At 67.7% G+C, this 111198-nt stretch carries 112 protein-coding genes, 3 tRNA genes and 3 pseudogenes (2 of these 118 only partly in view); 41 read left to right on the forward strand and 77 right to left on the reverse strand.

Going from position 1 to position 111198, the window contains the following annotated elements; translation table 11 throughout:
• The 4 genes from J2S75_RS00625 to J2S75_RS00640 form a co-directional block, all read right to left on the reverse strand.
• Positions 1 to 693 carry the 5' portion of a sulfotransferase domain-containing protein gene (locus J2S75_RS00625; RefSeq protein ID WP_307017218.1) on the reverse strand. 144 nt of this gene lie to the left of the window's left edge, so 693 of the gene's 837 nt are visible here — the first part of the coding sequence; it begins with the start codon at positions 691 to 693; its stop codon lies beyond the left edge, outside the window.
• Positions 690 to 1592 carry a hypothetical protein gene (locus J2S75_RS00630; protein WP_307017220.1) on the reverse strand — a complete coding sequence of 301 codons (903 nt, stop codon included), beginning with the start codon at positions 1590 to 1592 and terminating at the stop codon, positions 690 to 692. The genes J2S75_RS00625 and J2S75_RS00630 overlap by 4 nt, the downstream gene beginning before the upstream one ends.
• Positions 1593 to 1603: 11 nt before the next feature.
• A complete protein-coding gene (locus J2S75_RS00635) occupies positions 1604 to 1885 on the reverse strand; it encodes a PqqD family protein (RefSeq protein ID WP_307017221.1) in 282 nt (93 codons plus the stop codon).
• Positions 1886 to 2197: 312 nt separating this feature from the next.
• Positions 2198 to 2602: a RidA family protein gene (locus tag J2S75_RS00640; protein ID WP_307017223.1), complete on the reverse strand. Its 405-nt coding sequence runs from the start codon at positions 2600 to 2602 to the stop codon at positions 2198 to 2200.
• A gap of 134 nt (positions 2603 to 2736) precedes the next feature.
• Between J2S75_RS00640 and J2S75_RS00645 the strand changes: the two genes are divergently transcribed.
• Complete coding sequence (locus J2S75_RS00645) at positions 2737 to 3330, forward strand: TetR/AcrR family transcriptional regulator (RefSeq protein WP_307017225.1); 594 nt, start codon at positions 2737 to 2739, stop codon at positions 3328 to 3330.
• 14 nt (positions 3331 to 3344) lie between these two features.
• Here the strand turns inward: J2S75_RS00645 and J2S75_RS00650 are convergent, their stop codons facing one another.
• From J2S75_RS00650 to rpsU (J2S75_RS00665), 4 genes are all read right to left on the reverse strand, one after another.
• Positions 3345 to 3545 (reverse strand): hypothetical protein, encoded by a 201-nt coding sequence (locus tag J2S75_RS00650; RefSeq protein ID WP_307017227.1) that lies wholly within the window; start codon positions 3543 to 3545, stop codon positions 3345 to 3347.
• A 17-nt stretch (positions 3546 to 3562) separates the two neighbouring features.
• Positions 3563 to 3787 (reverse strand): hypothetical protein, encoded by a 225-nt coding sequence (locus tag J2S75_RS00655; protein WP_307017229.1) that lies wholly within the window; start codon positions 3785 to 3787, stop codon positions 3563 to 3565.
• 111 nt (positions 3788 to 3898) lie between these two features.
• Positions 3899 to 4108 carry a cold-shock protein gene (locus J2S75_RS00660; RefSeq protein ID WP_244376800.1) on the reverse strand — a complete coding sequence of 70 codons (210 nt, stop codon included), beginning with the start codon at positions 4106 to 4108 and terminating at the stop codon, positions 3899 to 3901.
• A gap of 184 nt (positions 4109 to 4292) precedes the next feature.
• Positions 4293 to 4565, reverse strand: a complete 273-nt coding sequence (gene rpsU / locus J2S75_RS00665) for a 30S ribosomal protein S21 (protein ID WP_307018461.1) — start codon at positions 4563 to 4565, stop codon at positions 4293 to 4295.
• A gap of 310 nt (positions 4566 to 4875) precedes the next feature.
• Here rpsU (J2S75_RS00665) and J2S75_RS00670 point away from each other — a divergent pair, with 310 nt between their 5' ends.
• Complete coding sequence (locus J2S75_RS00670) at positions 4876 to 5241, forward strand: response regulator (RefSeq protein WP_307017231.1); 366 nt, start codon at positions 4876 to 4878, stop codon at positions 5239 to 5241.
• Between the two features lie 24 nt (positions 5242 to 5265).
• Here the strand turns inward: J2S75_RS00670 and zigA are convergent, their stop codons facing one another.
• The 3 genes from zigA to J2S75_RS00685 all read right to left on the reverse strand — a co-directional run bounded on the left by zigA (position 5266) and on the right by J2S75_RS00685 (position 8210).
• Positions 5266 to 6480, reverse strand: coding sequence for a zinc metallochaperone GTPase ZigA (gene zigA, locus J2S75_RS00675; protein ID WP_307017233.1), 1215 nt, complete (start codon positions 6478 to 6480; stop codon positions 5266 to 5268).
• Between the two features lie 95 nt (positions 6481 to 6575).
• Entirely contained in the window at positions 6576 to 7925 is a 1350-nt protein-coding gene (locus J2S75_RS00680; protein ID WP_307017235.1) for an MFS transporter, read from the reverse strand.
• 141 nt (positions 7926 to 8066) lie between these two features.
• Positions 8067 to 8210, reverse strand: a complete 144-nt coding sequence (locus tag J2S75_RS00685; protein ID WP_307017237.1) for a hypothetical protein — start codon at positions 8208 to 8210, stop codon at positions 8067 to 8069.
• A 644-nt stretch (positions 8211 to 8854) separates the two neighbouring features.
• Here J2S75_RS00685 and oxlT point away from each other — a divergent pair.
• Complete coding sequence (oxlT, locus tag J2S75_RS00690; protein ID WP_307017238.1) at positions 8855 to 10162, forward strand: oxalate/formate MFS antiporter; 1308 nt, start codon at positions 8855 to 8857, stop codon at positions 10160 to 10162.
• Between the two features lie 112 nt (positions 10163 to 10274).
• Here the strand turns inward: oxlT and J2S75_RS00695 are convergent, their stop codons facing one another.
• The 3 genes from J2S75_RS00695 to J2S75_RS00705 all read right to left on the reverse strand — a co-directional run bounded on the left by J2S75_RS00695 (position 10275) and on the right by J2S75_RS00705 (position 12998).
• Positions 10275 to 11075 carry a carbon-nitrogen hydrolase family protein gene (locus J2S75_RS00695; RefSeq protein ID WP_307017240.1) on the reverse strand — a complete coding sequence of 267 codons (801 nt, stop codon included), beginning with the start codon at positions 11073 to 11075 and terminating at the stop codon, positions 10275 to 10277.
• Positions 11075 to 12130 (reverse strand): agmatinase, encoded by a 1056-nt coding sequence (gene speB, locus J2S75_RS00700; protein WP_307017242.1) that lies wholly within the window; start codon positions 12128 to 12130, stop codon positions 11075 to 11077. The genes J2S75_RS00695 and speB overlap by 1 nt, the downstream gene beginning before the upstream one ends.
• Positions 12131 to 12254: 124 nt before the next feature.
• Positions 12255 to 12998, reverse strand: a complete 744-nt coding sequence (locus J2S75_RS00705; protein ID WP_307017244.1) for an alpha/beta fold hydrolase — start codon at positions 12996 to 12998, stop codon at positions 12255 to 12257.
• Between the two features lie 181 nt (positions 12999 to 13179).
• Between J2S75_RS00705 and J2S75_RS00710 the strand changes: the two genes are divergently transcribed.
• Positions 13180 to 14568, forward strand: coding sequence for an ethanolamine ammonia-lyase subunit EutB (locus tag J2S75_RS00710; RefSeq protein ID WP_307017246.1), 1389 nt, complete (start codon positions 13180 to 13182; stop codon positions 14566 to 14568).
• Positions 14565 to 15398 (forward strand): ethanolamine ammonia-lyase subunit EutC, encoded by an 834-nt coding sequence (gene eutC / locus J2S75_RS00715; RefSeq protein WP_307017247.1) that lies wholly within the window; start codon positions 14565 to 14567, stop codon positions 15396 to 15398. The genes J2S75_RS00710 and eutC overlap by 4 nt, the downstream gene beginning before the upstream one ends.
• A 5-nt stretch (positions 15399 to 15403) precedes the next feature.
• Here eutC and J2S75_RS00720 read toward each other — a convergent pair whose 3' ends face one another.
• The 20 genes from J2S75_RS00720 to gvpA form a co-directional block, all read right to left on the reverse strand.
• Positions 15404 to 15787 carry a hypothetical protein gene (locus tag J2S75_RS00720; RefSeq protein ID WP_307017249.1) on the reverse strand — a complete coding sequence of 128 codons (384 nt, stop codon included), beginning with the start codon at positions 15785 to 15787 and terminating at the stop codon, positions 15404 to 15406.
• A gap of 135 nt (positions 15788 to 15922) precedes the next feature.
• Positions 15923 to 16951: a L,D-transpeptidase family protein gene (locus tag J2S75_RS00725; protein WP_307017251.1), complete on the reverse strand. Its 1029-nt coding sequence runs from the start codon at positions 16949 to 16951 to the stop codon at positions 15923 to 15925.
• Positions 16952 to 17097: 146 nt separating this feature from the next.
• Positions 17098 to 18063 carry a CDF family Co(II)/Ni(II) efflux transporter DmeF gene (gene dmeF, locus J2S75_RS00730; RefSeq protein WP_307017253.1) on the reverse strand — a complete coding sequence of 322 codons (966 nt, stop codon included), beginning with the start codon at positions 18061 to 18063 and terminating at the stop codon, positions 17098 to 17100.
• Positions 18064 to 18071: 8 nt separating this feature from the next.
• Positions 18072 to 18335, reverse strand: a complete 264-nt coding sequence (locus J2S75_RS00735) for a metal/formaldehyde-sensitive transcriptional repressor (protein ID WP_307017255.1) — start codon at positions 18333 to 18335, stop codon at positions 18072 to 18074.
• Between the two features lie 197 nt (positions 18336 to 18532).
• Positions 18533 to 18838 (reverse strand): gas vesicle protein K, encoded by a 306-nt coding sequence (locus J2S75_RS00740; RefSeq protein ID WP_307017257.1) that lies wholly within the window; start codon positions 18836 to 18838, stop codon positions 18533 to 18535.
• Positions 18835 to 19527 carry a GvpL/GvpF family gas vesicle protein gene (locus J2S75_RS00745; RefSeq protein ID WP_307017259.1) on the reverse strand — a complete coding sequence of 231 codons (693 nt, stop codon included), beginning with the start codon at positions 19525 to 19527 and terminating at the stop codon, positions 18835 to 18837. The genes J2S75_RS00740 and J2S75_RS00745 overlap by 4 nt, the downstream gene beginning before the upstream one ends.
• A gap of 10 nt (positions 19528 to 19537) precedes the next feature.
• A complete protein-coding gene (locus tag J2S75_RS00750; protein ID WP_307017261.1) occupies positions 19538 to 19774 on the reverse strand; it encodes a gas vesicle protein in 237 nt (78 codons plus the stop codon).
• Positions 19767 to 20564: a GvpL/GvpF family gas vesicle protein gene (locus tag J2S75_RS00755; RefSeq protein ID WP_307017263.1), complete on the reverse strand. Its 798-nt coding sequence runs from the start codon at positions 20562 to 20564 to the stop codon at positions 19767 to 19769. The genes J2S75_RS00750 and J2S75_RS00755 overlap by 8 nt, the downstream gene beginning before the upstream one ends.
• A 68-nt stretch (positions 20565 to 20632) precedes the next feature.
• A complete protein-coding gene (locus J2S75_RS00760) occupies positions 20633 to 21646 on the reverse strand; it encodes a GvpL/GvpF family gas vesicle protein (RefSeq protein ID WP_307017265.1) in 1014 nt (337 codons plus the stop codon).
• Positions 21643 to 23763: a CDC48 family AAA ATPase gene (locus J2S75_RS00765; protein WP_307017267.1), complete on the reverse strand. Its 2121-nt coding sequence runs from the start codon at positions 23761 to 23763 to the stop codon at positions 21643 to 21645. Before J2S75_RS00765 ends, J2S75_RS00760 begins: the two co-directional genes overlap by 4 nt.
• Positions 23753 to 24094, reverse strand: a complete 342-nt coding sequence (locus J2S75_RS00770; RefSeq protein ID WP_307017269.1) for a gas vesicle protein — start codon at positions 24092 to 24094, stop codon at positions 23753 to 23755. Before J2S75_RS00770 ends, J2S75_RS00765 begins: the two co-directional genes overlap by 11 nt.
• 90 nt (positions 24095 to 24184) lie before the next feature.
• Complete coding sequence (locus tag J2S75_RS00775) at positions 24185 to 24475, reverse strand: gas vesicle protein GvpO (RefSeq protein ID WP_307017271.1); 291 nt, start codon at positions 24473 to 24475, stop codon at positions 24185 to 24187.
• Positions 24476 to 24546: 71 nt separating this feature from the next.
• Entirely contained in the window at positions 24547 to 24798 is a 252-nt protein-coding gene (locus tag J2S75_RS00780) for a gas vesicle protein GvpG (RefSeq protein ID WP_307017273.1), read from the reverse strand.
• Positions 24799 to 24808: 10 nt separating this feature from the next.
• Positions 24809 to 25603: a GvpL/GvpF family gas vesicle protein gene (locus tag J2S75_RS00785; protein ID WP_307017275.1), complete on the reverse strand. Its 795-nt coding sequence runs from the start codon at positions 25601 to 25603 to the stop codon at positions 24809 to 24811.
• Complete coding sequence (locus tag J2S75_RS00790) at positions 25600 to 26613, reverse strand: hypothetical protein (RefSeq protein ID WP_307017277.1); 1014 nt, start codon at positions 26611 to 26613, stop codon at positions 25600 to 25602. Before J2S75_RS00790 ends, J2S75_RS00785 begins: the two co-directional genes overlap by 4 nt.
• Positions 26614 to 26617: 4 nt before the next feature.
• Entirely contained in the window at positions 26618 to 27181 is a 564-nt protein-coding gene (locus J2S75_RS00795) for an Hsp20/alpha crystallin family protein (RefSeq protein WP_307017279.1), read from the reverse strand.
• A gap of 30 nt (positions 27182 to 27211) precedes the next feature.
• Entirely contained in the window at positions 27212 to 27562 is a 351-nt protein-coding gene (locus J2S75_RS00800; protein ID WP_307017281.1) for a hypothetical protein, read from the reverse strand.
• Complete coding sequence (gvpN, locus tag J2S75_RS00805) at positions 27559 to 28617, reverse strand: gas vesicle protein GvpN (RefSeq protein WP_307017282.1); 1059 nt, start codon at positions 28615 to 28617, stop codon at positions 27559 to 27561. Before gvpN ends, J2S75_RS00800 begins: the two co-directional genes overlap by 4 nt.
• 104 nt (positions 28618 to 28721) lie before the next feature.
• Positions 28722 to 29603, reverse strand: a complete 882-nt coding sequence (locus J2S75_RS00810; RefSeq protein WP_307017284.1) for a hypothetical protein — start codon at positions 29601 to 29603, stop codon at positions 28722 to 28724.
• Positions 29604 to 29769: 166 nt separating this feature from the next.
• Positions 29770 to 29982, reverse strand: a complete 213-nt coding sequence (gvpA, locus tag J2S75_RS00815; RefSeq protein WP_018390783.1) for a gas vesicle structural protein GvpA — start codon at positions 29980 to 29982, stop codon at positions 29770 to 29772.
• A 641-nt stretch (positions 29983 to 30623) separates the two neighbouring features.
• Between gvpA and J2S75_RS00820 the strand changes: the two genes are divergently transcribed.
• The 3 genes from J2S75_RS00820 (at position 30624) to phnX (ending at position 33353) form a co-directional block, all read left to right on the forward strand.
• Positions 30624 to 31715: a sensor histidine kinase gene (locus J2S75_RS00820; RefSeq protein ID WP_307017288.1), complete on the forward strand. Its 1092-nt coding sequence runs from the start codon at positions 30624 to 30626 to the stop codon at positions 31713 to 31715.
• Positions 31708 to 32400 carry a response regulator transcription factor gene (locus J2S75_RS00825; protein ID WP_307017291.1) on the forward strand — a complete coding sequence of 231 codons (693 nt, stop codon included), beginning with the start codon at positions 31708 to 31710 and terminating at the stop codon, positions 32398 to 32400. The genes J2S75_RS00820 and J2S75_RS00825 overlap by 8 nt, the downstream gene beginning before the upstream one ends.
• Before the next feature lie 134 nt (positions 32401 to 32534).
• Positions 32535 to 33353 carry a phosphonoacetaldehyde hydrolase gene (gene phnX, locus J2S75_RS00830; RefSeq protein WP_307017293.1) on the forward strand — a complete coding sequence of 273 codons (819 nt, stop codon included), beginning with the start codon at positions 32535 to 32537 and terminating at the stop codon, positions 33351 to 33353.
• Positions 33354 to 33377: 24 nt separating this feature from the next.
• Here phnX and J2S75_RS00835 read toward each other — a convergent pair whose 3' ends face one another.
• Entirely contained in the window at positions 33378 to 34289 is a 912-nt protein-coding gene (locus J2S75_RS00835; RefSeq protein WP_307017295.1) for a proline iminopeptidase-family hydrolase, read from the reverse strand.
• Positions 34290 to 34391: 102 nt separating this feature from the next.
• On the reverse strand, positions 34392 to 35153 hold the full coding sequence (locus tag J2S75_RS00840) for a helix-turn-helix transcriptional regulator (protein WP_307017297.1): 762 nt from the start codon (positions 35151 to 35153) through the stop codon (positions 34392 to 34394).
• A gap of 116 nt (positions 35154 to 35269) precedes the next feature.
• On the opposite strand from J2S75_RS00840, the gene J2S75_RS00845 reads away from it, so the two are divergent.
• From J2S75_RS00845 to J2S75_RS00865, 5 genes are read left to right on the forward strand one after another with little or no spacing between them, the layout of a single operon-like run.
• Positions 35270 to 36157, forward strand: a complete 888-nt coding sequence (locus J2S75_RS00845) for a proline iminopeptidase-family hydrolase (protein WP_307018463.1) — start codon at positions 35270 to 35272, stop codon at positions 36155 to 36157.
• Between the two features lie 2 nt (positions 36158 to 36159).
• Complete coding sequence (locus J2S75_RS00850; protein ID WP_307017299.1) at positions 36160 to 37098, forward strand: ABC transporter permease; 939 nt, start codon at positions 36160 to 36162, stop codon at positions 37096 to 37098.
• 23 nt (positions 37099 to 37121) lie between these two features.
• On the forward strand, positions 37122 to 37919 hold the full coding sequence (locus J2S75_RS00855; protein ID WP_307018465.1) for an ABC transporter permease: 798 nt from the start codon (positions 37122 to 37124) through the stop codon (positions 37917 to 37919).
• A complete protein-coding gene (locus tag J2S75_RS00860; RefSeq protein ID WP_307017301.1) occupies positions 37916 to 39616 on the forward strand; it encodes a dipeptide ABC transporter ATP-binding protein in 1701 nt (566 codons plus the stop codon). The genes J2S75_RS00855 and J2S75_RS00860 overlap by 4 nt, the downstream gene beginning before the upstream one ends.
• 18 nt (positions 39617 to 39634) lie before the next feature.
• On the forward strand, positions 39635 to 41149 hold the full coding sequence (locus J2S75_RS00865) for an ABC transporter substrate-binding protein (RefSeq protein WP_307017303.1): 1515 nt from the start codon (positions 39635 to 39637) through the stop codon (positions 41147 to 41149).
• Between the two features lie 373 nt (positions 41150 to 41522).
• On the opposite strand, the gene J2S75_RS00870 is transcribed toward J2S75_RS00865, so the two are convergent.
• From J2S75_RS00870 to J2S75_RS00895, 6 genes are all read right to left on the reverse strand, one after another.
• Entirely contained in the window at positions 41523 to 42554 is a 1032-nt protein-coding gene (locus tag J2S75_RS00870; RefSeq protein WP_307017306.1) for an ABC transporter substrate-binding protein, read from the reverse strand.
• Between the two features lie 53 nt (positions 42555 to 42607).
• Positions 42608 to 43411: an ABC transporter permease gene (locus J2S75_RS00875; protein WP_307017309.1), complete on the reverse strand. Its 804-nt coding sequence runs from the start codon at positions 43409 to 43411 to the stop codon at positions 42608 to 42610.
• On the reverse strand, positions 43404 to 44327 hold the full coding sequence (locus J2S75_RS00880) for an ABC transporter permease (RefSeq protein WP_307017311.1): 924 nt from the start codon (positions 44325 to 44327) through the stop codon (positions 43404 to 43406). The genes J2S75_RS00875 and J2S75_RS00880 overlap by 8 nt, the downstream gene beginning before the upstream one ends.
• 3 nt (positions 44328 to 44330) lie before the next feature.
• The gene (locus tag J2S75_RS00885; RefSeq protein WP_307017313.1) at positions 44331 to 45437 is read right to left on the reverse strand and encodes an ABC transporter ATP-binding protein; all 1107 of its coding nucleotides are present in this window, start codon (positions 45435 to 45437) and stop codon (positions 44331 to 44333) included.
• Positions 45438 to 45558: 121 nt separating this feature from the next.
• The gene (locus tag J2S75_RS00890; protein WP_307017315.1) at positions 45559 to 47025 is read right to left on the reverse strand and encodes an amidase; all 1467 of its coding nucleotides are present in this window, start codon (positions 47023 to 47025) and stop codon (positions 45559 to 45561) included.
• 137 nt (positions 47026 to 47162) lie between these two features.
• Positions 47163 to 47465, reverse strand: a complete 303-nt coding sequence (locus J2S75_RS00895) for a hypothetical protein (protein WP_307017317.1) — start codon at positions 47463 to 47465, stop codon at positions 47163 to 47165.
• A 420-nt stretch (positions 47466 to 47885) separates the two neighbouring features.
• On the opposite strand from J2S75_RS00895, the gene J2S75_RS00900 reads away from it, so the two are divergent.
• Genes J2S75_RS00900 through J2S75_RS00910 form a run of 3 tightly spaced genes read left to right on the forward strand, consistent with a single transcriptional unit; the run spans position 47886 to position 50181 of the window.
• Positions 47886 to 48389, forward strand: a complete 504-nt coding sequence (locus J2S75_RS00900) for a DUF3833 family protein (protein WP_307017320.1) — start codon at positions 47886 to 47888, stop codon at positions 48387 to 48389.
• Positions 48390 to 48431: 42 nt separating this feature from the next.
• Positions 48432 to 48821 carry a hypothetical protein gene (locus J2S75_RS00905; RefSeq protein WP_307017322.1) on the forward strand — a complete coding sequence of 130 codons (390 nt, stop codon included), beginning with the start codon at positions 48432 to 48434 and terminating at the stop codon, positions 48819 to 48821.
• 1 nt (position 48822) lies between these two features.
• The gene (locus tag J2S75_RS00910; RefSeq protein WP_307017324.1) at positions 48823 to 50181 is read left to right on the forward strand and encodes an MFS transporter; all 1359 of its coding nucleotides are present in this window, start codon (positions 48823 to 48825) and stop codon (positions 50179 to 50181) included.
• 21 nt (positions 50182 to 50202) lie between these two features.
• Here the strand turns inward: J2S75_RS00910 and J2S75_RS00915 are convergent, their stop codons facing one another.
• Entirely contained in the window at positions 50203 to 50328 is a 126-nt protein-coding gene (locus J2S75_RS00915) for a hypothetical protein (RefSeq protein WP_307017326.1), read from the reverse strand.
• A gap of 513 nt (positions 50329 to 50841) precedes the next feature.
• Positions 50842 to 52221, reverse strand: coding sequence for a dicarboxylate/amino acid:cation symporter (locus tag J2S75_RS00920; protein ID WP_307017328.1), 1380 nt, complete (start codon positions 52219 to 52221; stop codon positions 50842 to 50844).
• A 260-nt stretch (positions 52222 to 52481) separates the two neighbouring features.
• Here J2S75_RS00920 and J2S75_RS00925 point away from each other — a divergent pair, with 260 nt between their 5' ends.
• From J2S75_RS00925 to J2S75_RS00935, 3 genes and pseudogenes are all read left to right on the forward strand, one after another.
• Complete coding sequence (locus J2S75_RS00925) at positions 52482 to 54320, forward strand: sensor histidine kinase (protein WP_307017330.1); 1839 nt, start codon at positions 52482 to 52484, stop codon at positions 54318 to 54320.
• On the forward strand, positions 54320 to 55678 hold the full coding sequence (locus J2S75_RS00930) for a sigma-54-dependent transcriptional regulator (protein ID WP_307017332.1): 1359 nt from the start codon (positions 54320 to 54322) through the stop codon (positions 55676 to 55678). The genes J2S75_RS00925 and J2S75_RS00930 overlap by 1 nt, the downstream gene beginning before the upstream one ends.
• A gap of 375 nt (positions 55679 to 56053) precedes the next feature.
• Positions 56054 to 56221 (forward strand): annotated as a pseudogene (locus J2S75_RS00935) (transposase); the annotation flags it as partial.
• On the opposite strand, the pseudogene J2S75_RS00940 reads toward J2S75_RS00935, so the two are convergent.
• Positions 56217 to 56539: pseudogene (locus tag J2S75_RS00940) on the reverse strand (transposase); the annotation flags it as partial. The pseudogenes J2S75_RS00935 and J2S75_RS00940 overlap by 5 nt on opposite strands.
• 320 nt (positions 56540 to 56859) lie before the next feature.
• On the opposite strand from J2S75_RS00940, the gene J2S75_RS00945 reads away from it, so the two are divergent.
• The 3 genes and pseudogenes from J2S75_RS00945 (at position 56860) to J2S75_RS00950 (ending at position 60651) form a co-directional block, all read left to right on the forward strand.
• On the forward strand, positions 56860 to 58263 hold the full coding sequence (locus J2S75_RS00945; RefSeq protein ID WP_307017334.1) for a hypothetical protein: 1404 nt from the start codon (positions 56860 to 56862) through the stop codon (positions 58261 to 58263).
• Positions 58264 to 58266: 3 nt separating this feature from the next.
• A pseudogene (locus J2S75_RS22445) lies at positions 58267 to 58335 on the forward strand (hypothetical protein); the annotation flags it as partial.
• A gap of 27 nt (positions 58336 to 58362) precedes the next feature.
• Positions 58363 to 60651, forward strand: a complete 2289-nt coding sequence (locus J2S75_RS00950) for an autotransporter outer membrane beta-barrel domain-containing protein (protein ID WP_307017335.1) — start codon at positions 58363 to 58365, stop codon at positions 60649 to 60651.
• A 498-nt stretch (positions 60652 to 61149) separates the two neighbouring features.
• On the opposite strand, the gene hisD is transcribed toward J2S75_RS00950, so the two are convergent.
• The 7 genes from hisD to cuyA all read right to left on the reverse strand — a co-directional run bounded on the left by hisD (position 61150) and on the right by cuyA (position 68188).
• Complete coding sequence (gene hisD, locus J2S75_RS00955; protein ID WP_307017337.1) at positions 61150 to 62460, reverse strand: histidinol dehydrogenase; 1311 nt, start codon at positions 62458 to 62460, stop codon at positions 61150 to 61152.
• Positions 62461 to 62468: 8 nt separating this feature from the next.
• Positions 62469 to 63356 carry an ABC transporter permease subunit gene (locus tag J2S75_RS00960; protein WP_307017340.1) on the reverse strand — a complete coding sequence of 296 codons (888 nt, stop codon included), beginning with the start codon at positions 63354 to 63356 and terminating at the stop codon, positions 62469 to 62471.
• Positions 63353 to 64141, reverse strand: a complete 789-nt coding sequence (locus J2S75_RS00965; RefSeq protein WP_307017342.1) for a taurine ABC transporter ATP-binding protein — start codon at positions 64139 to 64141, stop codon at positions 63353 to 63355. Before J2S75_RS00965 ends, J2S75_RS00960 begins: the two co-directional genes overlap by 4 nt.
• Before the next feature lie 61 nt (positions 64142 to 64202).
• Positions 64203 to 65195 (reverse strand): taurine ABC transporter substrate-binding protein, encoded by a 993-nt coding sequence (tauA, locus tag J2S75_RS00970; RefSeq protein WP_307017344.1) that lies wholly within the window; start codon positions 65193 to 65195, stop codon positions 64203 to 64205.
• Positions 65196 to 65255: 60 nt separating this feature from the next.
• Positions 65256 to 65954 (reverse strand): cysteate racemase, encoded by a 699-nt coding sequence (cuyB, locus tag J2S75_RS00975; RefSeq protein WP_307017346.1) that lies wholly within the window; start codon positions 65952 to 65954, stop codon positions 65256 to 65258.
• The gene (locus tag J2S75_RS00980; RefSeq protein WP_307017348.1) at positions 65954 to 67162 is read right to left on the reverse strand and encodes a DegT/DnrJ/EryC1/StrS family aminotransferase; all 1209 of its coding nucleotides are present in this window, start codon (positions 67160 to 67162) and stop codon (positions 65954 to 65956) included. The genes cuyB and J2S75_RS00980 overlap by 1 nt, the downstream gene beginning before the upstream one ends.
• A gap of 3 nt (positions 67163 to 67165) precedes the next feature.
• Positions 67166 to 68188, reverse strand: a complete 1023-nt coding sequence (gene cuyA / locus J2S75_RS00985; RefSeq protein ID WP_307017350.1) for a D-cysteate sulfo-lyase — start codon at positions 68186 to 68188, stop codon at positions 67166 to 67168.
• 94 nt (positions 68189 to 68282) lie between these two features.
• Between cuyA and J2S75_RS00990 the strand changes: the two genes are divergently transcribed.
• Complete coding sequence (locus J2S75_RS00990; RefSeq protein ID WP_307017352.1) at positions 68283 to 69236, forward strand: LysR family transcriptional regulator; 954 nt, start codon at positions 68283 to 68285, stop codon at positions 69234 to 69236.
• Between the two features lie 84 nt (positions 69237 to 69320).
• On the opposite strand, the gene J2S75_RS00995 is transcribed toward J2S75_RS00990, so the two are convergent.
• From J2S75_RS00995 to J2S75_RS01065, 15 genes are all read right to left on the reverse strand, one after another.
• Positions 69321 to 70103: an ATP-binding cassette domain-containing protein gene (locus J2S75_RS00995; protein WP_307017354.1), complete on the reverse strand. Its 783-nt coding sequence runs from the start codon at positions 70101 to 70103 to the stop codon at positions 69321 to 69323.
• Positions 70093 to 70992, reverse strand: coding sequence for an alpha/beta hydrolase (locus J2S75_RS01000; RefSeq protein WP_307017356.1), 900 nt, complete (start codon positions 70990 to 70992; stop codon positions 70093 to 70095). The genes J2S75_RS00995 and J2S75_RS01000 overlap by 11 nt, the downstream gene beginning before the upstream one ends.
• Positions 70989 to 72962, reverse strand: a complete 1974-nt coding sequence (gene fhuB / locus J2S75_RS01005) for a Fe(3+)-hydroxamate ABC transporter permease FhuB (RefSeq protein ID WP_307017357.1) — start codon at positions 72960 to 72962, stop codon at positions 70989 to 70991. Before fhuB ends, J2S75_RS01000 begins: the two co-directional genes overlap by 4 nt.
• The gene (locus tag J2S75_RS01010; protein ID WP_307017359.1) at positions 72955 to 73857 is read right to left on the reverse strand and encodes an ABC transporter substrate-binding protein; all 903 of its coding nucleotides are present in this window, start codon (positions 73855 to 73857) and stop codon (positions 72955 to 72957) included. Before J2S75_RS01010 ends, fhuB begins: the two co-directional genes overlap by 8 nt.
• Before the next feature lie 10 nt (positions 73858 to 73867).
• Positions 73868 to 76240, reverse strand: coding sequence for a TonB-dependent siderophore receptor (locus J2S75_RS01015; RefSeq protein ID WP_307017361.1), 2373 nt, complete (start codon positions 76238 to 76240; stop codon positions 73868 to 73870).
• A 132-nt stretch (positions 76241 to 76372) separates the two neighbouring features.
• Complete coding sequence (locus J2S75_RS01020; RefSeq protein WP_307017363.1) at positions 76373 to 77359, reverse strand: FecR family protein; 987 nt, start codon at positions 77357 to 77359, stop codon at positions 76373 to 76375.
• Between the two features lie 71 nt (positions 77360 to 77430).
• Positions 77431 to 77925 carry an RNA polymerase sigma factor gene (locus J2S75_RS01025; protein ID WP_307017365.1) on the reverse strand — a complete coding sequence of 165 codons (495 nt, stop codon included), beginning with the start codon at positions 77923 to 77925 and terminating at the stop codon, positions 77431 to 77433.
• Positions 77926 to 78108: 183 nt separating this feature from the next.
• Positions 78109 to 79236 carry an acetylornithine deacetylase gene (argE, locus tag J2S75_RS01030; RefSeq protein WP_307017367.1) on the reverse strand — a complete coding sequence of 376 codons (1128 nt, stop codon included), beginning with the start codon at positions 79234 to 79236 and terminating at the stop codon, positions 78109 to 78111.
• Positions 79237 to 79349: 113 nt separating this feature from the next.
• Positions 79350 to 80303, reverse strand: coding sequence for an agmatinase (locus J2S75_RS01035; RefSeq protein ID WP_307017369.1), 954 nt, complete (start codon positions 80301 to 80303; stop codon positions 79350 to 79352).
• 73 nt (positions 80304 to 80376) lie between these two features.
• Complete coding sequence (locus J2S75_RS01040; RefSeq protein ID WP_307017371.1) at positions 80377 to 81171, reverse strand: amino acid ABC transporter ATP-binding protein; 795 nt, start codon at positions 81169 to 81171, stop codon at positions 80377 to 80379.
• Positions 81172 to 81239: 68 nt separating this feature from the next.
• Positions 81240 to 81884, reverse strand: coding sequence for an amino acid ABC transporter permease (locus J2S75_RS01045; protein ID WP_244376747.1), 645 nt, complete (start codon positions 81882 to 81884; stop codon positions 81240 to 81242).
• The gene (locus tag J2S75_RS01050; protein ID WP_307017374.1) at positions 81881 to 82561 is read right to left on the reverse strand and encodes an amino acid ABC transporter permease; all 681 of its coding nucleotides are present in this window, start codon (positions 82559 to 82561) and stop codon (positions 81881 to 81883) included. Before J2S75_RS01050 ends, J2S75_RS01045 begins: the two co-directional genes overlap by 4 nt.
• Positions 82558 to 83961 (reverse strand): MmgE/PrpD family protein, encoded by a 1404-nt coding sequence (locus J2S75_RS01055; protein WP_307017376.1) that lies wholly within the window; start codon positions 83959 to 83961, stop codon positions 82558 to 82560. Before J2S75_RS01055 ends, J2S75_RS01050 begins: the two co-directional genes overlap by 4 nt.
• Positions 83962 to 83999: 38 nt before the next feature.
• On the reverse strand, positions 84000 to 84782 hold the full coding sequence (locus tag J2S75_RS01060) for a transporter substrate-binding domain-containing protein (protein WP_307017378.1): 783 nt from the start codon (positions 84780 to 84782) through the stop codon (positions 84000 to 84002).
• Positions 84783 to 84881: 99 nt separating this feature from the next.
• Positions 84882 to 85295 carry a RidA family protein gene (locus tag J2S75_RS01065; RefSeq protein WP_213369847.1) on the reverse strand — a complete coding sequence of 138 codons (414 nt, stop codon included), beginning with the start codon at positions 85293 to 85295 and terminating at the stop codon, positions 84882 to 84884.
• 173 nt (positions 85296 to 85468) lie between these two features.
• Between J2S75_RS01065 and J2S75_RS01070 the strand changes: the two genes are divergently transcribed.
• Entirely contained in the window at positions 85469 to 86362 is an 894-nt protein-coding gene (locus J2S75_RS01070) for a LysR family transcriptional regulator (protein ID WP_307017381.1), read from the forward strand.
• A gap of 14 nt (positions 86363 to 86376) precedes the next feature.
• On the opposite strand, the gene J2S75_RS01075 is transcribed toward J2S75_RS01070, so the two are convergent.
• Positions 86377 to 86610 (reverse strand): PqqD family protein, encoded by a 234-nt coding sequence (locus tag J2S75_RS01075; protein ID WP_307017383.1) that lies wholly within the window; start codon positions 86608 to 86610, stop codon positions 86377 to 86379.
• Positions 86611 to 86937: 327 nt separating this feature from the next.
• Here J2S75_RS01075 and J2S75_RS01080 point away from each other — a divergent pair, with 327 nt between their 5' ends.
• From J2S75_RS01080 to J2S75_RS01090, 3 genes are all read left to right on the forward strand, one after another.
• Positions 86938 to 88479 carry an MFS transporter gene (locus J2S75_RS01080; RefSeq protein WP_307017385.1) on the forward strand — a complete coding sequence of 514 codons (1542 nt, stop codon included), beginning with the start codon at positions 86938 to 86940 and terminating at the stop codon, positions 88477 to 88479.
• Between the two features lie 123 nt (positions 88480 to 88602).
• Positions 88603 to 89760 carry a glycosyltransferase gene (locus J2S75_RS01085; protein WP_307017387.1) on the forward strand — a complete coding sequence of 386 codons (1158 nt, stop codon included), beginning with the start codon at positions 88603 to 88605 and terminating at the stop codon, positions 89758 to 89760.
• Positions 89761 to 89785: 25 nt separating this feature from the next.
• Positions 89786 to 93256, forward strand: a complete 3471-nt coding sequence (locus tag J2S75_RS01090; protein ID WP_307017389.1) for a bifunctional cytochrome P450/NADPH--P450 reductase — start codon at positions 89786 to 89788, stop codon at positions 93254 to 93256.
• Positions 93257 to 93617: 361 nt separating this feature from the next.
• On the opposite strand, the gene J2S75_RS01095 is transcribed toward J2S75_RS01090, so the two are convergent.
• Together J2S75_RS01095 and J2S75_RS01100 are read right to left on the reverse strand one after the other, a co-directional pair.
• Positions 93618 to 93692, reverse strand: a tRNA-Glu gene (locus tag J2S75_RS01095).
• 200 nt (positions 93693 to 93892) lie between these two features.
• Positions 93893 to 94315: a VOC family protein gene (locus J2S75_RS01100; protein ID WP_307017391.1), complete on the reverse strand. Its 423-nt coding sequence runs from the start codon at positions 94313 to 94315 to the stop codon at positions 93893 to 93895.
• Positions 94316 to 94370: 55 nt separating this feature from the next.
• On the opposite strand from J2S75_RS01100, the gene J2S75_RS01105 reads away from it, so the two are divergent.
• The 4 genes from J2S75_RS01105 to J2S75_RS01120 all read left to right on the forward strand — a co-directional run bounded on the left by J2S75_RS01105 (position 94371) and on the right by J2S75_RS01120 (position 98074).
• On the forward strand, positions 94371 to 95138 hold the full coding sequence (locus J2S75_RS01105) for an SIR2 family NAD-dependent protein deacylase (protein WP_307017393.1): 768 nt from the start codon (positions 94371 to 94373) through the stop codon (positions 95136 to 95138).
• A gap of 123 nt (positions 95139 to 95261) precedes the next feature.
• Positions 95262 to 95864: a cold-shock protein gene (locus tag J2S75_RS01110; RefSeq protein ID WP_307017395.1), complete on the forward strand. Its 603-nt coding sequence runs from the start codon at positions 95262 to 95264 to the stop codon at positions 95862 to 95864.
• A 43-nt stretch (positions 95865 to 95907) separates the two neighbouring features.
• The gene (locus tag J2S75_RS01115; RefSeq protein ID WP_307017397.1) at positions 95908 to 96390 is read left to right on the forward strand and encodes a DUF192 domain-containing protein; all 483 of its coding nucleotides are present in this window, start codon (positions 95908 to 95910) and stop codon (positions 96388 to 96390) included.
• A 232-nt stretch (positions 96391 to 96622) separates the two neighbouring features.
• Positions 96623 to 98074 carry a hypothetical protein gene (locus tag J2S75_RS01120; RefSeq protein ID WP_307017399.1) on the forward strand — a complete coding sequence of 484 codons (1452 nt, stop codon included), beginning with the start codon at positions 96623 to 96625 and terminating at the stop codon, positions 98072 to 98074.
• A 7-nt stretch (positions 98075 to 98081) separates the two neighbouring features.
• Here J2S75_RS01120 and J2S75_RS01125 read toward each other — a convergent pair.
• The 3 genes from J2S75_RS01125 to rpsU (J2S75_RS01135) all read right to left on the reverse strand — a co-directional run bounded on the left by J2S75_RS01125 (position 98082) and on the right by rpsU (J2S75_RS01135) (position 98863).
• Positions 98082 to 98158 (reverse strand) — tRNA-Pro (locus J2S75_RS01125).
• Between the two features lie 123 nt (positions 98159 to 98281).
• Complete coding sequence (locus tag J2S75_RS01130; RefSeq protein WP_307017401.1) at positions 98282 to 98536, reverse strand: hypothetical protein; 255 nt, start codon at positions 98534 to 98536, stop codon at positions 98282 to 98284.
• Positions 98537 to 98581: 45 nt separating this feature from the next.
• Entirely contained in the window at positions 98582 to 98863 is a 282-nt protein-coding gene (gene rpsU, locus J2S75_RS01135; RefSeq protein WP_307017403.1) for a 30S ribosomal protein S21, read from the reverse strand.
• 410 nt (positions 98864 to 99273) lie between these two features.
• Here rpsU (J2S75_RS01135) and J2S75_RS01140 point away from each other — a divergent pair, with 410 nt between their 5' ends.
• The 7 genes from J2S75_RS01140 to J2S75_RS01170 all read left to right on the forward strand — a co-directional run bounded on the left by J2S75_RS01140 (position 99274) and on the right by J2S75_RS01170 (position 104511).
• The gene (locus J2S75_RS01140) at positions 99274 to 99579 is read left to right on the forward strand and encodes an ETC complex I subunit (RefSeq protein ID WP_307017404.1); all 306 of its coding nucleotides are present in this window, start codon (positions 99274 to 99276) and stop codon (positions 99577 to 99579) included.
• Positions 99580 to 99603: 24 nt separating this feature from the next.
• Positions 99604 to 99680, forward strand: a tRNA-Arg gene (locus tag J2S75_RS01145).
• Positions 99681 to 99728: 48 nt separating this feature from the next.
• Complete coding sequence (locus tag J2S75_RS01150) at positions 99729 to 100313, forward strand: nucleoside 2-deoxyribosyltransferase (protein ID WP_307017407.1); 585 nt, start codon at positions 99729 to 99731, stop codon at positions 100311 to 100313.
• A 166-nt stretch (positions 100314 to 100479) separates the two neighbouring features.
• Positions 100480 to 100758 carry a hypothetical protein gene (locus tag J2S75_RS01155; RefSeq protein ID WP_244376731.1) on the forward strand — a complete coding sequence of 93 codons (279 nt, stop codon included), beginning with the start codon at positions 100480 to 100482 and terminating at the stop codon, positions 100756 to 100758.
• A 135-nt stretch (positions 100759 to 100893) separates the two neighbouring features.
• Positions 100894 to 102153 carry an aminopeptidase gene (locus J2S75_RS01160; protein WP_307017410.1) on the forward strand — a complete coding sequence of 420 codons (1260 nt, stop codon included), beginning with the start codon at positions 100894 to 100896 and terminating at the stop codon, positions 102151 to 102153.
• 102 nt (positions 102154 to 102255) lie between these two features.
• Entirely contained in the window at positions 102256 to 104370 is a 2115-nt protein-coding gene (locus J2S75_RS01165; RefSeq protein WP_307017411.1) for a flagellar motor protein MotB, read from the forward strand.
• A 3-nt stretch (positions 104371 to 104373) separates the two neighbouring features.
• Complete coding sequence (locus tag J2S75_RS01170) at positions 104374 to 104511, forward strand: hypothetical protein (RefSeq protein WP_307017414.1); 138 nt, start codon at positions 104374 to 104376, stop codon at positions 104509 to 104511.
• A gap of 126 nt (positions 104512 to 104637) precedes the next feature.
• Here the strand turns inward: J2S75_RS01170 and J2S75_RS01175 are convergent, their stop codons facing one another.
• Positions 104638 to 106851, reverse strand: a complete 2214-nt coding sequence (locus tag J2S75_RS01175) for a transglycosylase SLT domain-containing protein (protein WP_307017416.1) — start codon at positions 106849 to 106851, stop codon at positions 104638 to 104640.
• A gap of 334 nt (positions 106852 to 107185) precedes the next feature.
• On the opposite strand from J2S75_RS01175, the gene dapA reads away from it, so the two are divergent.
• Positions 107186 to 108076, forward strand: coding sequence for a 4-hydroxy-tetrahydrodipicolinate synthase (gene dapA / locus J2S75_RS01180; RefSeq protein ID WP_307017418.1), 891 nt, complete (start codon positions 107186 to 107188; stop codon positions 108074 to 108076).
• 39 nt (positions 108077 to 108115) lie between these two features.
• Positions 108116 to 108589, forward strand: coding sequence for an SsrA-binding protein SmpB (gene smpB / locus J2S75_RS01185; RefSeq protein WP_244376725.1), 474 nt, complete (start codon positions 108116 to 108118; stop codon positions 108587 to 108589).
• A 73-nt stretch (positions 108590 to 108662) separates the two neighbouring features.
• Here smpB and efp read toward each other — a convergent pair whose 3' ends face one another.
• Positions 108663 to 109232: an elongation factor P gene (efp, locus tag J2S75_RS01190; protein WP_244376724.1), complete on the reverse strand. Its 570-nt coding sequence runs from the start codon at positions 109230 to 109232 to the stop codon at positions 108663 to 108665.
• Between the two features lie 131 nt (positions 109233 to 109363).
• On the opposite strand from efp, the gene epmA reads away from it, so the two are divergent.
• A complete protein-coding gene (epmA, locus tag J2S75_RS01195) occupies positions 109364 to 110407 on the forward strand; it encodes an EF-P lysine aminoacylase EpmA (protein ID WP_307017422.1) in 1044 nt (347 codons plus the stop codon).
• 4 nt (positions 110408 to 110411) lie between these two features.
• Here epmA and J2S75_RS01200 read toward each other — a convergent pair whose 3' ends face one another.
• Both J2S75_RS01200 and J2S75_RS01205 read right to left on the reverse strand, forming a co-directional pair.
• A complete protein-coding gene (locus J2S75_RS01200; RefSeq protein ID WP_307017424.1) occupies positions 110412 to 111083 on the reverse strand; it encodes a uracil-DNA glycosylase in 672 nt (223 codons plus the stop codon).
• A gap of 5 nt (positions 111084 to 111088) precedes the next feature.
• On the reverse strand, positions 111089 to 111198 hold the 3' portion of the coding sequence (locus J2S75_RS01205; protein ID WP_370874065.1) for a LabA-like NYN domain-containing protein. 508 nt of this gene lie beyond the right edge of the window; only the last 110 of its 618 coding nucleotides appear in the window; its start codon lies off the right edge, out of view; it ends in the stop codon at positions 111089 to 111091.

Genomic DNA, 111198 nt, shown 5'->3' on the forward strand with positions numbered 1-111198 from the left:
TCCCGTCCGGGCTTCCTGGCTGGCGAGCACGCTGAAGCTGCTGGCCTCCAGGCTCCGGCTAACCGCCTGGCGCGTATCGTCGAGATCGAGGAAGCGGCAGAGCTCGGTGAAGCGCTGCAGCGGGTCGGCCAGCAGGTCCTCGTAGCGCAGCGGCAGCAGGCGCAGACCGGCTGCGTCGAGCCAGCTCTCCACATGGGCGCTCCAGGACGACACCCACTGCTCGACATTCATGTTGAGGCAGGGCGACGAACGTCCCATGCGGAAGGCCGAATCCGCCATACGTTCGACACTGGCCGCGACCGACCAGCCAAAATGATGCGCCAGCGAGATCGCCACGTCGCGCGGGTCCCGGACGATGTAGACGACACGGTTTATCGCATCGGCCGGTATCGCCGGCTCGCGCGCACCGGGCGGGACGAAATTGCAGTCATGGGTTTTGTAGAAGTCCGGCTGGTCGTGCGCGACGCGACGGCTGGTGAGGGGGCGAAGCAGGGCGACCTCCTGCGGCGTCAGGTCGGCATGCTCCAGCCCCGCATGACGATCCTGCAGAATCCGCGCGCTCAGATTCGCTATCCGTGCCAGATCGACATTGAGATCGATCGGCTGACCGCCGCGCAGGTGGCTGGCCAGGAAAGCCCGCAACCAGGTGTTGCCGGACTTCGGATAAGAGGCGATGAGGGTGAGGCCGCTCATCCGCGCACGGTGGCGGCGATGGCGTCGAGCCAGCGCCCGGGCGGTGCATCCGGCAGGCGCCGGAGCGTGTAGACGGGCACCGTGCCGGCAATCAGGGCATGCGCCTGAAACAACGCCTTCTCGGCCCCCAGCGCCCGGCCGATCTGCATCCGAAATGTCCCGGTTTCCAGAGCCGCGAGGATGTCGAGCGGCGCGGAAAGGCGCTCGATGCCCTCCTGCTCGCCATGTTTGGCCCGGCGCAGCATGAAGAGGGCGCGCAGGGGGATGGGGCCCCGCACCCCCGCCTGCGGCTCGATGAAGTGGAACTTGTCCTGCCCGCGCCGGTTGCGCTCCAGGCCTTCCGTGGGCAGCGCCGCATCTTCAAGCGCATCGCGCCAGAGTTTCAGACGCGGAAAGGAGGGCCGCACCGGGGCGGGGCTACCGGTGTCGAGAACGCAAACATCGTCAGATACGACCGCGTGGCCGCGCTGTGCGAAGCGCAGCGCGAGTGTGGACTTGCCCATGCCGGAATGACCGCAGAAGGCGACAGCTCCATCCTCGATCACCACACTGGACGCGTGCAGCGGCAGCAGGCCACGTTGATGGCAGACCAGGCCGAGCACCGAGCCGAGCAGGAACAGCCGGATTTCGGCTTCGCGCGCCTCCGGCTGCGGCGCGATGGTGATGTCACCCGACCGCTGCACGAGAAACCGCCCCACCATCGGCACCTCCAGCAGGCCGGTGCCGGTGCCGTCGATCTGCAGCCAGGGGCTGATCGTCCGCCCGCCGGGCAGGCTGTCGTCAACCGCACCAAGGCGGACGGTGAGGTCTGGCGGCCGGTCGTCGCCCTGCCACTCCAGAAGCTCGGGCAAGGCGACGGCGGAACGAACGCGCCAACCGCAGAGCAGGCGATCGGTCATGAGGGACGCCGTTACCCGCTGACATCAATGAGGTTCTGGGCTTCGAGCTGCGCCAGAAAGGCGAACACCTCGGCGTCGATGCGTGCTTCCTCGCCGTCGTATTCGGCCTTGAGCAACAGGCAGAGGTCCCTGACCCGCACGGGGTGTTCGAGCCTCTGCCAGATGCGCGAGGCAACCGCGTTGAGCCCGAAGTAAAAGCCCTGCTCGACATCCAGCAGAACCTGCGTATCGCCGATGGCGGCCTCGAACGGATGAGATCGTCGAACGATCTCCGAGTTGGGCGACAGCGGCATGGATCGCGCTCAGGTTGCCTCGGCTGCCCCATACATCTATCGCTACGGAATGCAACCGTCCAGTGCATGCCGCTACGCCAACGCACCTTGCAGGGCCGGCGACAGGGAAGGCGGGGCACGCCGATCCGCAACGGGTCGCACCTTTCGGCTGATATGGGAAGGCGACGGGCTTCATCGTCTGGTCCAGATCACCCATCACCTGAATCATGCGGCAATGGGAGAGACGGAGACAGGGCTCGTGCCTATCGCTGGCGACAGGAAAGCCTCGCCTTTCCGGCGAGTCTCGCCTGAAGCCGCTCGTTGCTGCGCCGGTCAGCGCGGCGCGGCGCTCGTCTGGGGCAGACGCGCGATGACCTTGATCTCGAAATCGAAACCGGCGAGCCAGTTCACCCCGACGGCCGTCCATGCGGGATAAGGCGCTGCGGGAAAGGCCTTCGCCTTGGCCGCGAGGATGGTTTCGAACTGGCGCTCGGGGTCGGTGTGAAAAGTGGTCACGTCGATGACATCGTCAAAGCTCGCCCCGGCGGCGGCGAGGACCGCCTGCAGATTGGCGAAGGCCTGGTCGACCTGCCGGGCGAAATCCGTTTCGACGCTGCCATCCGCCCGACTGCCGACCTGGCCGGAGACGAACAGCAGATCGCCGGAACGGATGGCGGCGGAATAGCCGTGCTTTTCATAGAGAGCGTGCCGGCCGGCGGGGAAAAAGGCGTCGCGCATGGGGCTGTCCTGTCGTTCCGCCCGCGCGGGGACTTCCCGGCGCCGGACGAAGTGATATACGGTTCGTATGTGAAATTATCGCATACGCAACGTATGTCAAATGCGGGGCTATGGATAAGGGGGAGGGCGCCGGCATGGCTGTGGGACGGCGGGCGGAGAAGATGGAAGCGACGCGCGCCAAGCTGATCGCCGCCGCGCGCAAGGCCTTCGCCGAACAGGGCTATGCCGAAGCCTCGATGGATGAGCTCACCGCCGCCGCCGGGCTGACGCGCGGCGCGCTCTATCACAATTTCGGCGACAAGCGCGGCCTGCTGGCGGCCGTGGTGCAGCAGATCGACAGCGAGATGGCCGCGCGGGCCCAGGCATTCGCCGCCCGCCAGCCCTCGCCCTGGGAAGGCCTGCTGGCCGAGGGCGCGGCCTATATCGAAATGGCGCTTGAGCCGGAGGTGCAGCGTATCGTGCTGCTCGACGGGCCCGCCGTGCTCGGCGATCCCTCGCAATGGCCCAGCCAGAACGCCTGCCTCGCCACGACGCGGCGGACGGTGGAGATGCTGGTGGCCGAAGGTGTGCTGAAGCCGGTGGACCCGGAGGCGGCGGCGTGCCTGCTCAACGGGGCGGCGCTGAACGCCGCGCTATGGACGGCGGCGAGCCCCGCGCCGGCGCAGGCTCTGCCGAAGGCGATCGCGGCGTTTCGCTGCCTTGCCGAGGGGCTGCGGGCGGCGGGCTGAGCCGTGCGCGCGGCCTATAGCGCGGGGTGGGCTCCGGTCTGCTCGTCCAGCAGCGATTCGACGGCGCCGATGGCGACCTCAAGGGTGGCGATCTTCTGCAGCGTCTTGTCGGAGGGCAGGGTGTCGATCTCGGCGGCGCGGGTGATGAGGTCGCGCTGCTCAGTCAGCAGACGGTTGCGCAGGGTCTTGAGCTTCGCAGCAAGAGAATCGGGCATGGCGGCTTTCGGGCAGGCTAGCGCTTGACGGTGCGGCGGGCGGGCTTGGTGGGGGCGGGCGCGGCGGCGCTTTCCGCGGCTTCGCGGGCGAGGCGCGCCTGGCGCAGCCGCGCGATCTTGGCGTCCCGGCTCACCGTGTCGCTTTCGATCATCGACATGGCGATGCGCGACACCGTTTCGGCCTTGCTCTCGGATTGCGAGAGCTTGGGCACGAAGGGTGATTCCGGTGCTTTTCTCGCCATGCGCGACATTCCTCTGTAAACGCGAAAAAGGCCGGGTCTCCCCGGCCTTCCCACTTCCGCCTCAACGGTCCGCGCCAGTACATCCGTGGTCACTGACCGGAAGCAGTCTCGTCACGCAGCCTTGAGGCTGCCGGCCGAGCTCTTGCCGCTGCGGCGGTCGGTCTCGAGCTCGTAGGAGATCTTCTGGCCCTCATTGAGGCCCATCATGCCCGCGCGCTCAACCGCCGAGATGTGAACGAACACGTCCGGGCCGCCGTTGTCCGGCTGAATGAAACCAAAGCCCTTCTGGCCGTTGAACCACTTCACAGTACCTGTCGCCATGACTAAATCCTTTCAGTCGACATAGAGATTTGATGGCGCGTCGGAACGCGCGCATCAGGTTGACATCGATTTGAGAGGAAGTTCGCTACGGCGCAAAGCTGCGCAAAACAAAGTTCAACGTCCAAGATCGATATCTGATCGTACCGGGATTGCGGAAATCTCACAACCCCTGACAAATTTATTTTTATTCGGCCACCGGAGCGGCAGGGCGGGGGGCGCCACGGCCGACCATCGGCTTCTTCTTCGGGGCGGCGATGAGCCCTTCGCGGATGGCCTGCTTGCGCGCGGCCTTCTTGCTGCGGCGAACCGCTTCTGCGTCTTCGCGCACGCGGCGCTCGGAGGGCTTCTCATAGGCGCGGCGCGCCTTCATCTCGCGGAAGATGCCTTCGCGCTGCATCTTCTTCTTGAGAACGCGCATAGCTTGTTCGACATTGTTGTCGCGAACGAGGACCTGCAATTCGTGTCCGATCACATGCAGCGAGGCTGCTGGTTGGGCGGTTCGTGAGAACCGGCGCGGTCGCCTGTCGTGGGATGACGGGGGCGAGGGGAGACGCGACCCCACGGGGCGCGGCATTGAAGGCGACTTCATAAACCCTTCCCGCCCCGCGCGACAAGCGGCAAGAACGCGACGTGATCTTGAGGTCTCGGCCGATCCGCCGTCCTGCGTCACGAAAATGTGGCACGGCAAGAACGGGATCATTCTTCGACATGCCGCGTTGCCGCTCGCCATGGCATTGTGCCTTGTGCAATGCCGGGGGTTATCGACGATGCCAATTGCAGTGCTGGTGGTGGAAGACGAGCCGCTGGTGCGCTTCGACATTGCGGACTATCTCGCGGAAAACGGGTTCGAAGTGCATGAGGCCGCCAGTGCCGATCAGGCCCTGGCGATTCTGGAAGCCATCCCCGCCATCCGGCTGGTGTTCACCGATATCGACATGCCCGGCAGCATGGACGGGCTGAAGCTCTCCGCCGCCGTGCGCAAGCGCTGGCCGCCGGTGCAGATCATCGTCACCTCCGGCAACCGGATCGCCGGTACGGCCGAGATACCGGAGGGAAGCCTGTTCGTCGCCAAGCCCTATCGCCCCGCCGACATTGCCCGCTCGATGCAGGGCCTGCTGGCGGGGCGCGCCTGAGCTGCAGCGGGCGCTGCGGGCGACTCAGGCCGGCACGCGCTCCCAGGCGGGGAACGGGTCGGGCAGATGCTTCAGCGGCTCGGGATCGAACAGCGTCGGCCGCAGCGGGCCGACAAGGCAGTCGTCCAGCGCCGCGCGGATGGCTGGCTCGTCGAGATTGACGCCGATGAACACCAGTTCCTGCCGGCGATCGCCATAGCCCGGCGTCCAATGCTGGCGCAGCCAGGAGCGCCAATCGGCCTGAGTCGGCCAGTGCTCGGTCGGAATCGCCGCCCACCACTGACCGATCGAGCCGGTGCGGCAGATGGCGCCGGCGAGCGACATCTCGCCGACCCGGCGCGGGCGTGTCGCCAGCCAGAACAGCCCCTTGGCGCGCACGAGCCCCGGCCAGGTGCGGGCGAGGAAGGCGTTGAATTTCTCCGGGTGGAACGGCCGGCGCGCGCGGTAGACGAAGCTGGAAATGCCGTATTCCTCGGTTTCCGGCACATGGTCGCGAAAGCCGTTCAGCTCCTTGAACCAGGTCGGGTGCTCATGGGCGCGCTCGAAATCGAAGCGGCCGGTGCCGAGAATATCCTTGAGCGGCACATGCGCCTGATCGGTCTCGATGATCAATGCGTCCGGGTTCAGCGCCTTGACCACGGCGCGAACCTCCTTGCGGCGCGCGGCCGCGACATCGGAGACCTTATTGAGCACGATCACGTCGGCAAATTCGATCTGGTCGGTGAGCAGGTCGACCAGCGTGCGGCTGTCCTCCTCCCCGGCGACCTCGCCGCGGTCGCGCAGGAAGTCGCGCGAGCCGAAATCCCGCAAGAGATTGGCCGCGTCCACCACCGTCACCATAGTGTCGAGCCGGGCGACATCGGAGAGCGAGAAGCCGTCCTCGTCGCGGAACTCGAAGGTGGCGGCGACCGGGAGGGGCTCGGCGATCCCCGTGGATTCGATGAGGAGATAGTCGAAGCGCCCCTCATCGGCGAGGCGCTTCACCTCGGCGAGGAGATCGTCGCGAAGGGTGCAGCAGATGCAGCCATTGGTCATTTCGACCAGCTTTTCCTGCGTGTGCGAGAGATTGGCGTCGCCCGCCCGCACCAGCTCGGCGTCGATGTTCACCTCCGACATGTCGTTGACGATCACCGCGACGCGCAGGCCTTCGCGGTTCGCCAGCACATGGTTGAGCAGGGTGGTTTTGCCGGCGCCGAGAAAGCCGGAAAGGACCGTGACCGGAAGACGTGTGTCGGGCATGGCGACGCTCCACATGCGAAGTGATACAATGTATCATTTACATGTGGGGCGCGCCGATGCAAGCCTCCCGGTCAGGCGGTCAGGCGGTCAGGCGGTCAGGCCTCGATATCCACGTCGCGGGTTTCCTTGCCGAGCAGCAGCGCCAGCAAAGTGAGGCTGGCCATGGCGGTGAGATAGACCCCGACCCAGAACGGGCTGCCACCGCCCCAGGCCCATAGCGCGACGGCGATGAAGGGCGCGACCGCCGCGCCGAGGATGGAGGAGACGTTGTAGGCGATGCCCGAGCCGGTGTAGCGCACATTGGCCGGGAACAGTTCCGGCAGCAGCGCGCCCATCGGGCCGAAGGTCATGCCCATCAGGCTGAAGCCGAGGATGAGCCAGGCCATGACGCCGAAGGTGCCGCCGGCGAGCATCGGCACCCAGAGAAGACCGAACGCCATGATGGCCAGCGTCACCCCGATCAGCGTGCGGCGCCGGCCCCAACGGTCGGCCCAGGGGCCGGAGACCATGGTGAACACGCCGAAGAACACGACGCCGATGATCATCATCAGCACGAAGGTGGTGTAGTCATAGCCAAGGCCGGGCAGGGCGGCGCTGGTGCCGGCGCGGCCATAGCTCAGCGAGAAGGTGGTCATCAGGTAGAACAGCACATAGGTCGCCAGCATGTAGAATGTGCCGAGCACCAGCTGGCGGAAATGCGTGCGGAACACCGAGGCGAGCGGCAGCTTGTGCACCTTGCCGTCCGACACCGTCTTCTTGAAGGCCGTGCTTTCCACGAGGTGCAGGCGCACCCACAGGCCGACCGCCACCATGACGATGGAGAACAGGAAGGGGATGCGCCAGCCCCATTCGAGGAACGCATCGGAGGGGCGCGTCGGGTCTTCCGAAGGCAGCAGCGCGGCGATGATGAGGAACAGGCCGTTGGCCAGGATGAACCCCAGCGGCGCGCCAAGCTGCGGGAAGGTGCCATAGACCGCGCGCTTGCCGGGCGGGGCGTTCTCCGTCGCCACCAGCGCCGCGCCGCTCCATTCGCCGCCAATGGCGAAGCCCTGGGCGAGGCGCATCACCACCAGCAGCGCCGGGGCGAACCAGCCGGCCTGGTGGAAGGTGGGGAGCAGGCCGATGAGAAAGGTGGCGATGCCCATGGTGAGCAGGGCGCCGACCAGCGTCACCTTGCGCCCGCGCTTGTCGCCGAGATGGCCGAAGAAGATCGCCCCCAGCGGCCGCGCCACCATGGCCGCGCCGAAAATGGCGAAGGAGGCGAGCAGCGCCGTGGTCTCATTGCCGGGCGGAAAGAACAGGTGCGGAAACACCAGCACTGCCGCTGTGGCGTAGACGTAGAAATCATAGAATTCGATGGTGGTGCCGATCAGGCTCGCGAGAATGACGCGCGAGCGGGGATTGGCGACGGCGCCGGCGGACCCGGCGGCAAGGGTGGACGACATGACGGCACTCCGAACGGCAGCGTGAAGCGCGAGAGGTGGCGCGGCTGGGGGGATGTCGGAGGCGCTTGTAGAGCATCGGGCCGGGAAAAACAGCCGGGGCGCCGGCAGACCGCCAGGCGCCCCGCAGGCGGAGGAGCGCGTTCAGCCCGGCGGGTCGACCTTCACGCCCTGCGGACCGACTTCGATCTGCAGCGAGTTCTGGTCGCGCTCATAGGCGCGGTAGGCGAAGAAGCCGGCCACGCAGGCAAGCACGACGACGGCGACGATCAGGACAGTTCGGTTCATGGTTTTCCCCGTGGGCCTGCGCCAGCCGACGATGAGCCGGCAGACGAGCGGTAGCGGAACGCGGCGACCCGCATCCCGGTTCCGTGAGCTGAAGGCGCCGGTTGCCCGACGGCGGCGCGCCCGGCCCGCTTCCTCTGCGGCGTCCGTAGCGGATCGGCGGCGTGCGGGGTGCCTGGCGCCCGCCGGTCGAAGAGCTTTCACCGAAGAGAGGGCCGCGCGAGCGCCGCGACGCTAGGGCAGAGCGCTCGTCACGTCCTTGCCGCGATCCGCCTCAACATCTGGCGTCGTGACAAGAAGAGGCAACATCTTGGCTCGTCGTTTTCGATGAAGATTATATTCGGCGGCGCCGGCAAGGCTACGGCAATTGGCGTTACGTCACTATACGTTGGTATATTTCATGTTGAATCCGTAAATATTGATGATATCTATCGTATCAATCTTGTGACAACGTGCGGCGGGGGGCATTGGTTGCTTACGCTGGGTCACAGGGCGGCGCTCGATAGTCTCGTTCCGATCGTTTTTCTTGGAGCGGCGCGTCGACACTTTCCCGTCGGGGCGTGGCGATTGCCGCGTTCGACGGAATCGGCGGGGCATGAAGCAGCCACGAAGAGCTGTGCGGCATTCATCAGGTTGAGGAGACCTCAATGGACACCAAGACGACGGCGGTCCGCCCCTGGGAACCCTGGTTCCAGCTCGGCTGCGGCATTCTCTGCATGGCGATGATCGCCAATCTTCAATATGGCTGGACGCTGTTCGTCGATCCAATCGACCAGGCGCATGGCTGGGGTCGCGCGGCGATCCAGACCGCGTTCACGCTGTTCGTGCTCACCGAGACCTGGCTAGTGCCGGTCGAGGCGTGGTTCGTCGACCGCTACGGCCCGCGCGTGGTGCTGAGCTTCGGCGCGGTCATGATCGCGCTGGCCTGGGTCGTCAATTCCTATGCCGGCTCGCTGACCATGCTCTATGTCGGCGCGGTGTGCGGCGGCATCGGTGCCGGTTCGGTCTATGGCACCTGCGTCGGCAATGCGCTGAAGTGGTTCCCCTATCGGCGCGGTCTTGCCGCCGGTGCCACCGCTGCCGGCTTCGGCGCCGGCGCGGCGCTCACCGTGGTGCCGATCGCCAACACCATCGCCGCGCATGGCTACCAGACCGCGTTCTTCTGGTTCGGCCTCGGCCAGGGGCTGATCGTGCTGATCGCGGCGCAGTTCCTCTACCCGCCCTCGTTCAAGATCGCCGCGCCGAAGAAGGCGCTGCGCATCCCGCAGAGCAAGGTCGACTATCCCCCGTCGCAGACGCTCGGCAAGCCGGTGTTCTGGCTGCTCTATCTCATGTTCGTCATGGTCGCGTCCGGTGGCCTGATGGCGGCCGCACAGATCGGTCCGATCGCGCATGATCTCGGCGTCGCCGACACGCCGGTCAGCATCTTCGGTATCTCGGCCGCGGCGCTGACGCTCGCCATCTCGCTCGACCGCATCTTCGACGGCTTCGGCCGCCCGGTCTTCGGCTATGTCTCCGACCGCATCGGCCGCGAGAACACGATGTTCATCGCCTTCGGCACGGCGGCGGCGATGCTGCTGGTGATGGTGTTCCACGGCTCGAACCCGCTGGTGTTCGTGCTGGCCACCGCCTGCTTCTTCGGCGTGTTCGGCGAGATCTACTCGCTGTTCCCGGCGACCTGCGGCGACACCTTCGGTTCGAAGTTCGCCGCCACCAATGCCGGCATGCTCTACACCGCCAAGGGCACAGCGGCGCTGCTTGTGCCGCTCGCCAGCGTCGTCGCCTCGGTCTATGGCTGGTACGCGGTGTTCGCCATCGCGGTCGGGCTCAACGCCGTCGCCGCTCTGCTCGCCCTGTTCGTGCTGAAGCCGCTGCGCGCGCGGCTGATCGCCCGCAGCGCGGTGGAGGCGGAAGCGGCGCCCATCACCGTCGGCCGCGAGTCACCCGCGCACTGACGCGGCGTTTCGAAATGGCTTGATCCCGGACGGCCACAGGGCCGATCCGGGGTCGTTTCGTGAAGGGAGAGCGATCCCGGCGCGACCGCTTCGCTGTCGGCCGGGATGACGCCTAACGGCTCGACCGCCCGTAGACTTCCGGCCGCCGGTCGCCGAGATGGGTGCTGAGCCGGCGGGCCTCGCGCAGCCGGGCCGGATCGAGATCGGCGACGATGAGTTCCTCGCCATCGCCCGCCAGCACCAGATTGCCGCCCATGGGATCGCCGACGCAGCTCAGGCCCATATAGTCGAGTTCGCCCTCGACGCCGCAGCGATTGGCATAGGCGACGTAGAACTCGTTCTCGAAGGCGCGGGCCGGCACGACATAGAGCGAGACCGCGTCATAGGGCTTCATATTGGCGGTCGGCACCAGAACGAGGTCGGCGCCGGCGAGCGCGAGCGCCCGCACCGCCTCGGGGAACTCCACATCGTAGCAGATGAGCATGCCGACGCCGTAACCCTCGAAGCGGGCCAGTTCCGCCGTGCCCTCGCCGGGCGCGAACATCGCCCGGTCGAGATCGCCGAACAGATGCGTCTTGCGGAAATTGAGCAGGCGGGTGCCGTCCTTGTCGAGCAGCAGGCAGGAATTATAGATCGCCCCGCCATCGCCCCGCTCGGGATAGCCGTAGCAAAGCCCGATGCCATGGGCGCGGGCGATGTCGGCGGCGTGGCGGGCGCTCGGGCCGTCCGCCGGCTCCGCCTTGGCCAAAGCCGCCTCGCGGCCGATATTGTAGCCGGTGAGGAACATCTCCGGCGCCAGCAGCAGATCGGCACCGCCTTCCGCCGCCTTTGCTGCCGCCGCGTCCAGCCGGTCGAGATTGGCGGCGGGGTCGTTGCCGGGATCGCCCGCCGTCTGCCACAGAGCGAGGCGCATCAGGAGCCCTTCCGTGCCTTGTGCGCCGTCACGGCCAGGCAGAAGATCTCGAACAGCACCTGTGCCGCGGCATGGGCGGTGTTGGAGGTGGCGTCATATTGCGGGGCCACTTCCACCACATCGCCGCCGATCACGTCGAGCCCGTTCAGCCCGCGCAGCAGTTCCAGCACTTCGCGCGAGGTGAGGCCGCCGATTTCCGGCGTGCCGGTGCCGGGGGCAAAAGCGGGGTCGAGGCTGTCGACATCGAAGGAGACATAGACCGGCCCGTCGCCCAGCACCTGTTTCGCCTTGGCGATGATAGCGGGCACGCCCATGCCGGTGACCTCCTCGGCATGAATGACCGTCATGCCGCTCTCATAGGAGAACTCCCACAGGAACTCCGCGCCGCCGCGAATGCCGATCTGGATCGTGCGCTCGGGGTCGAGCACGCCGTCGAGCACCGCGTTGCGGAAGGGGCCGCCATGGTGGAACTTCGCGCCCTCATAGGTGCCGGACGTGTCGCAATGGGCGTCGATGTGCAGCATGCCCACCGGGCGCTTCTCGCCCACCGCCTTGAGGATGGAGCCGGTGATGGAATGATCGCCGCCGCAGGAGAGCGGGATCACCCCGGCCGCCACGATCTTCTTGTAGAAGGCTTCGATGTCCTCATGGCAGGAATCGAGGCTGAAGCGCGAGCGGAACGGCACGTCGCCAATGTCCGCCACCTTGGCTTCGGCAGCGGGGACCATGCCGAGCACATGCTCATAGGGCCCGACGCGCTCGATGGCGCGCACCGCGCGCGGGCCGAGGCGGGCGCCGGCGCGGTTGGTGACGCCGAGATCCATCGGCACGCCGATGAGCGCCATGTCGAGCCCGCCGAAATCGGCCAGCTCCTGCACATCGGGGCGATAGGGTGCGTCGAGCAAAGTGGCGGCGCCGGCCCACGGCCAGACGCGCTTTTCGCCGTCTTTGAACTGCATTTCGGCGACGCGCTTGAAGGTTTCGTCATAGACGACGCCCCCGCCAATGCCGGCGTATTTGGCGCGCAGCGCGGCGAGCTTTTCCTGATCGGACATTCGAGCCTCTTGGTGAGCCTTCGGGCTTCTGGAAGTCCGCTCAGGCTAGCGGGTGCCGGGGCCGGCGGGGAAGGGGGCGCGGACGTTTCCCCGCCGGATGAGGGCCGGGTGTGGCCCGGCGGGCTCAGCGGATGTTCAATAACAGCTCCGCCACGGCCTCCGGCGCGCTGAAGAACGGCGAATGGCCGGTGTCGAGCGCGTGGACATGCGCGCCCGGCACCGCCGCCTGCATCTCCCGCTGCACGGCCAGCGGCAGGCCGCGATCCCTCAGGCACTCGATATAGTGCCGGCGCAAGCGGCCGAAGCGGTGCGGGGTGATGGCCGAGATAGTGGCGAAGGGCGCGTGCGGGGTGAGGCGCACGAGATTGGGCAGCGCGCGGTCGATGTCATGCGCGCTGCAGTCCGAATAGAGCGAATGGGCGATGAGGTCGCGGCGGGAGAGATCGAGGCCGAGCCCCTCCTTGCCGAGCCGCAGCATGCCCTGCGTCTCCACGATGGCCGGGTCCTTGAGATAGGCCGGCGTCATGACGAAGTCGCGCGCGCTCTTGCCGTTGGGCGCCATGAAGCCGGTGAGGTAGACCAGCGCCTCGATGCGCTCCGGCATTTCCTCGCCCAGCCAGGTGCAGGTGGCGCCGCCAACGGAATGGCCGACGAGGATCGCCTTGCCCTCGATCGATTCCAGCGCCGCGCGCACCGGCGCGGCATAGATGGAAATGTCGGTAACGGCGGCGGTGGGCGTGGGGTCGAAACCGTGGCTGGCGAGGTCCGGCGCGATCACCGCATGGCCGGCGGCGCCGAGCAGGTTCGCCACTTTCTGGAAGCAGCCGCCCCAGTGCCAGGAGCCGTGAATGAGAATGAAGGTGGCCATGGCGTTTCCTCCGAGGATTTCCGGCGCGTGGTAACGGCCGGCGGCGCCTGCGTCCAGCGTGGCATGCCAGCAGCGCTGCGCCGAGAGGGGACGACCGAAGTTGCGCTTTGCCGGCACGCGGCGGCAGGGTACATTTTGCCCATGGCGCCCTGTTGAGCACGGGCGCCGAGGGAACCTGCCCATGGCCTACCGCACCGTCGCCGGATCGCATGTTTACGCCTTCGCCGATCTGAAGGACCTGATGGCGAAAGCGACGCCGCTACGCTCGGGCGACATGCTGGCCGGCATCGCCGCCGCGACGGCGGAAGAGAATGTCGCCGCCCGCATGTGCCTCGCCGACGTGCCGCTCACCACCTTCCTCAACGAGGCGCTGGTGCCCTATGAGGAAGACGAGGTCACCCGGCTGATCATCGACACGCATGACGCCGCCGCCTTCCGCCCGATCTCGCATATGACGGTGGGCGCTTTCCGCGACTTCCTGCTCTCGAACGGCGCCACCAGCGAGGCGCTCGCTGCTCTCGCTCCGGCGATCACGCCGGAAATGGCGGCCGCCGTCTCCAAGCTGATGCGCAACCAGGACCTGATCGCGGTCGCCAAGAAGTGCCGGGTGGTGACGCGCTTCCGCAACACGATCGGCCTGCCCGGCACCATGGCGGTGCGGCTCCAGCCCAACCATCCCACCGACGATCCCGCCGGCGTCACCGCCTCTATCCTCGACGGGCTGCTCTATGGCTGCGGCGATGCCGTGATCGGCATCAACCCGGCTTCCGACAGTGTTCCGGTGCTGAGCGAATTGCTGAAGCTGATCGACGGCATCATCCAGCGCTTCGACATCCCGACCCAGGCCTGCGTGCTGACCCATGTCACCACCTCCACCGAGGTGATCAATCGCGGCGTGCCGGTCGATCTCGTCTTCCAGTCGGTGGCGGGTACGCAGAAGGCGAATGCCTCTTTCGGCATCGACCTCGCCACGCTGAAGGAGGGCCGGGAGGCGGCGCTCTCGCTCAAGCGCGGCACGCTCGGCGACAATGTGATGTATTTCGAGACCGGCCAGGGCTCGGCGCTCTCCGCCAATGCCCATTACGGTGTCGACCAGCAGACGCTGGAAGCGCGCGCCTATGCGGTCTGCCGTCCCTATAAGCCGCTGCTGGTGAACACCGTGGTCGGCTTTATCGGGCCGGAATATCTCTATGACGGCAAGCAGATCATCCGCGCCGGGCTGGAGGACCATTTCTGCGGCAAGCTGATGGGCGTGCCGCTCGGCTGCGACGTCTGCTACACCAACCATGCCGAGGCCGACCAGGACGACATGGACACGCTGATGACGCTGCTCGGCGCGGCGGGCGTGACCTATATCATGGGCATTCCCGGCTCGGACGACGTGATGCTGAACTACCAGTCCACCTCGTTCCACGATCAGCTCTATCTGCGCGAGGTGCTGGGGCTGAAGCGGGCGCCGGAATTCGAGGCGTGGCTGCAGCGCATGGGCATCACCGATCCCGGCGGGCGGTTGAAGACGCAGCGCGGCAGCCATCCGCTGCTCGCCGCCGCGCCGGAACTGGCGGCATGAGCCCGGCGCGGGAAGACGCGGTCGAGCCGGCGGGCGAGGAGCCTGTCATTGACGCGGCGGTGATCGAGGACAGCTGGCGCCGGCTCGCCGGGATCACGCCGGCCCGCATCGCGCTGGGGCGCGCCGGCACCGGCCTGCCGACGCGCGAGGTGCTGCGCTTCGCGCTCGCCCATGCGCAGGCGCGCGACGCGGTGCACCTGCCCTTCGATTCCGCCCGCATGGCGGCGGAAATCGCCGCGCTCGGCTTCGAGACGCTGGAAGTGACATCCGCCGCCCCGGCGCGCGACGCCTATCTGCGCCGGCCCGATCTCGGACGCCGGCTGTCCGAGGACAGCCGGGCGCTGCTGGCGGCGCGGGCGGGGGCGGCGGTCGATCTTGCGCTCGTGGTAGCGGATGGGCTCTCCTCCACGGCGATTCACGCGCAGGCGGTGCCGTTCCTCACCGCCTTCAAGGCGCGGATCGCCGAGGCCGGATGGAGCGTCGGGCCCATCTGCATCGCGTCGCAGGCGCGTGTGGCTCTCGGCGATGAGGTGGGGGAACGGCTGAAGGCGAGTGCCTGCGTGGTGATGATCGGCGAGCGGCCGGGGCTCTCCTCGCCGGACAGTCTCGGCCTCTACCTCACCTTCGCCCCGCGCGCCGGCCGCTCCGATGCCGAGCGCAACTGCATTTCCAATGTGCGCGGCGAGGGGCTCTCGCACGAGCACGCCGCCTTCAAGCTCGCCTGGCTGCTGAAGGAGGCGCTGGCGCGGCAGATCACCGGGGTAACGCTGAAGGACGAGAGCGACCTGCTGCTGGTCGGCGGTCGCCCGCCGCCGGTGCGGATCGGCTGAAGGCGCTATTTCTTGCGGCCATATTCGCTGTCGAGCCAGCTATCGGCCGCCGCCATGCGCTGGAAGATGTAAGGCACGGCGCGCAAACGCTTGACCGTCGGCCCGATTTCCCATGTCTCGCCATGCTCGAACCCCATGAGGATCACGTAGCGCGGCAGGGTGAGGAAGGGCAGGCGCAGCCGCACCTCCTTCACCACGACGAACTCCATATGGAGCGAGGGCGCGGCGAGGTAATAGAACCCGTCGGAGGGCTCGTATTTCGCCGACAGCTTCGGCGCCACCGCCGGTGTGCCGGAGCGGATAAGGGCGAGGTCGCCTTCCGTGAAGGGCAGGCGCTTGAGATGGCGGGCCGTGGCCAGCATCTCGCTCGGGGTCATTCGGGTGGCCATCTCGCCTCTTGCCTCAGCGTGAGGGGCCTATCTGCCGCAAAGCGCAGGCCGTGGGAAGACGGCAGGGCGCCGGTAGTTAGTTGTTTTGTCGCGTTTGCTTCACGCGAACCGGTATCCACTTCGCTCGAAAACGCTCTAATTAGCGCTGTCGCCTTCCTCATAGCCCGGCTCGGCGCCCTTATAGGGATCGGCGAGGGCGGCGGTCGGCTCGCTCACCGGGACCTTGCCGCCCGAGGTCATCGCCGCGAGCTTTTGCGGGCCGGAGCGGCGCAGAATGTCGCGGAAGCTCGGGTGCATGCCGCCATCGACATAGGAGGCATTGGCCGGCGGGCGGCTGGCGGCGAGGGCGGCGATGGTCTGCTCGTCCTGCGCCTGCTTGCTCGCCGCCGCCACAAGGGCGGCGTCGGGGGCGACGGCCGGGCAGGGCGCGAGCGGGTCGGTCGGTGCCGGCGCGGGCTGGGTGCCTGATGTGAAGCGGTAGCGTCCGCCGCAGGCCGAGACATTGGGCGGCACGCGGGTGACGGCGAACAGGTCGGTGCCTTCCTTCAGATTGCGCCAATAGGGCATGTTCGGGTTGGCGCGGTGTTCGGCCAGATTGGCGGGCGTCATACGGAAGGGCAGGGACTGCACCTGGAACCCGGGCTGACCGGCGGCGAGCGCGTCGCGCGCCAGCGCATAGACCTCGCCGACGCCGTCATTGGTCATGGCGTAGCAGCCGGCCGAGGTGCAGGCACCATGCACCATCAGCGCGCTGCCGCTATAGCCGAGCGCCTGTTCCAGCGCGTTGGGATAGCCGAGATTGAAGGAGAGGTAATATTGCGAGCGCGGATTCAGCTGGCCGCGCGTGACGGTGTAGAATCCTTCCGGCGCCTGCCGGTCGCCCTCGCGGGTCTTGGGGCCGAGCTTGCCCGACCAGCGGCAGAGCGGATAGGTCTTGAGCAGGGCATAGCGGCCGGAACGGGTGCGCTTCCACACCTCCAGTTCGCTCTCCTGCTTGTAGATGCGCACCATGATCGGGTCGTCGGGCGTCATGCCCTTGGCGGCCATCTCCTGCATCAGCTTCTGCGGAATGGGGATCGAGCCGCGATCGTCGCCGTCCATGCTCGCGCAACCGGCGAGGAGCAAGGCGAAGCCGAGCAGGAAGAAGGTGCGCAACAGGTTCATGGCAGCTCGGCTAGCGTCGCATCAAGGCGGATCGACGGCAGGGGGCGGAGAGAGTGCTCCAGCGTGCCGATCGTTTCCGATTAATGCCCGCATGGTTTCCAGAAGGTTAGCCCGGCCAGCCTTCGCGAAGCTGTGACCGCCCCTTTTCAGGCGGCGTGGCGACACTCGACGGTGATGTGCTTGAGCTCATGCACCGGCGCCAGCCGGGCGCGGATGGCGTCGCAGGTGACGCCCAGGGGCGCGACGACGCTGATGATGGCGGCATGCGCCTCCGGCCCGATGCGCCAGACATGCAGATCGGCGATGCGGACATCGCCGGGGCCCTCGACGGCCAGTGTCACCTCGGCCGCCACTTCCGCATCGGTGGTGTCGAGCAGCACGGCGGCGGTGTCGCGCATCAGGCTCCATGCCCAACGGGCGATGACGAGGCCGCCGACCACGCCCATGGCCGGGTCGAGCCACACCCAGCCGAGGCTGCCACCGGCGATGAGCGCGATGATGGCGAGCACCGAGGTCAGCGCGTCGGCCAGCACATGCAGATAGGCGCCGCGCAGATTATTGTCGCCGCCGCCGACGGCGGGGTGATGCGGGTGATCGTGGCCGTGATCGTGATCGTGGGCATGGCCATGAGAATGATCGTGCGTATGGGCGTGGCCGCCGCCGAGCAGGAAGGCGCTGACCAGATTGACGATCAGCCCCAGCACCGCCACCGGCGCGGCCTCGCCGAACGCCACCTCCACCGGCTGGTAAAGCCGCAGCAGAGATTCGAACGCCATGGCGGCGGCGACAATGGCGAGGATCGCCGCCGAGGCGAAGCCGGCGAGATCGCCCACCTTGCCGGTGCCGAAACTGTAGCGGGCATCCGCCGCATGCCGGCGGGCATAACCATAGGCGAGGGCGGCGATGCCGAGCGCGCCGGCATGGGTCGCCATGTGGAACCCGTCGGCCAGCAGGGCCATGGAGCCGGTATAGAAGCCGGCGGCGATCTCCCCGACCATCATCGCCGCCGTCAGCAGCACGACGAGCCGCGTGCGCCGCGAACTCTCGTCATGGCGGGCGCTGAGAAACTGGTGCGGGTGGGCGAAGGCCTGCGGATCCGGCAGCGGGATCATGACGGAACCTATTTGCTGTAGCGGCGGATGGCGTCCATCAGCTCGCGCGCGCCCTCGGCCCGGGCGGCGGGGGTGAGGTCGGGGTCGGCGACATGGGCGTGGAGATGCTCTTCGACGATCTTCTCCATCAGGCCGCCGATGGCGCCACGCGTGGCAGCGACGAGGTGCAGGAGATCGGCGCAATCGGCGCCCCCGGCCAGGCTCCGCTCGATCGCCGCCACCTGCCCGGCAATGCGCTGGACACGGGCGAGAAGAGCCGGATTGGGGGTCATGAGATGCGACATAGGATAGGGGGGTACCCTATCTGTGCCGGGCGGGCAAGTCTCCGTTCGCGCCGCATGCTGGGACGGGGCTCCCGGCGAGCGGCGCGGATGGCAAATCGGGCGGCACTGCGGGGTGCGGGCCGCGGCTGGATCAATGTCCGCACAAGGGGGCAGCTTGGCGACCGAAGGTGCGTGCGGTCAGAGAGTTAGAGTTCGCTCAAGGGCAGGTGCAGCTTGAGATCGAGATCGGCGTCGTCCAGCCCGAAATGCCGCCGCAGTTCGGCCATCTTCTCTTCCAGCCGCAGCAGGGCGAGCCCGAGCCGCTCGGTTTCCTCCTCGGAGAGCGTGCCGCCCTCCACCCGGCGGATCGCCTGCCGCTCGACCACCTGGCGCACCGTTTCCACCAGCATCAGCACCAGCTTGACCAGGCCCTGCTCCACCTTTTCCGGGTCGATGTCGATGCGCCCACGCAGAGCGTTCTCCAGGGTTTCGGCCGTGCAGGGCGCGGTCATTCGGGGCCTCCGGAAAGGTCGGGATCAGAGAAGGAATAGGGCGGCCATGGCCCGGTGACGGTGATGCCGAGGTCCGGCCGCAGGCGTTGCAGCGCGGCGACATCGTCGAGAAAGGCGGCGGCGCTGCGCCGCTGGACGAGGAAGGAGGCGCGCAGGTCCGGCTGCGAGGGCGAGCGGGCCCAGAGCAGCCGCGACTGTGCGTGGGCGTTGAGCGTGCCGTGCGGGAAACCGTCGCTGGAGGCGGGCCAGCCGCGCTCCCGCCGGACCAGCGTGCGCAGGTGCGACGCGCCGGGTCCCGTCCCGGACAGTGGCCCGGCATCAAGGCTTGGATCGGCGTGTTCGGCGAAACCGGCGACGCGCAGCGCGAATTCGACGCAATGCCTTACCCGGTCGAGCTGGGCGCTCAGTTCGGCATGATGGCGTGCCAGCAGGCGCAGCCCGGCGGCGGCGTCGGCCACCACGGTTCCGAAGCGCAGCGGAAGCACCGGCCGCCCTTCCATCAGCGCTGCCACGACCTCCTGATGGCGCCAGATTTGCGAAGGTTCCGGCGCGATGGTCGCATCCGCCGCCGCGCTGACGGCGCAGGCAAGGCCGTGCGTTTCGACAAAGACCGGCACCGCCCCGCCAATGCCGGCGGGAAGCGTTTTCTGCGGCGGCGGCGATTCCAGTATGGCGTAGAGATACAGCATGGGCGTCGCCCTAATCGGCCTGGAGATGCGACTCGTCCGGCGGGGCGTTGGCCGTCGCGCGCATCCGGTTCATGGTGTCGGTCGAGGTCAGAAGAAGCTTGAGGCCGAGATAGACGAGATCGATCCCGGCCACCGAGATCGTGGCCTCGCCCCAGATCACGAGACCCTTATGCAGGGCGCGGTCGAGCAGATCGGCGACCGCAATCTCGCCGGAATGGCGCGACGGCATGGGGGGAAGCTCAGACAAGCCCGTCTCCTGTGAAATGATACGGGGCCCAGGGGCCGGTGAGCACATAGCGGGCGCCACTGGCGGCATGGGCCTGTTCCAGCTCCGCGAGCGCTTCCCGCCAGGCCGGCTCGTCTTCCGCCGCAACGAGATAGGCGCCGTTGAGTGCCATCACCGCCGCCTGCCCGTGCAGTTCCGGTGGCTGCAACGGATTGGCCACCGCCGCCCGCGCGAGTCCGGCGAGACGGCGATGGCTGGCGGCGACGCAGTGGTCGAGCGCGGCTTCGGCGGCGGCACGGGCCTCCTGCTCTTCCTTCTTGCGGCGGAAGAACGCCAGCCCCGCGCCGGCGCCGACCGGCTCAAGGGGGCGGGTGGAGCGAGGCGGGGCGGCGAAGAACAGCTTCACGCCCCATTCCCGCGCGCCGCGCAGACGGGCGACGGTGGCCCCCAGCGCCGGGCGACGAGTGGCAAGGGCCGCGCCGAGCGAGGCATCCTGCGCAAACAGAGTGCAGAATTTCAGCGGCAGAATCGTCGCCACCGGAAGCAGGGCCGACACCACACGCTGATGGGCGAGGATGCGGGCGCGGGTCCAGTCGGCATCGCCGAGATGCGCGCGCAACTGCTCCTCACCGAAAACGGTGTCCGGCACCTCGCTGACCAGCACGCTGAGGCCACTGGCGTCCGGCGCCTGCCGGTGGAACGCGCCCGCCGGCACGAGCCGCACCGCGGCGCCGGGCAGGATGCCCTCCGCCGGCAGAAGCGCCTCCGCTCCCGCGGCGTGATCGGCCACGATGGCGTAGACATACAGCATGCGTGCCTCCCTCGCGGCCGCTTGCCGCGGCTCCGTTTGTGGCGCGGCCGATGCCGCCGGCCGGTCGGTCACTCCCGCAAGAGCGGGTCGGGCCGGCGCAGCGACACCGGCGACAATTCGCTTTCCAGCACCCGGAAGGCGTCGGACAGCACGAGGAAGCGGGCCGCGTCGCCGGCCGGGCCGGCATCTGCCGTGCGGTCGTCTCCGTCCTGTGTGCCGGTCGGAACCAGATCAGGGTGCGTCTCGCGCGCCAGCCGGCGGTAGGCGGCCTTGACCGTCTCGGGCGTCGCGCCCGGCTCCACGCCGAGAACCTGCCGGGCGGCGGCGAGCTCGGCGGACGTGGCGAGATGAGCCTGCACCGTGGCGAAGCTGTAGGGAGGGAGCGGGCCGACGAGGCGGAAGGCGAGGGTGCCGTCGAACTCCGCGTCGAGCGCGTCCAGCACCGCGCCCAGCGCCGGCTCCGCCGCCCGGTCGACCAGAAGCGCCAGGTCGACGACGCCACCCCTCTCGGTCGGCTCGCTGACGGTGAAGTCACGGACGATTTCCGCCAGCCGCTCGACCAGCCGCGCCCTCACCCGACGCCGCTCGGCCGCGACGAGGCCGGCGAGCAGCGTGCCGAGCGCCTGCCGTTCAATGTCACCGCCGCTGGCGGCCGCGCTCACTAGTTCGGCGGAGACGCCTGGCAGCAGGCGCGCGACCACCGTGTCGAGCGGCCAGGCGACGGAAAGGCTCATCTCGATGCTGTCGCCGATGGTTCGAAAGCCTTCATCGAGCACGGACGCGCCCGCATCGAGCATGTGCCGCACGCGGTCTTCATCGTCAGCCACCGTGCCGAGCGCGACCGGCAGAACCGGGCCACGCGCCAGCAGCCGTTCCATCACCTTCTGGCTCGCCAGCAGCCAGGGCAGCAGGGCGTTCCGCTCCCGCCCTTTCAGCCCGCCTTCCGGCGCGTCGCCGACCACGGCGGCAAGGGAGCCCGCAACGATGGAGCGCAGCCCCTGCGGAAGGCCCTCGGCGGCGGCAAGCAGGCCGGGTGTGTGCCGGTCGGCCGGCACCACGGCGAAAACGAGAACACCGCTCATGCCGCACGCTCCTTCTTCATGGCCGACAGGGCCTCGTCGAAATGATGCGAGGTCACCGCGAGCGCGGCGGCGTCCGCCGGTGCGTGGCCCATAACCCGTTCGCGGATGGCGGCGACGCCGGCCTGCCGGCACAGCGCCTCGATCTCGGCGCCGACCATGCCCTCGGTCGCGGCGGCAAGCGCGTCGAGGTCGACGCCCGGCGCCAGCGGCATGCGCCCGGCGTGCACGTCGAGAATGGCGCGGCGGCCGGCATGGTCGGGGGCGTGGAACTCGACGAGAAAGTCAAAGCGGCCGGGGCGCAGCAGGGCGGGGTCGATCTGGTCGAGCCGGTTGGTCGCCGCCAGCACGGTGACGCCGCGCAGATCCTCGACACCGTCGATCTCGGTCAGCAACTGCGCCACCACGCGGTCGGTCAGCGCCCCGCCCGTGGCGCCGCGATTGGGGGTGAGCGTATCGATCTCGTCGAAGAAGATGATGCAGGGCGCGGTCTGGCGGGCCTTGCGGAACACTTCGCGCACGCCGCGCTCGGATTCGCCGGCCCACATGGACAGCAGCTGCGGGCCTTTCACGGCGATGAAGTTCGCGCCGCTTTCGCCCGCCAGCGCCTTGGCGAGCAGGGTCTTGCCGGTGCCCGGCCCGCCATAGAACAGGATGCCTTTTGGCGGCTGGATGCCGGCGGCAGCATAGAGCGCGCCATGGCGGGTCGGCCATTGCACCGCCTCCACCAGAAGCTGCTTGATGGCGTCGAGCCCACCGACATCCGACCAGCGCTTGTGCGAGGGCTGGGTGACGATCTCGCGCAGGGCGCTGGGCTGGGTGCCGGCCTGGGCGACGACGAAATCCTCCGCCGTGACCACCAGAGCGGCCAGCTTCTCGTCCGGCACGCGGCCATCGGCGAAGTTGATGTCGGGGATCAGCCGTCGCAGCGCACTCATCGCCGCCTCCCGGCACAGTGCCGCCAGATCAGCGCCGACAAAGCCGGGCGTGCGGAAGGCGAGGCGGGCAAGATCGACATCGCCGGCCAGCGGCATGCCGCGTGTGTGGATTTCCAGGATCTCACGGCGCCCGTTCTCGTCCGGCACGCCGACGATGATCTCGCGGTCGAACCGGCCGGGCCGGCGCAGCGCCGGGTCGATGGCGTTGGGAATATTGGTGGCGGCGATGACGATGACCTGACCGCGCGACTGCAGCCCGTCCATCAGTCCCAGAAGCTGGGCGACCACCCGCCGCTCGACCTGCCGGTCGCCGCTCATCTCCTCGCGCTTGGGGGCGATGGCGTCGAGTTCGTCGACGAAGATGATGGACGGGGCGTTTTTTTCCGCCTCGTCGAACATGCGGCGCAGCTGCGCCTCGCTCGCCCCATACATCTTGTCGATGATTTCGGGGCCGTTGACGTGGATGAAATGCACATTGGCCTCGCGCGCCACGGCGCGGGCGATCAGCGTCTTGCCGGTGCCGGGCGGTCCGCAGAGCAGCACGCCCTTGGGCGGGTCGATGCCGAGATGCTGGAACACTTCGGGGTGTTTCAGCGGCAGCTCGATCATCTCGCGGATGCGGCGGACCTCCTGCCCGAGGCCGCCGACATCCTCATAGGTGACGGCGTTGCCCTCATTGGTGCCGTCGAGGCAGCGCAGCTGGGTCTCCGGCCCGATCATGACAGGGCCGGGCGGGTCGGAGCTCTCGACGGTGAATTCGCGCGTCTGGGCACCGACCAGCGCGGCGCGGACCCGGTCGCCAGCCAGCATGGGAATGCCGTCGAGCAGGCGCCGAAGGGTCCGCGTGTCGGGCGAGCGGGCACTGGCGCCGACCTGCGCCAGCGTCACGGCGCGCGCCTTCGCCACCGTGGCCGGGTGGAGCGTCACCTGTTCGTCGAGGCTGGCGCCGGCATTGACACGGGCAAGTCCGTCCATCTGCACCAGGCTCTGGCGCCGCATGCCGGCATGGGCGGGCATCACCCGCGCCACCGTGGTGCGGCGGCCGAGAATGGAGACCACATCGCCCACCTCCACGCCGAGCCGCGCCATGTCGTCGGGGTCGAGCCGGATCAATCCCCGGCCGACATCGCGCGTCGGCGCTTCGCACACCCGGAAGCTGGCCGGGGCGGGATCATCCGCCATGGGACGCCTCCTGCCCGGCCGGCGCCGGCTCCTGCGGCGGTGCGACGGCGGCTTCCAGCCGGTCCAGCCGCGCGCGCAGGAGCCGGTTTTCTTCCGCCAATTCCCGCGCCTGGGCGTTGAGATGCGGGTCGCTCTGCCACCAGTTGATGCCCATCGACATCGCCCGGTCGACCGACGCCACCACCAGCCGGAGGCGTATGTTCAGCAGTTCCACCTCGACCAGCGAAATGGTGATGTCGCCGGCGATGACGATACCCTTGTCGAGCACGCGTTCGAGAATATCCGCCAGCCCCACCGCCTGAAGGGAGTGCTCCATCCGCTGTTCGTTCATTCCGGTTCACTCCCTTTCCATGCGCCGCAGCGGCTCATGGTCTTGTCACGAGGCGCGGCGCGCGATGGCGCCGCTCCGCCCTGCGTCCGCTCACGGTGCATCCTCCATCACCTGGTCGCGCAGATAGCGGCGCATGCGGTGATAGCTGGTCACATTGCCCTCGCCGTCGAGCGTGATGCGGTAGGCCGCCAGCAGATCGGTGGAGGAAGGAATGCGCTTCAACTCCAGCAGGTTGACCGTCATTTCCCACCCGCCGTCGCTGGCGCTGAACTCGGACACGCTGTCGGCGGAGAAGCCCGTGAGTTCCTGAACCTGCGTCTTCACCTTGCGGATCAGTTCCAATGTCGTCGCCATGCCTGGTCTCCTGCTCCGCGCGCCCATCCGCGCGGCCGCGCCTGTGCCGTGAATTGCCGCGCCGGGCGGAGCGGGGCTCCGTCCGGGCGGCCGTGTCGCTAGAGTCCGCTACGCATGCGCTCGCGGGCGATCTTCAACCGGGCCAGCAGGACGGTTTCCTGCGCCTCGTAGGCGGCTTCGTCGATGGTGCCGGCATCCAGCTGTTGTTCCAGATCCAGCAGCGCGGCACGGATGACGCCTTCGTCATAGAGCGTGCGCTCGGCCTGATCGGCGATGAGGCGGGCCAGCCAGAGCACGCCCTTGAGCGGCCCGACCGCCGGGGCGAACACCACATCCGTCAGCATGCCCATGGCGTCCGCCCTACCAGTGAATGGTGATGGTCACGAAATTATAGGGGGGCACCGGACCCACATATTTGAAGCTCAGCCGGTCGCCCCATTCCTCGTCCATCGCCCGGATGGCCGCGTCGAGCCCGGGCTCCAGCGCCTCGTCGACCAGGAAGGCCGCGTTGACGATCATCCGGTCGCCGATCACCTTGTTAAGGCGCGTCTTATGGACGAAGGTGCGTACGCGTTCGAGCACACGCTCCTCATCCTCCTGCCGCTTGCGCTGCAGCGCCTGACCGATCAGCTCGCCGAGCTGGATACGCTCATAATGGCTCTGGTCCGGCGAACGACCGACCAGCGAGTCGCGCAGCTTGCGGATGCCGGGGTTCTCCGCCAGCACCTCATCGAAGAGCGTTTCCTCGCGCCACGACGCCTTGAGCCCGAGTTCCATCCGCCCGTGCATCTGGCCGAGCAGGCTGACGAGTTCGTCCCGCCGCGCCCGCAGGATTTTCTCGATGATCGTCTCCGCGTCCGAACCGACGGTGCCGAAACACACGGGCAGCAGCGTGTGGCGGGCCATGACCGCTTCCAGCACCTTGGTGTGGGCCAGCATGTTGCGGCGGCTATTGTCGTACTCGATGCGCGGCGAATTGCTCACCACCGCCGCCAGCCGGCCGAGCTGCAGGGTGTGAACTTCGTCGCCGCGCCCGCCGATCGCCGGGACATCGAACCGTGCCGGGGCCGGCGCCTCGATGATGCCGTAGAGATATTTGCCGTCGCCGGCGGCGGCGGTCTCGGCGGTGCCGGGCAGGGTGAGGGTGGCGCTCATGACGGGCTCTTGGCGGTGGGAGGCGTCGCGGCCAGACGCAGGGAAAGGGGGGCGCCGCCGGCGGAGAGGAAATCCGACAGGCGGTCCAGGATGCGCGTGCACCAGGCGGCGACGGCGGGCGCGGTCCATTCCGGCCGCAGATGCAGGAAGCAGGCGCGCAGATCGTGGTAGGTGCTCGCGACTTCGGTGGCCATGCGCGCCATCAGCCCGTCGACCAGCAGAGCGTCGAGTTCCGCGGCGGCGGCGGATCGTCCCGCCTGGGCGAAGGGAACGACCTCCAGCGCGAAGGGCAGGCCGATCTGCGCATCGGCGAGCCGCAGCAGCGGCCGCAGCTGGTTCTCCGCCAGTGTGCCGGCGGCCACGGCGGCGCTTGCGCGCCGCTCCAGCTCCGCGCGTTGCGGCAGATTGTTCACCGCCCGTGCGAGGGTCAGCCGGTCGAGATGGTGCAGGGCGTCGGCAAAGCCGTGAGCGATGCAATAGGCATTGGCGAGAAGTTCCGTCACCGCGCCGGTCGAAAGGGTGCGGCCCAGTTCCGCCGCGAGGGGCGCGAGCGCGGCCGGGCCGTCGGCTTCCACCTTGAGGCCGCGCGCCGCCATGGTGGCCGGCGCTTCCGACAGCGGATGGGCATGCTCATGGGCGAGCAGCGCCTCGGCGGCAAGGCCGTCGCCCCAGAAGCCTTCGGCGATCATGATCGGACGATTGACGAAAACGAAGCACTCGCTCGCGTGGCGCGGATCGTAGAGATTGACCATCGGGCGCTGGGGCAGGCGGACGAGATCGTCGGCGACCAGACGGTGCGTGCGCGCCAGCTGGCCGACCAGCGGCGCGAGATCATCGAGCACGAACAGCGTGACCGTCTCATGCGGCCACGCGCCCTGATCCGCGAGCTTGCGCACCACGCGCTCTTCCGCCTGGACGATGGCCGAGATGTCGACCGCGCAGTCCGTGACGACCCGGACCCGGGCCGACCCGACCATGAACGTGCCGACCCCCTCGACGATGCCGGTCATCGGGTCAGACCTTCCGCAGCTTGACCTGAAGGATACCGTTGCGATGGCTGCGCTCCAGCGAGGCCGGGTCGACCGGGCCGGGCAGAGTCACCGTCTTGGCGTAGAGATGGCGGCCGGTTGTGGAGAGCGAGAGCTGGGTGCCTTCCAGCGACAGGGAAATCTCGCTTTCCGCCACGCCGGGAATTTCGGCGGTGACGATGACGTCCTCGTCCTCGTCGAACACGTCCACCAGCGGCTCGCGCACATCCTCGACCACCGGGCCCTTGGCCGTGGGGTTGAGGTTGCCGAAGCGGCGGACCTGCGGAACGCCGCTGATGCCGGTGCGCAGGCTGAAGCCGTAGACGCCCCGGGCCTGGTCTCCCAGGCCCTTCACCTTGAATTCGCCCTCGCGCTGTACCTCTTCGGCCTTTTCGACCAGCGAGCCGAGCATTTCGACAAGCCCGCCAAGGCCGCGAAACGCGGCGCCGAGATCGGCCATGGCTTCGGCCTTGGAGGCGTTCTCAGGCCGAGAACCCGCCTTCTTCCGCGGGGCCTCGTCCTTGTCCTTGCTGTCGTCCTGACCGGTCATGGCGCATTTTCCCTTGGCGGAATGGGAGGCCTAGTATTCGATGAGCGCGTGCGGCGACGGCGGCGGCGCGGCTTTGACTTCCTCACGTCGACGCCGGCGGGGCGCGGGCGCCTCACGGGCCGGGGAGGGTGGAGCGTCGAGGAGCAGCGTGCGCATCGAGGCCAGTTCCTCGTCCACCTTGGCCAGCATCCGCTCCGCCTCCGCGCGGCGGGCACTCCAGGCTTCCAGTTCGCGCAGGAGACGGGTGCGTTCATTCTCCAGCCGGGCGAAACGGCTCACGGCCTGCGTACGGTTGGCCGGGGCGGAGCGGGTCAGCCGGGTCTGGACGGTCGCAACGTCCCGCAGTCCCCTTGTGCGCGGCGTCTTCGGCTCGGCGGTCATGGCCGCGCCCCTTCGATGCCGGCTTTCGCGCCAGCGCGACGAGGGCGGGCCAGCGGCGGGCAGTGCGCGGCGATCAGCGCGTGGAGCGCGGCGCGGCGCTGCTCGCGGGCGATATTCTCGGCGCGCTGGCCGGAGAAGATGCGCGATTCCAGCGCGTCGGAGCACAGCTGCACGAAGCGGGGATCGTCGACAGAAATCGCGAAGCCCTCCTGTGCCGCCACACGGGCGATCATCAGGCTGGCGCGCATGGTCGGCGTCTGCTGGTAGTCACCGGAGGCGCGGAAGGCGCGGACAAGGTCGATGATCCGCCCGGCGCTGGCTTCGGGAAGCCCGGTGCGGGCGGCGGCCACCGCCAGCTCCATCGCCCGGTCGGGATAATCGACGTCGATGGTCGCAAGCCGGTCGGCGAGGGCGTCCTGGCTGGCATGGACGCCGGCATATTCCTGCGGATTGCTGGTGAAGATCGCCCGGAATTCCGGGTGGACCTTGATGTAGCACTCCTCGCGGGCCTGCGCCGGCAGGAACAGCATCCGCTCCTCGAACACGCCGAGAAGGACGTTGTGGGTTTCCGGCCGCGAGCGGGTGAACTCGTCATAGACCAGGGTGAACCCTTCGCGGCAGGCGGTGGTGAGCCGATGGTCGGTCCAGTGCTGGTTGGCGGTTTCTTCCAGCTTGGTCACGTTGTGAATGAACTGGTCCACCACCTTGCGGTAATGATAGCCGCGCTGCGAGCCGACGAGATCGGCGGTGCCGAGTTCGTTATCGCCAGTGATGATAATGACCGGCCGACCCAGCTGTGCCGCCACATGCAGCGCCAGCGTCGTCTTGCCGGTTCCTGCCGGACCCCGGAAGTGCAGGGGATAGCCGGCATTGAGGAAGGCCAGTCCGCGCCGGGTCAGGTCGCGCACCTGATCGGTTTCGACGAACCCCGTACGCGGACGAGGAGTCAGCGTGGAGCGGGCGGCGCGCCCGGCGTCCTTCGGCGCGGCCGGCGCTCCGCCGCCAAAACCGGATAGAGCCGACACCGGCTCCTGAGATGCGGCCTCACTCGTCATGCCGAAAATCCTCGTCTTGCCCGAACGGGCGGGGTCGCGATGCTGCCCTGCACCGGCGCCGTCAACACGCCGGTGCTCCTTGTCGATCAACCCGGCCGTGCCGATCAGGCGGACTTGCCGGAGGTCGTCTTGTCGCCCGAAGCCTTGTCGGCGGCAGGCTTGGCGTTGCCGGGCTTGCTGTCGGCCGTGGCAGGCGCCGCCTTCGCGGATTCGGTCTTGGCCGGCTCCGCCTTGATCGGTTCGCCCTTAGCGGGTTCGACCTTGGCGGGTTCAGCCTTCGCCGGCTCGGCCGGCGCGGCTTCCACCGGCGCGGGAGCGGGCTTCACCGGCTCCACGACCGCCGCAGCCTCTACCTTCGGCGGCTCGACCTTGGTGGGCGCGACGGGTGCCGGCTCGACCTTGGCGGGTGTGCCGGAGGAGACGCGCCCGTGCCAAAGGCTGGACGCCTGCTGCCGGTCCTTGGTCAGCGCCGCCAGAAAGGCGATGTTGTCCGCCGTCAGCTCCTGCACGGCGTTGCCGAGAGCCTTGCGGTCCTGCTGGCGCTGGCCAAGCGCCTTGGCGGCTTCCGCGTTCCGCTGAGCGGCCTGCGCGCCGAGCCATTTGCGGGTATTGCCGCGCAACGCCTTGAAACCATCGGCGAGGGCGCGGTCGAGGCGGGCGGCCTGCTGGGCGCGTTCCTTGCGGTAGCGGTCAATCCGCTCGTCGGCTTCGCCGAGGAGAATGGCGGTTCCCAGCTTGATGCTGCGCAGGGCCTCGTCGAGGCGCTTCTGCTGCTCCAAAGCCGATCGCCGCCGGGCGGCATGGGCCTCGCCGAGGTGGCGGGCGCTGTCCTGGCGAATGCGACCGAGCGCCTCGCGACGCGCCTCGCGCGTGGAGGCAAGGGTCGCGATGGTCTGTGAAATCTGGCTGGTCAAAGACATGCTCGGATGCTCCTTGCCCTCGTTGACGGTGGTGGTGTCGTCGTCGCCGGAAGCCGGAAAGGGCACTCGGGCCATCCTGGCTGGCGCATGTCGCCGGAGTCACCGATCAGTCTGGGAAGCAGACTGATCGGTGCCGGCTTCAGGACCCTGCGCGAAACGGTGCAAGTCGCGCGGCTGGGTCCCCTCCGGGAGGCGGCGCCGAGCGGGGCCTCACGGCTCGCCCGGCCGCGCCTCACGCCGCCTGGGCGCTCGCGGTGAGCCCGACGGCTTCGGCATACTTCAGATAGGTGTCGACGCCGGCGACGACGACGCGGGCCTCGACGGCCAGCAGCTCGATGCCGACCAGCGAAACGCGCACCCAAGCATCGACCACCACGCCCTTGTCGAGGATGCGATCCACGACTTCGGCCAGGCTGCTCGAGGCGTTGATCTTCTCTACGGCCATTTGAACCTCCTCAGAATGAAAGCTGGATAATTCCCGAATGTCACCGAACGAGCTCCGCAGAGCCTCCAACGGAGCCTTCGAGCGACGCCACACTGCGACGGACGCGCCCCGGAGCGAAAGGCGCCTTATCCCGCGACGGCGGCAGGCAAATCCGGCTTCGTCGGGGGCCACTGGGGTACCGTGGGGGGCGATCCCTTGTGGCGGCAGGGCAAACCCTTGGTTGAATGAGGGGAGCGCCTTGTGCAGCTGCCTAAGAACCGCTTCCCCCTACACTGCGAGGTGGTATCATTCGGGGGTCAACGTGCAGTCATCGACCTGGGCGCGACATTTGCGGGCGGAGACGCAGCCGCTCGCCCCTGCAATGCGACAATGCAGTTGGGTCGTAAGCGCCCATAGGCGGGCTTCAGATCGCCAAAATAAAATATTCATTTGCATAATTTCGAGAGCGGCTGTACCGAAACAGCTGATCGATCATCTTAATTACCCAAACGTCTAACGATAAACGGTCTCGGGGGCGAGAGTTTATTGGGAAAATTGAAATGAAATCATCTGTAATATTTGGCTGCGATCCTGGTTCCTTTAGTCGTCCACCGAAGAATGTCAGTGGTGCGCGGAGAAGGACGATCTGGCAGGGCGATCCGGTGGACGCGGTCCTGGCGAATTTCCCCGAAGGGGTGATCAGCTTCCGTCGTGGAGCGATACGAACGGCCAACATCGCCTTCTGCCGCCTGTTCGGGAGAACGCGCAGCCAACTCATCGGGCGCTCCGCCGAGGCTGTCCTTTCCGATCTTTCCTTTGCTCCCGCCGACATTGCCGCGATGCTGTCGGACACGCAGGGGCAGGCGGACGATATCGATCTGGTGCGCATGGCGGCCGGCCGCCCGCCGCAGGACCTGCGGATCCGGCGTTTCACCATTGATGGTGAAGGAGGAGGTACGCTGCGGGCGCTCGCCTTCATCGACGAAACCTCTTGGCGGGCAACTCAGCGCGCCACCGAGGTTCTCGTAGAGGAACTGCTGCGTGCCGATCGCCAGGCGGCGCTCGGCGAGATGGCGATGGCGCTCGCGCATGAGATCAACCAGCCGCTCGGGGCCATCGTCAATTTCGCCGGCGCCGCCCGCCGCTCGCTGACCGGCCGGGCGGTGCGGGCCGGGGAATTGGATGAGGTTCTGATCAATATCGGCTCAGAGGCCGCGCGTGCGGGCGACGTGGTCAAGAGCCTGCGCTCCTTTCTGAAGGGAGCGCCACAGCCCTCCACCGATGCGTGCGTGAATGCGGCGGTGAAAGTGGTGCTGGGGTTTGCCGAGCCGGCGATGCGCGAGCAGTGCATCGACTTCCGGCTCAGTCTGGCGCCGGACTTGCCGACCGTGCGGGGAGACCAGATCATCCTGCAGCAGATCATTCTCAACCTGGTGACAAATGCCATCCAGGCGATGGGAACCCAGCCCCTCGGCCACCGTCATCTCGACATCCGCACGACGCGGGAAGGAAGGTCGAAAGTCCGGGTCGATGTGCGCGACACCGGCATCGGCCTGCCGGCGGAACTGGGCGAACGCATCTTCGAGCCCTTCATTACCACCAAGGTGAATGGTTCGGGGCTGGGACTGTCCATCGCCCGCACCCTGGCCCAGCGGCTCGGCGGCAGCATCGAGGCTGCGCCGGAGTGCGGAGAGGGCACCCGCTTCACCATCCGCCTGCCGTGCCGTGGCGGCGACGAGGTGGCCGATGCGTGAGCCGGCGGTCTACATCGTCGATGACGACCCCGGTCTCAACGCCTCACTCGCCGCCCTCTTCCGGTCGGTCGGCCTGCGGACCGAGATGTTCCAGCACCCCCAGCCCTTCCTCGAACTCGCCCATATCAGCCGTCCCTCCTGCCTGCTGCTGGATGTGCGACTGCCCGGTATCAACGGGATCGATGTGCTTGAGCAGGTCGGGCGGATCGGCTGGACCATGCCGGTGGTGATGATCAGCGGGCATGCCGATGTGGTGATGGCGGTGCGGGCGCTGCATGCGGGTGCGCGCGACTTTCTGGAGAAGCCGGTGAACGACACCGTGCTGCTTCAGCTGGTGCAGCACTGGATCCGCTGGGATTCGCAGAATTATGCCTGCGAGGTCATCTGCGACAGCATCCGAGCCAAACTCGCCACCCTCACCGAGCGCGAGCAGTCGGTGCTGCAATGCATGCTGCGCGGTCAGCCCAACAAGGTGGCGGCGCACGCGCTCAATCTCAGCGTCAAGGCGGTCGAAGGTCATCGCATCAACCTGCTGCACAAGATGGGCGTGCAATCGCCGGTCGAATTGGTGCGCATGGTCAGTTCGTGTCCCAAGGCGACGTACAACCCGATGCGGTGTTCGCGCGACCATGGCGGGCGCGGCGGGGCCGAATATGGCTGCCCGCTGCTGCGCAAACCACGCTAGGCACGTCCTGCGAGAAGGACCACGCCGCCGGTCTCGGTTTGGCGGCGGCGTGGTCTTGCGCCTGACACGAAAGGGCGGGATAGCGTAGCCGCGCACCTTGGGTCCGGGCCGTCAGCACCGGAGCCTTCAACCGGATGAACGCCATGTCATTGTCTCACCTGCAGGCCGTCGTTTTCGACTGGGCCGGCACCGTTGTCGATTTCGGCTCACTGGCCCCGATGGGCGCGTTCGTCGACGCCTTCGCCGCCTTCAATGTCGCGATCAGCATCGACGAGGCACGGGTGCCGATGGGCATGGCCAAGCGGCCGCATGTGGCGGCGCTGCTCGCCATGCCGCGCATCGCCGCCGAATGGCAGCGCGTTCATGGCCACGCGCCGGGCGAGGCCGATATCGACGCGGTCTATGAGGTCTTCGTGCCGAAGAACATCGCCGTCGCTTCCGATTACGCCGACCTGATCCCCGGCGCGGCTGACATGGCGGCGTTCGTGCGGGCGCAGGGGCTGAAGATCGGCAGCACCACCGGCTACACGCGCGAGATTATGGCGAAGATCACGCCCATCGCGGCCGCGCAGGGTTTTGCCGCCGATGCCATGGCCTGCACCGGCGACGTGCCCGATGGCCGCCCGACGCCCTTCCTGATGTGGAAGGTGCTGACCGACCTTCAGGTCTACCCGCCTTCCACCGTGGTCAAGATCGACGACACCGAGGTCGGCATCGCCGAAGGGCTGAACGCCGGGGCGTGGACGGTGGGGGTCGCCGTCTCCGGCAATGTGTTCGGCCTCTCGCGCGCCGATACCGAGGCGCTGCCACCCGCCGAATTCGCCGCCCGCCGGGCACGCGCCGTGGCGAAACTGGCCGGAGCCGGGGCGCATTATGTCATCGACAGCGTCGCCGACCTGCCGGCGGTGCTGGCGGTCATCAATGGCCGTCTGGCGCGGGGCGAACGGCCCTGAGCGGGCCGGCGCGGTGGCGGGGCCTCAGCTCCGGGCGTCGTGCTCCCTGAGGAAGTCGGAGACGGTGGCAAGGCACGCTTCCGTCTCCTCCACATGCGGCATATGGCTGGAATCGGCGAACAGCACCCAGCGAATGTCCGGCACCTTCTCGCGATAGGGCCGCACCACCTCCGGCGTTGCCTCGTCATGCGCGCCCGAGATCAGCAGTGTCGGCGCGGCGATCTGCGGCAGCCGGTCCTCGATGGTCCAGTCCTTCATCGTTCCGATGACGTGGAACTCGGTTGGCCCGTTCATGTGGCGATAGACCGTGTTGTCCTCGTCCATCGCCGCAAAGGTGCGCGCGACCTCCGCCGGCCAGGGCGTGACCCGGCAGACATGGCGGTCATAGAACGCCATCGAGGCCTTGATGTAGTCGGGATGGGAGAGGGTGCCGGCGGCCTCGTGAGCCAGCAGCGTCGCCTGCACCTCGGCGGGAAGGTCGCGGCGCAGCCGGTTCGCCTCGGCGACCCAGGTGTGCATGTTGGCGGGGGAGTTGGCGATGATGAGCGCCTTTAGACCCTCCGGCCGCCGCACCGCGTGCTCGGCACCCAGCATGCCGCCCCAGGACTGGCCGAGAAAGGCATAGCGCCCGGCAATGCCGAGATGGGCGAGCAGGGCGTCGAGTTCCGCCAGGAACAGGTCGACGGTCCAAAACTCCGGCCCTTTCTCCGGCAGATGGGTCGACTTGCCATTGCCGAGCTGGTCGTAATGAATGACGGCCCGGCCATCCAGCGCGGTGATGCCCTTGAAGGCGTCGACATAATCATGGGTGCAGCCCGGCCCGCCATGCGCCACTACCAGCGGCAGGCGCGGCCCGGCGAGATCGCCCGTCACGCGGTACCAGGTCTCATAGCCCCGAAAGGGCATGAACCCTTCCACACTGGCGGCTGCGTTCATGCCGATTCTCCTGCGGCTGTCCTTCGATGGCCGAGGAAAATAGAAAGCCGCGTTCCGGGGCGGCAGCTATCAGAAGTGATAGGCGGGGTGTCGCTCCGGACTTCAGTCGAGCAGCCGCAGCCGCGCCGCGCGCACCGCCGCCTGGGTGCGGTTCTTCGCCTCCAGCTTTCGCATGGCGGCGTTGAGATGCATCACCACGGTGGGCACGGAGCGGCCGAGCGTGCGGGAAATCTCCTTGGCCGAGAGACCATCGGCGGCGTGGCGCAGGCATTCGCGCTCGCGGGCGGTGAGGCGGGGCAGCCCGTCGAGCCGGCGGTCGCCGCGCAGCCCGTCCGCCGCCGCATGCTGGAACATATGTGCCAGCAGGCCGAATTCGCCGAGGCAGCCGGGCGCCTCGTGCTCGGCGAAGCGGTGGTCGCCGCAGCGTATGCCGGTAACGGTCGCGTAGTCCCCTCCGGGCAGATGCACCGGCACGGTGACGCCGGCACTCAGGCCGCGCTCGGCAAGGAAGGCGGCGACCGGGGCGCTGTCCTCGTTCATGAAGGTGCGGATCACCGTTTCTGCCCGGGAATCATAGTTCCAGACGAAGGGCCTCGTGGTGCCGAGTGCCACCTTTTGCACCGGATCGAGCCGGAAATAACCGTGGCCGAACCAGTAGTCGCGCATGGTCTCGTCGACATTGCGCAGTTCCAGCACCGAAGGAAGCATCTGCTCGCCGCGCAGATCATAGCGCGCGGGGGTGTAGTCGTAGATGAGCGCGTCGAAGCCGAAGCCGGCCATCGCCTCGAACAGCAGGTCGACCTGCGCGCTGAGCGTTGCCGCTGCGCCGAAACGTTCCTCCATCGCCGCAATCTCGGCGCCCATGGCTGCGTCCTCTCCGCTTCGCACCGGCAACCCTATCACTTCTGATAGCTGGATTGGACTCCCGATTTCTCTAGGAAATGAGCATGCCTTAATGTTGAGCAGGGATGGCCGGGTCGATGTGGCGGGAAATCGAGCCGCAGGAGCGGCGGGAAGTGAGCGTCGGCGCGCACCGCGTGGTCGCCTACAGCTTCGGCGCCGGCGAGGAGACGGTTCTGCTGCTCAATGGCGGACCGGGCCTGCCCTGCGACTATCTGCGCGAGGCGCATTCCTGCCTGATCGACCAGGGCTACCGCGTCGTCGCCTTCGACCAGCTCGGCACCGGCGCGGCCGACCGTCCGACCGATCCATCGCTGTGGACGATCGAACGCTATGTCGAGGAGACGGAGACGGTGCGCACCGCGCTCGGTCTCGGCAAGGTGCATCTGCTCGGCCATAGCTGGGGCGGCTGGCTCGCCATCGACTATGCGCTCACCTACCCGGAAGCGCTTAAGAGCCTGATCCTCGCCGACACGGTGGCGGACATGCCGCATCTCGCGAGCGAGCTGGAGAAGCTGCGCGCCGCGCTCGGCCCCGAGACGGTGGCGATGATGCAGAAGCACGAGGCCGCCGGCACGTTCGATCACCCCGAATATCAGGCGGCGATCACCATCCTGAACTACCGCCATGTCTGCCGCCTGCCGGAATGGCCGGCGCCGGTGCAGCGCTCGCTCTCGGACTGGAATATGGGCCCCTACATGGCGATGCAGGGGCCGAACGAATTTCTCTATATCGGCAATCTGAAGGACTGGAACCGCATTCCCGATCTGCCGCGCATCACCGTGCCGACCTTCATCGTGGTGGGCGAGCGCGACGAACTCACCCCGGCCTGCGCGATGAAGATGAAGCACGCTTTGCCGGATGTGCGCCTCAACGTCGTCGCCAATGCCAGCCACATGCCGTTCTACGAGAATCCGGCCGGCTATTACCCGCCGCTGCTCGATTTTCTCGCCAGCGTGTCGCGCTAGAGATGCGTCGCTACTCCTTCATCCTGACGCGCCCGCTGCAATTCGTGCCCGTGGTGTTCGGCGTCAGCCTCGTCACCTTCGTGCTGGTGCGGATGATCCCCGGCGACCCGGCCCGCGTGCTGCTGGGCGCGCGCGCCACGCCCACGGCCATCGCCAATATCCGCGCGCAATACGGGCTCGATGAGCCGATCTGGCTGCAATATCTGTATTTCCTGCGCAATCTCGCCCATGGCGAGATGGGCATGTCGATCGTCTACAAGATCGACGTGCTGCGCCTGATCGGCACCCGCATCGAGCCGACCTTCGCGCTGGTGCTGTGCAGCGTGCTGCTTTCCATTCTCATCGCCGTGCCACTGGCGGCGCTGGCCGCGCGCAACCAGGGGCGCCCGATCGACCACGCCATCCGCTTCGTCTCTACCTTCGGCATCGGCTTTCCCCCGTTCTGGCTGGGGCTGATGCTGATGATGCTGCTGGCGGTCAAATTCCCGCTGCTGCCGGTTTCCGGCTATGGCGACACGCTGGGCGAGAAGCTCGCCCATCTCGCGCTGCCCTCGCTCACCATCGCGCTGTCGCTGTCCACCGTCCTGCTGCGCTCGCTGCGGGCGGCGATGGTGGACTGGCTGAAATCCGATGTCGCCACCGCCGCCCGCGCGCGCGGCATGCCCGAATCCATCGTGTTCTGGCGCCACGTGCTGCCAAATTCCATCGTGCCCACCATCAATCTGCTGGCGGTGAACATCGGCTGGCTGATCGGCGGCACGGTGGTGATCGAGAGCATTTTCGCGCTGCCCGGCATGGGGCAATTGCTGGTGCGCGCCATCTTCTCGCGCGACTACATGGTGGTGCAGGGCGTGGCCATGGTGTTCGCCTGCGCCACGGTGCTGGTCAACTTCCTCGCCGACATCGCCACGGTGGCCGCCGATCCGAGGGTGAAGCTGTGAGCGCCGCCGTTTCCCCCAAGCGGATGAACCGCACGCTCGTCGCCGGCCTCGTGCTGCTGGGCGGCTTCGTGCTGGCCGCGCTCGCCGCGCCACTGATCGCGCCCTATGACCCGATCTTCCAGGATGCGGCGGCGCGGCTGCAACCGCCCTCCTGGGCGCACCCTTTCGGAACCGACAATTTCGGCCGCGACATCCTCTCGCGCCTCATTTTCGGCGCCCGCGTCGATCTGCAGATGGCGCTGATCGGCGTGTTCTTCCCGCTCGTCATCGGCACGGTGATCGGCGCCATCGCCGGCTATCTCGGCGGGATCGTCGACGCGGTGCTGATGCGGCTGATCGACATCATTCTCGCGTTTCCCTTCCTCGTCCTGATGCTCTCCATCATCGCCATTCTCGGGCCGGGCCTCTCCAGCTTCTACATCGCCATGGCGCTGGTCGGCTGGGTGTCCTATGCGCGGCTGATCCGGGCGCAGATTCTCGTGCTGAAGAACGCCGATTACGCCGTGGCGGCGGTGAGCCTCGGCTTTTCGCGCACGCGGGTGCTGTTCCGCCATCTGCTGCCGAACTCGGTGGCGGGCTCGCTGGTGTTCTGCATGTCGGACGCGGTGCTGGTGCTGCTCTCCGGCGCGGCCATCTCCTATCTCGGGCTCGGCGTGCAACCGCCGACCGCCGAGTGGGGCATCATGGTCGCGGAGGGGCAGGCGTTCCTGTCGCAGGCGTGGTGGATCACCCTGTTCCCCGGCCTCGCCATCGTCTTGCTGGCGTTCGGTTTTTCCATGATCGGCGACGCGCTCGGCGAAGCGATGGGAGTTCACGAATGAGCGCCGCGCTGCTGTCCGTCCGCGATCTCTCCGTCGCCGTGAACGGCGCGGAGGGCCCGCGTACCCTGCTCGACCATGTCTCGCTCGACTTGTCGCCGGGCGAGATTCTCGGGCTCGTCGGCGAAAGCGGCTCCGGTAAGAGCCTGCTCTGCCGCACGCTGCTGCAATTGCTGCCTTCTCGCGCGCTTTCCGTTACCGGCGGGACAGCGATGATGGGCGGGCGCGACCTTCTGGCGCTGGACGAGGCGCAGATGCAGCAGGTGCGTGGCGCCGAAATAGGCATGATATTTCAGAACCCTAGCAGCCATCTCGACCCGGTCATGCGGGTCGGCGAGCAGATCGCCGAGGGGCTGCGTTTTCACCGGCGGCTCGACCGGGCGGCGGCGAAGGCGGAGGCGATCGCGCTGATGGGGCAGGTCGGGTTTACCGATCCGCCGCGCCAGTTCGGCGCCTATCCGCACGAGTTTTCCGGCGGCATGCGCCAGCGCGCCATGATCGCCGTGGCGCTCGCCTGCGACCCGAAAATCCTGATAGCCGACGAGCCGACCACCGCACTCGACGTGACCATCCAGGCGCAAATCCTGCGTCTGCTCATGGAGTTGCGCGAGAGCCGGGGCCTGTCCATCATCCTCATAACCCATGATCTCGGCGTGGTCGCCCAGACCTGCGACCGGGTCGCGGTGATGCGGCAGGGGCAGGTCGTGGAGGTCGGCGAGAAGCGCGCCCTGCTGGCCCACCCCCGGCATTCCTATACCCGCGCGCTGATCGCCAGCCACCCCTCAATGCCGGTGGACGATGAGGCCGATGAGGTGGACGATGTGACCGATCCGGCCGATGCGGCCGATCCGGCGCGCGTCGTCGTCCTGCCGTCGCGTCCGCTGGTTGAGATCGACGATCTCGACGTGCGCTTTCCCGTCGCCGGCGGGCTGTTCGGCCGGCGGCGCAGCTTCAGCGCGGTGGCCGGCGTATCGCTGCAGATCCGTCCGGGCGAGACGGTGGGCATTGTCGGCGAGAGCGGCTCGGGCAAGTCGACGCTGGCGCGCGCCATGCTCGGGCTGACCCCGGTCTCCGACGGTCATGTCGCCTTTGACGGCCTGAGCCTGCGCGGGCAGCCGGGCGCGGCGCTGGCACGCATCCGCCAGCAGGCGGCGATGGTGTTTCAGGACCCGTTCAACTCGCTGAACCCGCGCCTTACCATCGGGCAGACGCTGGCCGAGGTGCTGCGCGTGCAGGGCAAGGTGGCGCCCGCCGCCATTCCCGCCCGTGTCGAGGAATTGCTGCGCCTCGTGGAACTCGATCCCGCGCTGGCCGGGCGTCGTCCGCGCCAGCTTTCCGGCGGCCAGTGCCAGCGCGCGGGAATCGCGAGGGCGCTGGCGGTCGATCCCCGGCTGATCGTTGCCGATGAATGCGTCGCCGCGCTCGATGTCACCATCCAGGCGCAGATCGTGGCGCTGTTCCAGCGGCTGGTGGCGACCATGGACCTCACGCTGGTGTTCATCGCCCATGACCTCGCCATCGTGCGCCATCTCTGCACGCGGGTGGTGGTGATGCATCACGGGCGCATCGTGGAGGAGGGGCTCTGCGCCGAGGTCTTCGAGCGCCCGCGCGAGGCCTACACCGCCGCGCTGATCGCCGCCATTCCCGACATCGACCCGGACCGGCGCCTCATCGCGCCGCCGCCCGCCCTTGCCGTCTAACCACCAGAGGAAAAAACCGTGAAGACCGCACTCCGGACGTCCCGCCTCGCGGCTTTGGCCGCACTCCTCTCGCTCTCCACCAGCCTCGCCCATGCCGCTGGCGTGCTGAGCATCGCCCGCAACGAGGATTCGACCACTTTCGACCCCATCAAGTCGGCGCAGAATGTCGATAACTGGGTGTTCTCCAACGTGTTCGACGTGCTGGTGCGCGTCGATGCCAGCGGCACCCAGCTGGTGCCCGGCCTTGCCGAGAGCTGGACCATCTCCGAGGACGGGCTCACCTACACCTTCAAGCTGCGCGACGCCAAATTCTCCGACGGCGCGCCGGTCACCGCCGAGGACGCCGCCTACTCGCTGATCCGCATCCGCGACGACAAGGGCTCGCTCTGGTCCGACAGCTTCAAGATCATCGACACCGCGATCGCTACCGACCCCAAGACGCTGGTGGTGAAGCTGAAGGGCAAGTCGGTGCCGTTCCTCTCCATGATGGCGCTGCCCAATGCCTCGGTGCTGCCGAAGAAGCTGGTCGAAGGCGCCGCCGCCGACACCTTCGCCGAGAAGCCGGTGGGCTCGGGCGCTTTCAGCGTGGTGGAGTGGCGCCGCGGCGACCGCATCATCCTGAAGAAGAACCCGAATTACTGGGACGCCGGCAAGGTGAGCCTCGACGGCGTGGAATGGCTGGTCATTCCCGACGACAACACCCGCATGCTGAAGATCCAGGCCGGCGAGGTGGATGCCGCCATCACCGTGCCGTTCTCGCGCGTCGCCGAGCTGAAGACGAACCCCGCGCTCAAGGTCATCAGCGACCCCTCCACCCGCGAGGACCACATGCTCATCAACCACGAGCATGGCGCGCTGGCGAAGAAGGAGGTGCGCGAAGCGCTGGACCTCGCCATCGACAAGAAGGCCATCGTCGAGGCGGCGACCTTCAATCTCGGCGAGGTCGCCTATTCCTATGTGCCCAAGGGCTCGCTCTACCACTATGCTGACAATCTCCAGCGGCCCTATGACCCGGAAAAGGCGAAGAAGCTGCTGGCGGACGCTGGCGCCTCGGGCCTCACGCTGAACTATGTCGTCAACGCCGGCAAGGAGACGGACGAGCAGATCGCCGTTCTGGTGCAGCAGCAGCTGGCCAAGGCGGGCGTGAACGTGAACCTGCAGAAGGTGGACCCCAGCCAGAGCTGGGACATGCTGGTGAACGGGGATTACGACATCTCGGTCATGTACTGGACCAACGACATTCTCGACCCGGACCAGAAGACCACCTTCGTGCTCGGGCACGACACCAACATGAACTACATGACCCGCTACAAGAACGACGAGGTGAAGGCGCTGGTTGAGGCCGCCCGGCTGGAGACCGACCCGGTCAAGCGCGAGGCGATGTATGTCACGCTGCAGAAGACCGCCAAGGGTGATGTCAACTGGATCGACCTCTATTACAGCCCCTATATCAACGTCACCCGCGGCAATATCGAAAAATTCCACCAGAACCCGCTCGGCCGCTTCTTCCTGGAAGAGACGGTGAAGAACTGAGGCGTCAGGCCAGTTTCGGTGAACTCGATTTGACCGAAACTGGCCTAACTCTCTGATGATGCGCAATTCCTACCGCAAAACCGCCATGCACTTTTGCGGGAATTGCTCTAGCGGGGCGGCCGGGGCCAATTGCCGGCCGCTCATTCTGCCGTCAGGCGCGGGCCCCTCTGGCATCCGTCATCCCGGCCGTCGCCGCAAGGCGGCGCGCCGGGATCATCCGTCAGGACAGGTCAGCGATCCCGGATAGGACCGGCGGTCCTTCCGGGATGACGGCGTTGGACGACATTCGCGTCCGGTCGCTCTCCGCGCCCCTCGCGGCATAAAAAAGGGAGGGCCCTGCGGCCCTCCCTCGGTCGTTGTCAGATGGTACCGATCACTTGTTGATGTCGGTCCAGATACGGGCATAGAGCTGGGAGACTTCCGGCGCGCAGGTCTCCAGGAACTCGCCGGCCTTCTCGAACTGCGGCGGCACGTTCAGCTCCGGCGCGCCCTTCATGTTCTCGGGGAAGAAGGCTTCCGAACCCTTGATGCCGTTCGCATATTTCGCGAAGGCCGAGATCATCGCCGCGTTTTCCGGCTCCATGATGAAGTTCATGAACGCCTTGGCGTTCTCCGGGTTCTTGGCGTCCTTCAGCACGGCCACGCTGTCCATGAACACCGGATAGCCTTCCTTGGGGTAGCCGAAGGCGATGTCCGGGTTCTTCAGGCGCGCGCGCAGGATGGCGCCGTTCCAGTAATACACGCCGGCATAGTCGCCCGACGGCAGCTTCTCGGTGACGGAATAGTCCATGGCCAGCCATTTCGGCTTGGCTTCCAGCAGCTTGTCACGCACCTGCTTCAGCAGCGCCTTGTCGGTGGTGCACCAGTTGCCGCCGAGATATTTGATGGTGGCGTAGAGCACGTCGTTCATTTCCGGCTCGACATTGATCTTGCCGATCAGCTCCTTCGGCGGATCGAGGAAGATCGCCGAGGTGTTGATGTCGCCGCCATAGACCTTCGTGTTCACGCCGATGCCGCTGACGCCCCACTGCCACGGCACGGAATAGTGCCGGCCGGGATCCCACGGCACGTTCACCCAGCGCGCGTCGACATTCTTGAAGTTCGGCATCTGGTCCGGCCGGGCCTCCAGCAGCAGGCCCTCCTTGATCCAGATCGGCATGTAGTTGGCCGAGGGGACGACGATGTCGAAGCCATGGCCGCCGGCGCGGATCTTGGCCAGCGCCGTGTCGTTGGAATCGTAATCGGTGACGGTCACCTTGACCTTGTGGGTCTCCTCGAACTTCTTGATCAGTTCGGGGCTGGTGTAGTCACCCCAGTTGTAGATGTTCAGCTGCCCCTCGGCGCAGGCCGCGCCCGCGCTGACGAGAAGGGCGAGAGCCGCCACCATCGTCGATTTCAGTGTCATCGTTCCACTCCGTCCGGTCCGTTGTTTCTGGCGTGTCGGATTAGGTTTGTCGGTCAGGCTTTCTTGCGGTTGATGAAGAAGAATACCGTCACCAGCGCCACCGACAGCACCAGGAAGGCCGCCGCAATCGCGTTGATCTCCGGCGTTACCGCCCGGCGCAGCTGACCCAGCATGTAGGTCGGCAGCGTGTCCTGCCCGCCCGATTTGACGAATTCGGAAATCACCACGTCGTCCAGCGAGATGACGAAGGCCAGCATGAAGCCGGCGATGATGCCCGGCCGCAGCAGCGGCAGCGTCACCCGCCGGAACACCTGCCAGGGCGGGGCGTAAAGATCCGCCGCCGCGCGCTCCAGCGACTGGTCCATGCCCTCCAGCCGCGCCCGGATGGGTAGATAGGCGAAGGGGATGCAGAAGGCGGTGTGCGCCAGGATGAGATAGCCGAGCCCGGAATAGCCGGTCCACACCTTCACCTTGGCGAACACAATCAGCAGGGCCACGGCGGTGACGATCTCCGGCACCATCAGCGGCAGGTTGATGAAGGCGTATTTGAACGACAGGCCGGGATAGGGCGGGGTGCGGGTGGTGGCCAGCGCCGCCATGGTGGCGGCGATGGTCGCCATCGTCGCCGCGCTCACCGCGATGATGAGCGAACGCCATGCGGCATCCTGCACCGCCTGGTTTTCCGCCGCCTCATAGAACCAGTGCAGCGAGAAGCCGCCCCAGCTGGACAGCGAGTCGCTGGCGTTGAAGGCATAGACCACCAGCGTCGCGATCGGCAGGTAGAGCATCGCGAAGGTGAACAGCGCGACCGTGCCGAAGCCGGGCTGCACGCGTATGTCGAAGCGCGGCTTAGCCATGCCCGCCTCCCGAGCGCGTGGCGTTGCGCACATAAACCAGCATGGCGACCATGACGAGGAGCATCAGCGAGATCGACAGCGCCGCGCCGAGCGGCCAGTTGCGACCGGCGCCGAACTGCAGCTCGATGAGATTGGCGAGCATCAGATTCTTGCCGCCGCCGAGCACGCGCGGAATGACATAGGCGCCGAGCGAGGGGACGAAGACCAGGATGGAGCCGGCGACGATGCCCGGCTTCACCAGCGGCAGGATGATGCGCCGCAGCACGGCGAGCCGGCCGGCATAGAGATCGTACCCGGCCTCGACCAGCCGGAAGTCGAGCTTCTCCATGCTGGCATAGAGCGGCAGCACCATCAGCGGCAGGTAGACATAGACCATGCCGAACAGGATCGCCCAGTCCGTGTACATGATCGGGATCGGCTCGTTGATGATGCCGAGCCACATTAGCAGCGTGTTCAGCACGCCCTCATTGCGGATCACCTGCTGCATCGCGAAGGTGCGGATGAGCAGATTGGTCCAGAACGGGATGGTGATGAGGAACACCCAGACCTCGCGGGTGCTGCGCGGCCGTGTGGCGATGAAATAGGCCGTGGGGAAGCCCAGTGCCAGAGTCGCCAGCGTGGTGATGACCGACAGCCGCACCGAGCGCCAGAGGATCGACAGATGCGCGTCGGCCAGCGTCACCGTGTCGTCGAAGATGTCGCGCTGGAAGAGAACGGAGAACCAGCCGTCGAGCGAGAACTCGCCGGGCTTCACGTCGCCATAATCGCCCTTCGCCATGAAGGAATAGGCCAGCATGACGAAAAGCGGGCCGATGGCGGCGATGAAGACGATGAACAGCGCCGGCAGCGACAGCAGCCAGCGCGTGCGGGTTTTCGACTGTTCGTCGCGTCGGGCGATCTCGGCCGCGCTCGCCATCGCTCAGTCCCGCAGCACTTGCGCCGCATCGGGCGCGATGTCGATGCCGACGCGATCGCCGACGCTGGCGCCGCAGGATTTGCTGCGCGAGTTCTGCTGCCGCACCATGAAGGTGGAACCCTGGTCCAGCTTCACATGGATATGGGTGTCGGTGCCGAAATAGACGATGTTCTCCACCACGCCGGACAGCTGGCCGCCGGTGGTGACCATGCGCGCATGTTCCGGCCGCACCACCACCGTCGCCTCGCCCGCCGGGCGGTAGCCTTCCGCGAGACTGGCGGAAATCTCGATGCCGGAGGGCAGGCGCACCCGTGCCACGCCCTCTTCGATGCCGACCATGGCGGCGGAGAGGAAATTGGTCTCGCCGATGAAGTCGGCGACGAAACGCTCGGCCGGCTTGTCGTAAATGTCCCACGGCGTGCCGACCTGCAGCACCCGGCCCTTGGACATGACCGCGATGCGGTCGGACATGGTGAGCGCTTCTTCCTGGTCATGGGTGACGAAGATGAAGGTGATGCCGGTCTCGCTCTGCATGCGCTTGAGCTCGATCTGCATCTCCTTGCGCAGCTTGTAGTCGAGCGCGGAAAGCGGCTCGTCGAGCAGCAGAACCTTCGGCGCCGGGGCCAGCGCCCGGGCGAGGGCGACGCGCTGGGCCTGGCCGCCGGAAATCTGGTCGGTGCGGCGCTGCGCCAGCTCCTCCATATGGACGAGCTTGAGCATCTCGGCCACGCGCGCCTCGATCTTCCCCTTGGCCCAGCCGAGCATTTGCAGGCCGAAGGCGACGTTCTCCCACACCGTCAGATGCGGGAAGAGGGCATAGCTCTGAAATACCGTATTGATGGGCCGCTTGAACGGCGGCAGGCCGGCGATGTCCTCGCCATGCAGGCGGATCGTCCCTTCGGTGGGATATTCAAACCCCGCGATCATCCGCAGCAACGTCGTCTTGCCGCAGCCTGACGGTCCTAATAACGTGAAGAATTCGTTTTCGCGTATGGCGACCGAGACATTGTCGAGCGCCCGAAGGGCGCGCGGGCCTTCGCCGAATTGCTTGACGATGCCATGGCAATCGACAGCGATGCGGGCGTCCGGTACAGGGGAAGGCTCCGGCATTATTCACCCGTTGCTAGAAAGGGGCACCAAAAGGGGCGTCGAACACACCGCAAGCGGTGCCATCGGACAGCAGCCTAAGTGAGCCCTCCTCATCCGGCAAGCGGAGAGGAGGGCAATGTGATCATATTTTTGGCCGGTCCTGTTTAAAGGCAATCGGCGGGCGGCGCGCCGCCCAGGGGGCGGCTTCCTCGATGCGCGCGCACAGGCCGAGCAGCGCTTCGTCATGGCCGAAGGGCGCGGCGAGGTGAATGCCGACCGGCAGGCCGTCGGGCGTCCAGTGCAGCGGCAGCGAGGCGGCGGGCTGGCCGGAGGCATTGAAGGCGGCGGTGAAGGGCGAATAGGCGAACACCCCGTCCGGCCCCATCCGGTAATCGAGGTAATTCCGGCCGACATGGTCGAAACGCCCGAGCTTCGCCGGCGGCTCGGCGAGGGTCGCGGTCAGCAGGAAATCGGCGTGCTGGAAGAAGGCGGCCATTTCGCGCCCATAGGCATGCACCTTGTTGACGGCGTCGAGATAGTCGGCGCCGCTGATGCCGCGCGCATAGTCCACCGCCGAGCGGGCGACGCTCTCGATCTCATCGTCCTCCAGCGGCCGGCCGCGCCGGCGCACCGCGCTTTCCACCGTCAGGGCGGTGCCGCAGCCGACGATCTTGGTCCAGGCCGCCATCATGCCCGCCGTATCGGCCTCCGGCCGGGCCTCGACCAGACGGTGGCCGAGGCTCTCCAGCAGCTTCGCGGCTGATTCCACCGCCGCCCGGCATTCCGGCGCGATGGGATCGCCGGTCAGCGTCGTGGTGGTGAAGGCGATGGTGAACGGCCCGTCGCGCCGCGCCAGCGCGGCGGCGAAGGAGGCTTCCAGCGGCGGCGCGACATAGGGGGCGCCGAGATCCGGGCCCTGCGTCACGTCGAGCAGCACCGCCGTGTCGCGAACGGAACGGGTGAGGAAGCCGTCAATGGCCATGCCGGCCCAGCCTTCGCCGACATAGGGGCCATCGGGCGTCCGGGCGCGGGTGGCCTTGAAGCCGAACAGGCCACAGGAAGAGGCGGGGATGCGGACCGAGCCGCCGCCATCCGAGCCATGCGCGGCGGGGAGGATGCCGGCCGCCACCGCCGCTGCCGCGCCGCCGGAGGAGCCGCCGGGCGTGTGGCCGAGATTCCACGGGTTGCGGGTCGGCCCGCCATAGACCGCCGCCTCGGTGGTGGGCCCGACGCCGCCTTCGGGCGAGGTGGTGCGGCCGAAGGTGACGAGCCCGGCCGCCCGCAGACGGGCATAGATGGCCGAATCCTGCCCGTAGCGCGTGTTGGCGAACAGGCGCGAGCCATTATTGGAGGGGAACTCCATCGCCTCGGCGCCGAGGTCCTTGAGCAGGAACGGCACGCCCTTCAGTGGCCCTTCCGGCAGCCCTTCCTCGATCATCCGGCGCGCCACCTCTTCGCGCAGCAGCGTCACCGCGTTGAGCTGCGGGTTGAGGGCGGCGACGCGGGCGAGCGCCTCGTCGAGCAGTTCGCCGGGGGTGACATCGCCCTTGGCGACGTGGTCTGCGAGAGCGACGGCGTCGCTCGCATCGTAAAGTTCGCTGATGTCCATGAGGCGGTGTCCGCTACCACAGGGGGGTAGAGATGTATCGCCTCCCGGCCGGCGGGCGCGCAAGAGCCGCCCGGTTGCGTCCCTGCGGGCTGGAGCCGTTCCCTCGCAAACCGCCCTGAACCTTCGCTGCAAGCGCTCTAGCGGCCCGGCGCGGGCGCCGGACGCTCGCGCCGGGCTGCGAGAGCCTCCGGCAGGGGCGGGGCCTGCTTCGCCAGCTTTTCGCGATAGGCCGGTACAACCTGAAGGGCGAAGGCGACGAGGCGCTGCTCATCCCGCTCGCCGAGGCTGATCGCCTCCATCAGCGCGGAGGCGAGGCGCATCCGCATCACGTCATCCGCACCCTCGCGATGAAGCTGGGCGGCGGCGTGCTGGGCCTGGGCGATGCAACTGTCGAGAAGGCGGACGGTTTCCGGATCAAGACGAAGGTAACGCGACGACATATTCATTCCCCATGCGACCATTCGCGGCCTGCGCGCCAGATGTAGGAGGCAGGGACTCGCCGGCAAGGGGAGGGCGGCGCATCTGTCGCGAGACCGGAGAGGGAGAAGCCGGGAGCAAGTTAGTAAGCCGGCTATGTTCTTGCTGCGGCTGAATACGGCGGCGACGGATGCCGGGGTGCGGGCGAAAGAGATAGCCGGCTATTGAGTTCGTCACGACAAGCCGCACTGCGGGAGTGGTGCGCCTCACCCGCCGGGAGCGGCGGGGATGCGGCGGAATACGTCGTCACAGGCGACGAGATAGAGGAAAGCGTTGACCTCGACCGCCTTCCCCTCCCGCACCGCGCCGGCTGCCACCGGGCCGCGTGATCTGATCCGCCGCCGCTCTGCGCGCGTAATTCCGGCACTGCTGCGGAGGATTCGATGAAACGCCTGCTCCTTCTTGCCGGAATTTTCGCCTTTGCCGGCCTTGGCACGTCGGCCGTCCAGGCCAGGGATCTGGTGCTCGAACAGTATTTCGCCGGCCGCACCGTCGCGGAGGGATCGTTCTCCGCCATCAACGGCGTGAGGCGCAGCTTCACAGTGGACCTCACCGGCCGCTGGAACGGCAACGTGCTCACGCTGGTGGAGGATTTCCACTTCGCTGATGGCGAGAAGGACCGCAAGACCTGGCGGTTCGAGAAGCTGGGGCCGGGGCGCTATCGCGGCACGCGTGAGGATGTGCGCGGCGCGACCGAGGTGACGGTAAAGGGCGATACCGCCACCTTCAGCTATCTCCTCGATCTCGACCCCGGTGCCGGGGAAAACCTCGTCCGCTTTCACGACAAGATGGTGCTGCGCGAGGACGGCACGGTGCTGAACACCGCCTGGGTGACGAAATACGGTTTCCCGGTCGCGCTCACCCGCGTCACCTTCCGCCATCCCTAGGCGCGCCCGCGACCTTCTCTCCCGATGTTAAAGGAGGACTCCATGCGCTCCCGCGAGAAGACACTCTGCCTCGCCCTGCTTCTTGCCGCCACCGCCGCGCCGGCGTTGGCCGAGCCGCTGAGCGGCCCGGAAATCCAGGAGAAGATCGGCGGCGAACTGGTGCGGCTGAGCACGCCCTACGGCATCACCCTGCCGCTGGTCTATCGCGACGACGGCGTGGTGGCCGGGGACATTTCCGGCTTCTCCATCGGCGCCATGCTGGCGCCGAGCGAGGAGGGCCGCTGGTGGGTGAAGGACGACCGGCTGTGCCAGAAATGGCCGACCTGGTATGACGGCCGCACACATTGCTTCACCATCACCTCGCTCGGCCCGAAGAAGATCGCCTGGACGCGCGATGACGGGCTTTCCGGCACCGCCACCATGGGCCGCTGAGATGACAGAGGCGCCGGCGGGTCCGGCCGTCACCGGCCGGCGCCTCGCGCTCTACGCTTTGCCGGCCCTGCCGCTGGCGGCGCTGGCGCTGCCCTTCTATGTGATCGTGCCGAGCTTCTATGCCGAGGCGCTGGGGCTCTCGCTCACCGCCGTCGGCGCCGCTTTGCTGGCGATCCGTCTGATCGACGCCCTTTCCGACCCGCTGCTCGGCTGGGTGGCGGACCGGATCGCGCCCCGGTTCGGACGGCGGCGGGCACTGATGGCGCTGGCGGCGCCGGTCACCGCGCTCTGCGCCTTCATGGTGTTCTGGCCCGGCGCGGGGGCGGGCATCGCCCATCTCTTTCTCTGGGGGCTTGGCCTCTCGCTCGGCTATACCGCGCTCAGCCTCGCCTACACCGCCTGGGGCGCCGAGATCACCGCCGATTATCGCGGCCGCGCCCGGGTGGCGGCGGCGCGCGAGGGGGTGACGCTTATCGGCACACTCGTCGCCATCGCACTGCCCTTCGCCATCGGGCTGGGGACGGATGCGACGGGCTTTCACGGTCTGGCGGCGATGGGGGTGTTCGTGCTCGTCACCCTGCCGCTGTTGTGCGCGGCCTGCGTGTTCGGCGTGCCGGAGCCGGAAAATCTCTCGCGGGGGAAACTGTCCCTCGCGGCGGGGCTGCGGCATTTGCGGGCCAATGGCCCGTTTCTGCGGCTGATCGCGGCGTTTCTGCTCAACGGCATCGCCAACGCCATACCGGCCACGCTGTTCCTGTATTTCGTCGCCGACCGTATCGGCGCGGCGCAGCTGCAGGGGCCGCTGCTGTTTCTTTATTTCCTTTCCGGCGTCGCCGGCCTGCCGCTGGCGCTGCGCTGCGGGAGCCGCTTCGGCAAGCACAAAGCCTGGTGCGGGGCCATGCTGGCGGCGTGCGTCGTCTTCGCCGGGGCCGGCTTTCTCGGTCCGGGCGATGTGGTGGCGTTCGGTTTGATCTGTGGCGCGACGGGCGTGCTGCTGGCCTTCGACGTCGCGCTGCCGCCGGCGATCCAGGCGGATGTGGTCGATGTCGACACGGCGGCGTCGGGGGAACAGCGCTCGGGGCTGTATTTCGCGCTGTGGGCGCTGGCCACCAAGCTCGCTCTGGCCATCGCTGTCGGCGTCACCTTCCCGCTGCTGGACTGGGCGGGATACCGGCCGGGCACGGGGGCACCGACCGAACAGGCGGGGCTTGCCCTCGCCCTGCTCTATGCCTGGCTGCCGATTCCGGCCAAGCTTGCCGCCATCGCGCTGATGTGGCGCTTTCCGCTCGACGAGGCGGCGCAGCATCGGCTGCGGACGGTGATCGAGGCCACGTCGGCCGCGAAAGCAGGAGCGCGCTGAGCGCTCCTGCGGGCTGGCGGTTCAGCCGATCTGTTCGATGATGATGGCGCGGATCTGCTCGCGCGTGAGACCGCAGGGCTCCGGCTTCCACTCCGGGCTGGAGCGGATGATGGCGGGCGTGGGCGGGGTGAAAGTGTAGTTGCGCATAAATCCTCTTGGCCGCGGCGGCCTGTGGCCGGCGGCTGACGCTGGTGCGTCAATGTCAGGTGAAAAGCCCGGCATCAGGGTGATGGGGCTGGCCGCACTGGCGGCACCTGATGACGTAACGTCGCATTGCGTCACCAATAAGGCGGAGCGGGTGTCGTCTCGGCCGTCGCTCTGGCGGGAAGGTCGCCGGCCGCGCGCCTTCCCAAACGGAAGGGTGACGGCCGGCGCAATGCTGAAACGACTAGAATGCCGTCATGATCGCCGCGCCTGCCGTCGCGACCGTTGCAGCAAGCAGACCCCACTTAACGGCCTGGCTTTCCATCTCGAACGTCCTCCGTTTTGTTGCTGAGCCCATGAACGGGCACTCAGATGATAAGAGGAGGGCGCGGCTTTTGGGTATTATGTATTAATAACACCTTCGTGAGCGCCTGCCGTCTGGTGTGCCATCCTGCGGCCGGGCCCTTGAACGATGGCGATTGCCGGGCCCGGCCGCGGTTTGGCGCGCGCGGGCCGCTATTCGGCGGCGGCGGGAAGCGGCGCGCGGGGGAAGGCGGCGTGGGGTGCGCGCAGGTCTTCTTCCTCCTCCTCGGTCGGCAGGTCCATCGGCCGACCCGCCAGCGCCGCGTCGAGGCGCTCACGGTCGAGTTCTCCCTCCCAGCGCGCCACCACCACGGTGGCCGTGGCGTTGCCGATGAAATTGGTCAGCGCCCGGCATTCGGACATGAAGCGATCGATGCCGAGGATCAGCGCCATGCCCGCGACGGGAACGGCCGGAACCACGGAGAGGGTCGCCGCCAGGGTAATGAAGCCGGCGCCGGTGATGCCCGCCGCGCCCTTGGAGGAGAGCATGGCCACCAGCAGCAGCACGATCTGGTCGGTGAGGCTCAGTTCGATGCCGGTGGCCTGGGCGATGAACAGCGCCGCCAGCGTCATGTAGATGTTGGTGCCGTCGAGATTGAAGGAATAGCCGGTGGGGATGACGAGACCGACCACGGATTTGCGGCAGCCGGCCTGCTCCATCTTCTCCATCAGGCTGGGCAGCGCCGCCTCCGAGGAAGAGGTGCCGAGCACCAGCAGCAGCTCTTCCTTGAGATAGCGGATGAGCGCGAGGATGGAGAAGCCGTTATAGCGCGCCACCGCGCCCAGCACGACGAACACGAACAGCAGGCTGGTGAGGTAGAAGGTGCCGACCAGCATGGCGAGATGGGCGACCGAGCCGATGCCGTATTTGCCGATGGTGAACGCCATCGCGCCGAACGCGCCGACCGGCGCCGCCTTCATGAGAATCTCCACCAGCCGGAAGAAAATCTGCGAGGCTGAGTTCAGCACATGCATCAGCGGTTCGGCGCGCGGGCCGACGCCGGCCATGGCGATGCCGAACAGCACGGCGAAGAACAGCACCTGCAGGATGTCGCCCGAAGCGAAAGCGTTCACCGGCGTGGAGGGGATGATGTTGCTGAGAAAGCCCACCAGCGTCTGCTCATGCGCTTTGGCGGCGTAGTCGGCGACCGCCTTGGCGTCGAGCGAGGCGGGGTCGATGTTCAGTCCGGCGCCGGGGCGCACCACATTGGCGACGATGAGGCCGATGACGAGGGCGAGCGTCGAGAAGGTGAGGAAGTAGAGCATCGCCTTGCCGGCGACGCGCCCGACCTTGCCGAGATCGCGCATATTGGCGATGCCGGTGGCGACGGTGAGGAAGATCACCGGGGCGATCACCATCTTCACCAGCTTGATGAAGGCATCACCCAGCGGCTTCATGTCGGCGCCGAGGCTCGGGTAGAAATGACCGAGCGCGATGCCGGCGGCGATGGCGACCAGCACCTGGACGTAAAGCTGGCGGTAGAACGGACGCGGTGCGGCTTTCACCGAGGTCGGGGCGAGGGCGTGATTCATGGCGCTTCCTGCGGTTGGCCCCTTCGGCGCCTCGTAATGCGGGCGGCGTGTGAAGCCGGGGTTGGATGGGACGCGGCAGACGTGCCGCGGCCTCCGTTCCGCAAGCGCCGTGCCAGAGGGGGCTCATGCCCGACCTGGCGCTTAAGTCATTGAAAAATAGGAGGGTGTCGGCGCGGATTCCGCAGGCCCTCGACAGATTGTGCGAAATGTCACACAAATCAGCGGGCAGTTCGTGCGAATTTCCGCACAGGAGGCGCCGTGTGCGGTCTATCCCCGGCCTGATCCGTCTGCGCCTCTGGCTCCGGCGCCGGGGACGCACGGGTACCCTCGTGCCGCTCCTTGCCGCGCTGGCCCTGCTGGCGGCGCTCGACCAGATGGCGCGGCGCGGCGCCGAGGCCTGGGTTATGGCGCAGTTGAGCCGGGAGGCGGAGGCGGCCGCCGGGCTGCGGGCGGCGATGCTGCGCAGCGAGATCGAGAAGCAGCGCTCCCTGCCGGTGGTGCTGGCACAGGATCCTGATGTGCGCACGGCCCTGACGCGGCGCGACCCGGCGGTGCTGCGCGCGCTCGACGCGAAGTTCGAGGCGCTCGCCGCCGGCACACGCGCCAGCGTGATCTATCTGCTCGACCGGCAGGGCGTCGCTGTGGCTGCGAGCAATTACCGCGACCCGACCTCCTTCGTCGGCAGTGACTATGCGTTCCGGCCCTATTTCCGACAGGCGCTGGCGGAAGGGGAGGCCGAACACTTCGCCTTCGGCACGGTGAGCCGTCAGCCGGGCCTTTATCTCGCGCGGCGCATCGACAGCCCGGCGGGGCTGATCGGCGTCATCGTGGTCAAGGCGGTGTTCGCCGAGGTGGAAGCGGAATGGCGCCGGCTCGATAGTCCGATCTTCGTCACCGACACGCGCCAGATCGTGCTGGTGACGAGCGTGCCCGGCTGGGAGTTTCGCGCCACTGCGCTGATCCCCGAGGCCGAACGGGCGCGCATTCGCGCCAGCCTGCAATTCGGCGACGCCGCACTCAGTCCGCTGCCGATCACCGCCGAGGGCGACGACCGCGTCCGCGTGACGATGCCGGACGGCGGCGCGGCGCAGACCTTTGTCGAGGCGGCGGCGCCGGTGCCCACCACCGGCTGGACGCTGCATGTGCTCAGCCCGATCACCGCCGCCGCCGAGGTGAGCATCGCCGCCGCGCGGGTGCTCGCCGTGCTCGCCGGCGCGCTGCTGATGGGCGGGCTGGCGCTCATCGGGGCGCGTCGCCGGCAGGCGCTACGCAAGCGCCGGCGCGAGAGCCGGGCGCGGCGCGAACTGGAGCGGCGGGTGGAGGCGCGCACGCTGGAACTGAGCGCGGCCAATGACCGGCTGCGCGAGGAAATGGACCAGCGCCAGCACGCGCAAGCCGCGCTGCAGGGGCTGCAGGATGAGCTGGTGCAGGCCAGCAAGCTCGCCGTGCTCGGCCAGATCGCCGCCAGCGTCGCGCATGAGGTGAACCAGCCGGTGGCGGCGATCCGCACCTTCGCCGAAAGCGGGGCGATGCTGCTGGGGCGCGGCGACACGGGCAGCGTCTCCGGCAATCTCGCCACCATTGTCGGCCTCACCGAGCGGATCGGCGCCATCACCGGCGAACTCCGCAGCTTCGCGCGCAAGGCCCCGGGTCCGCTCGGTCCGGTGTCGCTGCGTGCGGCGGTGGAGGGGGCGCTGCTGCTCGTCGGCTACCGGCTGAAGGAGCAGGAGGTGGCGCTGGAACTCGACATGGGGCCGGAGGACTTCCACGTCCGCGCCGAGCGGGTGCGGCTGGAACAGGTGCTGGTCAATCTGCTGCAGAACGCGCTGGAGGCGCTGGCCAGCCGTCCCGGCGGCCGGGTGCGGCTCGCGGCGCGGGCGGAGGGCGAGCGGGTGCTGCTCACCCTCGCCGATAACGGACCCGGCCTGCCGACGGCGGTGCTGGACACGCTGTTCATTCCCTTCACCACCACCAAGCCGGCGGGGCTCGGCCTCGGGCTGGTGATTTCGCACGACATCGTCGCCGAATTCGGCGGCACGCTTGCCGCCGCCAATCAGGACGGGGCGGTGTTCACTCTCAGCCTGCCGCGGGTGCCGTGATGGATGTGGCCTTCATCGACGACGACGCGACGCTGCGCGCCGCCAATATGCAGGCGCTGATGCTCGCCGGCCATGAGGTCGTGGCCTATGCCTCCGCCGCCGCCGCGCTCGACGGGCTCGACGCCGCCTTCACCGGCGTGGTGGTGAGCGATGTGCGCATGCCCGGCATGGACGGGCTCGAACTGTTCCGCCGGCTCAAGCGCATGGACCCGGACCTGCCGGTGATCCTCATCACCGGCCATGGCGACATCACCATGGCGGTCGAGGCGATGCGCGAGGGGGCGTATGATTTCATCGCCAAGCCCTATCCGCTCGACCGGCTGCTCGGCACGGTGCGCCATGCCCTGGAAAAGCGCCGCCTCGTGCTCGACAACCGCGCCTTGCGGCAGGCGGCGGAGGAGGCGAGCGCGGACATGCCGCTGCTCGGCACCACGCCCGCCATGGAAAGGCTGCGGCAGACGGTGCGCCAGCTCGCCGATGCCGATGTCGATGTGCTGGTGGAAGGCGAGACCGGCACCGGCAAGGAAGTGGTGGCGCAGGCGCTCCACCGCTGGAGCCGGCGCGCCGCCCGCCCGCTCGTCGCGGTCAATTGCGGCGCGGTGCCGGAAACGGTGATCGAGAGCGAGTTGTTCGGCCACGAGCCCGGCTCCTTTACCGGCGCGGTCAAGAAGCGCATCGGGCGCATGGAACATGCCCATGGCGGCACGCTGTTTCTCGACGAGATCGAGGCGATGTCGCCGGCGTTGCAGGTGAAGCTGCTGCGCGTGCTGGAAGCGCGCGAGATCGCCCCGCTCGGCACCAATGAGGTGCGCAAGGTCGATATCCGCGTGGTGGCGGCCTCGAAGATCGACCTGCTCGAACTGGTGCGGCGGGGCGGATTCCGCGAGGACCTGTATTACCGCCTGCATGTCGCCACCGTGCGCATTCCCCCGCTGCGCGAGCGCCGGGCCGACATCGCGCTGCTGTTCGGGCATTTTCTCGCCCGTTCCGCCAAACGCTTCCGCCGCCCGGTGCCGATGGTGACGCCTGCGATCCGCGCGCATCTCGCCTCCCATGACTGGCCCGGCAATGTGCGCGAGCTGGTCCATTACGTCGAACGGGTGGCGCTCGGCCTGGTCGAGCCGGCGCCGGCGGCGATGGCGGCGGAAGAGGAGGCCGGCGCCAGCCTGCCCGAGCGGGTGGAGGCGTATGAGGCGGCGCAGATCCGCGACGCCCTCGCCGCGACGCGCGGCGACATTCAGGCGACGCTGAAGCGCCTCGGCATTCCGCGCAAGACGCTCTACGACAAGCTGCGCCGCCACGGCATCGACCAGTCCACCTATCGGCGGGAAGCCGAGCCGGACGCGGAGAGGGGATAGGCGAGGGGGAGTTTCGGCCCGGCCTTCGACCGGTGCCCGCTCCGGGTGTTCCCGCGCCCAAGGAGGTGCTCAGGTGTGGGCTGAGGGCAATATCACCAATACGGATCTGCGCGCCGGCTTGGGCGGCAAGGAGATTTCCAGTTCTTTGATCAGGCGATCAAAACACGCGGCGTGAGCGGGTGTTTGTCCCGCCCATCTCCCGATTTCCGACAAAGCGCCGAGAACTGCGTCTTCCTCATTTGAAAGTATGAAGCCGCAATCGCATGCGACTTGGATTAAATCGTGAGTCTTAAGTGCATTGGAAATACGCTGACGCTCTGTAGCGATCTGTTTCGAAGAAATGGACAGGCCTTTTAGTGCGTTCTCAAAGGCATACTCGATCGCCCGCTCGAAGGCGATCGGCCCTGTCTGTGGATCGACGCGAGCTTCCTGAAGGTCCGCCGGAACGGGCGGATCGTCTGGGTGGCGGAGATTGTCGCGGTCGGCGTGAACACCGACGGCCGCTGCGAGGTACTCGGCATGGACATCGGCCCCTCGGAGGCCGGGACGTCGCGGTGTCGCAGACATGGATTGGCAGCAGGCAGCGCTCGTCGTGATGGGCGTTGAACCATGAGAGTTGCTGGTTGCCATGGACGACATCGACCGTGTCGTCGATATCGAGATCGTCGGCATCCTCCTCGCCGCAGGCAATGGCGAGGATCCGTGCCAGCGCAATGCGCGAGAGCGGATGCAGGATGCGTGTCGGATCGCGCCGATCCGGCGCGCGGCGGTAGCCAGAAGCATCGCGCGCCCCTCCGAAGAAAGTCTGCCGCCATCGACCGCGGCTGTGATCTTCCGGCCTGAAGTCTGATTCCGCCCCATTAGCTGCGGGCGCGGCTACCATTGTGGCGTCGCTTTCAGTGTCATCCCCAGGAGCAAGGGTTCGATAACGTGAAAGAGACCCTAGAATCTGCCGCGATCCGGGCCGTCCTGCATCAATCTGGCGCGGTCCGGCGGGAGGTAATAAGGTAGACGTAAATGTCAATTTCGGACAGAATAGTCCAAATATTGCCGCGCGTGACAGAACTCAACATCGCCGGGGTTTCATGGCTACAGAAAAGGGTTGCCGGCTTTCGCCCGGCCCTGCGATGTCCGGCGGACCGGTCGGTCGGACTTGGCGTTCGGGGTCCACCGCTGCCCGAATGCGCGCGACGGTATCCCTCGGCGCCCTGCTGGCGTCCATGCTGCCGGCCATTGCCGCAAACGAGATCATTGACGGCGGCACCACGGTCACGGTGCCAAGCCCCGCGCAATCCTCGCCTTGGGACATCACGGGATCGCTCACCGTCGGTGACACCGGAACGGGCACGCTCAACATTGAAGACGGCGGCAACGTCACGAGCGCGAATGGTTATCTCGGCGCTCAGACCGGTTCGTCCGGCACGGTGGTGGTAAATGGGGCCGGCGCCTCCTGGATCGCGCCAGGCGAACTCGGCATCGGCCAAGGCGGCCAGGGGACCCTCACGGTTTCCGCCGGCGCAGAGGCGAGCTTTACCTACGGCTATGTTGGCGTTCTCGCCGACTCGCAGGGCACGGCCACGGTCACGGGCACGGATTCCATTTGGACCGTCACCACCACCCTCTATGTCGGCTATGCCGGTACGGGAACCGTGAATGTCGAGGCGGGCGGGGCTCTGACTGGATCGACGGGCATCGTCGGCGCCGGTTCGGATTCGGCCGGAACGTTGACGGTGACAGGCCCCAACTCAACCTGGACGGCCACTACCGAGCTCGGCATCGGCCAGTCCGGCACCGGCACGCTGAACGTGATGGCCGGCGGCCAGGTGAGCACCGGTATCGGCTATATGGGCGTCAGTGCCGGTTCCCTCGGCACCGCCACGGTGACAGGCATGAGTTCGACGTGGACTAACACGGCAGAACTCCACGTCGGCTATGGTGGCACCGGCACGCTGACGGTTGAGGACACCGGCCACGTGTCGACCGTCAACGCCTATGTCAGCTCCAATGGCGGATCTACCGGGACGCTCACCCTCAAGAGCGGCGCGACCGCCTCCAGCAGCTATGCCTATATCGGCGCCAACACCGGCTCCAATGGCAGCGTCACGGTGACGGACGCGAACTCACTATGGACCAACAGCAACGATTTCGTCGTCGGCGGTTCCGGTGTCGGCGAGATGACGGTGTCGGCGGGTGGCGCGGTAAGCAGCGGCAATGGCTATCTCGGGCTGAATGCACTTTCCACCGGAACGGCGACGGTCACGGGTACGGATTCCAGCTGGAGCACGGGCAGTTCGAGCCTTTTCATCGGGCTCAACGGCACCGGCACGCTGAATATCGAGGCCGGCGGCAAGGTCACGAGCGCCGAGAGCTCCATCGGCTACAACAGCGGCTCCACAGGCACCGCGACGGTGACAGGCGAGAGTTCGACCTGGGATCTCGGCGCCAACGCCCTTTATGTCGGCTTCTCCAGCGGTGGAACCCTGGCTGTCGAGGCCGGCGGCAAGGTCACGAGCGGCGACAGCTTCATCGGCTATAACATCGGCTCCACCAGCACCGCGACCGTGACCGGGGAGGATTCGACCTAGGATATTGGCTCCCACTCCCTCAGCGTCGGCTATTCCGGCACCGGCACACTCGACATTGAGGAGGGCGGCAAGGTCACGAGCGGCTACAGCAATATTGCCGTGGGAACCGACTCGACCGGCACCGTGACCGTCACCGGGGCCAGTTCGACCTGGAATCTTGGCGGTGCCATCCTGGGCGTCGGCTATGAGGGCAATGGCACGCTCAATATCGAAGACGGCGGTACCGTGGAAAGCGGCGCCGGGGTCGTCGGCTACAACGCCGGCTCGTCCGGCACAGCTACGGTGACGGGCGCGGAGTCGCTCTGGAACACGGGAATCGAATACCTCTATGTCGGCCAGTTCGGCAGCGGCACGCTCACCATCGAGGATGGCGGCGAGGTCAGCAGCGCGAAGACCTTCATCGGCAACGAGGCGAATTCATCCGGCACGCTGAATCTCGATGGCGACGCGGACGGGCGGGGCGTGCTGGCCACGGGCAAGGTGGTCAAGGGAGCGGGCACCGCCACGCTCAATTTTAACGGCGGCGTGCTGAAGGCAACCGACGACGAGGTGGACTTCCTCTCCGGCTTCGCCGCAGGTGACATCCAGATCGAGGCCGGCGGCGCCTTTATCGATACCAATGGTCATGATGTGGAGGCCGATGCGACCCTTCAGGGCGTCGGCGCTCTTACCAAACAGGGCGCTGGCACGCTCACCCTCACCGGCGACAGCAGCATGTTCGACGGCAGCACTCAGGTTCTCGCCGGCGTGCTTTCCGTGAGTTCGGACAACGGCACCTCCGCTGGCGTGCTGGGTGGGGCGGTAAGCGTGTTCTCGGGAGGAACCCTTCAGGTGGAAGGGGGCACTCTGACCGGGCTGGTGACGCTGGAGAATGGCGGCCTGCTCGGCGGAAATGGCACTATAGGCGGTCTCGCGGTAAAGGCCGGCGGCGTGGTGGCGCCCGGAAACTCGCCCGGCACTCTTGCCGTCAACGGTGCCGTTACGTTCAGCGACGGGGCCACCTACCGGGTGGACACGGCAGCCGATGGCCAGCATGACCTCATCGCCGCGACCGGCACGATCACCCTCTCGGGTGGCGCTTCCGTCGAGGTGCTGGCCGCGCCGGGCGCCTATGACTGGCACACCACCTATACTATCCTCTCCACCGAGGCGACGGTGGACGGCACTTTCGGCACTGTCACCTCGGACTATGCGTTTCTCGTTCCCTTGCTCAGTTACGACTCCCAGAACGTCTATCTGACCCTTTTCAACAGCGACGTGCCGTTCGCCTCCTTTGCCCGGACGCCGAACCAGGCCGGTGTCGCGGTGGCGGCACAGGCGCTGGGGCTCGGCAACGAGGTCTATGACGCCATCCTCGGGCTTCCAGAGCGTGCGGTCGCCGGGGCGTACAATGCGCTCTCCGGCGAGGTCTATGCCTCCGCCGCGACGGTCATCCAGCAGCAATCGGTCTATGTACGCGAAGCCGTCGGCGCGCGCCTGCGCCAGTCCGTGACCGCGCCGGCGGCCGGACCGCTGGCCTATGCGGTCGCGGCGCCGGCCACGGCCCGGCTCGGCGTGGACTACGCCCCCACACTGTGGGCGCAGGGCTATGGCGGCTGGGGCGATACGTCCGGCAACAGCGACGTCGCCTCCGTCTCCAACACGATCGGCGGTTTCCTCATGGGCGCGGATGTGGCGGTGGCCGACAATGCCCGCGCCGGCCTGTTCGGCGGCTACAGCCGATCCACTTTCAACGTCGATGCGAGGTCGTCCTCGGGCGACATCGACAATTACGATCTCGGCCTTTACGCGGGCGCCCGGTTCGATGCGCTCGCGGTGAGCGGCGGCCTCGCCTATTCCTGGCATGACGCGACCGTCGATCGCATGGCGGTGTTTCCCGGCTTTGCCGAGGCGCTGAACGCCGATTATTCCAACGGAAGCCTGCAGCTTTTCGGCGAACTCGGCTACTCCATGACCTTCGGGGCCGTGGAGATGGAACCTTTTGTCGGCGCGGCGTATCTCAGCATCGACGGAGCGCGTTTCAACGAGACCGGAGGCGCAGCCGCACTGGCCGTGTCTACGAACTCCATGGAAACCACCTACACGACTGTCGGTCTGCGGGTGGCGACGACGGTGGAAGTCCAGGGTCACGTGCTGACGCCGAACCTGACGCTCGGCTGGCAGCACGCTTTTGGGGACACGACACCGGCTGCGACCATGATGTTCAGCGCTGGCGATCTGCCGTTCCAGGTGGGGGGCGTTCCCATCGCGGAGGATTCGATGCTGCTGCAGGCGGGGATCGGTTACACCCTGTCGGACATGGCGGTGCTGTCGGCCAGCTATTCCGGTCAATATGCGTCCTCGGCCTCCCAGAGCGCCTTCACCGCCCAGTTCGCCCTCAAGTTCTGAGGAGGGTTCGGCAAGGCGCCCTGGAACTGGGCTCTTTGTCGCCCTCTGCCCGAAGACGACGCTCTGATCGCGCCCTGCCATTGAGGGCGCGACGCGGGCCATCTTGGTGGACAGACCGAGGCCCAGATCCCGCGCTGAAGCGGGTGAAGCGGCAGATGTACGGGCGTGGGAAACGCGACCTGCTGGAGGCATTCCTTGCCGCTCCAGCACAACGTCTCACCAGCGCTCCCGCTACATGACCCCGGAAACCATCGCGCCGATCAGCGATGATCCCGACGTCCCCGCCCTGCCGAACATGGCGGCCTGACTGCGCCGCCCATATCGGCGCGCCAGGCTGGCCAGCGGTCAGCTGCAAAGGACATGATCGCTTTAACGCGAAGATGCGTTCAGTTCGCTCGGCCGAGCCCTTCACTCCATTCGTCACGAGCCCAGCGACGCCGAGGGGCGCTCGCCGAAGGCGGTACTTCCGGCCGTTCCTCTGCGGCGGGAGCGTTCCCCTCACTCCTCCGCCGGCGCGAGGTCGAAGGTCTCGCCGGGAAAGAAGCGGGCGAGGCGCACATCGGCGCTACGGGCATGGCCTTCCATGCCTTCCTTGCGCGAAATGCGGGCCGTGACCACGCCCAGTTCGCGCGCCGCCGCGCGAGTGGCGCGCTGCCAGGTGACCGTCTTCATGAATTTATGCACCGACAACCCGCCCGTGTAGCGCGCCGCGCCTGAGGTGGGCAGCACATGGTTGGGGCCGGAGGTCTTGTCGCCAAAGGCCACGGTCGTCTCTTCGCCGAGGAACAGCGAGCCATAGGCCTGAAGGCGACCGAGCCACCAGTCGAGGTCCGCCGCCTGCACGTGCAGGTGCTCGGGAGCGTAGCGGTCGGCGACGGCGGCCATCTCCTCGGCATCCTCGCACAGCATCACCTCGGCATAGTCCGCCCAGGCGGCGCGGGCGCTGGAACGGTTCGGCTCCGGCAGCGCCTCGATGAGAGCGGGCACGCGCGCCATCACCGCCTCGGCGAGGGCGGCCGAGGTCGTCGCCAGCCATACCGGCGAGTTGTAGCCGTGTTCGGCCTGGCCGATCAGGTCATTGGCGATGAACTCGGCATCCGCAGTGGCGTCGGCGAGGATCATGCTGTCGGTCGGCCCGGCGAACATGTCGATGCCGACGCGGCCGTAAAGAATGCGCTTGGCCTCGGCGACATACTGGTTGCCGGGTCCGGCGAGCACGTCGGCCTTCGGCAGGCCGAACAGGCCGTTGGCCATCGCCGCCACGCCCTGCACGCCGCCGAGGTTGAGGATCACGTCCGCCCCGCACAGATCCATGGCGAAGACGATCTCGGGCGGAATGCCGTCCCCCGGCCGGGGCGGCGAACAGGCCACGATATGGCGCACGCCGGCTACCCGCGCCGTGGTGATGGTCATGATCGCGCTGGCGATATGGGCATAGCGTCCGCCGGGGACGTAACAGCCGGCCGCCTCCACCGGAATCTGCTTCTGCCCGGCCATCAGGCCGGGGATCACCTCGACGCTGCAATCAAGCACCGTTGCCTTCTGCGCCTCGGCGAAGCGGGCGATGTTGGCATGGGCGAAGCGTATGTCGTCCTTGGTCTTCTCAGGCACACGGGCAATGGCGGCCTGGCGTGCCTCGGGCGAGAGGACGATCTCACCCTCCCATTTGTCGAATTCGCGGGAGAAGCGGCGCACGGCGTCCTCGCCCTCCGCGTCGATGGCGGCGAGCAGGGCGGCCACGGCCTCGCGCACGTCGCCTTCGTCGGAATGGGCGGTGCGGGTGGCTTTCTTGAGATAGGTCACGGTCATGGCAGGGCTCACATCTTGCCCTTCCAGGGCACAATACGGCGCTCGATCAGGCGCATCAGCATGTCGAAGAGGTAGGCGATCGCCGCGATGACGACGATGCCCATGATGACGGTGGAGGTTTGCAGGAACTGGCTGGCGGAGAGCACCATATAGCCAAGCCCCTCCGTCGCCGCGATCATTTCGGCGGCCACCAGCGTGGTCCAGCCGAAGCCGATGCCGATCCGCATGGCGGTGAGGATTTCCGGCAGCGAGGCCGGCAGGATCACATAACGCAGCACCTTCCAACGCGAAGCACCGAAGGAATAGGCGGCGTGGATCTGCTCGATCGCCGCCGATTTCACCCCCGCCCGCGCGCCGAGCGCCACCGGGGCGAAGACGCTGAGGAAGATGAGCAGCACCTTGGACAATTCGCCGATGCCGAACCAGATGATCATCAGCGGCAGATAGGCGAGCGGCGGAATAGGCCGGTAGAACTCGATCGGCGGGTCGAGGATGCCGCGCATGGCCGGGCTCATGCCCATGGCCAGCCCGAGCGGAATGCCGATGACGCAGGCGAGCAGGAAAGCGCCGAACACCCGCGCGGCGGATATCGCGATGTGCTGCCAGAAGGGCGTGTTGGTGAAACCGTCGCGGGCGATATCCATGAATTTCTGCACCACCGCGCCCGGCGAGGGCAGAAACAGCGGCTTGACCCAGCCCATGGCGGTGACGAGCCACCACAGGAGAAGCAGCAGCGCGATGGAAAGCAGCGACAGCCACAGCGTGTCGCCGTCGCCCGGCACGCCGTACGCCTGGCCGGGCCTGACCGAGCGGCCGCGCGCCAGCCTCGCCAGCCGGGAGGCGAGCCGCGGGCGCGGATTTTGTTCGACGGGGCCGATGTGATCGACGGGGCTCATGCGGCGGCTTCCTCGTCGGCAAAGATGATGCCCAGCACCTGTTCGCGCAGGGCGATGAAATCGGGGGAGGCCTTCACCTCCCGCGCGGACGCCCCGTCAAGGAAGCGCCGGGAGAAGGGCAGGTCGAAGCGATGGGCGATGCGGCCCGGGCGCGGCGACATGACGATGAGTCGCGTGCCCATGAACAGCGCTTCCTCAACATCATGGGTGATGAAGAACACCGCCTTGCCGGTGCTGTTCCACACACGCAGGATCAGCTGCTGCGCCTTCTCGCGGGTCAGCGCGTCGAGCGCGCCGAGCGGCTCGTCCATCAACAGCACGCGGGGATCGCAGGTGAGCGCGCGGGCAATGCCGACACGCTGCTGCATGCCGCCGGAGAGCTGGTAGACCGGCGAGCCCTGGAAGCCGTCCAGCCCCAGAAGCGCGATGTATTTTTCCGCCGTGGCGTAGCGCTCGCGCGGCGGCACGTCCTGCATCTTCAGGCCGAAGGCCACATTGTCGCGCACATTCAGCCAGGGCATCAGCGCGTGCTTCTGGAACACCACCGAGCGGTCGGCGCCCGGCCCGGTGACGGCGGCGCCGTCGAGCCGGATGGAGCCGGAACTGGGCGAGAGGAAGCCGGCCAGCAGGTTGAGAAGGGTCGACTTGCCACAGCCCGACGCGCCGAGGGCGACAACGAAATCGTTGCGGTCCATCGTCAGGTCGATCTTGCGCAGCGCCTCGACCGGCGGTCGGCCATTGGCCGCGGGGTAGACGACGGACACGTCGTCGACGATGAGCACCATTGCATGTCCTCCGGAACGCCGGGCGGGCGGCGGGACCGCCCACCCGGCGCAATGCGGGGCCTCACTTGGCCGTGGCGGCCTTGGCGATGGAGGTGTTGACGAAGGGGGCGTAGCTCTCCGCCACCTTCTCGATGCGGCCGGCGCTCTTGAGGAACTCGGCGGTCGACTTCAGCGTCGCCGGGGCGCTGCCGAGCCATTTGTCGCTCAGCTGCTCCTTGAGCGGGACGAACGTATAGCCTTCCAGCGAGTCCGGGATTTCCGCCGGTGCGGCGCCCGTCATCTTGGCGATGGTCAGCACCTGCGGGCTGGTCGCGTTCCAGGCGGCCGGGTTGGCGAGATAGGCCGCATTGGCCTCGTCCGCCACCTTGGCGAAGGCCGCCATTTCCTTGGCATGGGCGGCGGCGAACTCCTTGTTCACCACCCAGCCGTCAAAGGTGGGGAAGCCCCAGGCGGCGGTCGTGTCGGCGCCGAGAATGCGCTTGCCTGTCTTTATGATGCGGCTCTGCGCCGGCTCCCAGATGAAGGCGGCGTCGATGGCACCCTGTTCCCAGGCCGCGGCGATCTGATCCGGCGGCATGCCCATGATGGTGACCTCGTTCACCGGCACCTTCTCATGCTGGAGCGCGCCCATCAGCGAGAAGTGGGCGGTGGAGCCGATCGGCACGGCGACGCGCTTGCCCTTCAGGTCGGCGACGCTGGCGATGCCGGTGCCGTCGCGGGCGATCAGGCTCTCGGCCTTGCCGATGACGATGGCGAGCATGAACATCTGGATGTCCACGCCCTGGCTCATGGCGATGGTCATCGGCGAGGAGCCGAGCTCCGACACCTTGACGTCGCCGGAGGCCATGGCGGCGATGATCTCGGCGCCGGAGGCGAATTTGCGCCATTCGATCTCCCAGCCGGTGGCCTTCTCGAACAGGCCCTCGGCCCGCGCCACCTGCATCGGCGTCGGATTGCCGAAATGGCCGATGACGATCTTCTCCGCAAAGGCGGAGCCGGCGGAAAGAATGAGGGCGACGGTGCCCGCCATCAGGCCCCGCATGGTCTTGCTCATGTCCGTTAACTCCTCTGTCAGGTCGGTCGTGGTTGCCGGGCCTTCTGTGGGCCCGTAAGTTCAGGCATCCCGCGCGAGCGAGACATCGACGATGGCGCCCACCAGCACATCCAGCGTGTCGAAGGCGCGGGCGCCTTCGGCGGTGCTGTCGGCGATGAGCGAGAATTCGGTGCAGGCGATCATCTGCGTGGCGACGCCGGCCGCCACGAGCTGCGCGGAAGCGCGTTGCAAGGCCGCGCGCGCCTCGGCGTCGGCATCCCCCGCCTTGATGCGGCGAATGGCGCCGAGCAGCGCGGCTTCGTCGTCGGGGTAAACCGCCGTCAGCCCCGCTTGCGCCAGCCGGCCGTCAAACAGGCCGATGCGGCGCAGCGCTGGCGAGGCGAGCACGCCGATCCGCCCGTCGGGCCCGGCAAGCCGCGCCGCATGGGCGACGGAGAGCGTCACCATGTCGAGCAGGGGTATCGTCACCGCCGCCGCAATCGCCGGGGCGAAATGGTGCGCGGTATTGCAGGGCATGGCCAGCGCCTCGGCACCGGCCGCCTCCAGCCGCCGCGCCATCGCCGCCAGCACGGGCGCGGGGTCTTCGCCGGTACCTTCGATCAGCCGGGCGATGCGGGAGGGCACCTGCGGGTTCTGGTCGACGATGAGCGGAACATGGTCACGATCATCCGCCGCCGGCACCGCCGCGATGATCCTGCTCATCAACAGCACTGTCGCCTGCGGGCCCATGCCGCCGAGAATTCCGACCCGGCGCGGCATCAGCGGCCCCCCTCCGCCAGCGTCGCGTCCAGCGCACCCAGAATATGGATGGCGATGAGGTCGCAATCGTCGAGAGAGAAGGTGAGGGGAATGCGCATGTCGAACAGGGTTGCGAGCACGCGCTCGCTCTGCGGCAGCTCGTGCCGGGCGATGTAGCGCCACGAGGTGTGCGCCGAGGTGAAGCCGGCCGGCTCGGCCGCCCCGAACCATTTCAGCTCCACGCCCCGTTCGGCCGCTGCCGAAAGAAGTGTCGTGCAGCCCGCAGCGGACAGCGCCGGCACGCGGAACTGGATCGAGGAGCCGACATAGCTTTCCTGCGGCGGGCGTGAGGGCATCCGCACCGCCGGGTGGGTGGCGAGCCGCGCCGCGATCCGGTCATGGCGCTCGTTCCAGCCGGCAAGATTGCCTTCGATCCGCGCCAGCTGAGGGCGGAGCAGGGCGGCGCGCAGATTGTCCATGCGCGCCGACATGTTGGGCGTGTCGAGCCTCACCTCGGCAAAGGCCTCGGCCGGCGGCGCCGCGCCGTGCCGCTCATAGAGCATGTAGGAGCCGGACAGGATCACGGCCCGCGCCATGAGGTCGGCGTCGTCCGTGGTCAGCAGCCCGCCCTCGCCGGAATTCAGATGCTTGTAGGTCTGGGTGCTGAAGCAGCCGGCGAGGCCGAACGAACCCGATTTCCGTCCGTTCCAGCGCGCGCCCATGGTGTGGGCGCAGTCCTCGATGATGCGCAGCCCGTGCGCGCGGGCCACTGCCTCGATCCGGTCCATATCGGCGATATGACCGCGCATATGCGACAGCAGCAGGACACCGGCGCCGGAGAAACGCGCCTTGGCGGCGAGGTCGTCGAGGTCGATGACGAGGTCGTCCGTCGTTTCCACCAGAACCGGCAACGCGCCAATCCCGGCAATCGCGCCCGGCACCGGCGCCAGGGTGAAGGCATTGGTGAGCACGCGCTCGCCCGGCTTCACTCCGGCGGCGCGCAGCGCGATCTGCATCGCCTGCCCGCCGGAGGCGACGGCGAGGCAATAGCGCGCGCCCTGCCATCGGGCGAATTCCTCCTCCAGCCGCGCCGTCTCCGACATTTCGCCGGGGGCGACATTGTAGCGGTGGAGCCGCCCCGATCGCATCACCGCCTCGGCGGCGGCAATGGCGTCTTCGGGGATCGGCGGTTGCTGGGTGAAACTGCCGGTGAAGCGGGGCGGTCGCATGGGTCAGGCCATCGCGTGCGCGGGCTGGTCGTCGGCGAAGCAGGCGTCATAGCCGAACAGCGCCGCCGAGCCGCCGGTGTGGAGAAAGACGATGCGCTCGCCCTTCTTAAAGATGCCCTTGCGGACATAATCGATGAGGCCGGCGGCGCCCTTGCCGGAATAGACCGGGTCGAGGAGGATGCCTTCCAGTTCGGCGAACAGGCGGATGGCTTCCAGCGTATCCGGGCCGGGTATGCCATACCCTCGGCCGACATAGTTGCAGTCCGCCACCACATCCTCGCGCTGCACGACACCGGGGCAGCCGAGCTTGGCGGCGGTGCGTTCGGCCAGCGCGAAGACGTTCTCTTCCTGCTTCGCCTTCGGCGCCCGCACCCCGATGCCGAGCAGCGGCACATGGGCATGAATGGCTTTGAGGCCGACGATCAGCCCCGCCTGGGTGCCGGCGCTGCCGGTGGCGGTGACGATATGGTCGATGGCGAGGCCGATATCATTGGCCTGCCCGATCAGTTCCAGCGCGCAATTGGCGTAGCCGAGCGCGCCGGTCGGGTTCGAGCCGCCACCGGGAATGGTATAGACCTTGCGCCCCTCGGCGCGCAGGCGCCCGGCCACCGTCTCCATCTCCGCATTCATGTCGACGCCGCCCGGGCGGGTCTCGGTCGTCGCACCATGCAGATGATCGAGCAGCACATTGCCATTGGTCTTGTAGTTGCGGTCGTTGGAGCCGGTCCGGTCTTCCAGCAGCAGATGGCAGCCAAGGCCGAGGCGGGCGGCGAAGGCGGCGGTCTGGCGCGCATGGTTGGACTGGGTGGCGCCCTGCGTCATTACCATATCCGCGCCTTCCGCTACCGCTTCGGCCATGAGGAATTCCAGCTTGCGCGTCTTGTTGCCGCCGGTGGAGAGGCCGGTGCAGTCGTCACGCTTGATCCAGATCTCCGGTCCGCCCAGTTCCCGGCTCAGGCGGTCGAGCCGCTCCAGCGGCGTCGGCAGGTGGGCGAGACGGATGCGGGGGAAGCGGGCGAAGTGCATGGGACGATCCTCAACTTGCGTATTTCGATGGTTGCAGATCGCTCGGCCGGTTTCCAATGCGAAATTCTCCACATAAGATGCATGAGATGCATGTTTGGAGGCGCCGGTGCGGCTGGAATGGCTGGAGGATATTCTCGCGGTCGCGGAGACCGGATCGTTCAGCGAGGCGGCGGAGCGCCGGCGCCTGACGCAATCGGCGTTTTCACGCCGGGTGCAGCACATCGAGGATCACGTCGGGGTGCCGCTGTTCGACCGCTCGCGCAAGCCGGTGCAGCTGCGTCCCACCACCGCCGAGCAGCGCGACCAGATCGCCCGCCTCGCCCGCACCTTGCGGCAGCTGACCGACGATCTGCGCCGTGGCGACCGCACCGCCGGCAACCGTCTGGTGCTCGCCAGCCAGCACGCCCTCACCGCCTCCTGGGCGCCGCGCTTCATCAACACGATCCAGTCGGAGAACGCCGACATCTTCCTCAAGCTGAAATCGGCCAATCTCGACGAGTGCTTCGCCTTCGTGCTGTCGCGGCAGGCCGATATTGCCGTGGTGTATCGGCGCCTCGGCGAGGAACATCCGATCGCCGCCACCTATATCGAGACAGCGATTATCGGCCGCGACCGGCTCATCCCGGTCTTCGCCCGCGCCCATGTGGCGCGGCTCAATGCCCGCTTCGCCCATGGCGAACTGCCCTTCATCGCCTATCCCCCGGACGTGTTTCTCGGCGAGGTCATGGACCAGATCGTGCTGCCCGCCATCCAGGGGGCGAGCCATATGGTGCCGACCGTGGAGACGGAGCTGACCCTCGCGGCGCTGGAACTGGCGGCGAACGGCATAGGCGTGGCCTGGGTGCCGGCGACACTTGCGCGCGCCCGCATCGACGCCGGCGACCTCGCCGATCTCTCGGCAAGCCTTCCCTATTGCGATCTCGATGTCACCGCGGTGCGGCTGGCCGACCAGGCCACCCCCGTCGAGGCCACGGTCTGGGAGCAATTGTGCCGCATGGGCGCGGCTGATCCCGCAGGGGCATCAGGGCGCGACATCGCGCGGAGGTGAACGGCCGCAGCCGCGGGGCAGGGGGCGGAACTGACCCGGATAAGGTCCGCTCGGGCGCCCAGTCGGGCGAGGCCGAACCCGCGTTCAGCGCGCATAGCAGAAGGACAGGCCGTCGTCCGGCGCGGTCATGACCCCCATCGGTATGCCGTAGATCGCTTCCAGCGGGCCTGGCTGCAGGATCTCGGCGGGCGGACCCTGCGCGATTAGCCGGCCGCCCTGCAGCGCGATGATGTGGTCGCAGAACCGTGCCGCCATATTGACGTCATGCAGCACCGCCAGCACGCCGATGCCGCGCCGGTGCGCGAGATCCTTGATCATGTTGAGGATTTCGATCTGGTGGGCGATGTCGAGCGCGGAGATGGGCTCGTCCAGCAGGAGGCTGTTGGCGTCCTGCGCCACCAGCATGGCGATCCAGGCGCGCTGGCGCTCGCCGCCCGACAGCGTGTCGACCATCCGTTCGGCGAGCGGGTCGAGGCCGGTCAGGGCGAGTGCCTCCGCCACCTTGGCCCGGTCGGCGGCACCGAAGCGCCCGAGCGCGCCGTGCCAGGGATAGCGGCCGAGCGCCACCAGTTCCCGCACCAGCAGGCCGGAGCCGGTCGGCGTGACCTGCGGGAGATAGGCCAACTCGCGAGCGAAGGCGCGGTCGCCCCAGTCCGCCAGCGCCCGGCCGCGGAACCGGATCGCTCCCTCGCCGGGCTGCTGGCGCGCCAGGATCTTCAGCAGGGTGGACTTGCCGGAGCCATTATGGCCGATCAGCGCGACAAATGTGCCGCCGGGGATGGAAAGGCTGAGCGGGCCGAGAAGCGTATGGCCGCCCGCCGTGAAGCGGGCCCCGTCGATCTCGAACAGCGGCGCCTCATCCGGCATGGTTCGCCCCGAACGCGACGCGCAGCGCGTGGTTGATCGAGGCCGGCAGCACCGACATATGCGTCTCGCCGGGCAGGAACTGGTAGGCGGTCGTCAGGCCGGGCACTGGTGCCAGCCGCTCCGCCATCTCCCGCGTATGGTCGACGATCCGGCTCTCCAGGAAGCTGGCAAGGCGCTTTTCAGCGTCCTCGGCCCCGATCTGGAACGGAGCGAGCTGCTGCTCATATTCGCCGACCAGCAGCAGCAGGCGCCCGTCGCCCCGCCGTGCCCCGCCCTGTCCCGCCGCGACGAAGGCCTGCGCCCGGTCGACGATACCCGCGCCCTCCCACCAGATCGCCGGGCTGGCGGAAATCCAGCCGGAGAAGGCGGCGGGCTGCTGGAATAGCGTATGCAGCACGAACAGCCCGCCAAAGGAATGGCCGAAGATCGACTGCCGGCGCACATCGACAGGCACGCGGCGGGCGATCTCGGGCTTCACCTCGTTTTCGATGAAAGCGAAGAACGTGTCCGCGCCGCCGGTCCGCACCGGCGGGCCGCCCTCGAAAAAGGGCGGGTAGGTCTGGCCGGGCGGCGGGCCGAGATCCCAGGAGCGGCGCAGGCTGTCATAGGCCTCCTCGGTGGGATAGCCGATGGCGACGATCACCCCGAAGGTGATCCCGGTGCCGAGCGTATAGGGCGCCTGCGCCCGCAAGGCCTCTACCGCAGTGGCGATGACCGCATTGCCGTCGAGCAGATACAGCACCGGCCAGCCCTCGGCGGGCGGCTCGCCCGGCGGGGTGTAGAGAAAGATGCGGTGCGGCGCGCCGCCTTCGCGCGAGGCGAGGTCGAACTGAACCGTGCCGGGGATGCGGGCGGGCGTCGTGGTCTCCGTCGCGGTCTCAAGCTTCATGCGCGTTGTCTCCGTGCCAGCAGCCACATGAGGGCAGGGCAGCCGATGAAGGTGGCGGTCAGGCCCGCCGGGATTTGCCAGGGGAAGGCGGCCGTGCGGCCGAACCAGTCCGCCGCCACCATGAGAATGCCGCCGATCAGGGCCGCCGCGACCAGCTGGGGCAGTGCGCGCTGCAGCCCGAGAAACCGCGCCAGATGCGGGGCCATCAGCCCGACAAAGGTCAGCGGGCCGATCACCAGCGTCGCCACCGCCGTCATCGCCGCCGTGGCGACGAGAAGCACGCGGTTGCTGCGGCGCGGGGGCAGGCCGAGCGCGCCGGAGATCGCCCCGCCGAGCGGGACGATATCGAGCCAGCGCGCCAGCAGCGGCAGGGCGGCAAGGCTCGCGAACGCCGCCACCAGCGCCACCCCGGCATCGGTCGCGGTCGCCGCATAGGTCGAGCCGGTCATCCAGTTCAGCAATTGCAGGGCGCGGGGGTCGCCGCCCGCCATCAGCGCCGTGACCAGCGCATCGAACATCGCCCCCAGCGCGATGCCGACCAGCAGCACCCGTTCCGGTGCCGCCGCGCTGCCGCGCGCCAGAGCGAGCATCGCCAGCAGGGCCAGCAGCGCGCCCAGAGTGGCGGCGCCGAGCTGCGCGGCGCGGCCGATCTCGTTGAGCGCGAATATGGCGATGATGAGCCCGAAGGCGGCACCCGCGCTCACCCCCAGCACTTCCGGGCTCGCCATCGGGTTGCCGGTCATGCGCTGCAGCGTGCCGCCGGCGCAGGCCAGCAGGATGCCGGCGGCGAGAGCCGCGAATGCCCGTGGCCAGCGCCATTCCGCGAGGTCGCCGCTGACGCTCCAGCCCTCCAGCCCGTAGCCGACGGCGAGCGACAGCCCGACCAGCGCGACCAGCAGCAGCGTGAGCGCGGCGAGGATCAGCAGCGGCCGGCGGGCGCGGGCGGCCGCCTCGCCCAGCCCCGTGGGCGGTTGCAGCGTCAACCGCAGGCGGGGAATCAGCCATAGCAGCAGCGGCGAGCCGATCAGGGCGGTGATCGCGCCGGTCGGCAGCATTTCGGCGAAATCGCCGGCCAGACGCTGCACGCTCTGGTCGGTGAGCCACAGCAGCACGGCGCCGAGCAGGGTCGACCAGAGGAGGCGCGCGGCGACGCGGCGGGCGCCGGCGACGGTGACCAGCGCCGGTGCCGCCAGGCCGATGAAGCCAATGACGCCGACCGTGCCGACCACCAGCCCGGTCAGGGCGACAGCGAGGGCCAGTGCGGCGAGCCGGATCAGCGGCACGGACAGGCCGAGGCCCTTGGCCTGATCGTCCTCCAGCGTCAGCAGGGTGAGAGGGCGCACCAGCAGCGCGGCACCCAGCAGGGCCAGCGCCAGCCGGGGCGTGAGGAACTGCGCAATCGTCCAGTCCTGCTGGCTCAACGAGCCGCCGCCCCAGATGAACAGGCCGGCGAGGTAATGGCTGTTGAACAGCGCCAGCATCGCCGCCAGCGCGCCGCAGTAGAGGCTCACCACCATGCCCGCCAGCACCACGGTGAGCGGGGAGAGCCGCCGGCGCCAGGACAGGCCGAGCACGAGCAGCGCGGCCACCAGCCCGCCGGCCATCGCGGTCCATTCCCGCCCCACCGCCAGCAGCCCCGGCGCCCAGAGCATCGCCATGGCAAGGGCGAGATTGGCGCCGGCGGAAACGCCGAGCGTGGTCGGCGAGGCCAGCGGATTGCGCAATGCCAGCTGCAGCAGCGCGCCGGCCAGTCCGAGGGCACCGCCGCACAGCAGGCTGGTGGCAAGGCGCGGGGCAAAGCTGTAGCGCACCAGCATCTGGCGCACATCCGAGGGATCGGGGCTTGCGAGGGCATCGATCCAGAGGGCTGGCGGCAGCCGCAGCGCGAGCGTCGCCACGCTCATGCCGAGAGCGGCGAGCGCCAGCCCGCCGACAAGGGAACCGGGACCAAGCCGCAGGCGCTCACCCATGCGCGGGCGCTCCGGCAAGGGTCTGCCCGAGCAGCCCGGCGAAGCGCATGGCGGAAGGCAGCATGCCGAACATCAGCGCCGGTGGCATGGCATGCACCCGCCCCGCCCGCACGAAACCGAGACTGTTCCACAGCGGCGAGCGGGCCAGCGCCGCCAGCACATCGGCCGCGATCGGCTCGACATAGATCAGCCGCGCCTCCGGCGCCCGGGCCAGCTGCTCGATGCCGACGGTGGCGAAGCCCCAGTAATTGACCTCGCCCCGCCAGGCATTGGCGAGGCCGCACAGCGTCATCACGTCGTCGAACAGGCTTTTCGCGCCATAGACGCGGACATGGCGGGTATCCATGAAGCTGACGAGAAAGACCGGGGTGCCGGCATGGGAGGCCAGCGCCGCGCGGGTCGCGGCCATCCGTGCGGCACTGGCATTGATCAACTCCTGCGCCTGGCTCTCCCGCCCGATCATGCCGCCGAGCCGCCGCGTGGCGTCGACACTGCGGGGATAGGGCGTGCCGGGCTCGGGCGTATAGATCGCGAAGCTCTCGGTGCGGGCGATGCGCGCCAGCACCGGGCCAAGGGGCGCGAGATAGGGGGTGGTGAGGATCAGCTCGGGCTTCAGCGCGTGCAGGAGTTCGAGATTGGCCTCCTGCGCGGCACCGAGATTGACCACGCCGGGCGGCATCGCCGGCTCGACCACCCAGGTTGCCCATTGATCCGCTTCGGCGATGGCGATCGGCGGCACGCCCAGCGGCAGCAGGGTTTCGGCGAGGCCGTAATCGAGCGAGACGACCCGCGCCGGCGCGGCACCCGCGCGCGATGGACCGGGCACCAGCACGGCGCAGGACGCGGCAGCGGCCAGCAGGCCCCGCCGCGTCAGGCGGTGAGCGGAGGCGGGCACGGCGCGCGCCCTACCAGCGGTATTTCAGGCCGGCGATGACCGTGCGCGGCATGCCCTCATAGCAATAGCCGACATCGCAGGTGACGTATTCTTCGTTGAGCAGGTTCTGGGCATTGAGCTGCGCGCTCCAGCCCTTGAGCCGGACGTCGAGGTAGGAGAAGTCATAGCTCAGCTTGGCATCGACCAGCGTGTAGGCGCTGTTCTGGAAGGTGTTGAGCGAGTCGCCCCAGGTGGCGCCGGTGTAGCGCACGCCCGCGCCGATGCCGAGGCCGGCCAGCTTGCTCCCCTCCTGGAACTGGTAATCCACCCAGATGGAGAAGGCGTTCTGCGGCTGTCCCGACGGCGTGAGCCCGATCGTCTCCGCTTCGCCGGCGACATTGGTGAGGTCGAGATAGGTGTAGGCGCCGCGCAATTTCAGGCCCTTGCCGAGATTGGCCACCGCCTCCAATTCGAAGCCGCGCGCGCGCACTTCGCCGGTCTGGACCTGGAACAGCGGATTGGTGGGGTCGGTGGTGAGGCCGTTCTCCTGGTTGATCTGGAACACGGCGGCGGTGAAATAGCCGTCGAACCCGACCGGGGCGTACTTCACCCCGGCTTCGATCTGGCGGGCCGTCGTCGGGTCGAACACATTGCCGTTGATGTCGACGCCAAGATTGGGCGCGAAAGAGGTGGCGTAGCTCACATAGGGAGCGATGCCGTTGTCGAACAGATAGGTCAGGCCGACGCGGCCGGTGAAGGCATTGTCGTCAATATGGTCGGTGGTGTTGGCGAGGAGATCCTCATCCCTGGTCGCGACCCAGTCATAGCGGCCGGTGAGGGTGAGTATCCAGCGGTCGAACGTCGCCTGTTCCTGCACATAGATGCCGGTCTGGCTCTGCTTCTGATCGTAGCGCGCGGAGTTGAGCGGAGGATCGAAGGTCGGGCCGAGCGGCTGGCCGTTAAACAGGGAAATGTCCGAGGCGGTGCCATAGCCGATGCCGCCATCGAGACCGAGATAGGAATAGTCTAGCCCGAACAGAAGCTTGTGCACGACCGGCCCGGTGGCGAAATCGGCCTGGAGCTGGTTGTCCACGACAAAGGACTTCAGCTTGTCGTGGACATAGCCGGTGTAGCGGCTGGCGGTGCCCGCCTCGTAATCATAGTCGGAGATGCCGTTGTAGCGCACATGGGTATCGGCATAGCCGTAGCGCAGGTTCTGACGGACGGTGAATACCTCATTGAACTCGTGCTCGGCGAGGTAGCCGATCCGCCACTGGTCCTGCTTGAGGCTGTTATAGTCGCCGATGCTCTGGCTGAAGGGCGCATTCACGCTGCCGTTCCAGCCGAAATAGGGCATGGAGGCGGGCGTCTCCGACTGCTGGTACTCGCCCAGGAAGGTGATCTTGGTCTGGTCGTTCGGTTTCCAGGTCGCGGCCGGCGCGATATAGGCCATGTCGTTGACGCCGCCGCCGAGCGTGTTGGGCGAGCCGGCATCGCGCAACACGCCGGTCAGGCGGTAGAGCAACGTGCCGTCCTTATCGACCGGCCCGCCGACATCGAACTGTCCCTGCCACAGATCGTAATTGCCGCCCATGACTTCGACTTCGCCGAAAGCGACCTCGGTCGGGCGCTTCGAGGTGATGTCGACGAGACCGCCGGGCGAGCCGAGTCCATAGAGCGCGGAGCTGGGACCACGCAGAATGGTGACGCTGTCGACCCCATAGGGCTCGACCTTGAAGATCGACATGTTGGCACCGGGAAGCCGAAGCCCGTCCCGATAGATGCCATTATAGGTAACGTCGAAGCCGCGAATGGAGAAGGAATCGTAGCGGGGGTCGAAACCGCTCTCTCCGGTACGCACGCCCGGCGTGTAAGCCACCGCCTCGGTGAGGGTCTGCACGTTGCGGTCATTGAGTTCGTCGCGGGTGACGACGGAGATGGACTGCGGGGTCTCGATCAGCGGCGTGTCGGTCTTGGTGCCGGCATCGCTGGTGGTGGCGACATAGCCGACGGTACCTGTGCCCTGCACGTCGATGGTGCCGAGTTCGATCGCTCCGTCCGGGCTGGTGCCGGCCGCGCTGGTGGCGCTGGGATCGACGATGGTCACCTGAGCGGGGCCGGTGAAGCGGTAGGTGAGGCCGGTGCCGGCCAGCAGGCGCGACAGCGCTTCCTGCGGGGTCAGCGTGCCGGAAACCGCTGAGGAGCGGCGCCCGGCCAGCTTGGCGGTGTCATAGAAGACCTGGACGCCCGCGCGCTGGGCAAATTTCAGCACGCCGCGATTGAGGTCCTGCGCCGGAATGTCGAAGGCGATGCGCGCGGATGCCGCACCGGCGGGCTGCTGCGCCAGCGCAAGGCCGGGGAATGCCACCGAGGCGAGAAGCCCGGCGACCAGACCGGCCGCCAACCCATGGCGCCGCGCGGGAGCCCCCGTCCAATGTCTCACTCCAGCCATCTCTGTTCATCCCCTCGTGCCAGCGCCTGGTCTCTTGGGGGGGAAGACAACCGGGGGGCCCGAACCCCGTAAAAAAATCTGCTCTCAGTACAGTACGGTCACCAGCGGTGGCAGGGAGGAGGCGCTGGCGCCGAGTTCCGCCGTGATGGTGCGGATGACATCGTCGAGATTTCCGCTCGCAAACACGCCGCTCACCTTGCGCTGCGCGAGCCGGGGATCGGCGATGACGATGCGCCCGCGCCGATAGCGGTTGAGCTTGCGCACGACATCCTCGAGCGGCACGGAATCGAACACAAGGAGGCCCTTGCGCCAGGCGGTGGCCTCGTCGAGATCGGCGGTATCGACCGGGCCGAGGCCGTGTGACAGGTCGTACTCCACCGCCGTGCCGGGCGAGAGCACGACGCGCTCATCGCCGCGCTCGGGCGTGTCGAACGCGATTTCGATGCGGTGCTCGACGGCCGTGACCCTGGCGCCGTCCGCGCGCCCCTCCACCAGGAACTGCGTGCCGAGCGCGGTCGTGGTGCCACGGGCGGCGGCGACCACGAAGGGACGGCGCTCGGCGCCGGCACGCGGCGCGGCCTGGAAGAACGCGTCACCGGCGAGCAGGGTGACACGGCGCGCCTCGGCGCTGAAATGCACGGCGATGGCGCTGTCCGGGCCAAGATCGACAAGGCTGCCATCGTCCAGCGTCACTTGCCGCATCTGGCCCGGCGCGGTGCGCCAGTCGGCGGCGAGGGCGATCCAGGGATCGCCGATCTGGTAACGCAGGGCGAGCAAACCGAGGGCAAGGACGGCGATGATGCCGGCGATGCCGGCGCGACCGACGGGCTTCCGTCGTCCGGGGCGCGCGAGCGCGCGCAGCGGGCCGGGGTCGCGGCGCAGCAGATCGAGGCTGCGCCAGGCGCTGTGCGCTTCCTCGAAGGCGAGGCGGTGGTCGGGGTCCGCCTCCAGCCAGTCGCGGAAGGCGACGCGTTCGGCATCGTCCAGAGGGCGGCCCTCCAGGCGGGCGACCCAGTGCGCCGCGCGCCGGTCCGTCTCCGACGCTCGATCCTCGTTCACGTCGTCATCCATGCCGCGTGCCCTCCGTGTCCTCATAAGGGAAGACAACCGGCGGGGACCAAAACCCGTACTCACGTCACCGTCTAGCGCGTCCGCAGCCGCTGCGTCACGTGCTGGATCGCCATGGCCAGATGTTTCTGGACCGAGCTTTCGGAAATCGACAGCGCCCGCGCCACTTCCGGCTGGGTCAGCCCATCGACGCGGTTGAGCACGAAGATTTGCTGCGTGCGCACCGGCAATTCGCTGACAAAGCGCTGCAGGCGCTCAAGCTGCAGCCTTGCATCGGCGGCATCTTCCGGGGTCGGGGCATCGGCGGCGATATCGCCCAGCCATTCATGCGGCACACTGTCGGTGCGGCGGCGGGCTTCCTGCTTCTTGTGATTCAGCAGGAGATTGCGGGCAATCGTATAGAGATAGGCACGGACATCGTCGACGCGGGTTTCGGGCCGCTCGATCACCCGGAGGAAGGTGTCCTGCACCAGATCGGACGCCATGTGCGAGTCGCGCAGACGGTACCGGAGATAGCGTCGCAGCTCCGGCCCATGGGCATCGAACGCTATTTTCAGGTCGCAAGTCACTGCGTCGAAACCTCATCCGCCGCATGGGGAATTTTTCATGGCGAGGTTTCACACTTACGTGAGTTTAAATAGCTCTGCAATATCAATAGTTTAGAGTGAATCAAAGGTAGGCCGGCCAAGCTGCGAGGCTCCAGCCCGGCCGGAAGCCGCCGCTACCGCCCGCGCCGGCCGGCAGGGCGATCATCACCCCGGGGACAGGCCCAGCCCAAGCGCCTCGATGAAAGCCTGGCAGGCGTGCAGTTCATCAAGGCGGATGAACTCATTGGGCTTGTGCGCGCGGTCGATGTCGCCGGGTCCGCAGATGATCGCGGCAATGCCCGCCTCCTGGTAGAGCCCGGCTTCCGTGCCATAGCTGACGGCCGCCAGAGAGGGTTTGCCCGTCAACCTTTCCACCAGAAGGGCCAGCGGCGCATCGGCGGGAAGGGCGAGCGCGGGATAGTCGCTCAGCATCTCCCACGTGGCGTTGACGCCGCGCGCGGCGAGCGAGCCGATGACGGCGTGGACGGGTTCGAGCAGCGCGCGCGGCGCATGGCCGGGAATCGCGCGGGCCTCCAGATCGGCGACGCACAGGTCGGGAACGATGTTGAGCGCCTGTCCGCCCCGGATCGTGCCGATCTGCATCGAGGAATAAGGCGGCTCGAAGGTCGGGTCCTGCGGCCCCTTCTCCAGCGCCTGCGCCGTCGCCACGGTCTTTGCCAGCACCTCGGCCATCAGGTGGATGGCGTTGATGCCCTGGTCGGGGCGCGAGGAATGGCCCGCGCGGCCTTCGATGCGGATACGGGCCGCCGCCTTGCCCTTATGGGCGCGCACACCCCTCATGCCGCTCGGCTCGCCGATGATGGCGCCGAGCGGCGGCGCGCAGAGTTCCGGCAGGCGGGAAATGAGGTGGGGCGCGCCGCGGCAACCGGCCTCCTCATCATAGGAGAAGGTGAAATGGAGGGGGCGGTCGAGCCGGCCGGCCTTCAGGGCCGGGACGCTGGCGAGCACCGCCGCGAGAAACCCCTTCATGTCGCTGGAGCCGCGCCCAAAGAGCGCGTCGCCTTCCGCGCGCAGCGTGAACGGATCGGCGCGCCATTGCGCCTCCTCGGCGGGCACCACATCCATGTGCCCCGAGAGGATGTAGCCGGGCCGGTCGCGCGGCCCCAGCGTGGCGAACAGATTGGCGCGGTCGCCTTCCGGCCCCGGCAGAACCCGCACCTCAACCGCATGGCTCCGCAGATAGGTGGCGATCCAGTCGACAATGGCACCGTTCGGGGTGCCGACGACCGAGGGAAAGCTCACCAGGCGTTCGAGAATCTGCACGGCATTCATGAAAGCGGCATCCGAGAGGGAATGAGGGCCCCGCGGACCCCAGGAGCGTGTCAGGGCGTCGCCGGGGGCGCGCGCGGCGTGAACAGGGCGCGCGCCCGCAGGCGGAGGGTTGCCTATTTCGCGCCGAAATAATTGGCCCGGACGGCGGCGCCGACGAGGTTCACGATCAGGCGGCCGGCGGTGATGCAGGTGATGTCGTTGACATCGGTGGCCGGGGTGATTTCCACCACATCCATGCCGACCACGCGCCCCTTGTTCACCAGGCCATGGATCAGGCTTCTGGCCTGCATGAAGGTCATGCCACCGGCGCAGGGCGCGGCCACCCCCGGGGCGATGCCGGGCTCGAAAGCGTCGAGATCGACGGTGATGTAATAGCGCCCCCCGGCGGGGATACGGTCGAGCACAGGCTGGATGCCGCGCTCGTGGAGTTCATAGGAGGAGATGAGATGCGCGCCATAGGCGCGGGCGGCATCGAACTCCTCCTGCCGGCCGCTGCCGCTGGCATGGAGGCCGATCTGGAAGATCTCGCCGATATGATCCATCTCGGAGGCCCGGCGGATCGGGCTGGAGAGGCCGTGCGTGACGCCGTTGATCTCCTCGCGCCAGTCGAGATGCTGGTCGATCTGGATGAGGGTAATCGGGCCCTGGTCGTCGAGCGCCTTCAGCACCGGGATCGGGATCGAATGATCGCCGCCGAGGATGACCGGCATCGCGCCTGACGCCACGATCTTGCGCACCACCTGCTCGGCGCGCGCGAGATGCTCCTTCAACTCGCGCGGATCGGCATAGACGTCGCCGCAATCCACCGCGCGGATCGGCCGGTTGTCGTAGAGCGGGCCGCCAATGTCGAAATCATAGCGCTCGATGGCGCGGAGAATCCGCCCTGTCGCCCGGCGCATCGCCAGCGCGCCACGGCTCTGGTCGCTGGCAATCTCGCCGAAAGTGTAGGATTCGCCATAGGGGATGCCGAGATAGGCGATATCCGCGCGGAGCGCGTCGAGATCAGTGCAGGGCTCGGAATAGAGAAAGGTCTGATGTTCGGCCTTGGCGGGAATGGTCAGGGGCATGCACGTTTTCCTTGTCGTCGATGTCGCGTTGGCGGCATGCGCGGGCGCGTCGTGCGGGGCGAGCCGGCGGGGGTCAGTGTCCCAGGATCTGGCTGAGGAACAGCTTGGTGCGCTCATGCTGCGGGTTGGAGAAGAACGCTTCCGGCTCGTTCATCTCGATGATCTGCCCCGCATCCATGAAGATCACCCGGTTGGCGACCTGGCGGGCGAAGCCCATCTCATGGGTCACGCACAGCATGGTCATGCCCTCTTCGGCCAGGCTCACCATGGTCTCCAGCACTTCCTTGACCATTTCCGGGTCGAGCGCCGAGGTCGGCTCATCGAACAGCATGATCTTCGGCTTCATGCACAGGGCGCGGGCAATGGCGACGCGCTGCTGCTGGCCGCCGGAAAGCTGGCCGGGATATTTGTTCGCCTGCTCCGGGATTTTCACCTTCCGCAGAAAATGCATCGCCAGTTCGTCGGCATCCTTCTTGGGCATCTTGCGGACCCAGATCGGCGCCAGCGTCAGATTTTCCAGAATGGTGAGATGCGGGAACAGGTTGAAGTGCTGGAAGCACATGCCGACCTCGCGGCGGATCTCGTCGATGCGCTTGAGGTCGTTGGTCAGTTCGATGCCGTCGACGATGATCGAGCCCTGCTGGTGCTCCTCCAGCCGGTTGATGCAGCGGATCATGGTGGACTTGCCGGAGCCCGACGGCCCGCAAATGACGATGCGCTCGCCGCGATGCACCCTGAGATTGATGTCCTTCAGCACATGGAACTCGCCATACCATTTGTTGACCCCGACCAGTTCGATGGCCGCGCCGGAGGAGGCGGAGACGGGGAGGGCGGGCGCGAGGGCGGCGGACGGGGCGAGGTTCGACATGGGGAAGCGAGTGCCTTTGCGGTTCGGTCGGGCGTCTGTCGGCAGGCGCGCGGGCGCGCCGGGTGCGGTCAGATCCGGATCCGTTTTTCCAGATGCCTGCCGCACAGCGAGATCGAGAAGCAGATGACGAAGTAGATGAACGCCACCGCGCCATAGGCGAGGAACGGCTCGAAGGTGGCGTTGGCGATGATCTGGCTCGCGCGGGTCAGCTCGACAAAGCCGACAATGGAGGCCAGCGAGGTGTTCTTGACGATCTGCACCATCAGCCCGACCGTCGGCGGCACCGACAGGCGCAGGGCCTGCGGCAGCACGATCAGCAGCATCTGCTGCCAGTGCTTGAGGCCGAGGCTGGAAGAGGCTTCCCACTGCCCCTTCGGCACGGCCAGGACGCAGCCATACCAGGTCTCGGTGAGATAGGCGCTGCTATAGACCGAGAGGCAGAGGCTGGCGGCGAAGAGCGGCGTCGTCTGTACCCCCATCAGCGCCAGCCCGAAATAGACAAGGAAGAGCTGCATCAGCAGCGGCGTTCCCTGAAACAGTTGGACATAGAGGCGCACCGGCGTGCCGGCGACGCGCGGAAAGGCAAAGCGCAGGCTCAGCAGCAGGAGGCTGACGACCGCGCCCCCGGCGAAGGCGATCAGCGAGAGATAGATCGTCCACGGCACGGCGGCGAGCAGGTTGCGGAAGACGTCCCAGGTCGTGAAATCGTTCATCGCTGACCCACCGTGGCAAATTCCCCGTAGACGAAGCGGCGGCCGACCCAGGTCAGCATTTCCCGGAACAGCACAGCGAGGCCGAGATAGATGACGGTGACGACGATATAGGCCTCGAAGTTCCGGAAGGTCCGGCTGGCGATCATGTTGGCTTCATAGGAAAGCTCGGCGACGGAGATCTGGCTGCACAGCGCCGACGCCAGCAGGATGATCACCAGCTGGCTGGTCATGGCCGGCCAGACCCGCTGGAAGGCGGGAGGAAGGATGACGAGGAAGAACGCCTGCGCCGGCTTCAGCCCCAGGCTGCTGGCCGCTTCGAACTGGCCGGCGGGCGTCGCCTCAATGCCGGCGCGGATGATCTCGCAGGCATAGGCGGTGAGGTTGATCGTCAGGGCGACCAGCGCCGCCGTGACCGGATCGAGCTTCACGCCCAGGGCCGGCAGGCCGAAGAAGATGAAGAAGATCTGGCCGAGAAACGGCGTGTTGCGGAAAAACTCGACATAGCCGCGGATGAACCAGCGAAGCGCCTTCGGTCCGCGCAGGCTGCCCCACGCGCACAGGGTGCCGAGTACGACTCCGAGAAAGGAGGAGACGAGCGTGAGCATCACGGTCATCGCGAGACCGTTCAGCAGGCTCGGCCAGCTGTGGAAGACATCGATGAACGAGGAGAGGTTCATTCGGCGGGTATCCGGGTCTGTGCGCCCGTCAGGGCAGAGTTCAGGAGATCGCGGACCGGAACTTCGGCATCCAGATCGTCAAGCGCCTGCAGGGCGCGCTGCGCCGCCGGCTTTCCGAGCGTCGGTTCCGCACAGCTCAGAAATTTGGCGCGCAGCTGCGCCGGGGGCACCGGATTGGCAGCGGTGCCCAGCGCGTGGGTCTGATAGCCGGCAAAGGTGCGGCCATCCCGGAGGACGAGAGTGATCGACGCCCCTTCCGGCGCCGCCACGCGGCGCTCCGCGTTCCACATCGGGCCGCTCACCATCCGCACGCGCGCCATCAGGGCGCGCAGGGCGGGGCTGGCGAGCACATCCTCGCGCAGATGCTCGATGCCCGGCGCGCCGAAGCACAGCGTCGCCGCGATCGCGAACTCCATGCTGAACTGCGCTTCGCGCGGGGTGAAAGGCGCGGCATAGGCCAGATTGGCGACGACGACGGGCGGGACATCGCACAGGACGCTCGCAACCTCGTCCGCCGAAAAGCCCTCGCGCGCCCTGATGTCGGCCACGACGTCGACCGCCGCATGCGAGGACAGGCAGATCGGGAACTTCTTGATGTCGATGCCGGGTGTCTCAAGCCGCCATGAGCGGCCGAGGTCGGCGAAGGCGGCATCGTCGAACACGCCATCGGTGTGCAGCGCGGCAAATCCGTTGCGATGGGTAAAGGGCTCGTCCGGCCCGCTGGCGCCGTTGGCCGCCAGCAGCGCCCATTTCAGCCCCGCTGCGCTGGCCTCGCCGGCCAGAAGCGCCTTGGCGTCGGTGGCGAAGCAGCTCTTGCTGCCGCCCGCGCCCGCCACGGCCAGCCCGATGCCGGCGCGCATCTGCCGCGCGTCGAGCTTCAGCAGGTGCCCGGCCGCGACGCAGGCGCCGATCGGGCCGAGCAGTCCAGTGGTCCACCATCCCTTGTCATAGAGGTCCTGCCCGGCGGCGGCACCGACCGCGTATTCGCACTCCGCCCCGACGGTGATCGCGGTCAGGAGATCGGCCCCGGTCGCGCCGGTCTCCTGCGCGATGGCGATGGCGGCGGGAACGATGACGGCCGAGCCATGGACGAAGCCGGCATAGCAATTATCGTCGAAATCGAGCGCATGGGCGGCAGTCGCGTTGCACGCGGCCGCGCCCACGGCCACCAGCCGGGCCTGCGCACCCCAGATCTCCGACACGCCCGCCGCAACGTTCCGCGCCGCGAACTGGCGGGCGAGGCCCGCCACCGGCGTGCCAGCAGCGGCGAGGGCGACGCCGACCGTGTCGATCACGCACGCCTTGGCGACGGCGCGGATGCGATCGGGAATGTCGGCGGCGCGCACCGCCGAGGCCCACTCCGCGAGAAGCCGCGAGGGATTGCGGAGAGTGAGACTCATCGCCAGCCGCCTGCACCCGATGCCGTTCGCAACGCTCGTTACTCGGGAAGCTCGCCGGCGGGGGCGCCGAGCCACTTCACCGACAGCCGGTCGATCTCGCCGCTGGCCTTCGCCTCGCGGATGATCGCGTTGACCTTGTCGAGCAGCTTGGTCTCGCCCTTCACCACGCCGACATAGCAGGGGGAATTCGCCAGCACGATCTTCAGCTCCAGATCGAGATCCGGGTTGCGGCGCTTGATGGCGGCGGCGACGGGGGTGCCCGAGGCGAACATCTCCACCTGGCCAGACATGAACGCGGCGATGGTGCTGTTATTGTCCTCGAAGCGCTTCACCACCGCCTTCGGCGCGAGCTCCTCAAGTTCCTTGTCCTGCATCGAGCCGCGCGTGACCGAGATGGTCTTGTCGGAGAGATCGGCATAGTCCTTGACCGGCGGCTCCTTCTTGCCGAACACGGCGTCGAAGAACGGCGAATAGGCGATGCTGAAGTCGATCACCTTCGCCCGCTCCTCGGTCTTTCCGAGCGATGAGATGGTGAGGTCGGTCTTGCCCGACTGGAGATAGGCGACGCGGTTGGGCGCGGTGACCGGCACAAGCTCGACCTTCACGCCCAGCTTCTCACCGATCAGATTGGCGACATCGATGTCCATGCCGCGCGGCTGCATGTCGGCGCCAACCGAGCCGAACGGGGGATAGTCGGTCGGCACGGCGACGCGGATGGTCTTGCGGGCGATGATGTCGTCGAGCGCGTCAGCGACGGCCGGAACGGTGCCAAGCGTCGCCATGAGGCCGATGGCGGCGGCGAACAGAATACGTGCGGTCATTGCCTACACCCTTGTTGCTGGAAGGTTGATGTTGTCGGACGGTTCCGCAGGGGCGCCGCGGAGCCGTCATGGCAGGCCGGAGCCGAATGTGAGCGGCGCTCAGTCCGGAATAACGGCCGTCGCGTCCACCTCGACGAGATATTCGGTGCGGGCGAAGGCGGTGACGACGATGCCGGTCGAGACCGGGAAGACACCCTTCAGCCAGCGGCCGACCACCCGATACACGTCCTCACGGTAGCGCGGATCGGAGATGTAGATCGTCAGCTTGCAGATGTGATCGAGCTGGCTGCCGCATTCCTTCAGCAGCATGTCGATGTTCTTCATGGCCTGCTCGGTCTGACCCGCGACATCGCCGATGCACACGCATTCGGAGGTATCGAGATTCTGCCCGATCTGGCCACGCAGGTAGACGGTCGTTCCGCGCGCAATGACGGCCTGGCAAAGATCGTTGTCGATGTTCTGCTCGGGGTACGTCACCTTGGTATTGAACTTGCGGATTCGGGTGTGGGCCATCGTCGCATTCCTGGTTGTGCTTGTACGCGGGCTTTCTGAACAGCGTCGAAACCGAGTTCGTCAGGGAACTCCGCGCGGGTATTCTTATGAGCCCCGTGACCTTACGAACGACGTCACATCACGAAAAGCGATTTTTTTGCGACCTATGTTTCGTTTTTTGATATGTATCACGCATGATGAAGCTTGATTTCGACGAGCGGGACCTGCGCTCGCTGCGGGTGTTCTGCGCGGTGGCGGAGGCGGGCGGGTTTGCGGCGGCCGAGAAGAAACTCGCCATGTCGAAGCCCTCGATCAGCCGCCATGTCCGCGAGGTGGAGGCGCGCCTCGGGGTCAAGCTGTGCGAGAGAGGGCGCAGCGGCTTCCGCCTGACGCCGGAGGGGGACGTGGCGCTCGACCTCGCTTCGGCCGCCTTCCAGGCGCTGGGGCGCATCCGCCCCGAGATCGACGCCGTGCACGGCATCTTGTCGGGGCGGCTGGCGATCGGGATCGGTGAGCACACCCTCACGCATCCCGCCTGCAAACTGCCCGAAGCCCTCACCGAGATGAGGCGGCTGGCTCCGGGGGTGGAGCCGCAGATTCTGGTGATGACCTTCAACGAGCTGGCGCAGTCGTTGAATGAGGGCCGTGTCGACCTCGTCATTCGCGGCAAGTACACGGATGACCGCGACTTCTTTCATGTTCCGATCTATCGCGAGATCCACCGGGTCTATGTCGCCGATTTCGTCGACAGGTCGAAGATACCCAACCTGCCGCTGATCTATCGCCAGCACCCTTATGTGGAACATGCGATCCGGTCCGGCCGCTACCACCGCGGCCCGAACGCCGCCGGCCTCGATTCCGTCGCCGCCATGGTCGCGACCGGCTTCTACCAGGGCATGCTTCCCACCCATTACGGGGATCTGATCAAGGCACGCTTCAACCTGAATGTCGAAGAGAGCAGCCCCGTCTACCAGCATGAGGGCTGCGCGATCTTCTCGACCGCGCGCCCGATCAGCCAACGCATCAAAGTCTTCCTCAACATATTGAAGCGCGTCCATTCCTATCGGTCGGAACGTTCGCCGGCCTGACGCCGCGCGCCCTCTCAGGCGGCGGGTGCATCGGCGGGGAGGATCAGCTTGCGCTCCGCCGTGCCGGAGAAGAACGCCAGCACGTCGCGCTGGATGTCGTCGGGCGGGCCGTCATAGAGCCGCGCCAGCTCGGCGCAGAGCTGGCCGATCTCGACTGGCTGCTCCAGCCCACGCTGAGATGGCTGCCGATCCCCATGCCGCCAGGCACGCGCAGCCGGTCGCGGGCCGCCCGGGAATAGAGCCGCCAAAGCTCGCCAACCTCCTCGCGGTAGTCGCCCGCCGGCGGTGAGCCCGTTTCCTCCGGCCGCCAGTGGCGGTGGAGTCGCGGTCGGGACGCTAGGCGGCCAGCGTGGTCCCCATCCGCTCCCCATAGGGCACCAATCGCCCTACGCGGTGTGATTGGTGCCGGTTGCCATCAACGGCTCGGCACGGTGCCATCGATTGCGCTGGAACGACGGTATTTTCTTATGACGGAGGCGTGGACAAGCTCCGGCCGGCCGCAGAAACTCGCCGCCGGATCATCGCCGCGACGCACCGCTGGCGGATGCCCCCATGGCCGGTGTTCGGGAACCTGAATGACGACAGCAACCAGCCAGCAGCGATGGTGCGCCGTGTTTGCCGGCAGCGGCGCGCTGGGCATGATCATGATCGACGCGACCGGCACGGCGGTAGCGCTTCCCGCCATCCAGCGCGACCTGATGCTGAGCCACGGTGCCCAGCAATGGATCATCACCCTCTACGCGCTGACCGTGGCGGCCGCGATCGCCACCGGCGGCCGGCTTGCGGATGTCTTTGGCCGCGACCGCGTCTTCCGCGCCGGCGTGGCGCTGTTCGCGGCCGGCTCCCTGATCAGCGGCCTCTCGCTCAACCTGCCCATGCTGCTGTCCGGCCGTGTGCTTGAGGGGCTGGGCAACATTCTGATGGCCCCCGCCGCCGCGCTGCTGGCCACCGAAGCGTTCGGCCCCGCGCAGCGCGGCCGGGCCATGGGCATCTATAGCGGACTTGGCGGCCTTGCCCTGGTGTTCGGGCCCATCATCTGCGGCGCCCTGGTTCAGCTTGGGGGCTGGCGGTGGGCCTTCTTCGTCAACCTGCCGCTGGCCGCCGCCACGCTCCTCACGCTGCGCGCCGCAGGACCCGCGGCAACCGGCCCGCGCGGCGGTATCTTCCGGCCCGCCCACAGTCTGCTGCTGGCGGCGGCGCTGGGGCCGATCGTACTGGGCCTCCAGCAAAGCCATCTCTGGGGTTGGGCATCGCCGCTGACGCTTGCCCTCGTCGCTCTGGGCGCTGCTCTTCTGGTGCTGTTCATCCTCGGGCAGCGACGCGCCGCCGAGCCGCTGGTGGATATGCGCCTGTTTGCCGACAGGCAATTTGCCGCCGACAGCATCGTGCTGTTCTGTGCCCAGTGCGCGCTCGTGGGTCAGTCGGCCTTCGGGGCCATCTATCTTCAGCGCATCCTGCACTTCACGCCGCTGCAATCCGGCCTCGCCATGTTGCTGTTTCTCGTGCCGCTGATGGTCTGCGCGCCCCTGGGCGGCCTGCTCTATGACCGCCATGGCGCGAAGCTGCCGGTGGTCGCCGGCCTCACCCTGGGAACGCTGGGCCTGTTGTGGGAAACGCAGGCCCTGCCACGCGCCGACTTTGTGTTGATGATGCCCGCCCTCGTCGCAACAGGCGCGGGCATGGGGCTCGCCCTGTCGCAAACCTATACGGACGGCACCGCGCGCGCCGCCGAGGGGCAGCGCGGCCGCGCCTTCGGCGCGCTCGACACGGTGCGGCAGATGGGAGGCGCCATCGGCATGGCGGCGATCGGCACGGTGGTCGCCGGTATGGAGCGCGGGCGCTTTCTCGACATCGCGGCCGGCGCGGCGCCGGAGGGCCCGGCGCGCCATGCGCTCGAAGGCCTCATGGAGCAGGCCGTCTATGGCCGGCCGGAGGCGGTGGAGGCGCTGGTGGCGCAATGGCCGGCGGTCGCGTCCGCGCTGCGCCTCAGCGCCGCCCGCAGCATTGGCGACGGCTATTATGTCGGAACCGGCATGGTGGCGCTGGGCCTGCTCGCCGCCGTGCTGCTGATGCGCCGCAAACCCGCCGCGCCGGCCGTCGTCAAGGGAGTTTCGTGATGCGCGTCGTTCTCGCCACGCTCGGATCTTTCGGCGATCTCTATCCCATGCTCGCGATCGGGCAAGCCCTGCGCGCGCGGCCATGATCCGATCATCGCGGCGCCGCCGGTCTATGCTCCGCGCGTGGCGGCGCTCGGCCTGCCCTTCCATCCCCTCCGGCCGGATTTTCCCCCCGACGTGTTGATGGCGATCTTCGGCGATCCGGTGCATGGCGGGCGGCGGCTGCTCCTCGACCTTGTTTTTCCCCATGTCCGGGAGACCTATGAGGATCTCCTGGACGCCACCGAAGGCGCCGATGCGCTGGTGGTGGGCGAAGTCGTCCATGTGGCCCGGCTGGTCGCGGCCCGGCGCGGCCTGCCCTGGGCCAATGCCATGCTGGCGCCCGCCACCATGATGTCGGCGCGTGATCCCAGCGTGCTGTCCTGGTTTCCGGCGGGTTATCACCTGCGCCATTTCGGCGCCTGGCCGCAGCGCCTGCTGTTCCGCCTCATGCGTCGCCAGACGACCCGTTGGGCCGGGCCGCTCTTGGCGCTTCAGCGTGAGGTGGGGGTGGGCACCGGCGACATCTTGTTCGCCGACAAGTTCTCGCCCGATCTGGTCCTGGCGCTGTTCCCGCGTGTCTTCGGCGCGTCGCAGCAGGACTGGCCGGCTGCCTCCGTACAGACCGGCTTTCCCTTCTTCGCGCAGGAAGCGAACCCCGAGACCGCGGCGCGGATCGACGCCTTCCTCGCGGCCGGCTCTCCGCCGGTGGTCTTCACCCTCGGCACCACGGTGGTGCATCTGGCGCATGATTTCTACCAGATCGCGGCGGATACGGCCCGCGCGCTCGGGCGCCGCGCCATCCTTCTGATAGGCCAGAACCCGCCGCCCGACGCGCCCGCCGATCAGGTGCTGGCGCTGGATTACGCGCCGCATTCCCGCCTGTTCCCCCATGCCGCCGCCGTGGTGCAGCATGGCGGCGTCGGCGGCTGCGCGGAGGCGCTGCGGGCCGGCGTACCCGTGCTCACCATCCCCTTCGCCTTCGACCAACCCGACAATGCGATGCGGATGCGCCGCATGGGCGTGGGGGCGGTGCTCCCGCACACCAAGGTCAACCGGGCCACCCTCGAACAGAGCCTGCGCGCGGTGCTGGACGCTACGGAGGTCGCGGCGCGCGCCAAGGCGGTGGCGCGCGAGATCGACCCCGAGGCCGATATGGCGCGCACTGTGGCGGCCATCGAGGCCCTTCACGTCAGCCTGGCGCAGCGCAGCTCCGCCACTCTGCCGTACACAGAACACTGATCACCTCCGGGCGCCAGGAACCCCCATGTCCACCAGCAAGCCGCCCTTCGATGAGACCGTAGCCGATACTGCTGCCCCCAGCCTGAAGACCATTGAACTCGCGTGCCCGGCCGGCCATGTCCGGGTGGGATGGTTTCCGGGTGCGAGCCGCGAGGCGGTGCTGGAAGCCGTCCGCCTTGCCTCCCGCCTGGAGCCCGGCACTGCCTTCCATGTGGAAACGCCGGACGGGATGGTTGTGGCGTTGGACGACAGCGTTCCCGACGGCGCCCGGCTGACGCTGGTGACCGCCGACGGCGCTGCCATCGAGGCACATGAGGCGGTTCCAGGTCCCAAGCCTTACCCCATCGTCGCAAATCTGCCCGAGTTGCACCATGCCGATGGCCTGGTAGGCGCGATGGCCGATCTCCACGCCCGCTATGGCGACTTCTTCGCCTTCAACGCGCCGGGCGGCCGGGCTTATTTCTGCGCCGATGCCGATATCGTCTCGGAGATGACGGCGGCACCCGATGTGTTCGCCAAGGTGGTGGAAGGGCGTGGCGGTCTCGGCAACCTAGCGGAAAAGAGCGTCGGCAGCGCGCTGTTCACCGCCAGTGACGATGACCCGCTGTGGCACCGCGCACACCGCATTCTCGCCCCGGCCTTCGGCTCTTCAGCGTTGAAGAACTACTATGGCCGCATCGTCGAGGTGGCGGACGACCTCTTGGCCCATCTCGACCGGCTGGGGCCCGACGAGAGCTTCCTTGCAACCGAGCTGATGACCAGGATGACCTTCGAGGCCATCTCCTACGCCGCCTTCAACAAGCGGTACGGTGCCATCGACTCTCCCGACCTGCCGCCTTTTGTCGAGGCGATGAATCTTGTGCTGGCGGATGCGATGCAGGAGCCGAAGCGCCTCCTGCCGGAAATTTTCTACCACGAGGCCCGCCGTCAGCGCGCCGCCGCCGACAAGACCATGCTGGACGATGTGAACGCCATCATCCGCGAGCGGCGCGCACTCATGGACAGTGGCGCGCCCGTGCCCACGGACCTGCTGCAGGTGATGCTCACCACGCCAGACCGGGTGACGGGGTTGAAGCTGCCGGACGACAATATCCGCGGCCAGCTCATCGTTCTGCTCATCGCCGGCCACGAGACCACCAGCGGCATGCTCTCCTATGCGCTGTATTATCTCTGGAAGAATCCGGAAGCGCTCGAAAAGCTGATCGCCGAGGTGGATCAGGTGCTCGGCCGGGACTTTTCCTTTGTCCCGACCTATGAGGATTGCGGCCGGCTCGATTACACCCAGCGCGTGCTGAAGGAGGCGCTGCGGCTGTGCCCGCCAGTGCCCATGTTCCCCCGATATGTCACGCGCGACACGATCGTCGGAAACGGCCGCTACGAGGTGAAGGCCGGCGAGCGCATGTTCGTGTCGCTGACGAACTTGCACACCAATCCGCGCTTCTGGGGGCCGGACGCACACAGCTTCCGCCCTGACCGTTTCCTGCCGGGCGAGGAGAGCAAGCACCATCGCGATGCCTATCATCCCTTCGGCATGGGAGCCCGCTCCTGCATCGGCTTCCAGTTCGCCCTGCTCGAAGCGCGCATGGTGCTCGCCCGCTTCATCCAGCGCTACACGGCCCGCCCACGCGATCCGCATTACGTGCTGCGCCACAAGCAGGCGCTCACCGTGAAGCCGGACCATCTCGAGATGCTGCTGGAACGGCGGCCCGAGGTGAAGGGGCGCTTTCCTGTGCGGACTGAGGCCCTCAAGGGCGCGCCGGTTGCCGAGGCCGTCTCTGGGAGCGGGCGACCGATGAGCGTGCTCTACGGTTCCAACATGGGGGGCTGCCGCGACATCGCCCTCGCGCTCGTGCGTGAGGCTGGCAGCCGGGGCTTTGCCGCGCGCGTGGCGGAGCTCGACGAGCAGGTGGGCCAGCCCTGGCTGACGGACGGGCCGGTGGTCATCGTCACCTCCACCTATAATGGCGCGCCGCCGGACAATGCCGCCGGCTTCGCCCGCTGGCTGGACACCGCCCCCATGGATGCTTGCGCCGGGCTGCGCTTTGCGGTGCTGGGCTGTGGTAACGCCCAGTGGCGCCAGACCTTCCAGAAATTCCCCCGGGCCATCGCCGAGGGGCTCGCGGCGCGCGGCGGCACGCCGCTTCTGGAGCGCGGTACGGCCGATGCGGACAGCGATTTCGAGTCGGCGGTCGAGAGCTGGAGCGCGGGTCTATGGCAGGCGCTCGATGGCGCCGACGTCGGGCGTCCCCAGGACGTGGACGCCGCTGAGACCCCCGCCATCAAGGTGGAGGTGGTGAATTTCGCCGGCGCGGCGGCGGAGGCGGCACCGCGCCGTGGCACGGCACTCGATCAGGCCGCCGTGCGGATCGAGGTGCGGATCAACCGCGAACTGCAGGCGCCGGACGCGCTTGGGTCTACCCGCCATATCGAGCTGTCCCTGCCCGCCGGCATCGCCTATTCCGCCGGCGATCATCTGGGCGTCTTCCCCAGCAATCCGCCGGCACTGGTGGCCGCCGCGCTGGCGCATTGCGGCTTGGCGCCTGAAACGACGGTGCTGCTCTCCGCCATGAAGCCGGAAGCGGAGGGGGAGGGTGGGCTGCCCCTCGGCGTGCCGGTCCGCGTGGGCGAGCTTCTCGCGGAGCATGTTGACCTCGCCGGCCCGGTGACGCGGCGCGAACTGCGGGCCTGGGTGAGGGCGGCCCGCTGCCCGCCCGATCAAGCCCGGATCGCTCAATGGCTCGCGGATTTCCCGACCCTTGCTGCCGGTCGTCCGCGCATGGCGGATCTGCTCGCACAGGTGCCGTCGGTGCAGCTCGATCTGGCCACCTTGCTCAGCCTGCGGCCGACGCTGAAGCCGCGCTACTATTCTATTTCGTCCTCGCCCTTGCTGGCGCCGGAAAGCTGCTCACTTACCGTGGGGGCGCACCGTTTCCGATGCGGCGACGGAACCGAGCATGACGGCCTTTGCAGCACCTATCTCGCGGGCCGCGCCGAGGGAACGACGCTGCGCGTGGTGGTAAAGGATACGGGCAGCACCTTTCATCTGCCGGAGGATCCTTTGGCGCCGCTCATCCTTGTGGGCCCGGGCACCGGCACCGCGCCCCTGCGCGGCTTCATCCAGGAACGGCACGCGCTGAAGGCGAAGGGCGTTGAGGTGGGGCCGGTCCTGTTGTTCTTCGGGTGCCGGAACGAGGGCGATTACCTCTATCGCGAGGAACTGGAGGCGTACCGAGACGAAGGCACGCTGAACCTGCTCGCGGTCGCTTTCTCGCGCCGCGAGGGCACACCCAAGACCTATGTGCAGGATCTGCTGCGGGTCCATTCCGCAACCGTCCAGGAACTGGTCGCGCGCGGGGCCTCCATCCTGATTTGCGGCAATGCCCGCACCATGGCTCCCGATGTCCGCGCGGCCCTGACCGACATTCTCGGCGCCCCGGCCTTGACCGAGTTGGAAACCGCGCACCGCTACCTCCAGGACGTATGGGCCTCCAGCTGATGCTCATCGCATCTGTACGATCGGGCTAGATGTTTGATCCCGGGTTTTGATGGTGCAATCTCGACGCATGAATCGAGGAATGCGCCAAGCGCCAGATTCACCACGGGAGCGCGACGACAGCGGCGGCCCGTCGAGTGACACAGGTCGCCTATGTGACGAAGAACCCGGCCTCAACGGTGCCGACGATCGAGGAGGTGGCGTGATTCGAAGTGCCGTTCCGCAAAGCCTATCTGCGCGCGCTGATCGACGCGGTCGAAGTCGACCGGCACGTCGTGCGCATCCGCGGTCAAGGTCGGTGCTGGAAACGGCCGTGCTCGCCGAGCGCGCCACCCGGCCGGGTGTTCGCGGTTTTGTACGGAAGTGGCGCGCCCTAGGGGAGTCGAACCCCTCTCTCCACCGTGAAAGGGTGGCGTCCTAACCGATAGACGAAGGGCGCGCAGGCGGGTGCCTTATAGGGTGACGCGCGGCGGCGCGCAAGATGGGGGCGGCTGCGTCATCCACAGGCCCGCGCGGGGCCGGAGCCACGCTTGCGGTCCCCGGCCAGCCCGTATCCATCCGACCAGCCGTGGCGGGCCGAGGAGGGAAGGGCCCAGCGGTGCCGGGGCGCGGGCGCCCCGGCTTCCGAATGGGGATTTCTCACCACTTGCCGGTGTTCGGCATCGAGGCCCAGGGTTCCAGCGGCGGCAGCGCCTCGCCCTTCTGCAGCAGCTCGATCGAGATGTTGTCGGGGGAGCGGACAAAGGCCATACGCCCGTCGCGGGGCGGGCGGTTGATGGTCACGCCGCCCTCCTGCAGCTTCTGGCAGGCGGCGTAGATATCGTCGACCTCAAAGGCGAGATGGCCAAAATTGCGCCCTTCGCCATAGGCCTCGGGGTCCCAATTATAGGTCAGCTCGATTTCGGCGACGCCTTCCTGGCCGGGGGCGGCGAGGAAAATCAGCGTGAAGCGCCCCTGCGGCGATTCCTTGCGCCGCACCTCGGTCAGCCCCAGCTTGTTGCAATAGAAATCCAGCGAGGCGTCGATGTCGGTGACGCGCACCATGGTGTGAAGGTACTTCATGAATTCCTCTCGAGGGCTGAAGCCGCGATGTCCACGGATCGGGTGAAGGCAACATATGATGGCGAGCGATGACATCAAGGCGGCGGCCGAGGCGCTCCATGCCGTGCTGGCACAGATGAGGGCCGGCGTGGCCTTCACCGGCGCGGGAATTTCCACCGAATGCGGCATTCCCGATTTCCGCTCGCCCGGCGGGCTGTGGACCCGCAACCGGCCGATCGACTACCAGGATTTTCGCGCCAGCCCGGCGATGCGGGCCGAAGCCTGGCGGCGGCGATTCGCTATGGAAGCCGCCTTTGCCGGCGCCCGGCCGGGGCGTGGCCATCGGGCTCTGGCGCAGCTGCTGGGCGAGGGGCGGCTGCGGGGCATCATCACCCAGAACATTGACGGCCTGCACCAGGCGTCCGGCGTTCCCGAGGCGGATCTGGTCGAACTGCACGGCAACAGCACCTATGCCACCTGCCTCGACTGCGCCACGCGCTATGAGCTCGATTGGGTGCGCGCCCGCTTCGAGGCTGAACGGGAGAGAGCGCCGGACTGCCCCGCCTGCACCGGGCCGATCAAGAGCGCCACCATCTCCTTCGGCCAGCCCATGCCGGCCGAGGCCATGGCGCGGGCGAAGGCGCTGAGCGCGGCCTGCGACGTGTTCCTCGTCCTCGGTTCCTCGCTGGTGGTGTGGCCCGCCGCCGGCTTTCCGGTACAGGCCAAGCGGGCCGGCGCCCGGCTGGTGATCATCAACCGCGAGCCGACCGAACTCGACGATCTCGCCGATCTCGTCATCCGGGCGGACATCGGCGCGGTGTTCGATGCGGCGCTGCACCACTGAGGCGGAATCGCACCGCGAATCGATTTCGGTGTTTTCGTGGCGGCGCCCGGTGCTATGCTTCGGCCTCGGAATCATGGGTTTCGCCGGCTGGGGCGAACGGGGCTTCCTGGAGGTTGGCAGCCGATGGTATCGGACGGGTCTCTGCCGCGCACGGGAACGGATTCGCGCGCCCAGACGGAGGAAAATGCCGGGGCGGGCGAGGGCCAGGAGGGCAAGGTCCTTCTCATCGCTGGCGCCATCAAGTGGTTCGACCTGTCCAAGGGCTATGGCTTCGTCGTTCCCGACGATGGCAGCGGCGACGTGATGCTGCACGTCACCTGCCTGCGGCGCGGCGGCTTCAACACGGCGCAGGAAGGCGCGCGCGTGGTGTGCGAGGTCGTGGCGCGCGAACGCGGCTTCCAGGCGCTGCGTGTGCTCTCCATGGACGAAACCACCGCCGTGCATCACTCGCAGCTGCCGCAGGCGCGCACCCATGTGACGGTGCAGCCGGTCGGCGGTTTCGAGCGCGCCTGGGTGAAATGGTTCAACCGTCTGCGCGGCTTCGGCTTCCTGTCGCGCGGGGAGGGCACCGAGGACATTTTCGTGCATATGGAGACGCTGCGCCGCCACGGGCTCGCCGAACTGCGGCCCGGGCAGATGGTGCTGGTGCGCTTCGGGCCGGGGCCGAAGGGCCTTATGGCTGCCGAAGTGCGGCCCGATGGTGCCGCAACCCCGTCGTCTCACTAGGGAAGGCGCCGCCCGGCGTCGTTTACGCATGACAAGCGCGCGCATGAGCCACGCCTTTGCCCTCGCGGGCCGGTCCTTCCGTGGGCTGGCGCCCGTTCTCGCCCTCGCCGCCCTGCTTCTGGCGAACCTGCTGCCGGCCGGCGCAGCGGCTGAAAAGCTCAACATCCTCACCAAGGCGGGGCCGGTCGCGGTGAATATCGAACTGGCGGTGACGCCGGCCGAGCGGGCCAAAGGCCTGATGTACCGGACCGAACTGGCGCCCGATGCGGGGATGCTGTTCGACTTCGGCGTCGAGCAGCCGATCTATATGTGGATGAAGAACACCTATATCCCGCTCGACATGCTGTTCATCCGCTCCGACGGGCGGATCGCCAGCATCGCCACCGACACGGTGCCGCTGTCCACCGAGACCATCTCTTCCGGCCCGCCGGTGCGGGCGGTGCTTGAATTGCCCGCCGGCACGGTACGCGCCAAGGGAATCGCCGTCGGCGACCGCGTCGAGTACCGGCTGTTCCGCGATCGCTGACCGGGCGGCCGGCAACGCCTCGGAGCGCATTTTTGCGCCCTATCGAATTACCATTTTGTGCTGACGGCTCATATGGTAGCAACCTTTGCGGGCAGGGGTTGTAAATATGGGACTGGCTCGAAGACTCCGAAAATATGTGCGGTCGCGTTTTCCAGGTCTTGGCCGGTTCCGAGGCGCAGCGCGCCAATATCTGAGCGACCTGCGACTGCCCTCGCTCGCGGCCGACCGGCGCGTGTTCGCGCGGGGCATTGCCCGGCAGAACCAAATACTCACCGCCCTCACCGTCGCGGGTCCAGCCTCGGCGCCGACCTATGAGGTGACGCGGCGGCCCGAACTGCCGCCGCTCGCCTGGCTGTGCCGCCGCCAGGGCGGGCGCTTCGCCTTCAGCGTCGGGCCGGGTGTCGAGCTGTTCGACGGTGGCCTGTTCGAGGGCGTGTGGACGGGCCCGTTCGGCGATATCGGCGGGCTGGAACAGGCCTGCCATTTCGGCTCCGGTGCCCTGCTGGGCGCTGTGCCGGTGTTCCTGCCGCCCAAGCACCTTCTGGAAGCGATCTATTTGCTGCGGGACCGGCGCAGCGGGGTGGACCACATCTCCAACTCGCTGTGCTTCTGCCTGGCCGACGCCGGCATCGTGCCCGGCCATCCCTTCTTCGCGGTCGTGGAAGCGGAGGCGGTCGACAACAGCCACGCGCTCACCCGTTTGGGCGCAGCCATGGGGAACCCGGTCATCGCCTCCAGCGACGACGTCGTGCTGCTGCGGCTGGGGCACAATAATTTCACCGTCTCGCCCACCGGCCAGGTCGTCATCACCCAGCGCTACACGGGGCAGCGGTACCGCAGCTTCGACGCCTATCGCCGGATGCTCGGCGATGCCGTCACCGCGCTACGGGAGAACGCGGAATCGCCGTTGCGACGCGTGCCGCTTACCCCGGTTGTCTCGGTCTCGCGCGGCTATGATTCGCCAACCGTGGCGGCGCTCGCAGCGGAAAGGGGCTGCCAGGAGGCGCTGACCATGCGGGTGGAGGTGGCCGGGGGCGACGATTGCGGCACCGACATCGCGCAGGCGCTGGGGATGCGTGTGCGGGAAGTCGGCCACGCCGCCGGGAGCCATATCCCGACGCTGCGCTTCGCCTATGAGGACAAATTGCGGGCGAAGGCGCTGGAGTTCGTCGCCACCACCGGCCATGGCGACGACATCGCCTTTCTGAACTTCGAGCCGCACCTCGCAAACACCATGCTCTTCACCGGCGCATGGGGCGATAGCATCTGGGAAAGGCAGTCGACCGTTCCCTCTGGCCTCCCCGTGCGGACCCTCTTCGGCAAGAGTCTGGGCGAGTTCCGTCTGCGGGTCGGCTTCGCCCATGTTCCCCTGCCATGCATGGGCGCCTTCTACCCGCATTCGATCGCGCGGCTGTCGCGCAGCCGGGCCATGGCTCCCTTTGCCACGGGGATGGAGGGCTATGACCGCCCGATCTGCCGCCGCATCGTGGAATGCGCGGGCGTTGCGGGATCGGCTTTCGGCCAGAAGAAGGTCGCGACGGCGCCGAACCCGCTCAACCGCGCCGCGCTGTGGGCGGAGGCGGTGACGTGCGTGATGAAGCGCTATGGAGTGGCGGTCGAAGATGGCGCGGACGCAAGCGGCATCGACACTGCCACCGCGGCGAAAACGTCACCTCGCTTATAGGGTGGACTGGTCGGGGCAGCAGGATTCGAACCTGCGACCTGAAGTACCCAAAACTTCCGCGCTACCGGGCTGCGCTATGCCCCGACAAGGTTCGTTCCCGACGGACGGGACCCTTCTTTCCAGCCCAGCAGGCCGGGCCGCAGTCAGATGGCACAGAAGGGTCCCGCTCGGCAAGATGGCGCGGGGCGGTTCGCTGCCGGCCCCGCCTCAGCGGGCCGACGCTGCCTTGCGCTTTGCCGGCGCCGGCTTGGCGGCGACGGCCGCACGCTCGCTGGCTTCCTTCGCCAGACGCGCCGCCCGGAGCTGGGCGGTCTTGGCCTCGCGCCGGGCGACTTCCTGCTGGATCGTTTCCATCGCCGCGCGCGAAATAGCCTCGGCCTTGCTTTCCATCCGCGTCATGGCCGGGCGGGCCACCGGTTCATCGGCCGTGGGGAGAGCGGAGGCGGGGAGCGAAGGGCTCATGGTCGTTTCCTTTCAACGTCGAGAGGCGAGGGACGGTACGCGCCGCTAATCGGCGGCCGGCGCCGGGGCGGCGGGCGCGCGGGCGGGGGTCTGCCGGGTCGAGGGTTTCTTCTTCGGCGCGGCGATCAACCCCTCGCGCACGGCCTGCTTGCGCGCCACCTTGCGGGCCCGGCGAACGGCTTCACCCGCCTCGCGGTTGCGGCGCTCGGAGGGCTTCTCATAAGCGCGGCGCGCCCGCATCTCGCGGAAAATACCCTCGCGCTGCATCTTGCGCTTCAGAACCTTCAAAGCCTGGTCGACATTGTTATCGCGTACGAGAACCTGCAAATCCTGTCCAATCCTATGGTCTGCTCGAATGGTAAAAATCGTCGCCGTAAACGACGACGCCCTGCCTATATAGGACGACGGACAGCAAAAGTCAGGGCCGTCTACGTTTTTGACGGCACGCAAGGCCCGCGCAGCACGCGAGGCGACGGTGCCGACAGGAGACGGAATGCTCTGTGGAGGATGTCGAAGTGCTGTCCGGGCGTTGGCGAATGCTATGCGATGGCGAGGTCTCGACATCGCGCCGCGGGCTTGTCCGCCGCGTACCGTACCGCAAGGCTGGCGGCAGATGGGGGAACCCGGCGGGCGGCCATTGCCAGAACGTTTGGAGCGCCTTAATCAGGGCGGGCAAGCCGCGGGCCCGCCACGAGCCGGAACGGCGGAGCGGCGGTCGCGGCAAGGGAGCGAGGGAAATGGTCGCACGCATCTACAAGCCGACCCGGACCGCCATGCAGTCCGGCAACGCCCGGACGAAGCTCTGGGTGCTCGACTATGAGCCGGAACAGCCCCGTCTGGTGGAGCCGCTGATGGGCTATACCAGCTCCGGCGACATGAAGAGCCAGGTACGCCTTCGCTTCGACACCAAGGAAGAGGCGGTCGCCTATGCCGAGCGCCACGGCATCGCCTATCAGCTGCACGAGCCGCAGGAGCCGGCGCGCCGCCGCATGGCCTATTCCGACAATTTCAGCTTCCGCCGCATCGGCCAGTGGACCCACTGACCACGAAGCCGGCGGGGGCGCGTGGGCCGCGTAGCTCAGCTGGATAGAGCAGCCGCCTTCTAAGCGGCAGGTCGCTGGTTCGAGCCCAGCCGCGGTCGCCATCTACGCAGCGCGCGTTGTCCCGGCGGCGCGCCTCTCCCGAGTTGCCCATGCCCCGGCTTCTTCGACTTTATCTCGCCGGACCGGATGTGTTCCGCCCGGATGCCGCCGCACAAGGGGAGCGGCTGCGGACGCTCTGCGCCGCTGCCGGTGCCGAGGGCCTCTTTCCCCTGCACGGCGAAGGCGTCGACATTCGCCGCGCCTGCCTGGACATGCTGGACGCGGCGGATGCCGTGATCGCCAACATCACCCCGTTTCGCGGCACGCATATGGACCCGGGCACGGCGTTCGAGATCGGCTATGCCGAGGCGCGCGGCACGCCGGTGTTCTTCTGGTCCGCCGATCCGCGCCCGCTGAAGGAGCGCCACCCGTCCGGCGCCGATGGGCGGGACGGGGAGGGGTATCTGGTCGAGGACTGGGGCAAGACGGAAAACCTGATGATCGTGCCCGATGGCCGCGTCGTCGGCGCCAGCGCTGAAGAGGCCATCGCCGAGGCGGTGGCGGCGCTCGGCTTCACCGTGCGCAACCGCGATCTGCAGCGACGCACGCGCCGTTCCGTGGCGGTCGCCCTCGCCGTCAGCCTGGCCGCCGCCCTGCTGGCCGGGATGATCGCCAACCGTTTGATCGGGTGGTAGCACGCGCCGGATGGCAGGCATTCGTCTTCGGTTGTCTTGGGCGTTTGCCCCGCGCGCAAAGTCGTGAACGGAACCTTTTTCGCCACATCGCCGTTGTCAGCCCGAACGGATCGGACTTCACGTTCCGATCCAGAAGCAAAAGCCTGCAGACGACGGAGATGACATCATGCGCAAGCTGCTTCTTGCCTCTGCTACTCTGGGCATTCTCGCCGCCGGCGCCGCCGGCACAGCTTTCGCCGACCCGAACTATCGTGGCCACGTCTATGAAGGCCGCAACGCCTATGTGGGCGAGCGCTATTATGGCGAGCCGGTCTACAACGCGCCGGTGCGCGCGCCGCTCGGCCCGTCCTATGGCTACGAGCCCTCTTATGCCGACCCGTGGTACATGCGCGGCGATCAGGCCATCATCAATCAGGAGCGGGTGAACGAGCGCAGCGAGCGCTGAGCCCCCCTATCCAAATCGACGGAACGGGCGAGCCTTGGGCTCGCCCGTTTTCGTTTGTAAGCCGGTGCGGCTTGACGGGCGGTGTCGCGGCTTTCTTCAATGGCGGCGGGCCACCTGCGCCTTTCGGAGACCAGCATGACCAAACACGCCGCCACCCCCCCGGAACTCCTCTCGCATGAGGAACGGCTCGACCGGCTGGGCGCCGTCGCCGTCCATGTCGGGCTTGGCCTGCAGCCGGGGCAGGAGCTGGTGATGACCGCCTCGCTCGACGCGCTGCCGCTGGTGCGCCGAATCACCGAGCACGCCTACAAGGCCGGCGCCAGCCTCGTCACCACGCTGTTCAGCGACGAGGAGGCCACGCTGATGCGTTTCCGCAACGCACGGGACGACAGTTTCGATGCCGCCTCGGCCTGGCTCTATGAGGGCATGGCGAAGGCCTTCGGCGCGGGCGCGGCGCGGCTCGCCATTTCCGGCGAGAACCCCTCGCTGCTGGCCAATGAAGACCCGGACAAGGTGTCCCGCGCCAACCGCGCGCGGTCGAAGGCCTATATGCCGGCGCTCTCCCATATCGCCAATTTCGACATCAACTGGACCATCGTCTCCTATGCCTCGCCGGCTTGGGCCAAGGCGATGTTTCCCGACGACCCCGAAGACATCGCTGTGGCGAAGCTCTGGCACGCCATTTTCGCCGCCTCGCGCGTCGATGCGCCCGACCCGGTGGCGGCCTGGGCGGCGCATAACGCAGAACTGCAGGCGCGCACCGCGCGGCTCAACGGCCAGCGCTACGCCGCCCTGCGCTTCCGGGGGCCCGGCACCGATCTCACCGTCGGCCTGGCCGATGAGCATGAATGGGCGGGCGGCGCCTCGCAGGCGAAGAACGGCATCGTCTGCAACGCCAACATCCCGACCGAGGAGGTGTTCACCACGCCGCACAAGGACCGGGTGGACGGCATCGTCGCCAGCACCAAGCCGCTGTCCTATCAGGGCACGCTGATCCAGGATATCGCCGTGCGCTTCGAGGGCGGGCGGATCGTCGAGGCCCGCGCCCGTACCGGCGCCGACGTGCTGAACAAGGTGCTCGACACGGACGAGGGCGCCCGTCGGCTGGGCGAAGTGGCGCTGGTGCCCCATTCCTCGCCGATCTCCAAGAGCGGCCTGCTGTTCTACAACACGCTGTATGACGAGAATGCCGCCAGCCACATCGCGCTCGGCCAGTCCTATTCCAAGTGCTTCATCAACGGCGCCAATCTGACGCCCGACGAGCTTGCGGCGCGCGGCGCCAATGCGAGCCTCATCCATATCGACTGGATGATTGGCTCTGGCGAGGTCGAAGTCGACGGCATCACCGCGACCGGCGCCGCCGAGCCGGTGATGCGCGCGGGCGAGTGGGTGTAGGAAGACACCGGCAGGAGGGAGCCGCTTCCTGATGTCGTGGAACTATGGTCAAGTCCCCCGGCCTGGTGGCCGGCCGATTCCGGCTGCCGGACGGGGGAGACTATGATGTGTCGTTGGCGCGCCTGGTGGAAAGGGCTTCCCGCCCTTGCCGTGCTGGTGGCGCTCGCCGTTACGTTTGCGCGGGCGCCAGTGGAGGAGGACCTGACGGAGCGGGCGGAGACGCTGCTCGCGGTCATTGGCGAATCCTGGGCCCATGCGCGGTTCGAGGGCCGCAACGCGCTGCTTGAAGGAGAAGCCCTCTCCGAGGACGCGCGGATCAAGGTCCGCTATGAGCTTGCCCGTCTGTCGGGCGTGCGCGTGGTGGAGGATCGCACGACGCTGCTGCCGGAGCGCCGACCCTTCACCTTCAGCGCCATACGCGACGGCAACAAGCTGCATCTGGAAGGCTATGTGCCATCCTCCTATGCCCGCCGGCGCATTGCCGAGGCGGCTGCCGCCATGGCGCCGGGCGTGATGGTGACGGGCGAGAAGGAACTGGTGAGGGCGCGCGGCGTTCCGGCCGGCGATTTCATCGGCGCCGTCGCTTTCGGCATCGAGCAGCTCGCCAAGATGCCGGCGGGCCGCATCACCCTTTCCGACAATGCGTTTTCCATTGAGGGGCGCGCGCCGGACTTCGCCAGCTATGACGCGCTGGAAGTGACCGTGCGCAGCGAGTTGCCGAAGGATTTCGAGCTGGCGCGCTTTGCGGTGCTGCCACCCATCGTCTCGCCTTTCATCTGGTCGGCGGCGCGCGAGCGCGACGGCGACGTGACGCTGTCCGGCTACATTCCGCTCGGCGATGCCAGGCGCGCGCTGCTCGACCTCGTGCGCGGCGCCATGCCGGGCGCGGCGATTTCCGACCGGTTGCGCCTCGCGGATGGCGCGCCCCCGACCGAGGGCTGGCTCAAAGCCGCCGCCTTCGCCCTTGCCCAGTTGGGGCGATTGCCAAATGGCACGGTGACGCTCTCCGGCACCACCATCGCCATCGAGGGCACGGCGCCGGACTTCGCCGCTTATGACGCCATGTCAGCGGCGCGGCGCAACCTACCCGAAGGCTATACGCTCACCCGCTTCGCGGTTGAGCCGCCGCGCGTCGATCCCTTCATATGGGGCGTGCAGCGCACGGCCAACGGCCTGCGCCTGACCGGCTTCGCGCCGTCCGAGGAAGCCAAGCGGCTGGTGTTCGACGCGGTCCGCGGGAATTTCCCCGGCGTGCCCGTGAGCGACGAGATGCGCATCGCCATGGGCGGTCCGCCCGGCGAGGCCTGGGTGGCGGCAACCAGCTTCGGCGTCGACCAGTTGTCGCGGTTGCGGCAGGGCTCGGTGCGCGGCAATGGCACGACGCTCGCCATTTCCGGCGAGGCGCTGGACGCGGCGGCGTTCCTCACGGTGCGGGCGGCGCTGGAACAGTCGCCCCCCCGCGGCTTCACCCTGCGCAGTGACGTCCGTCCGCCCGTCGTCTCGCCCTATGTGTTCAGCCTGCGCAAGGACGCGGACGGGCTGACCCTGTCGGGCTTCTTCCCGTCACCCACCGAGCATGAGCGCCTGGTGGAGGCGGCCAAGAGCCAGTTCCTCGGAGACCGGCTGAACGACGTGTCGGCGATCGCCCAGGGCGCGCCGCAGGGCTTCACGGCGGCAGTGATGACGGCGATGCGCCAGCTTTCGCGGCTCGACAGCGGCGAGGTGCGCTTCGACGACACCCAGCTGAAGGTGACGGGCACAGTGCTCTACCCCGAGGCGGTCGCCTCGGTCCGCGCCAATCTGGCGGCGGGGCTGCCCTCCGGATTCACGCTGGATGTCGCGCTCAGTGTCGCGCCGCCGGCGCCGCCGCTGGACGCGGCCGCGTGCCAGAGCCTGATCACCCATCTGATGGAAAAGGGCAGCATCACCTTCTCCGCCAGCGATGCCGCCATCGAGCCGTCGAGCTTCGGCCTGCTCGACCGGCTCGCGGCGGCGGCGGCGCGCTGCCCGGAGGCGCTGATCGAGATTTCCATCCGCCAGCCCGGCACGGATGCGGCGACGGCGACCGCGCGGGCGCAGTCTCTGGTTCAGTATCTCGCCGCCGCCGGCATCGCCCCGGACCGGCTGATCACCGGCGAGCGGCCCTCGCTCGCGGTCCAAAGCCCGGATGCGGCCGCCCCTCCCGCTGCGGCCGGCGTGCAGCTGATCGTGAGGTGAGCCATGCTGTTTCTGGCGCTTGAACTCTGGCCCTATCTCGCCGCTGCCCTCGCGCTCGGCCTTGTCACCGGCTGGTGGAGCGGCTGCACCCCCGCGCGCCGACGCCCCGGCGCGGCAAAAGCCGGAAAGGACGCAGCATGACGCCCTTCGCCATCGACGTGACGGTGCTGATGGTCGCGACCTATCTGGTCGGCTGTGTCGGCGGCTGCTGGCTGCGCCGCCTGCTGCGCGGGCGCGGGCCGGCCTGAGGCCGGCGCCGCACCTCGATCAGAGCCGCGAGCCGCGCAGATCCGCCTCGATCTGCAGCGGGGCGCGTGAGCCGAAGCGCGACTTGTAGACCTGCGCATTCTCCATCACCCGCTGCACATAGTTGCGGGTCTCGGAGAAGGGGATGCGTTCCACCCAGTCGATCGGGTCGACCGAGGGGTCGCGCGGGTCGCCATAGGCGGCGATCCACTTTGCCACATTGCCGCGCCCGGCATTATAGGCGGCGAAGGTCAGCACATAATTGTTCTGGTAGTTGTCGAGCAGGCTGCGCAGCTCGGCCGCGCCGAACTGCACATTCACCGCCGGCACGGCGAGCCGCTTGGGGTCGAGCTTAGTGCCGGTGCGCCGGGCGATGGTGGCGCCGGTGGCCGGCATCACCTGCATCAGCCCGGTGGCGCCGGCGCTCGACCGGGCGGAGGGATTGAACATGCTCTCCTGCCGGGCAATGGCGTAGACCAGCGAACGGTCGACATCCTCGGTGATCGGCCGGTACTCGGGAATGCCGAAGGTGGGATAGGCTTCCGCCTCCAGCGGAATGCCGCGATTGAGCGCCACCTTGCCGATCATCGTCACGGCGCGGGCGTCGCCCTGCTGCTTGGCGAGCTCCGCCAGCAGGCCGAGCTGCGCGGCATCCGGCAGACGCTCGGCGAGGTCATAGCCGAGGGCGATGGAGAGGTTCGATTTGTCGAGCTTCTCCAGCAGGCGGAAAATCATCACGCCTTCGTCGCGGTTGAAGGCGTTGCGCTGCGCGGCATTGGCGGCGGGGGCCGATTCCACCTTCACCTTGCTGTTGCCGAGCCGCGCCGCCGCCAGCTGGCCGTAATAGGCGGTGCCGTACTGTGCCGCGGTCGCGTATTGCGAGCGGGCATTGGCGGTGGAGCCCAGCGCCTCATAGGCACGGCCCTGCCAGTAATAGCCGCGCGACACCGTCGCCGGGTGAGTCTGGTTCTCCGGCACCTTGGCGAAATGCGCCAGCGCCGCCTTGGGGTCGTTAAGATAGCGCAGCGCCAGCCAGCCGGCGGTAAAATGCGCGTCGGCCCGCATATGCTCGTCTTCGGGCACGGCGGCGTCACGCGCCACCTTGTAGGCGGTGCGGGCATCGCCCTTGTCGAGCAGGCCGCGCGCCACGAGCCGGCGCTCCACCCACCATTCGTCGGGATCGACCAGCAGGCCGGGGTCCTTCGGTGCGCTCGACAGGGTGCGGGCGGCGGCGGCATGGTCGCCATTGCGCCGCTGCATCTTGGCGAGGGTGTAGAGATAGGCCGGGTCGGAGCGCAGCGACGCCGGCACGGCGGCGAGCAGCTTCGCCACATCGCCCTTGCCGGTGGAGAGCGCGATGCGCGCCCGTGCCAGCGCCGTCACATCGTCGCCGGCCCGCTGGGCGGCGCGCAGGCCGCGCTCGCTGTCGTCGGCATAGAGCAGCTTGTCGGCGCGGTATTTATGGTCGGTGCGGGTCAGGAGGCCGCCGAATTCCACCATGACGGTCGATTCGGTGTCGGAGGCGAGCGGGTCCTCCTGCCAGGCATTGCGCAGCCAGGCCGCGCCGGCCTTCTGGTCGCCGGCGGCGAACAAAGCGCGGGCGAGCGCCACCTTGCCCTCGCCGGAATAGGGCGCCTGCTCGGCGAAGAAATTGAGGATCGTCTGCGGATCCTTGTTCTCGACATAGAGCAGATATTCGAGCCGGCGGCGCAGCACGATCGGTGTCGGCAAGGTGGGGTGGGCGCGCAGAATGGCGACGGCGCGGTCATAGCCGACATCGCGCGCGGTGACGCGCAGTGCCAGCCAGCGCACCAGCGCCTGCGCGCCGGGATCGCGCATCTGATCGGCGATGGCGAGCGCCTGCGCGCTCTGGCCCTTGTCGATGAAGTCGGTCGCGGTCTTGAGGTCGCCGGTGGCACCGGCAAGGGATGAACTCGCCGCACCCGCCGCCATCGCCATGCCGCCAGCTGCGGAGGCGGCCGTCACCTTCGGGGAGACGTTGATTTTCGGCTTGGCGGTCGGCTTCGGCGCGGGCTTCTTCGCCGCCGTCTTCTGGTCCTTGGCGCTGGAGGGTTTCGGCGCCGGTGTCGGCGTGGTCGCCTGGGCCAATGTCGGCAGGAAGGCCGCCGAGCCGAGAAGCAGCGCGGTTGCAAGAGTCAGGGCGCCGCGCGGCCGGCGGCGCGTCCCGTTCGCGGAACGCGGCGAAAGCGGATGATCGTTCGCGCACTCGTTCATGACGGCGGACTCTCCTGACAGACGGAACAGGCCCCGCGCGGGCCGTTTCCGGTCGGCTGGGCTGCCTCAGTTGTCGCGCGATCTTATTGACGAAACGCTAACCACAACTGCCGCGCCATGTCGCCCGCTCCGCAGCCCATGCGGCAATCTAGCCGCGCAACCGGGCAAAACGGGGGCAGGGCGCCCCGCCCGGCAGGGTTTGCCGGGCTTTGCCACGCGAAGCGCCAACAATGCCCTTCCTTCGGCCGCGCCGACGCGATATCTGATGCGCCCTCGCCGCATCGTGCCAAGGGCATGCTGCGCGACAAGAACGATCGAGCTTCAGGAGCGCTCCATGTCCCACCCGCTGCCCTTCCGTGGATCCTTTACGGCGCTTGTCACGCCGTTCCGCGACGGCGCCGTGGACGAGAAAGCGTTTCGCGACCTCGTCGACTGGCAGATCGAGGAAGGCATCCACGGCCTTGTGCCCGTCGGCACGACCGGCGAGAGCCCGACCGTCTCCCATGACGAGCACAAGTCCGTGGTGGAATGGACCGTCGCCCAGGCGGCGGGCCGGGTGCCGGTGATTGCCGGTGCCGGCTCCAACAACACCATCGAGGCGATCGACCTCGCCCGCCACGCCGAGAAGGCCGGGGCGGACGCGGTGCTGGTGGTGACGCCCTATTACAACAAGCCCGGCCAGGAAGGCCTGTATCAGCACTACAAGGCCATCAACGACGCCGTCGGCCTGCCGATCTACATCTACAACATCCCCGGCCGGTCGGTGGTCGACATGTCGGTGGAAACGATGGCGCGGCTGGCCGAGCTGAAGAACATTGTCGGCGTGAAGGACGCGACGGCCAATCTCGCCCGCGTCAGCCAGCAGCGTCAGGCGATCGGCCCCGGCTTCAACCAACTCTCGGGCGAAGACGCCACGGCGCTCGCCTTCATGGCGCATGGCGGCGATGGCTGCATCTCGGTGGCGTCCAACGTCGCCCCCAAGCTCTGCGCCCAGCTGATCGAGGCGTGCATCGCCGGCGACTACACCAAGGCGCTGGAGCTGCAGGACCGGCTGTTCCCCCTGTTCCAGGCGCTGTTCGTTGAAACCAACCCGAGCCCCACCAAATATGCGCTGAGCGTTCTCGGCAAAATCGTCGATGAGGCGCGCCTGCCCATGGTGCCGGTCACCGAGAAGACCAAGGAAACCGTGCTCGCGGCCATGCGCCACGCCGGAATCCTCAACTGACGTCAGATCGGGGCGCGCGCTCCGGTTCGGAGCAAAGCGATGGCTGAGAAGAAAACAGAACAACGCAAGGTCGTCGCCGACAACCGGCGGGCGCGTTTCGATTATGAGATCGGCGAGGTGTTCGAGGCCGGCATCGCGCTGTCGGGCACCGAGGTGAAGAGTTTGCGCGGCGGTCGCGCCACGGTGGCGGAGAGCTATGTCTCCGCCAAGACCGGCGAGGCGATCATCTACAATACCTTCATCCCGGAATATCTGCAGGCGAACCGCTTCAACCACGAGCCGCGCCGCCCGCGCAAATTGCTGCTGCACAAGCGCCAGATCGCCAAGATCTGGCAGGCGGTGGAGCGCGAGGGCATGACCGTGGTGCCGCTGCGCATCTATTTCAACGAGCAGGGCCGGGCCAAGGTGGAGATCGCCATCGCCCGCGGCCGCAAGGCGCATGACAAGCGCGAGGCGCTGAAGGCGAAGGACTGGGCCCGCGACAAGCAGCGCCTGCTGCGCGACCGGGGGTAGGCGCGCGCTGGCTCAGAAAGAAAAGAAAAGCCCGGCACTTGGCCGGGCTTTTTGATTCTGTCTGTCGGGTCGCTCAGTCCTTGGCGCGCTCGACATAGGAGCCGTCGGAGGTCATGACGACGATGCGGGTGCCGACCCCGATATGCGGCGGTACGGCCGAGCGCACGCCATTGGAAAGGATCGCCGGCTTGTAGGAAGAGGAGGCGGTCTGCCCCTTCACGACAGGCTCGGTCTCGGTGACTTCGAGCACGACGCGCTGCGGCAGTTCGATGGCGATGCCGACACCCTCGTGCATCTTCAGCATGACCTGCATGCTTTCCTGGAGATAGGCGGCCTGGTCGCCTACCACGTCCGGGTGGACCGCCACCTGGTCGTAATTCTCCGGGTTCATGAAGTGATAGCCCTCGCCATCCGAATAAAGGAAGGTGAAGGGGCGATCCTCGACATGGGCGCGTTCCACCTGCTCGGTGGTGCGGTAGCGCTCGGAGATCTTCACGCCATCGGAAATGCGGCGCATGTCGAGCTGGGTCACCGGAGTGCCCTTGCCGGGATGGATGTTGTCGGCGGTGAGCACGACATAGAGCTTGCCGTCGATGTCGACCACGTTGCCCTTGCGCAGCGTGCTGGCGATGACCTTGACCATTGCGGTCCTCTGGCTGTTGGGTGCGCCGCCTCGCGCGGGGCACCGCTGGGATTCTGTCGGGGCCTCCTATACAAGCGCGTCCGTCTTCCGCCAACCCCGCCCGCAGACGCATCTGCGCGCCGGAGAACGCCATGTCGATTACCGCCTCGCCCTGGTGGTCGCCCGCACGCCATGCCGACCGGCGGCCCTTCCTGATCGCCCGCCAGCGGCTGCAGGCGGCCCTGCGCGACTTTTTCGCCGGGCAGGATTTCATGGAGGTGGAAACGCCGATCCTGCAGGTGTCGCCGGGGAATGAGACGCATCTCAAGGCCTTCACCACTGCGCTGGAGCGGCCGGATGGGGAGCGCACGCCGCGCTATCTCCACACCTCGCCGGAATTCACCGCCAAAAAGCTGCTGGCGGCGGGCGAGGCGCGGCTGTTCACCTTCGCCCGCGTCTTCCGCAATGGCGAGCGCACGGCGCTGCATCATCCCGAATTCACAATGCTGGAATGGTACCGGGCCCGGGAGACCTATGAGGCGCTGATGGCCGATTGCGCCGCGCTGCTGGCCCTGGCGGCGGAGACCGCCGGCACGGAGAGTTTTCAGTATGGCGGCCTGGCCTGCGAGGTCACGAAGGAGCCTGAACGGTTGACGGTCGCGCAGGCGTTCGACCGCTTCGCCGGCATCGACCTCATGGGAACGGTGGGCGTGGAAGCGAATGACCGCGATGCGCTCTGGCACGCGGTGCGCGACGCGGGAATCCGCGTGGCGGCGGATGACACATGGGCGGATGTGTTCACCCGCGTCATGGTCGAAAAGATCGAGCCGCATCTCGGTGTCGGCCGGCCGACCATATTGTGCGAATACCCGATTTCGGAAGCCGCGCTGGCCCGGCCGAAGCCGACCGACCCACGCGTGGCGGAGCGCTTCGAGCTGTATGTCTCGGCGGTCGAAGTCGCCAACGCCTTCGGCGAACTCACGGATGCCGGCGAACAGCGGCGCCGTTTCACCGCCTGGATGGATGAGAAGGAGCGGCTTTACGGCGAGCGCTACCCGATCGACGAGGATTTCCTCGCCGCTCTGGCGCAGATGCCGGAAGCCTCGGGTATCGCGCTCGGCTTCGACCGGCTGGCGATGCTGGCCTCGGGCGCAAGGCGGGTCGAGGATGTGCTGTGGGCGCCGGTCGCGCCGTGACGGCTCAGCCCAGCGTGTCGATATGCGCCCGCACCTTGGCGAAGACGGCGTGGAACATCTCCGTCGTCAGCACGCCGGTGTTCGTGTTGTAGCGCGAGCAGTGATAGCTGTCGAAAAGCACGAGATCGCCCAGCCGGTGCACGGCGCCATGGGCGAATTTGTGGTGTGAAAGCCGTTCGCCATGCGCCGCCAGCACCTGGTCATGAGCGATCTTGCCCAGCGCGACGATGGCGCTGAGACTCGGCAGCAGGCCGATCGTTGCGGAGAAGAACGGGCGGCAGGTGCGGATTTCGTCCGTGGTCGGCTTGTTTTCGGGCGGCACGCAGCGCACGGCGTTGGTGAGACGTGCATCGACCAGCCGCAGCGAATCGTCCGGCCGTGCCTCGAACGTGCCGGTGGCGAAGCCGAACCTGATCAGCGTCGAATAGAGCAGCTCGCCGGCATAGTCGCCGGTGAAGGGGCGCCCGGTCCGGTTGGCCCCGCGCAGCCCGGGCGCCAGCCCGACGATGAGCAGGCGCCCATCCTCCGGCCCGAAGGAGGGCACCGGTGCGTTGTGCCAGCCGGGCTCCTGCGTGCGCCAATGGTCCCGAAAGGCGACGAGGCGCGGGCAGAGCGGGCAGTCGCGCGGCGGCACCGGCGGCGCCACGGCCGGCGGAGCGTGGAGAGCGGCGCCCATAGGCGTCAGGAATCCGCCGTGTCGTCGTCCGGGGCGGGCGCGGGCGCGCGGCGTTCCAGAAAGCGCGGCGTCTCCTGCATGCGGCCGGAACGGTCCGCCGGGTCGCGGCCGACCT

It is taken from the genome of Ancylobacter polymorphus, from assembly GCF_030813495.1.
GTDB lineage: Bacteria > Pseudomonadota > Alphaproteobacteria > Rhizobiales > Xanthobacteraceae > Ancylobacter > Ancylobacter polymorphus.

Coding starts and splice junctions, on each gene's coding strand:
- J2S75_RS01200 (WP_307017424.1), bottom strand. CDS start 111,083: ATGGGCGCCGCTCTCCACGCTCCGCCGGCCGTGGCGCCGCCGGTGCCG.
- J2S75_RS01140 (WP_307017404.1), top strand. CDS start 99,274: ATGGTCGCACGCATCTACAAGCCGACCCGGACCGCCATGCAGTCCGGC.
- J2S75_RS00720 (WP_307017249.1), bottom strand. CDS start 15,787: ATGGCCACCCGAATGACCCCGAGCGAGATGCTGGCCACGGCCCGCCAT.
- J2S75_RS00960 (WP_307017340.1), bottom strand. CDS start 63,356: ATGAGCCCCGTCGATCACATCGGCCCCGTCGAACAAAATCCGCGCCCG.
- J2S75_RS01040 (WP_307017371.1), bottom strand. CDS start 81,171: ATGTCGAACCTCGCCCCGTCCGCCGCCCTCGCGCCCGCCCTCCCCGTC.
- J2S75_RS00755 (WP_307017263.1), bottom strand. CDS start 20,564: ATGCTGTATGTCTACGCCATCGTGGCCGATCACGCCGCGGGAGCGGAG.
- J2S75_RS00835 (WP_307017295.1), bottom strand. CDS start 34,289: ATGAACGCAGCCGCCAGTGTGGAAGGGTTCATGCCCTTTCGGGGCTAT.
- J2S75_RS00890 (WP_307017315.1), bottom strand. CDS start 47,025: ATGGACATCAGCGAACTTTACGATGCGAGCGACGCCGTCGCTCTCGCA.
- J2S75_RS00635 (WP_307017221.1), bottom strand. CDS start 1,885: ATGCCGCTGTCGCCCAACTCGGAGATCGTTCGACGATCTCATCCGTTC.
- J2S75_RS00800 (WP_307017281.1), bottom strand. CDS start 27,562: ATGACCGCCGAGCCGAAGACGCCGCGCACAAGGGGACTGCGGGACGTT.
- J2S75_RS00780 (WP_307017273.1), bottom strand. CDS start 24,798: ATGGGCATGCTGACGGATGTGGTGTTCGCCCCGGCGGTCGGGCCGCTC.
- J2S75_RS01065 (WP_213369847.1), bottom strand. CDS start 85,295: ATGGCCCACACCCGAATCCGCAAGTTCAATACCAAGGTGACGTACCCC.
- J2S75_RS01175 (WP_307017416.1), bottom strand. CDS start 106,851: ATGAACGAGTGCGCGAACGATCATCCGCTTTCGCCGCGTTCCGCGAAC.
- J2S75_RS00785 (WP_307017275.1), bottom strand. CDS start 25,603: ATGAGCGCCACCCTCACCCTGCCCGGCACCGCCGAGACCGCCGCCGCC.
- gvpN (WP_307017282.1), bottom strand. CDS start 28,617: ATGACGAGTGAGGCCGCATCTCAGGAGCCGGTGTCGGCTCTATCCGGT.
- J2S75_RS00900 (WP_307017320.1), top strand. CDS start 47,886: ATGAAACGCCTGCTCCTTCTTGCCGGAATTTTCGCCTTTGCCGGCCTT.
- J2S75_RS00680 (WP_307017235.1), bottom strand. CDS start 7,925: ATGTCGTCCACCCTTGCCGCCGGGTCCGCCGGCGCCGTCGCCAATCCC.
- J2S75_RS00995 (WP_307017354.1), bottom strand. CDS start 70,103: ATGCCGGATGAGGCGCCGCTGTTCGAGATCGACGGGGCCCGCTTCACG.
- J2S75_RS00650 (WP_307017227.1), bottom strand. CDS start 3,545: ATGCCCGATTCTCTTGCTGCGAAGCTCAAGACCCTGCGCAACCGTCTG.
- efp (WP_244376724.1), bottom strand. CDS start 109,232: ATGGTCAAGGTCATCGCCAGCACGCTGCGCAAGGGCAACGTGGTCGAC.
- J2S75_RS00980 (WP_307017348.1), bottom strand. CDS start 67,162: ATGCGACCGCCCCGCTTCACCGGCAGTTTCACCCAGCAACCGCCGATC.
- J2S75_RS01115 (WP_307017397.1), top strand. CDS start 95,908: ATGAGCCACGCCTTTGCCCTCGCGGGCCGGTCCTTCCGTGGGCTGGCG.
- zigA (WP_307017233.1), bottom strand. CDS start 6,480: ATGCCCGACACACGTCTTCCGGTCACGGTCCTTTCCGGCTTTCTCGGC.
- J2S75_RS01170 (WP_307017414.1), top strand. CDS start 104,374: ATGCTGTTTCTGGCGCTTGAACTCTGGCCCTATCTCGCCGCTGCCCTC.
- J2S75_RS00640 (WP_307017223.1), bottom strand. CDS start 2,602: ATGCGCGACGCCTTTTTCCCCGCCGGCCGGCACGCTCTCTATGAAAAG.
- eutC (WP_307017247.1), top strand. CDS start 14,565: ATGAGCCCGGCGCGGGAAGACGCGGTCGAGCCGGCGGGCGAGGAGCCT.
- dapA (WP_307017418.1), top strand. CDS start 107,186: ATGTCCCACCCGCTGCCCTTCCGTGGATCCTTTACGGCGCTTGTCACG.
- J2S75_RS01105 (WP_307017393.1), top strand. CDS start 94,371: ATGATGGCGAGCGATGACATCAAGGCGGCGGCCGAGGCGCTCCATGCC.
- J2S75_RS00885 (WP_307017313.1), bottom strand. CDS start 45,437: ATGCCGGAGCCTTCCCCTGTACCGGACGCCCGCATCGCTGTCGATTGC.
- J2S75_RS00840 (WP_307017297.1), bottom strand. CDS start 35,153: ATGGGCGCCGAGATTGCGGCGATGGAGGAACGTTTCGGCGCAGCGGCA.
- J2S75_RS00765 (WP_307017267.1), bottom strand. CDS start 23,763: ATGGCGGATGATCCCGCCCCGGCCAGCTTCCGGGTGTGCGAAGCGCCG.
- J2S75_RS01000 (WP_307017356.1), bottom strand. CDS start 70,992: ATGAAGCTTGAGACCGCGACGGAGACCACGACGCCCGCCCGCATCCCC.
- J2S75_RS00850 (WP_307017299.1), top strand. CDS start 36,160: ATGCGTCGCTACTCCTTCATCCTGACGCGCCCGCTGCAATTCGTGCCC.
- J2S75_RS00760 (WP_307017265.1), bottom strand. CDS start 21,646: ATGAGCGGTGTTCTCGTTTTCGCCGTGGTGCCGGCCGACCGGCACACA.
- J2S75_RS01150 (WP_307017407.1), top strand. CDS start 99,729: ATGCCCCGGCTTCTTCGACTTTATCTCGCCGGACCGGATGTGTTCCGC.
- J2S75_RS00645 (WP_307017225.1), top strand. CDS start 2,737: ATGGCTGTGGGACGGCGGGCGGAGAAGATGGAAGCGACGCGCGCCAAG.
- J2S75_RS00695 (WP_307017240.1), bottom strand. CDS start 11,075: ATGCGCCTCGCTCTGTGGCAGACGGCGGGCGATCCCGGCAACGACCCC.
- J2S75_RS00745 (WP_307017259.1), bottom strand. CDS start 19,527: ATGCTGTATCTCTACGCCATACTGGAATCGCCGCCGCCGCAGAAAACG.
- J2S75_RS00740 (WP_307017257.1), bottom strand. CDS start 18,838: ATGACCGCGCCCTGCACGGCCGAAACCCTGGAGAACGCTCTGCGTGGG.
- hisD (WP_307017337.1), bottom strand. CDS start 62,460: ATGACCGTGACCTATCTCAAGAAAGCCACCCGCACCGCCCATTCCGAC.
- J2S75_RS01080 (WP_307017385.1), top strand. CDS start 86,938: ATGACGACAGCAACCAGCCAGCAGCGATGGTGCGCCGTGTTTGCCGGC.
- J2S75_RS00965 (WP_307017342.1), bottom strand. CDS start 64,141: ATGGTGCTCATCGTCGACGACGTGTCCGTCGTCTACCCCGCGGCCAAT.
- J2S75_RS00930 (WP_307017332.1), top strand. CDS start 54,320: ATGGATGTGGCCTTCATCGACGACGACGCGACGCTGCGCGCCGCCAAT.
- epmA (WP_307017422.1), top strand. CDS start 109,364: ATGTCGATTACCGCCTCGCCCTGGTGGTCGCCCGCACGCCATGCCGAC.
- J2S75_RS00630 (WP_307017220.1), bottom strand. CDS start 1,592: ATGACCGATCGCCTGCTCTGCGGTTGGCGCGTTCGTTCCGCCGTCGCC.
- J2S75_RS00670 (WP_307017231.1), top strand. CDS start 4,876: ATGCCAATTGCAGTGCTGGTGGTGGAAGACGAGCCGCTGGTGCGCTTC.
- oxlT (WP_307017238.1), top strand. CDS start 8,855: ATGGACACCAAGACGACGGCGGTCCGCCCCTGGGAACCCTGGTTCCAG.
- J2S75_RS00910 (WP_307017324.1), top strand. CDS start 48,823: ATGACAGAGGCGCCGGCGGGTCCGGCCGTCACCGGCCGGCGCCTCGCG.
- J2S75_RS00685 (WP_307017237.1), bottom strand. CDS start 8,210: ATGAACCGAACTGTCCTGATCGTCGCCGTCGTCGTGCTTGCCTGCGTG.
- J2S75_RS01110 (WP_307017395.1), top strand. CDS start 95,262: ATGGTATCGGACGGGTCTCTGCCGCGCACGGGAACGGATTCGCGCGCC.
- J2S75_RS01070 (WP_307017381.1), top strand. CDS start 85,469: ATGATGAAGCTTGATTTCGACGAGCGGGACCTGCGCTCGCTGCGGGTG.
- J2S75_RS00660 (WP_244376800.1), bottom strand. CDS start 4,108: ATGGCGACAGGTACTGTGAAGTGGTTCAACGGCCAGAAGGGCTTTGGT.
- J2S75_RS01155 (WP_244376731.1), top strand. CDS start 100,480: ATGCGCAAGCTGCTTCTTGCCTCTGCTACTCTGGGCATTCTCGCCGCC.
- J2S75_RS01060 (WP_307017378.1), bottom strand. CDS start 84,782: ATGACCGCACGTATTCTGTTCGCCGCCGCCATCGGCCTCATGGCGACG.
- J2S75_RS01165 (WP_307017411.1), top strand. CDS start 102,256: ATGATGTGTCGTTGGCGCGCCTGGTGGAAAGGGCTTCCCGCCCTTGCC.
- J2S75_RS00790 (WP_307017277.1), bottom strand. CDS start 26,613: ATGACCGGCATCGTCGAGGGGGTCGGCACGTTCATGGTCGGGTCGGCC.
- fhuB (WP_307017357.1), bottom strand. CDS start 72,962: ATGGGTGAGCGCCTGCGGCTTGGTCCCGGTTCCCTTGTCGGCGGGCTG.
- J2S75_RS01055 (WP_307017376.1), bottom strand. CDS start 83,961: ATGAGTCTCACTCTCCGCAATCCCTCGCGGCTTCTCGCGGAGTGGGCC.
- cuyA (WP_307017350.1), bottom strand. CDS start 68,188: ATGCACTTCGCCCGCTTCCCCCGCATCCGTCTCGCCCACCTGCCGACG.
- J2S75_RS01020 (WP_307017363.1), bottom strand. CDS start 77,359: ATGGATGACGACGTGAACGAGGATCGAGCGTCGGAGACGGACCGGCGC.
- J2S75_RS01090 (WP_307017389.1), top strand. CDS start 89,786: ATGTCCACCAGCAAGCCGCCCTTCGATGAGACCGTAGCCGATACTGCT.
- J2S75_RS01035 (WP_307017369.1), bottom strand. CDS start 80,303: ATGCCCCTGACCATTCCCGCCAAGGCCGAACATCAGACCTTTCTCTAT.
- J2S75_RS01050 (WP_307017374.1), bottom strand. CDS start 82,561: ATGAACCTCTCCTCGTTCATCGATGTCTTCCACAGCTGGCCGAGCCTG.
- J2S75_RS01160 (WP_307017410.1), top strand. CDS start 100,894: ATGACCAAACACGCCGCCACCCCCCCGGAACTCCTCTCGCATGAGGAA.
- J2S75_RS00705 (WP_307017244.1), bottom strand. CDS start 12,998: ATGGCCACCTTCATTCTCATTCACGGCTCCTGGCACTGGGGCGGCTGC.
- J2S75_RS00770 (WP_307017269.1), bottom strand. CDS start 24,094: ATGAACGAACAGCGGATGGAGCACTCCCTTCAGGCGGTGGGGCTGGCG.
- tauA (WP_307017344.1), bottom strand. CDS start 65,195: ATGAGCAAGACCATGCGGGGCCTGATGGCGGGCACCGTCGCCCTCATT.
- J2S75_RS00795 (WP_307017279.1), bottom strand. CDS start 27,181: ATGACCGGTCAGGACGACAGCAAGGACAAGGACGAGGCCCCGCGGAAG.
- J2S75_RS00655 (WP_307017229.1), bottom strand. CDS start 3,787: ATGGCGAGAAAAGCACCGGAATCACCCTTCGTGCCCAAGCTCTCGCAA.
- J2S75_RS00725 (WP_307017251.1), bottom strand. CDS start 16,951: ATGAACCTGTTGCGCACCTTCTTCCTGCTCGGCTTCGCCTTGCTCCTC.
- J2S75_RS00710 (WP_307017246.1), top strand. CDS start 13,180: ATGGCCTACCGCACCGTCGCCGGATCGCATGTTTACGCCTTCGCCGAT.
- phnX (WP_307017293.1), top strand. CDS start 32,535: ATGAACGCCATGTCATTGTCTCACCTGCAGGCCGTCGTTTTCGACTGG.
- J2S75_RS00905 (WP_307017322.1), top strand. CDS start 48,432: ATGCGCTCCCGCGAGAAGACACTCTGCCTCGCCCTGCTTCTTGCCGCC.
- J2S75_RS00845 (WP_307018463.1), top strand. CDS start 35,270: ATGTGGCGGGAAATCGAGCCGCAGGAGCGGCGGGAAGTGAGCGTCGGC.
- J2S75_RS00735 (WP_307017255.1), bottom strand. CDS start 18,335: ATGACCCCCAATCCGGCTCTTCTCGCCCGTGTCCAGCGCATTGCCGGG.
- J2S75_RS00860 (WP_307017301.1), top strand. CDS start 37,916: ATGAGCGCCGCGCTGCTGTCCGTCCGCGATCTCTCCGTCGCCGTGAAC.
- cuyB (WP_307017346.1), bottom strand. CDS start 65,954: ATGCCGCGCCGGGTCGGAATTCTCGGCGGCATGGGCCCGCAGGCGACA.
- J2S75_RS01045 (WP_244376747.1), bottom strand. CDS start 81,884: ATGAACGATTTCACGACCTGGGACGTCTTCCGCAACCTGCTCGCCGCC.
- argE (WP_307017367.1), bottom strand. CDS start 79,236: ATGAATGCCGTGCAGATTCTCGAACGCCTGGTGAGCTTTCCCTCGGTC.
- gvpA (WP_018390783.1), bottom strand. CDS start 29,982: ATGGCCGTAGAGAAGATCAACGCCTCGAGCAGCCTGGCCGAAGTCGTG.
- J2S75_RS00915 (WP_307017326.1), bottom strand. CDS start 50,328: ATGCGCAACTACACTTTCACCCCGCCCACGCCCGCCATCATCCGCTCC.
- J2S75_RS00945 (WP_307017334.1), top strand. CDS start 56,860: ATGCGCGCGACGGTATCCCTCGGCGCCCTGCTGGCGTCCATGCTGCCG.
- J2S75_RS01130 (WP_307017401.1), bottom strand. CDS start 98,536: ATGAGCCCTTCGCTCCCCGCCTCCGCTCTCCCCACGGCCGATGAACCG.
- J2S75_RS00825 (WP_307017291.1), top strand. CDS start 31,708: ATGCGTGAGCCGGCGGTCTACATCGTCGATGACGACCCCGGTCTCAAC.
- J2S75_RS00775 (WP_307017271.1), bottom strand. CDS start 24,475: ATGGGCGCGCGGAGCAGGAGACCAGGCATGGCGACGACATTGGAACTG.
- J2S75_RS00920 (WP_307017328.1), bottom strand. CDS start 52,221: ATGAATCACGCCCTCGCCCCGACCTCGGTGAAAGCCGCACCGCGTCCG.
- J2S75_RS00895 (WP_307017317.1), bottom strand. CDS start 47,465: ATGTCGTCGCGTTACCTTCGTCTTGATCCGGAAACCGTCCGCCTTCTC.
- dmeF (WP_307017253.1), bottom strand. CDS start 18,063: ATGATCCCGCTGCCGGATCCGCAGGCCTTCGCCCACCCGCACCAGTTT.
- J2S75_RS00880 (WP_307017311.1), bottom strand. CDS start 44,327: ATGGCGAGCGCGGCCGAGATCGCCCGACGCGACGAACAGTCGAAAACC.
- J2S75_RS00870 (WP_307017306.1), bottom strand. CDS start 42,554: ATGACACTGAAATCGACGATGGTGGCGGCTCTCGCCCTTCTCGTCAGC.
- J2S75_RS01100 (WP_307017391.1), bottom strand. CDS start 94,315: ATGAAGTACCTTCACACCATGGTGCGCGTCACCGACATCGACGCCTCG.
- speB (WP_307017242.1), bottom strand. CDS start 12,130: ATGTCCGATCAGGAAAAGCTCGCCGCGCTGCGCGCCAAATACGCCGGC.
- J2S75_RS00875 (WP_307017309.1), bottom strand. CDS start 43,411: ATGGCTAAGCCGCGCTTCGACATACGCGTGCAGCCCGGCTTCGGCACG.
- J2S75_RS00855 (WP_307018465.1), top strand. CDS start 37,122: ATGAACCGCACGCTCGTCGCCGGCCTCGTGCTGCTGGGCGGCTTCGTG.
- smpB (WP_244376725.1), top strand. CDS start 108,116: ATGGCTGAGAAGAAAACAGAACAACGCAAGGTCGTCGCCGACAACCGG.